We start from the raw sequence: 114,450 nt of genomic DNA on the forward strand, positions 1-114,450 counted from the left end.
CAGCAGTTCAGCCGGTGGTCATCGGGTGGGGGAAATTGAAGTGCCCATCCCTGGGGGAGTTTGGGTGCCCGCCAGGGCGCAGGAGGCCGACATAGAGCTGACCGTCGCGCAGGCTCTCGAGCTGACGCGGAGTTTCCATCGAGGTGATGTGCATCTCGACCTGCGGATTCGCTTTTCGAAAGTCCTTGAGTGCAGCGGGAAGAAGCCCCGTAGACACCGCGGAGCCAACGTACCCGAGGGAGATATTTCCAACTTCGCCTCTCGCCGCATGCCTCCCCACAGCCTCGGCACGGTCCAGTTGGCGGAGCGCCAGTGTCGCTTCCACGAGGAGAAGCTCGCCCGCGTCGGTCAATGTGACTGCCGAGCGCTTATTGCCGCGAGCGTACCGAGGATCGTTGCCAGAACCGTCGCGGACGGCGCGACGATGAAGCTGTTCTTCGCGGCCATGCGCCACTCCTCCGACGAGATCAGGTTCTCGTACCAACGCAACGACCATCCGGGAATCGGATACACCAGAAACGTGCTCGGCGAGAACGACAGCGGCACGATCGCCAGCACCGGCAAGACGAGGTATAGCAGTGTCAGCGCGGCAAGGCCACGAAGCGCGAAATACCAGGCGCGCTCGGCGAGCGACATGTCGGTGCAAACCGACTCCTTGGCGTTATCCGAGGCCCACGCTCGATCACGGCATGCGTGTGGTGTTCATCGAAGAGTTCGAAGCGCGCGGACCCACTGCTATCGCTGAAGAAAGTAGTCGGCGACGGACCGGTCTATCTTTCGCTCGATGTCGACGGCCTCGATCCGATCTTCACGCCGGGGACAGGAACGCCTGAAATTGGCGGTTTGACCACGCGCGAGACGCTGGCCCTGTTACGCGGTCTCGACGGTCTGAACTGGATCAGTGGCGACGTCGTCGAAGTTTCGCCGCCCTATGATCCGAGCGGGAACACCGCTCTTGTTGCGGCAACGTTGATGTACGAGATCCTTTGCTTGTTCGCAAAACGGTTCGCGCGGTGAATCATTTCCTGTGGCGCATCGCGGCGTCACCCACCCCGGCGTCTGGACAACCGACCAATAAAGCGACAGCAAGGCGGTACGAGAAGGTTCAACGAAGCTGCACGCTCAGGCCCGAGGCGCACCAGTGACGGAAAGCTGTTGCTCGCCCAAAGTTGACTCGATATCCGACCGCGACGACGGCACGGTGACTCAACAAGCATTTGCCGCGATCCGACGACCTTAAGTCATTCTCCGCCTTGATGTCGCCGATCGCATCCGCTTGTCGGAGCATTTTGTCTGCCCGTTCGAGGTTCATGCCGAACAGGTAAGCAAATTCACGAAATTCGAACCAGGCAGTGTTCCCGTCAAGCCTTCCATCGATCTTTCGGCTGCTCGACGCACACACATACTTTACGGACCTCATCGTGCACACACCTCCTCGCCGCAAAGTAATCAGCAGAAACTCGATGGACGCACTTTTCAGTTCGTCCATTGTTCGAAACGTGCCTCTATTTAACAGGCCTCGTGCCGGTGACCGATAGAACAAAGTCGCCAAAGAAGCAGACTACGCCGTCAATCAACTTATTTTCCGATGGTGCCGGACATTACCGCTGTGCCGCCTCGGTAAAGACACAGCATGAGAATGCCAGCCCAAGCGCGGTAGTTGGGCATCGTTCGCGCGTTGTGACGACGCCTTGGCGGCCGCCACCAGGAAAGGTGCCTGTGCTCGGGCACTCAACGGTATAGAGATACTGTCGCAAAGTTGTTCATTTCAGACTCATTGATCTGCGACAGTTGGCCGGACTCTGCCCGATGCGATCGGTCGAAGTCGACGTTCAGGCGCTGATCCAGGCTCGCGCCTGTTCTAGCTCGTTGAGGTGAAACGCCTTGATTTCAGCCTTTGTAAAGAACCGCGCCAAATGCATCGCGGCGCGAATCCAGCCCGCGTCGGCCACTACCGCCGCGCGCGTGACCTTGCGCGCGACGGAGACGCCAAGCGTCAAGTCGGTCCACAGCGCTTTCGGCTCGATCCCGCTGAAATGCTCTATGCGTTCGAGCACACGGGTCTTACCGTGCAGTTCAAGATCACCACGCATTCGTTCAATGGCTTCGCGCAGTTCGCGATCAGTGAGTTTGCCTTCGACCGATATTTCGATGACCGGCGAATCGGGATCGGTGTGATACAGGATCATGGCATCCCCCGGGCTTAGGGAGAGGTAACTCGTTCAGGCACGGATGAGCCTCGCGTTTGATGGCTCTCTCATGGTACCCCTTTCCATCGGCTGAGTCAGGTTATGACCACGCGCGTTTTCGTTCTGGTGCCTGTCGTCGCGCGCGCGTTGGGAGCGGCCCTTTCACGCAAGCTGTGGATGCTCGGCTCCGCACGTCGAGCGTCGCGTCATGGCCGCACTCAGCCGGCGAAAACAGGCGCGAAGGGTGCAATTCCTATTGCGGTGACTGGACTGAGGCAAAATAGGTGAGGAAGTTACGCGCGACCGGTGGCGCCGCGCCGCTTGCGTTGCGCTAGTCTGCCGCATGGAGATGCGCTATGGAAAAGCTCACGAAAAGTTGCTCGACGATTGCTGCATTGACGCTCCTTCTGAACGGCTATGCTGCCGCCGGCGTGCCGCACAGCGGGCGACATCTGACCCCAACCGAGTGCCATGACCTGGCGGCAACAAAAAGCAACGCGCCTCGGACGAGATCACAACAACGAAGCGAGCTTTCGGCTCTGAGCAAAGCGGGCTACAACCCTTCACCATGGCGCGACGACCCGAACTACCCAGCGGATCTACATGCGGCGCAGCGCCGGGTCGACCATTGGTTCGAAACGGAGTGCAAGCAGTCTCCACCCAAGTGAGAGGCCCCGGAGCCGCTACAGTCCTCCTCAATCTTCGCGCGCAGCAACGCTCGGCGCATTGCGGCGCATCTGCAGCTACGTTGGAGCGTGGCCTGCAGACCGCCCCACGGGTCTACCTTTCAACGAATGCAGACGGCGCGCCGAATTTATCCGTCCCCTAGCCCGCTCTACTGATATCGCTCAGTCCGCCCCGCCAGACCTGCATTGACAGCGTTTTCGCACCTTGCGACGGCATAGCGGACGACCGCTTATGGGCCGAGACCGGCGGTGTGACCTCGGCGTTCCCCTGCTCTGCCTGCGGAGCTCAGCGGTAAGCTCCGTTCGCGCTGATTCGACGGAGCAACCATTTCGCGCTCACTTCCGCGACTTGATGAGCTTTTCATCCACCGCTTCTTGCCAGGTATCGGAAAGAGTAAATCCGTCCTGAAACCGGTCAGTCGGGTCCATTCCAACTTGCGCCGTGTAGGTGACCCATGCTTGCCCGGCAACTGAAGGGATGATGGCGGGCTGATCGCCGAGCATCGTTGTTTCGACAATCCGGCTCTCGAAGATTGAACCGATGATGGACTCATGTACGAACAGCTCGTTGACCGCAATTTCTCCTTTTGCATGCATCACGGCCAGCCTTGCAGACGTTCCGGTGCCACACGGCGACCTGTCGCATCGACCCGGTGAGACGATCACGGTGTTACGCGAAACGACGCGCCCCGATTCGCGTCGAAGCGGCATGACGAACTCAGTTTGAGTGATACCTTTGATGAGTGGGTTGAGCGGATGCGGTGAAGGCAACTGTTCGGCAGCTGCCACCTTGATACGTTGTCCAAGCTCGCAGAGGTCTCTTGCCTCGTCCGGCACGATGTTGAAACCCAGTGCCGCAGCGTCGACGATGACATAGGTCATTCCGCCGTAGCCGACATCGACCTTGATTGTCCCCAGGCCTGGCACTTCGATGAGCTTGTCCAGATGATTGGCGAACGCTGGTTGATTGACGAACTCAACGCGCGTGACCTTGCCTTGGAAGCATTCACACCGAAGCTTTATCAGCCCTGCAGGCGCTTCGAGCGTAAGCTCTGTCACCGGCTCGACCATCGGAAGAATGCCGGTTTCCAGCAGCACCGTCGCGACGCACATGGTGTTTGAACCGGACATCGCAGGATACTCGGTCGACTCAGCGATGATGTACGCCATCTGCGCCCGCTCGTCGACGGCAGGCAAGACGAAGTTGACGCTTTGATTGGCAGAACCGCGGGGTTCGAAAAGGCACATCCGTCGAAGATCATCGCGATGTTCTTCGAGATGCATCATCTTCTCAAAGATTGTGTCGCCCGGAATGTCGATGAGCCCGCCGACTACAACGTTTCCGACCTCACCTTCCGCATGACATCCGATCACGCTCAACATCTTGCTCCAACGCATACCTGCCTCCGATGTTATTTTCCAGAGTGACTGCCAAACCAAGCCTTCGAGGCGTCGTTTCGAACGCGACTAGCGCGCTTCTCAGAGCGACGTTTTGTTTCGCGCTCACCGGGTAATGTACAGCGGCTCTCAGAGCCGTCCCAGTCATTGATGAAATGGGCCATCAGAAGGCACTTGAGCTTCGTGCCGTTCGATGGATCTTCCAACTCTCAAGCTCAAGTACTCCCCACGCTTGCGATCAGGGCAGAAGGCTTCGTTCCCTGAATCCCCCGGTTAGCTAAATGAGAACAGCGGTTCGCCCAGCGCTTTCGCGTCGATTTCGATACCAAGGCCAGGGGCCGACGGCGAGGAACCGAACCCGTCTTTGCTTCGCGGTTGATAGCCGGCCACGTGCTCGTTGGTCCAGTCGTTCATGAACGAGACGCTAAGCAGTGCCCGCTCTTTTGTCGAAGCGGCCAAGTGTGCTGACGCAGCCGACACCACGTCGCCACCCCACGTATCTTCGATGGTCATCTGTAGGCCAAGCTCTTGACCGAGGTCGCGCATCAGTTTGGCCTTCGTGAGGCCACCGACTTTCGAGACCTTGAGATTGAACGCGCCAGCGCCGCCTTCTCGGACCGCTCGAATCAGCGTTGCGGGATCGTTCACGACTTCGTCGTAGACCATGGGGAGGGTTGTGTGCTTACGTACTTCAATGCACTCTTCCATCGTCGGGCATGGTTGTTCAAAATAGAAGCGGGGCAGATTCTCCATCGCGCGTGCAGCGATAATCGCGTCGTTGACCCGCCATCCGCAGTTCGCGTCACCAACGATAAGGTCTTCCGGACCCGTCGCGTCGATGATGTGCTTCGCGCGAATGCCGTCGAGCGTCGGGTCTCCGCCGATTTTGAGTTGAAAGCGATGAATGCCCTCCTCGCGTCGCGCAAGAACGTAACTCACCATCTCCTCGGGAGTTCCGAGTGGTACCGCAAAATAAAGCGGGAAGCGCTCTTGTCGTACACCGCCGAGCATCTCAGCGACGCTTGCACCCCACACCTTGCCGGTCAAGTCCCAACAGGCGACATCGATCGGGCTCTTCGCATACGAATGACCCATTAGCACGACGTCCATCGCATCGTACACACCCGAAATGTTCGTCGGATCAAGGCCGATCAGAGCGGGCGCGATCAGCTCGAGCGCAGCGCGCGCGCCCGATGCATGCTGAGGCAGGTAGGCAGAACCGAGCGGACAAACTTCGCCCCAGCCGTCGTGACCCGAGTCGCTGGTCACACGAACCATTGTCGACGGGAGCGATGTGGTGTCGCGGCCGCCCGACATCGTGTACACGCCGTGAATGTAGGTCAGGTCGAAGTTGAATACGTCAATCTTTGCAATTTTCATTGGACTTACCTGATTGCAGTTGAGTGTTCTACGTCACGGACGCGAGGGGCGGTTTCCAATGCACTACCCGCGTGACACAAGGAGTTTCGCCGCTCCGCTTGTTTTCCGAGCTTCAGCCTGCAACCGGTGAAGCACGCAACAGATGCAGTTGGCATCGCTACGGGTGCGGAGCAGGAGACTGAACTTCTTTAGTCTCCTGCTTATTGCAACGATATAGCGTCGAAAATCGCTGCAAGCGTCCTTAAGCCACAACGAAGCCCTTCCCGACCACGTCGTCCTTGTCGAAAGTCCAGCGAGCGGTCCCGAGAATACTCGCGGTGCCTTTGACTGTCGGTCGAACCGCACGTACGCCGTTCAGCTTTGTTTCCCCGAGCAAGCATCCTTCGAAGGTGCCGCTTCCCAAAAGACCCTCCGTCAAGATTGGCTGATTGAATCCGAGTTGGCCTTTCGATTCGAGCAGCGCCATCATTGCACTGGTCGCCGTCCCGCCCGGTGAGCGATCCAGTTGGCCCACGCCGAAGACGTGTACATTTTTGTAGAGTGCGCCAGGAAGTGTAGGCTCATGCCAGAAGGTCACGAACCCCATGTCGTTGACATGACTGACCGACGGATGTTGAATGCGCAGTTTTTCCCGCAATTGATCGCGAGCCAAAATCCCGTAATGGATCAGCGCCTTACCATTCTCCGGTGCGATGCGGAGCTTAGTACCGCGCAGGTCGATTGCTGCGAAGTAGTTCCCGCCGAAGATGATGTCGGCCTTCAGTTCGCCGAGATCGGGCAAGTCGACCGAAACATCAGTCGCCGCAACGTACGCAGGAACGTTCTCGAAGCGCGTCCAAAGAGCCTTATCCCCGTCAGTGCCGACTTCGGCAGTAACAGGACCAGCGAGTGTCTCGAAACGGATAGTCGTGCTGCCGCCTGTCTCGTTGCGACGTACCAAGCCAAGCGAAACCATCGCCATGGCGATTGCGATCGTCCCATGGCCACACATGTATTGATATTGTGTGGCATCCATGTAGATCAACCCGGCATCGAACTCCGGCGAGGACGGGGGCGTAACGAAAACACCGACCATGTCCTTGTGTCCTCGAGGCTCACGCATCAACCCAAGGCGGAGCCAGTCGTAGTGCGCTTCGATAAATTGCTTCTTCTCCAGAATCGTCGAGTTGGCCGGATAGGGAATTCCGCTGTGAACGATGCACAGCGGCTCGCCTTCCGTATGCGTGTAAATTACGTCGAAGGTGTCTTGGAGTTTCATGGGGCAGTTCCTAATAGATCAGGTTTGCTAGTTGGACTTCGGCAAAACGTCTAAGCCAAAGAGAAGATCGAGGACGACCAGCGCCGCGGCAGCCCCCAAAATAGAGATTGCGGAAACAGCGGCGATTGTGGGATCGATCGTGTACTGCACGTAGTTGAAGAGCTTTACTGGCATGGTTGTCAATGCTGGCGTCGTATTGAAGATACTCATCTCGACGTTGATCCATGACGTGATGAATGCCAGCACTGCGCCGCTAATAACCCCACCTTTTATCTGCGGAAGGACCACCAGAAAGAACGTCTCGATCGGAGTTGCGCCCAGGTCGAAAGATGCTTCCTCGAGCGAACGAAGACCGCCCACCAGTTGCGGCAATACAGACCGCATCACGAGAGGAAAGATAATCACTACGTGACCCACCAGCAAAGCGGAGAAACTGCGTACCATCCCAATCGCGCTTCCGTATTGGAGAATCGCAGCGCCCAAAACGAGAGAAGGCAACACCAGTGGGGACATCAATACCGCTTCAATAACGCCCCGTCCGGGTACCTCAAATCGCGTAAGGGCGATGGAAGCTGAAACTGCCATGACGACTGAGACGACAGTCGCGACAGCAGCAAGTACCGTCGAGGTCGCGAAGGCTGACATATAGCTCGCGTCCTGCATCGCTACACCGTACCAATGCAGAGTTATCCCTTTCGGTGGAAACGCCAGAAACTGACTCTGAGTCACGGACGCGCCAACGATAATCACGAGCGGTAGTGCCAGGTAGGCAAGTACAAGCCACGCTACTATTCGAACTACTCCACGCGCGATCATGCAGGCCTCCCAGTTGCGCCGATTCGGTTTGCCGCCGCCACCATGATCAAGGTCAACACCAAAAGCGTGCAACTCAGTGCGCCACCATAGTGGAAGTCAAAGACAGTGCTGTACTGCTGGAATATCAGCATGGAGAACATCGTTATCTTTCCGCCACCCAACAGTGCCGGAGTGACATAAGCGCTAACGGACAACGTAAATACCATGATCGCGCCGGCCAATAGGCCCGGCAAACATAGCGGGAACGTGACGGTCCAAAATGCCGCAGCTTTGCTGGCACCAAGGTCCTGAGCGGCATTCTCAAGGGATCCGTCGAGCTTTCCGATGGCGTTGCCCACAGTCAGCACGATAAAGGGAAGGTGCACATACACCAGGCCGATCAGAATGCCCGTCTCGGTGCCGAGCAAGCGCATCGGCGCGTCGCTGATGCCGAGCGATAACAGAGAGTCATTGACGAGACCTTTGCGTCCGAGCAGCACGATCCAACCAAACGAACGAACGATGTTGCTGGTGAAGAGAGGAAGAATGAGCAGTACGATGAAGGCGCGGCGCAGTGTCCGGCTGCCGACGTTACGCACCAGGTAGTACGCCAGCGGATAGCCAAGAAAGATGCATATCACTGTGGTCAGCAAGGCGAGTTTGAAAGTCAGAATCAGCACGTCCCAGTGATACCGGTCCAGCAAGATGCGCTCATAGTTGGCCAGGGTCACGCTTCCGCCCGTGCCAGTGAAGCTCGACAGGGCCACGACAAGCATCGGTGCGAGGAAAAACGCTACGAAAAAGATGCACGGTGCGCCCAGGAGCAAACCGACGGAAAGGAGAGGGCGTTTCATCTGGCTCACTCCTCGACCACGTGAAGATCGCGAGGACGAAATCCGAGCTTGACCGCATCACCGCGGGTGAGCGTCGCCTGATCGTTGATACGACGACATGTCACGATCTGCTCGCCTACCCTCACCAGCACCGTAGAAAGCATGCCAATGTCGATAACATCCTCCACGACCCCGGCTGACATCGACATCCCGGGCGCTTCTTCTCTCATAAGACTGATGTGCTCAGGCCGGAGAATCGCAGTGAACCGCTCGGCGCCACGAGTTTGCACATGCTCGATCACTTCCGAACCAAGTGAGGGGCGAAGCGTGCCGTTTCCCGCGGGTGTGCAGGAAACGAAATTGGCATCACCGATAAAGTCGGCGACAAAACGCGTCGCGGGCTTTCTGTAGATTTCATTACCTGAGCCGATCTGCTCGACATGGCCGCCACTCATCACGATGATCCGGTCGGCCATTGCCATCGCCTCCTCCTGATCGTGCGTGACGAAGACGAAGGCGATACCAAGCTTCTCCTGGAGCTGCTTGAGTTCGATCTGCATCCGCTTGCGCAACTTCAGATCGAGCGCACTCAAAGGCTCGTCAAGGAGAAGCAACTTGGGCCGATTCACCAATGCTCGAGCAAGCGCCACGCGCTGTTGCTGGCCACCGGACATCTGGGCCGGCAAGCGTTCGCCATGCTCACCGAGACCGACCATGGCGAGCGCCTCAGCCGCCCTCTCCCTGGCTTCGGCTTTCGGCGTGCCAGCTCGACGCGGGCCATACGAAACGTTCTCGAGCACCGTCATATGCGGGAACAACGCGTAGTTCTGAAACACCGTGTTCAGCGGCCGACGATTGGGCGCAACCCGCGTAATATCGACACCGCCAATCGAGATCGTTCCGTTGTCGGGCGTAACAAAGCCGGAAATGCACCGAAGCAACGTGGTTTTCCCGCATCCACTCGGACCCAGCATGGCAACGAACTCACCGCACCGAACATCGATGGAAACGTCCGTCAACGCCTTGCTGTGTCCGAATGATTTGTTTATTTTCTGGACGGACAGAAGAATGTTGTTCATATTCGCGCCGTATTATTTGTGGGCAATTTCGCGGTTCCAGCGGTCCACCAGACTCGCGCGCTGCTTGTTGATCTCCCACCAATCCAGGAACTTCAGATCCTTCACCGATCCGCTGGCGCCCCAAGGAAGTTTCCGGGCAACGTCAGGACTTACCTTGACGTCTTTCACCGATGGACCCAGATACAGCTTCGTTGCGAGGCAGGTCGACGCCTCAGGTGTAATGGCCGCATTGATGAACTTCTCCGCGGCTGCCTTGTTGCGAGCACCCTTTACAAGATGAAGTCGAACATCACCGCCCCATGCGCCCTCTTTCGGCGCAACGAACGCGAGAGGTAAGCCACGATCGTTGAGGTCCCAAGTCGGAGCACTGTTGAACACAGCGGCGACCACTTCACCGCTTTGCAGTGCGTTCGCTGCAGCGCCCGAGCTATCGTAGTACTGCGACGCGTTCAATGACTGAAGCCGCTTGAAGGTTCCGTCGATTCCACCGGGTTGATGGCTGATCGCGTTCAGGAAAAATATGGTCGGCACGCCAAGCGCGTTCGCTGGCGAAGGAAACGTCAAACCGTTTGCCACGTTTGGCTGCCAGAGATCACTCCACGAAGTGGGAGGCGTCTTCAACTCCTTCGTGTTGTACGCAATCCCCACTGCATAGAAGCCGGTGCTAACAGCGAAAATCGCGCCGTCACGCTTGTCAATGCCTTCGGGGACGACATTCTTGAGGTTCGGAATGTTGGTGGGATTGAGTGTGTCAATGACACCTGAAGCCATGGCAAGCTCGCTCACGCCACTGTCCATCCATAGGGCATCGATGACCGGGGCCGCACGCTGCTGTTCCAGCTTCGAGAGGTTGACGGTGGATGTGCCGATCTCGGGTATCACTTTGATGCCGGTAGCTTTGGTGAAGGGCTCCGCGACGCATTTGGTGAATGCCTCCCCCCAGTTGCCCCCAAACATTCCCACGGTCACCGACTCGGCCTTTGCGATTGCGCTGAAGGTACTGCTCGTGGCCAGGGCTGCACCGAACAACATCAAATTCAGGGTTTTCACGTCTCCTCCCGGTTTGTGTGCGTTGATGCGTATCGTGCGCGTCGGCGTTTTTTGAAAAAAGAAGATGACGGACAGAATGTTGAATAAATCCGACATCGGGAGTAACGTGTCTACTAGGTCCTCGAAGGCGTGGCAGGTATCGCTACGCGTGAAAATCGCCGCAGGCGACCCGTGTACGGGCCCCTTCTCCCAGTTGCTACGACAAGTACATGTCCACTGAATTACGCTTCAATCAGGTGGGGAAGGCGATCGAGCCGACCAGCGCGACAGCGCCGCATCGCACATCTCCACTTCGGGTGGGCTTCGTGCTACTCGACCAATTCACGTTAGCGGGCTTTGCCGGCCTTATCGACGCGCTGCGGCTTGCGGCAGACCATGGAGGAATGAGCCGACAGATTCACGCTTCGTGGAGCATCATGAGCGTCGGCGGGGAACCGCGGCAGGCAAGTTGCGGGGCCGTGATTGCGTCGAATGTAGATCTGATTGACCCGACGAGCTTTGACTACATCGCAGTCTGCGGCGGTAACGACTATCTTCAGTCCGCAACATCACCGTCCGTTTTACTTGACTATCTGCGTCAGGCGTCGGCGGCCAATGTGAGGTTGATCGGAGTCTGCACAGGTACTTTTACGATAGCTCGTGCCGGCTTGATCGGAAATCGCAAGGTATGCGTGAACTGGAACGTCTTCGACGTGTTCCGGGCTAAATTTCCTGCCATAGCCGCGTCGACTGACCACCTCTTTTTGGATGAGGGTGATTTACTGACGTGCGCCGGTTCCACCGCCGCCATCGACCTCGGTCTTTACCTGATCGCCCGTCATTGCGGCGGAGACAAAGCCCGCCAGGCAGCGCGCCACATGATCTTGCAAGACATTCGTCCGTCAAGACTGCCTCAACCGCATTTTTGGACCGCTCTTGATGGTATCTCAGACCCTCGGATACACGCGGCAGCACACTTCATGGAGCAACGGCTCGATACACCTCCTTCCATTGAGGCAACGGCGCGATATGTGGGCGTGAGCCCGCGACAACTCGAACGAATATTTCATACGTCACTTCGGATGTCTCCCGCTGCATTCCAAAGACGGCTGCGTTTGGAGTATGGAAGATGGCTTCTCGAAAATGGCTCAACGAGTGTCACTCAGGTGGCATTCGACTGTGGCTTTGCCGATACCGCGCATTTTTCGAGAGAATTCAAGTTGCTGTTTCAGATCCGACCGAGTGACGTTAGAAAGCAGCCAAGCTCATCCGCATCCCCTTGAAGTCCTTGGTCGTGTATCGCCGCGCTTTGGATATTTCGCACTCCTTGCAGGCTGCGCGAATCGTGCTTCGATTGCACAGACTGCGCTGATTGCCTAGAAACGCGTCGACACGCCCACCCGCGCGAGCGGCTGCGATCGATTGCTCGCGGCCGCATCGGCGTCGACGCCGATCCCGGCCATGCAAAGCAAGCGAACGACGATCTCATTTCGGACGTCGTTCGGAAGCGCGCGCAGGCGTGCAACCAATCGGCCGGATGTTCGATAGTGCGCAAAAACGTCTCCAGGCCGGCTCTCGAGAGCCACACAGTCGCATTGTTCTCGAGTGGATGAAACAAAAAGCTTTCCTCGCCGCTCAGGTCGGCATCGATGACCAGCCGCACTCGGCCGGATTCATCATTGACCAGCGCAAGGGGACTCAAAGAACCCGTTCGAATACCCAGCAATTCGAAGAGCTTATCCGCGGACGCGAACGAGAGACGCCTGCTGCCTAGTGCTGCAGCGAGTTCAGCAAGATCGAGCGACTTCGTAGCCGTCGTCACGACGAGGAAATAGTGGTCGTTCTTGTCCTGCAAAAGCAAATGCTTGCAGCGAGCGCCCGCCAGTGACAGCGTCAACATGCCGGACTCGGACATGTTGAGCACCGCGTCGTGTTCCTCGCAGAGAAACGGAATATGCCATTCCTCGAGAAGCTTCAGGAGTTCGTTTTTTCCCAGCACGCTGTCGTTCATTTTATTTATGAGCGGACAGGCCCACGTTCCGGAGCCGATCCTGTTTCATCAAAGGGTCAGGCATCGAAGACCGGATACGACGCCCGGCGAATAGCCGCGATGGTGTCATCCTGCGAAAGCAATCCGGACTCCTCCAGAATCTTCACCAGCGAGCGACCTTCGGCCACGGATTGCCGCGCGAGCTTGCTCACGCGAGCATAGCCAATCTTCGGCACGAGCGCGGTTGCGACTGCCATCGAGTCCAACAGATGCTGTTCGTTGCGCGCGACGTCGGCCTGAATGCCCGCCACACACTTCTCGCCGAAGCGCGCGATCCCATTGGTGAGCAACGCGATACTGTCAAAGACACGCGACGCCACGACTGGCTCGAAGTGATTGATCTCCAGTTCGCCGTACTGAACCGCCTGTGCGACGGCGACATCGTTGCCGACGACCGCGAAGCTCAACTGGATCATCGCCATCGGCAGGACCGGGTTCACCTTGCCCGGCATGATCGACGAACCCGCCTGTGCCTCGGGCAGCTTCAACTCCCCGACCCCGCCCACCGGACCCGACGACAGAACGGTCAGATCGGAAGCGATCTTTGCCAGCGACACGGCGCAGGTACGAAGTTCCGCGGAGACGCGCGAGAAAACGTCCATGTTCTGCATCGCGTCGAACGGATTCGCGGGCGCCTGATAATCGACGCCGGTGATGCTACAGAGATGCGTGTACACCGCCGCGCGATAGCCCGCCGGCGCACCGAAGCCCGTCCCGATCGCCGTGCCGCCGAGCGGGAGCGTGCGAAGCTTGTGGCGCACCGCGACGAGTTCTTCCGCCAGCCGTTCCGTCAACGACGCATAACCCCCGAATAGCTGGCCGAGACGCATCGGCTGGGCATCCTGCAGACAGGTCCGGCCGAGATGCAGAACATCAGCGAACTCGGTGGCTTTGCTGTTGAAGAGGCCGGCGAGCTTCGTGACCTCTTCGATGAGCGTACCCAGCATCGCATGTGTGGCTATCTTCAATGCGGCGGGATACGCGTCGTTGGTCGACTGCGAGCGGTTGACGTGGTCATTCGGATGGATGACCTCGTAGTTGCCGGCACTGTGCCCCAGGATTTGCTGAGCACGATTCGCGATGACCTCGTTGAAGTTCATATTGGTCGATGTGCCGCCCGAGCCCTCCATCAGATCGACCACGAGCGAAGCATCGAACTGCCCTTCGGTGACTTCCTTGCAAGCCGCAACGATAGCTGCGCACTGCTCGCCCGTGATAACTTCGTTATCGCGATTGGCCAACGCCGCGGCCCATTTGACTTGCGCGAAAGCGTCGCGAAACGCGGAATAGTGGGCGATGTTCAACGGTGAAACCGTGAGGTTGTCGACCCCGCGAACCGTGTTCACGCCGTAAAGTTTGTCGCCAGGAATGGCGACCTCGCCGACATAATCACGTTCGATGCGAGCTTCGCTCTGAGCAGGCTTATTCATGGAGATTCCTTCCACCAACAGTAATGAGTTTTTCGATGTCCCCGCCGAGCGCGGCCAGCCTCGGCAGAAACGATGTTTCGATGACTTCGCGCGCCGTATCGCAGGCGTCGTCGAAGAAAACGTTGTATTCGTCCCGGCGCGCCACGAGGTACAGCGAGCGCTCCAGGCCCAGTTTCTCGACGATATGCGTGGCAACGTTGCCCGCATGCGTCACCCCCTGAAGATGGCACATCGGCGAAGTAATGGCCCAGCCGATGCCTTCTGCCACCATCGAGGTCAACGCATCGGCGTTGTCCAGTTCGAGCCGCGCGGGTGCGCGAATCTCGATGCGCCGAAGGTATCGTTCGATCTGCATGCCCACTTGCGACGTCCGGTTGAACCTCACGATGGGCATGCTGTTGATCAGCGTGCGCAAGTCATCGATGGTCTTCACAGGCATTCCGAGACCTTTCGGCGTTATGACGAAGTAGCGCTCGGAGAACAAGCGGTACCGCACGACATCGTTCGCATCGATCAGCGGATCGCTCGTGACGATCAAATCCAGATCACGACGCAGAAGCGCTTCGCCCTGTTGAGGGCTCAGGCCGGTGCGAATCGACAACTGCGACACCTTGCCAAGCAGCTTCTTCGTGAAGACCGAGCCGCATGTCGATGCGAACGAGTCGACCAGCCCGATGCGCAAGTCGGGTTTGATGCCGCGTCCCGCTTCGATCACTTGCGCCTTGAGGTTAGCGATTTCCTCGCTGAGAACCGCACCCCGGTTTCTCAGCGCGATGCCGAAGGGCGTCAGCGCCATCGGCCGCGTGGTTCGATTCACCAGCACCACGCCGAGTTCGTCTTCCAGTTGCCGGATGATCTGCGATACACCCGATTGCGATATGCCCATCCGCGTTGCCGCGGCAGACATGCTTCCCTCTTCCGCAACCGCGACGAAGACTTGAACGGCATGCATATCAATGGGCTTGTTCGACGGCATGTCATGTCCTTGCGTAAGCGTCCTGACACACGTTCGCGCATCGTGTGCGCGGTCGCCGTCCGCGGTCGTCAGAGACGCGTTTTACTGGCGCCCGGCGCGGCGGTCGCGAACGTCGCATCATGATGTCCGGCTGCGTCCAATGCGTCCTCGGCGACACTGTCGGACTTCACGTCGGACAGATTCTCGCTGCCGGTTTCAGGCGCCATGAAGTGGCAAAAGACGCCGCCGAAAAGCAGTACCGCAACGCAACCACCCAATACCGCGTGAATGCCGACCTGCTGAACGGCGATCGGCAGCAGGAACGTGCTGATCGCCGATCCGAAACGGCTCGAAGCGACCGCCAGACCCACGCCCGACGCGCGCAGATGCGTCGGGAAGAGTTCGGGCGGATAGACGAACTCGAGGTTCGCCGCAGCCGAGAGAATGCACGCGAAGATGCCGAAGACGAGCATCGTACCGATGGGACCGAAACTCGCGTACGTCAGCACCGCGAGGCCGAGCGCCGCAAGATAGAAGGTGCCCAGGAGAAACGTGCGGCGAGAGATGCGATCGATCAGCAGCAAGCCGATCACTGCACCCGCGAGCAGCAGGACGTTGTAGACGAGGCCGCCGACGAACTTGTCCTTGACCTGCAAAGCTTCGAGGACTTTCGGCGCAAAGGTGCCCAACGCGAAATAAGGAATGACCTGGCAGGTGTAGAAGACGCAGCCGACCAGCGTGTTCTTGCGCCAGCGCGGCGAGAACAACTGCGACCACGCGCCTTTTTGCTGCTGCGGCGCGGCGGTCGTCGTCGCGAGCGTGACGTCGGGGCCGAATCTGCGACGGACGATGGCGAGGGCTTCGTCGCCGCGTCCGCGTTTCATGAGCCACAACGGCGATTCGGGCACGATCAGGCGAAACGGGAGAATGAGCAATGCCGGAACGCCGCTCGCCGCCAGCATGATGCGCCACGCATCGGGTCCGATCTCGCGCATGGCGAAGCCTGCGAGGTACGCGCCGACATAGCCCGCCGCCCACGCCGCTGCGAGCACGCTCAGCAGACGGCCACGGTAACGGCGCGGCGAGTATTCGGTCACGAGAGACTTGCTCACGACATAGTCCGCGCCGAGGATAAGTCCAAGGGCCAGACGCAAGACCAGCAATTGCGAGGGCGACGTAACGAAATACTGCGCGGCCGAGACCACCGCGAAGAGCAACATGTCCCACGCGAAAATCGTGCGGCGACCATATCTGTCCGCGATGGGACCGGCCAGCATGCTGCCGAAGAAAAGCCCTGCAAGCGATGCCGCGCCGAGCAGTCCCATCCAGAGCGCATCCAGGTGCAACGGCCCCGCCGCCATGCTTACCGCGATGCCGATGATGCCCAGCACAAAACCATCGCTAAATTGACCGCCTGTCCCGCTGAACGCCACGCCAACGTGGAATGGGCGAAGAGGCAAGTCTTCGAGTAATACCTGTTTGCTCACGTCTGTCTCCTGTCTCTGGTATGGCGCTCATGTCGATGCGCCTTGAAAACCAGTGTATAGCCGCGACTTCAGGAAATCAGCAGGTCGGTGGACAGTATCAGAAACTCTAATAATGCTCTCTTGCAAGGCTGAAACCAAGCCGTTTTTTTGGCGTACAAATGACAAATGACCCGACAACTCTTTCTGGCCAGGATTTCACCGGCACGCCCTGCCCCCGTCGACATCACATGCGCTGCAGCCCGCGCCGCTCGGAAACGCTCGTCATCCCTTTCGAATTGGATGGCAGCGCTCATTCGCCATCGACGCGATCAGCGCGATGCCGGCCGCGGCCGCCGTACCCGTGAGAAACGTGCCCGGCAGGCACCAGAAAGCGGGCAGCGCGGCGATCACGCCGGCCGTTGCGATTGTGAAGGCGAGCACCGTTGCCGACGTGTTGTGAACGAACATCGTGCTGACTGACAGGCCAATGGCGCTCACGAGCATCGGCACGATGATGTGCCAGCGGCGTTCGCGCGTCGCATCGGAACGAAGCCCCACGTGTCGAAAGCGTCTCGAACGCGGTCGATCAGGCGAAGCAGGTAGCGGCCGTCATCGCCGGACGCGAGCCGCCCAAACTCGACACGCCGTGGTTCTGGTCGGATCAGTACGAACTCAAGGTGCAGATGGCGGGCATCCCGCGCGCGGGCGATGCCGTGTTCGCGCGCACTTCGCCCGAAGATTCGGGTGCGACCGTACTCCACGTGCGCGGTGATCTGCTCGTCGGCGTGGAAACCATCAATCGTCCGCGCAATTTCCTGCTGGCGCGGACTGCGATCAATCGCGGACAGCGTCTCGATGTCGACCTGTTTGGCCAGGGCGCCCAGCCGTTGAACGCCGCCCTGCTCTGACTCCTCGCGCGCCGCCCATTGAGCAACACACTACCGGAACGAGTTTTTCATGACCACGATTCACTACATTGAATTCGAAGGACCGACTCATGAGATCGATGTCGAGGATGGCTGGAGCGTGATGAAGGGCGCGGTCTACAACGCCGTGCCCGGCATCGACGCGGAATGCGGTGGCGCCTGCACGTGCGCGACCTGCCACGTGCGCGTGGACGAAGCCTGGGCGGACAGGCTGCCCGCACCCGATCCGGCCGAACGGGACACGCTCGAGTTCGCAAAGGATGTCGGCGAACGCTCGCGTCTGGCCTGTCAGCTCAAGGTGCATCCGGGTCTGCACGGGCTTGTCGTGCATCTGCCGGAATCGCAGACCTGAGCCATGATCGCGCCCCGCCAGCGGTCGTCGGGCACGCGCGCCGCCTCCGGATCAATGCGCTGCGTGTCTGACCTGTCCGGAAGCTTTCTCGAGGCCGGTCCACGCTGGCTGCCCCGGTGCATAGCGGGCACGAATATAAGCGGCAAGCTCGGCCATCTGTTGGTCGTCGTAGACGTCCCGGAAGCCCGGCATATGGCCCAGCTCCGCCGTGGCCGGATTGTCGATGCCGTTGTGCAGCACGTGAAGCAGGTTGTCGGGTTTCGACTGGGCCACGCTCGTGTTGAGACCCATGAGCGGTCTTACGCCCAGATGCCCGACGCCGCCCGAGGTCGCGTGACAGACCGCGCAGGCCGTCTCGAAGGTCCTGCGCCCTCGCTCAAGGCCCATGACGCTGATCGCATCGGCGCCATCCGACTGCTTCTGCGCCGCTCTGGCAGCGGCCGCCTCGTCGACTTCCGGCGAAAGCGACGTGATGTAGTGCGCGATCGCCTTCACGTCGGACTCGGGAAGCTGCGCCAGGCCTGCGACGACCGGCCCCATCGGGCCTGCGGCCACACCGTGCTCTTGCGAGAATCCCGTGCGAAGGTATTCGAAAAGCGCCTTCTCGGTCCACGGAACCGGTCCGGGATTGCCGACGAGCGCCGGCGCATCCCATCCCTCCGCCTCGCCCCCGGCCAGATAGGCAAGACCGCCCTTCTCCGCTCCCAGCCGGTTGCGCGGCGTGTGGCACGCGCCGCAGTGGGCGGCGCCATCCACCAGGTACTTGCCGCGATTCCACATCGCCGATCTGGACGTGTCCGGCTTGAACGGGCTGCCGTCATGAAACAGCCAGTTCCATCCCGCCACCGCCGGGCGCAGGTTCATCGGAAACGGCAGGCTCGTCTCCGGCGGGGCGTGCTTCGTTGGCGGCTGAGACATCAGATACGCGTAGAGCGCCAGCATGTCCGGCTCGCTCATCTTTGCGAACGCCGTATAAGGAAACGCCGGATAGAGATGCCTGCCGTCGCGCGCGATGCCTTTACGCATGGCGCGCTCGAAAGCGGGATATGACCAGAGGCCGATGCCCGTCTCCGGGTCCGGGGTGATGTTCGTCGAATAGATGGTCCCGAACGGCGTTTCCAGTGCGAAACCGCCCGCATTCCTCGCGCCGCCCGGCGCCGTATGGCACACCGCGCAGTCCCCGGCGAGCGCGATCTGGCGCCCTCGTTCGAGCGTCGCGGCACTCCAGGTCGACGCATCGAGGCTGCCCGGCGCGACAGGCGCAATCTCCGATGGACCCGGGAACATCGCGCAGGCGAGTCCGAGGATGCCGCCCGCGAATCCGGCGATGCCTCCCCCGGCGAGGAGCCGCCGAATGCGTCCGGGGCGCGGGGCGGCCACGCCGTGATGAATGGGCTGCGGGGGCTGCGTTTCGGCGAGTTTCGCCTGCAGTTGCGTTGCGTCGAATGGCGGTTGCCTGAATCGAACGCCGGTCGCATCGAAGATCGCGTTCGCGATGGCCGCAACCGCCGGCGCCGTGGCCCGTTGCGCTTCCGGCTTCGACAGCGCGCCCTGCTCGTTCGAAGATGCGGATGCACCGGCCGTCACGATGTCGAGCGACATCGGGGCCAGCGCTGTGGAACCGGCGACTTCATCGTGAGCCGGACGGGCGCTCAGCGATTGTCCGAGCGCAAGGGACACCGCGCTCTCGACGAGCGTGTGAGGCACGCCAATGAGCGCCGGCATGTCTCCGTTGCCTTCGCCATACCCGGCGATGACCCGGCGAACGGCAACATCGCCCGTTCGTCGATGCACGTCGATGTCCACGACCCACGCGGACCATCCCGGTTCATTCGGGGTGTCGTCCATGCGAGGCGCTGCGCCGTCCATCGCAAAGCCACGGCCGCTCAGCCAGAGCGAACCGGCCTCGGCAGGTTCCTTGCGGCCCCATGCCGCGCGTTCCGTGACCATCCGCACGACTTCGCGGGCGCCGGCATCCTCCTTCGGGTCGAGGTGACTCAGGCGCAATTCGACCGGGTCGAGCGAAAGCTCGCTCGCCGTCTCGTCCATGAACGACTCGCGCGCGAAAACGTGCGCATGGTGCGGAACGTCAGGTGCCGGGTCTTCGAACGTCAGCGATGTGTGAGCATGCCGGTAGACGAAGGCCCTCGAAGAAGCAGGTTGCCAATCGGGCGAGAACAGACCGGCTCGGGATGCAGCAGCAGACTGGTCGAGCGAGACGCGATACCGATAGCTTCGCAGTTCTCCTGACGCCGTCGCGTCAGCGCTCACCTCCAGCGAAGCGAGCTGATCGTCCGCTCCGGTCGGCCACCGGTAACGATGTGTTCGGTGCATCGTGGGGCGGTGGCCGGCTGGCCCCGCGCCTGACGGCGTATCGACGGCCTTCGACGGTGAATCCTCGCTACCGGCACGGTCGTCTTCGATGTTGCCGTCGCGGGACGGCATCGTCTTACTGTTCATCTTGCTGCTGAAGATAGTGAGCGGCCCGCCGCACCGCATTCAAGATTTCGATGTGGGTTCCGCACCGGCACAGGTTGTATCGCAATGCATCGCGAATCTCTGCGTCGCTCGGGCGGGCATTGCGCTCGAGCAACACCTTGGTGCTCATGATCATGCCGTTGAGGCAGTATCCGCACTGGGCCGCTTGTTCCTCGATGAACGCACGCTGAATCAAATGCAGGTTCTCCGATGTTCCGAGCCCTTCGAGCGTGACGATGTCCCTGCCGATCGCAGCGACAGCCGGGACGACACACGCGCGCGTCGCACTTCCGTCGACGATCACGGTGCAAGCGCCGCACTGTCCGAACCCGCAACCGAACTTCGGTCCGTTCAACTCGAAATCGTTGCGCAGGACCGTGAGCAAGGGCACATCCGACGCCGCGAACTCGACCGTGCGCGTGTTCCCGTTCACGCAGAGTGTGATCGGGCCATCGCCCGGGCGTGGGTGAGACATGGCATGAACCCCGGAAATGAAACCTGTGCCTTCGATTCGTCGGCAAAGAGAATGGCGAGAGCCGCCCGACCCGATTTCCCTTTGCCACCGCAAAAGGAAAAAGCAGCACCCGCCGTTCCTGTGATGCTAGCGGACCGCACCCGTGAAGGCGAGGCGGTCAAAAAGATCAAGCCTCGGCAGGCACCGTGTTCGTTTGCGGCGAGACGAGCGGCACTTCGTACACGTCGTAGCCAAAGCACCAGGCCGGATCCTCGTTCGTACGCAGCCACGTGTTGTTGTGCGATACGCGCTGAACCTTCGAGGCGCGTGCGGCGCGGTTCGCCTCATACAGCGCGAAAGCATTGGTGAAGTCGCTCACGCCGACTTCGTCGAGGCAGCGCGTCAGCATGGCTGCATCTTCGATCGCCATCGCGGCACCCTGCGCCATGTGCGGCTTCATCGGATGACAGGCATCGCCCAGCAGGACCATGCGTCCGCGGCTCCACAACGGCAGCGGGTCGCGCTCGAGAAGCGGCCACTTGGAGATGGACGGCGAGACATCGATCAAGTGCTGGATGTCGGGATGCCAGCCGGCGAACGCCTCTTTCATCTCCTCCCGGCTGCTCTCCATGAACGGCACGCCCGCCGGCCACTCTTTCTGCGGCACGCCCGTCACGTAGTAATACTCGTCGTGCTTCTCGGTGACGTAGTAGACCATCATGTGACGGTCGCCCGACCACCACTTCACGCAGCTGTCATACGGCTTGTTGTTGAGCAGCGAAGCCGGGAAGACGGCGCGGTGCGCGACCCATCCGGTGTACTTGGGCGGCTCCGCGCCGAGAAGATGATCGCGGATCTTCGAATTGACACCATCCGCGCCGATCACGATGTCGGCCGTTTCGACGGAGCCATCGGCGAAGGTCATGCGCACTTCGTTGCCGGTGTCTTCCACCGAGGTCAGCTTCTTGCCGAAGCGCACGACGCCCGGGCTGCACGCCTGCGTCAGCAGCGCGTGAAAGTCGCCGCGGTGCACGGTCAGATAGCTCGCGCCGTAGTTTTTGACCGCGAAGTCGCCCAACGGAATCTGCGACATGATCTCCGCCGTCTTGCCATCCCGGCTGTACCAGTAGTCCGGATGCGAACCCATCGTGTTGAGCGCGTCTTCGCAGCCGATCCGGCGCATCACCTTCATCATGTTCGGCCCGACGTGGATGCCCGCTCCCAGACGCGAAAACGCTTGGGCCTGTTCATACAACACGACTTCATAGCCGCTGCGCTCAAGCAATGCGGCGGCGGTCGCTCCGCCAAGTCCAGCGCCAATGACGGCAATGCGGGCTTTGCTCATGGAAATCTCCTGACTGATTATTGGCTCGCGATGCCGCACACGACATCCAGCGAGCGAAGTGACGATTCAATTTATAGCGTACACACTTTAAAAAGTTGATTCAAGAAAAACTTGGCGATGCGCGGAGAGTTCCGGATTTAACGCCATATTCTGGCGAAAACATAGGGAAATCCCCGATCGATACGGTGCGCAAACGCCTCTTCTCTTGTTGTCGTTTTATAACGTACACGCTAGACTTTGTCATAGCAGCCAGCGCTTTTCGCGCACGGCATTCCTTTCACCCGGCCAGGAGTACCCATGACCAAGACTTACCGCATCGGCCAGATCGTGCCGAGTTCCAATACGACGATGGAGACCGAAATCCCGGCGATGCTGCGCCTGCGAGAGTCCATCCGCCCCGAACGGTTCACCTTCCATTCGAGCCGCATGCGCATGAAAAAGGTCGTCAAGGAAGAACTGGCTGCAATGGATGCTGAATCGGACCGCTGCGCGATCGAACTGTCGGATGCGCGCGTCGATGTGCTGGGTTATGCGTGCCTCGTCGCGATCATGGCGATGGGCCGGGGCTATCACCGCGTATCGCAGGAACGGCTGACGAAGCACACGACCGAAAACGGCGCTCACGCGCCGGTGCTGACCAGCGCAGGCGCCCTCGTGGACGCATTGAAAGTCATCGGGGCAAAGCGAATCGTGGTGGTGGCGCCCTACATGAAGCCGCTGACCGAACTGGTCGTGGACTACATCGGCAGCGAGGGCTACGAAGTCATCGACTGGCGGGCGCTGGAGATTCCCGACAATCTCGAAGTCGGGCGGCATGACCCGTCGCGCCTGCCGGAGATCGTCTCGAAGATGAAGTATCAGGACGCCGATGCCATCGTGCTTTCGGCGTGCGTCCAGATGCCTTCCCTGCCTGCGGTGGCGAAAGTGGAAGCATTGACAGGCAAACCGGTCATCACGGCCGCGATCGCCACCACCTACGCGATGCTGCGTCACCTCGACCTGGAGCCGATCGTTCCCGGCGCCGGCGCGCTTCTGTCCGGCGCGTACTGAGCAGCCGGGCAACGTATCTGGAGCCACACACACCATGTCTTCGACGTTTCTCCACGGCGGCCATGTGTTCGCCAACGGCATCCGCCAGCATTACCTGCGTTATGGAAGCAACACGGGAAGCAACACGGGAAGCAGCACGGGCGAGCATTCGGCGCGGCCATCCATCGTCCTGATTCCGGGCATCACCAGCCCCGCGATCACCTGGGGCTTCGTCGGCGAAGTTCTGGGAACCCGCTTCGATACCTTTATTCTCGACGTGCGCGGCCGCGGTCTCTCTTCGGCCTCGGACACGCTCGACTACAGCCTCGACGCGCAAGCGGACGACGTCGTTGCCCTTACGGAAGCACTGGGACTTTGCGCATTCGCTTTCGTCGGCCACTCGATGGGCGCGCGCATCGCGGCTCGCGCGGCCACGCGCATCGAGGCCGGACTGAAGAGCGTCGTGCTGGTCGATCCACCCGTGTCCGGTCCGGGCCGCCGTCCGTATCCGTCGCAACTGCCGTGGTACGTCGATTCGATGGCGCTTGCGCGCAAGGGCATGGACGCGGAGGCGATGCGCCAGTTCTGCCCGACATGGACGCACGAGCAGCGCCAGTTGCGCGCGGAATGGCTGCACACCTGCGACGAGCGAGCCGTGCTCGCCTCGTTCAAGGGCTTCCATGAAGACGACTTCTTCGCCGATGCGGCGCAGTTGAAGGTGCCGTCTCTGCTCATCACAGCAGAGCGCGGCGATGTGGTCCGGCCGGAAGACGTGAGCGAGCTGCAACGCGCGACGCCCTCGATGCTTCATGCACGCGTGCCCGATGCGGGCCACATGATCCCGTGGGACAACGAGACCGGTTTCTATGCCGCGCTGGGCGACTTCCTCGGCGCGCCCGTGTCCCTGCAAACGCCTGCGTGATCGCGCCACACATCCCTAGGAGATATCGATGGCCATTAGCGACTATCAGTTGATCGAGGCGTGGAAGGAAGTGCTCACGCTGTCGAAGCTCGAGCGCGGACAGACGGTCACCATTCTGACGAGCGCCGGTACGCATCCGCAAACCTTGTCCTGCGCGCTCATCGCGACGCAATCGATGGGCGCGATCGTCAACCGGCTGGATCTGCCTCCCATCAACGGCGAGAAGGGTTTCAGCCGCGACTCGCTCGCGTATCTGGGCACGACGCCGCTCACCGGCAATCAGGCGGCGATCGCCGCGTTGAAAAACAGCGACCTCGTGCTCGACCTGATGACGTTGCTGTTCTCGCCCGAGCAGCACGAGATTCTCCAGTCCGGCACGAAGATCCTGCTGGCGGTGGAGCCGCCCGAAGTTCTGGTGCGCCTGGTGCCGACGCTCGCCGATCGCGCCCGCGTACTCGCCGCCGCCGACCGGATCAAGGCAGCGCGTCAGATGCATGTGAGCTCCGACGCAGGCACGGATCTCACCTGCCCGATGGGAGACTTCCCCGCCATAGCCGAATATGGTTTCGTCGATGAACCGGGCCGCTGGGACCACTGGCCGAGCGGCTTCGCACTGACGTTCCCCAACGACAAGACCGCGCAGGGCAAGATCGTCATCGATCGCGGCGACATCCTGCTGCCGCAGAAGCACTACGTGAGCGAGCCGATCACCCTGACGGTGGAAGGCGGATACGCCGTGCGGATCGAGGGCGGCACGGACGCGGCGCTTTTGCGCGACTACATGGAAACGTTCGACGATCCCGAGGGCTATGCCATATCGCATATCGGCTGGGGCCTGCAGCCTCGCGCGCGCTGGTCGACGCTCGGCCTTTACGATCGCGAAGCCACCATCGGCATGGACGCGCGCGCGTTCGAAGGCAACTTCCTGTTCTCGCTCGGTCCGAACAACGAAGGCGGCGGCGATCGCACGACGACCTGCCACATCGACATTCCTCTTCGTCATTGCACCGTGTCCCTCGACAACGAAGTCGTCGTCCGGGATGGTCGCGTGCTGGACACCAACAACGCATAACGGTCACGACATGAACGATCTCTCCACCCATGCGGAAGCACAGGTCTATCAGCAACAGGGATTCGGCACGCCGATGACGCCCGAGGGGCGGGTCGCCCTTCTGATCGTCGACCTCGTGGCCGGCTTCGCCGACCCTGCGGTCTTCGGCGGCGGCAACATCCCGCAGGCGATCGAGCGCACGAAGGAAGCATTGAAGGCCGCGCGCGAGAATGGCTGGCCCGTCGCGCACAGCCGCATCGTCTATGCGGCCGATGGCAGCGACGACAACGTCTTCTCGCTGAAGGTGCCGGGCATGGCGACGCTCACCGAAGACAATCCCGACAGCGCCATCGTGCCGGAGTTGACGCCGGTGCAGGGCGAACTCGTCGTGCGCAAGACGGTTCCGTCCGCCTTCTTCGGGACGCAGCTCGCGCCGTGGCTGGCACAGCGAGGCATCCAGACGCTGCTGGTGGCAGGCGCGGTGACGAGCGGTTGCGTTCGTGCCAGCGTCGTCGATGCCATGTCGTTCGGCTTTCGCCCGTTCGTGCTGTCGGACTGTGTGGGCGACCGGGCGCTGGGTCCGCACGAGGCCAGTCTCTTCGACATGGGGCAGAAGTACGCGACCGTGCTGCCGCTGTCCGAGGCGCTCGCGGCCATCTCGGCAACCAGTGCCGAAGCGCGGTAGTGTAAGCGTCGAGCATGAGTTCATGCAGCGACGAAGGTCTCTGTGAATGACGAGGAAGAACGTGAATCGCGCCGATCTGCTTGCACGAAACGGCCGCCTGGCAATCATTCGTCAGCCGGCCAAACCGGTCGCCCCCGCGCGGGGTCAGCCGGGAAGCAGTTCCACCTTTGTACCGGACGTTCCCGAGGTGTTCGTCGCCGTGCTGGATGACGAAAGCATTCTGGCGTTCAACGGGCATGTGGATCTGGGTACGGGCATTCGTACGTCACTTGCCCAGATCGTCGCGGAAGAGCTCGACGTTCCCGCCGGGCGCGTTCGCATGGTTCTCGGCTCGACGGCGTCGACGCCGAACCAGGGGCCGACCATCGCGAGCGCCACGATCCAGATCTCGGCCGTTCCGCTTCGATGCGCGGCGGCTCAGGCGCGGCTCGCTCTTCTGGACCTCGCATCGAAACATATGGATGTCGCCATCGGGCGGCTGACGACCGAAAACGGGCGCGTGTTCGTGAAAGGCGCGGACCCGACGAGCGGCTGCTCGTTCGGCGACCTGGTGAAAGGCCGGAGCATCACGCCCGAACTCGATACCCAGGTCGAGACGAAAGACCCGTCCGACTATCGGCTCGTCGGACGCTCGTCGAGGCGAGTGGATCTTCCGGCCAAGGCGACGGGCCAGCTCACCTTCGTTCACGACGTGCGCGTTCCCGGCATGTTGCATGGCCGTGTGGTTCGTCCGCCCTACAGCGGCATCGATTCCGGCCCGTTCGTCGGCACGTCCCTCATCTCGGTCGATGAAGCTTCCGTCGCGGATGTCCCCGGACTTCGTGCGGTGGTGGTCATCGGCGATTTCGTCGGCGTCGTGGCGGAAAGAGAAGAATTCGCGGTGCGCGCGGCGCGCAAACTGAAAGTGCAGTGGCGACCGACACCCGAGTTGACGTCGATGGACGACGTCGGGCAGACCATCTCGAACGCTGCGGCGACGCGCCGTCTTTTGCTGGAGGAAGGCGACGTCGAAAGCGTACGCGACGCGGCGGGCACCACGACCTTCTCCCGCACGTACGTCTGGCCGTATCAGATGCACGGGTCCATCGGGCCGTCGTGCGCCGTCGCGGATTATCGCGAGCCGGGCGACGGACGCATCACCGTCTGGTCCGGAACGCAGAATCCGGTTTCGTTGCGGCACGATCTTTCGAAGCTCGTTGGCCGAAGCGAGGCCGACTTCGACATCGAACGCATGGAGGCGGCCGGATGCTATGGCCGCAACTGCGCCGACGACGTATGCGGCGACGCACTCCTGCTCTCGCGCGCGGTCGGCCAGCCGGTTCGCGTGCAACTCTCGCGGCAGGACGAGCATCTCTGGGAGCCGAAGGGTGCGGGCCAGGTGATCAAGGTGACGGGTACGGTCACGAACGACGGAGCAATCCTCGGCTACGATTTCTCGACCCGCTATCCGTCGAACGATGCGCCGCTGCTCGCCCTGCTGCTGAGCGGCGTCGAGCAGCCGGCTTCGCGCGTGTTCGAAATGGGCGACCGCACCGCCGTTTCGCCCTACGAGTCGCCCAACCGGCGCTTTGTCTGCGAAGATCTGGCGTCGATCGTTCGCGCGTCGTGGCTGCGTGGGGTTTCGGCCCTTCCGAATTCCTTTGCGCACGATTCGTTCGCCGACGAATGCGCCGCGATCACCGGGACCGATCCGCTCGAGTTTCGCATCCGGCATCTGAAGGACGAGCGCGCGATAGAACTGCTGCGGGCCGTCGCTCAGCGCGCGGGCTGGCAACCCCGCCCGAAACGCATCGAGAAGCGCGGCCGCTTCCTGCGCGGCCGAGGCGTCGCCTACGCGCGCTATGTTCACAGCCGCTTCCCTGGCTTCGGCGCGGCATGGGCTGCGTGGATCGTCGATCTCGTGGTCGACACGCTGACCGGGGAGGTCACGGTCGAGCGGGTCGTCATCGGACAGGACACGGGCACGATGATCAATCCCGATGGCGTACGTCATCAGATTCACGGCAACGTGATCCAGGTGCTGAGCCGCTCCCTGAAGGAGCGCGTGCGCTTCAGCGACGGGAAAGTGGCTGCACGCGAGTGGTCGAGCTATCCGATATTGACCTTCGCGGAGGTGCCGGCCGTGGAGGTCGTGCTCATGCCGCGACAAGGCGAACCGCCGATGGGCGCAGGTGAATCTGCTTCGGTGCCGGGACCCGGGGCACTGGCCAACGCCATCTTCGATGCAACCGGCGTGCGATTTTTCGCACCGCCGTACACGCCAGAAACCATTCGGGCCGGCCTGGCCAGGGCCGGACGGACCCACCAGCCAGACCAGGACGTCAGCCGCGTCGGCTCCTGACCGGCCGCCGCGAGGCGTCAGCTCTCGTCGAGTTCGAGCATCTTGCGCAGCAGATACTGCAGCGCGACCCGTTCGCCCGGATTGAGCGGGCCGTAGGTGCGCTCGGTGACCTGCGTGGCGAACGGAACGGTCGCGTCGATCAGCGCCTCGCCCTGACGCGTTGCGTTCACCACCAGCTTGCGGCCATCGGAAGGGTCCTGTGTGACTTCCACCAGCGCGCGGGCCTTGAGGCGTTCCACCACGCCCCGGATCGTTGCCTGATCGATCGCAGTCGTCTTCACGATGTCATTGAGCGAACAGCCCTTGCTTTCCTTCACCGCGGACAACGCCACGAACTGGGCGGCCGTGAGTTGCGAATCCGGAATCGCCTCCTGAAAGATTGCGACGTGGCGTTGATAGGCACGGCGCAGAAGGTGACCGATCTGGTCGTGGAAGTCGTAGACGTCAGTTGAAGGCGACATATCCGGCGGGACGGTTTCCAGAGAATGAGGAGCGCGGCGACGCGCTTGTATGGCTTGCATTTTAACGAACCGACTCCGAAGGAAAACTTCACGGGTTCTGATGGCCGATGACCGGTTGCCAGAACGGTTTGGAACGACGCCGACGACACCTGCACGATCCTGGTGCGAGGCATACCGCCCGCGACTCCATATTAAGCGTATACGCTTCTTATAGGTGCGTGACCACATTGTTCACGTCAGGTTTTCCGTCCGGTCCGTGGCGCTGCATAAAATCAATACGATAGCGGTATCTGTGGCTATTTTCTTCAAAGTTACACCCATTTCCAGCTCGTTTATCCCGATGATTCACGGCAACCGAGGATTAGGGTAATTTCTAGCGTGTACACTCATATTTTGACATGCTATACATGATCCTGCGGGCGCAAAACACATGTTTGCGTCAAGGAAATCTCATCTAACAGGGACCTCCCATGTCAACTGTGCATTCAGGCGCCGCCGTTGCGTCGAGCGACACCCAGCATCGAGAGCTATACCGGAAGGTCACGTTCCGCCTCATCACCCTGTTCTGTCTGTGTTACTTCGCGGCGTATCTCGACCGGGTGAACATTGGCCTCGCGAAGCTTCAAATGCTCGACGCGCTGAAGTTCGGCGACGCCGTCTACGGGCTCGGCGCGGGACTTTTCTTCGTGGGCTATGTGCTTTTCGAAGTACCGAGCAACCTCATCCTCCAGCGAGTGGGCGCGAAGTTCTGGATTGCCCGCATCATGATCACGTGGGGTCTGCTGTCGGGCGCCACCATGTTCGTGCATACGCCGATGCAGTTCTACATCGTGCGTTTCATGCTGGGTGTGGCCGAAGCGGGCTTTCTGCCGGGCGTGCTGCTCTATCTGACGCAGTGGTATCCGGATGCGCGGCGCGCGCGGATCGTGGCGCTGTTCATGGTCGGCCTTCCGATGTCGAGCATGATCGGCAGCCCTATTTCCGGCTGGATCATGCGCTTTTTCGATGGTGCGCACGGACTGGGTGGCTGGCAATGGCTCTTCCTGCTGGAAGCGCTGCCTTCGGTGCTGCTGGGCTTCGCCGTCCTTCGGTGGCTGCCGAACACGATTGAATCGGCGAAATGGCTCACGACCGAAGAAAAGAAGACGCTACGCGCGGAACTCAACGAGGAAAACTCAGGCCACAAGAGCCACAAGCTCAGTGAAGCCTTCACCAACCCGAAAGTATGGTCGCTCGGGCTGATCGACTTGTGCGTGCTGCTCGGCCTCTACGCCGTGAGCTTCTGGCTGCCGACTATTCTTCGCGACACTGGCGTCACCGACTCCTATCACATCGGCTGGTTGATGGTCATTCCGAACGCCGCAGCCGTGGTCGGAACGTTGATCTGCGGATCGAGTTCGGATCGTGCGCGCGAGCGCCGGTGGCACATCGTCGTACCGTTCGCAGTGGCCGCCGCCGCACTCGTTGTCGCGGGTGCGACGACGCCGAGCACGGCGATGACGGTCCTGCTTTTCTCCCTCGTGAACGCCGGAGCCGCTGCCGCGATGCCCGTAGTGTGGGCGCTGCCGTCGACGTTCCTGCGAGGAACCGCGGCCGCAGGCGGTATTGCTTTCGCTTGTTCGATCGCGAACGTCGGAGGCTTCGGAAGCACCTACCTCATCGGCTATCTGCGTGACACGTTCCACTCGCAGAGCGCTGGGCTGTACGCCTTTGCAGCTTTCATCCTCTTCGGATGCGTCCTGGCGCTGAGGTTTCAGAAGAAACTGGTGAATCGTTAAACAAGCTGAACTTGCCACGGCCGACGCGAAGTGCCTGATCTCAGCCGCGCAGATTACGCGCGAAGAGCTCGAGACAGTTCTGAACGAGCGTCGCGTCGGATGCCTGGATATTGTGGAGCATCTGGTTTTCGAGCGAACGCACGACGTCCGTGCCCTGCCGCAATACCGCGCGTCCTTCGTCGGTCAGACGTAGCAGGACGATGCGCCCGTGATCAGGGTCCGGCTCGCGCGTGATCCATTTTCTCGCCGACATCGCACTCATCACTTCATTGGCGGATTGCGGCGTGATGAAGGATCGCTCGGCGAGCTGCGCATTCGATGCCTGCCCGCGCGCGTCGAGCACCGACAGCGCCGTAAACTGCGCGAGCGTAAGTCCGACCGGTGCAAGCGCCTCGGTCATCTTGCGGCGCAGGATGCGGTCGAGACTCCCAACGAGATAAGTCAGGCGCGGCCGCGCCTGAGCCTTGCGCGGGCCCGACCCGCTTTGGGCGGGTTTGGTCGACGACGGGGCTTTTTTTGCTGGCGCTTTGGTCGGCATCGCAACGCTTGACGGAGCTAGTGAAGTTGCCAATGTTACCGCGTCGGCGCGCTCCGACTTGTCAATGTGCTCTTTCAACTGCTCACGCCCCGGGCGAGGATCACCTGCGAATCAGGTCGACATGAATCGTATAAGGCATCGACGATCGCCGCGCGATGTGTCAGCACGGCCGACTGATTGATCGAGCCTTTGTCCGTAATTTCCCCGCGATCGAGCGACGGCGGAGCTTCGAGCAAGCGCATGCGGGCGATGGTGTTCGCGCCGCCCGTCGCCTGCCGGTTCAGGCGTGCAAGCAATGCCACGAAAAACTCGCGGACCGCGGGCGCCTGGGCGACATCGCTCGCGCTCGCATCGGGCGACAGGCTCGCGAGCTTTCGAATTTCGTCGAACCTCGGAAAGACCAGCGCGCCAACGTCGTCACGATTTATCCCCGTGATGACGACGTCCTGAACGTACGGCGCGCCTTCGGAGATGATACGGGCGCGCATGGGCCCGACGCTTACGAACGTCCCGGAACTGAGCTTGAAGTCCTCAGCGATGCGGCCATCGAACATGAGTCCCAGCTCTGGCCGGTTCTCATCGACGAACCTGAGGGCATCGCCGCTGCAGTAGTAGCCTTCTTCGTCGAAGCTCTGCGCAGCGTGGCGCCCTTCCATGCGCCAGTAACCCGCCATGACATGCGGGCCGCGAAACCGCGCTTCCAGCTTCCCCGCCACCGGGACCAGCTTGACGTCGCAGCCAGGGGCCGGGACACCCACGTATCCGGCTCGCATGATCAAACCCGTCGTGAACAAGCACGACGGCGATGTCTCCGTCATACCGAGTCCCGCCATGATCCGGATGCGTTCGCCGCAGTAGCGCGCCGTCACCTGTTCGAGCCGGTCCCATGCTGACTGCGAAAGCCCTGCACCTGCGAAGAAATACACCTTGACGCGCGAGAAGAAGGTCTCGCGTAGCTGCACATCGGTTTCGAGCGCAGCCGTCAGTTCTTCCCATCCCTTCGGCACGTTGAAGAAAATCGTCGGCGCGATCTCGCGCAGATTGCGTAGCGTTTCCGCGAACTTGCCGGGAACCGGCTTGCCGTCATCGATATAAATGGTTCCACCGTTATACAACGCGATACCGACGTTGTGACTGCCGCCGAACGTGTGATTCCACGGCAGCCAGTCGACCAGAACCGGCGGTTCATCGGCGAACGCGGGGAACGTCTCGAGCAGCATCTGCTGGTTGCTGCACAACATGCGATGCGTCGTCGGCACGGCCTTGGGCAGCTTCGTCGATCCTGACGTGAACAGGAACTTCGCGATAGTGTCCGGTCGCACCGCGCGCTGCGCGTCGTCGACGGTCGTGGGCGGCGTCGCGATCAGATCATCGAACGATGACGACGCCCGCGCGCACGTTCCGGACGCGCACACGACTTCGACATCGTCCTGCACCACGGCATCGATCGCAGCGGCGAACGCGTCCCCGTCAGTCGCGAAGACGAGGCCGGGTTTCAGCAGCTCCAGCGTATGACGCAGCTTGCCGTAATCGCTCGACACCAGCGAGTATGCCGGCGAGATCGGCGCGTACGGCACGCCGGCCCACATCGCGCCGAGGGCAACCTGCAGGTGTTCGAGATCATTGCCTGAGAGAATCGCGACAGGCCGCTCGGCTGAGAGCTTCCGATCGATCAGCGCCTGTCCGATGGCCCGCGCACGCTCCAGCATCCGTGCATAGCTGATGCCGCTCCACGCACCACTCGCATCGCGGCGCGCGACGAGCAAGCGTTCAGGGTGTGCTTTCGCGCCGCTCACGAGCCTGTCCGTGAATCGCTCCGGATAGCTTCCGAGCGGCTCTCGCGTGCTCATATAGCAGATATCGCCGTCCTGACGCACGTCGATACCCGGCCTCCCGATGCGCACCTCGCGATGCGGCAGGTTTGCCAGATCCCGCGCTTCTTCGCCTCTTTCTCGAGTCGGCTCGAAGTTCACTGATAGTCTCCGCTGAATGTCCCCGGCATCGTCCCGCGCATTGCATGACGCGCGAGTACGCTCTTCGCCTTCACGGCGTTTGCCTCTGGATTGATGTGTGGTTGCGCGCTGAATCAGATGGGATAGTGCCGCTCGCCCGTCTGAACCGTGATCCAACGCAGATCGGTGAATTCCGCGATCGACGCCTTGCTGCCGAAGCGGCCATAGCCGCTCCCCTTCACGCCGCCAAAAGGCATTTGCGCTTCGTCGTGCACCGTCGGACCGTTGATATGGCAGATGCCCGATTCGACACGCTTCGCGACATTCAACGCACGCGCAATGTCGCGGCTGAACACGGCCGCCGACAATCCGAACTCGCTGTCATTCGCCACGGCCACCGCTTCGTCGTCGCTTTCGACACGCTGCACCGTTACCACCGGTCCGAACGATTCCTCCGCGTAAAGCCTCATGTCGCGCGTGATTTCATCGACGATGGTCGGCTGCATGATCGCGCCGTCGATCGGGCCGCCTGCGCGGATCTTTGCGCCGTGGCTGCGTGCGTCCTCGATCAGCATCGCAATGCGTTGCGCGGCTTTCGCATCGACAAGCGCGCCGAGCTTCGCGCCCGCAGTGGTCGGCGACATCGCAACGAGCGTACGCGCCTTCGCCGCAAGCTTCTCGACCAGTTCATCCGCGATACTGCGATGCGCAACGATGCGCTCCGTCGACATGCAGATTTGTCCTTGATTGAAGAAAGCGCCGAACGCGATGGCCTCGACCGCCGCATCGAGATCCGCATCGTCGAGCACGAGCGCGGGCGCCTTCCCGCCGAGTTCCAGCAGCGCGGGCTTCAGGTGTTTTGCCGCATGCATGGCGATGATGCGTCCGACGTGAGTCGACCCCGTGAAGTTCACGCGGCGCACCGCGCGATGCACGATCAACCGCTCGACGATGACCGCGGCGTCCTCGGGCGCGTTCGTCACGACGTTGACGACGCCCTCGCCAAGCCCCGCCTCCTGGAGCACGGTGCCGATCATGCGATGCACCGCCGGACACACTTCCGATGCCTTGAGCACGACGGTGTTGCCGCACGCGAGCGGCATTGCGATGGCGCGTGTGCCGAGAATCACCGGCGCATTCCACGGCGCGATGCCGAGCACGACCCCGCATGGCTGACGCACCGCGAGCGCGAGATTGCCGGGCATGTCGGCGGGAATCACGCTGCCGTCGATCTGGGTGGTCATCGCCGCCGCTTCGCGCAGCATGTTCGCGGCGAGATGGACGTTGAAACCGTACCAGTTCGCCATCGCGCCCGTCTCCGGAACGCCCGCCGCGATGAAGTCGCCGGTGCGCGCATCCATGATGTCCGCGGCCTTGAGCAAGCGCGCGCGACGCTCCGAGGGCGTCAGCGCCGACCACGCAGGGAATGCGCGAGCGGCGGCTTCGACGGCGGCATCGGCGTCTTCGGGCGTGGCGGCCGGTGCGCGCGAGACCACTGCCCCTGCCACAGGATCGAGGCGGTCGAATGTCGCCCCATTCGATGCGGCGCGATCCTGCCCGCCGATCAACATGCTTACTTCGTTCACGGTGCTGTCTCCTGAAAGGCGCTTACTGTTCCGTGCGCTTGTACGCCTGCAGACCCGGCTTGATCGATTTCTCGTCGAGGAACTGCTTCAGGCCCTCCGCACGGCCCTGCTCCGGATCGCGCAGGAGCGCCTGATCGAGCTTCGCGTAGAGGTAGTCCTCATTCTGTTCCCACGTCAGTTCGCGGGAGCGCTTGAAGCCGTGTTTGGCCGCGCGAAGAACCACCGGATTCTTCTCCAGCAGCCTTTCCGCAAGCTTCACGACTTCATCGCGCAACTGCGCACGCGGCACGCTCTTGTTGACGAGACCCATCGCCGCGGCTTCCGGACCGGTAAAAGTGTCGCCCGTCATGATGTAATGCAGCGCCTGACGATGACCCACCGTATCGGCCATTGCCTTGCTCACCAGGTTGCCCGGCGGAATGCCCCAGTTGATTTCAGACAGGCCGAAGACCGCTTCGTCCGCCGCAATGGCGAGATCGCATGCGACGAGCGGCGAGAAACCGCCGCCGAAGCACCAGCCGTTCACCATCGCAATGGTCGGCTTTGCGTACATGCGCAGAAGCTTCCATTGCCACTGACAGGCGTCGCGGCGGATCTTCTCTTGAAGAATTTCCGGGCCTGCATCCACTTCGCGGAAATACTCCTTCAGATCCATGCCGGCGGTCCAGGCGTCGCCCGCACCGGTCAGCACCAGCACGCGTGCATCCGCATCCAGTTCGAGTGTCTCGAGCACCTGAATCATCTCGCTGTTGAGCGTAGGGCTCATGGCATTGCGCTTTTCCGGGCGATTGAACATCACCCAGGCGATGCCCGATTCCACTTTGACATCAACGGTTTTCCAGCGTCCTTCGTAGCTTGCCATGCGTTTTCTCCGGCGCCTCGCGGCGCAAAGTGTGAGTGTGCTCCCTGATCGGGCCACCGCCGGGCGAGACCATTCACATATCAGGTAACCTGAGATCAATTTTAGTATCAAGTAACCTGATAAAACAAGCACCGCGTACTTGGTGAAAACCCTTGACCATCACGTAATGCGAGGTGCGCAGGCGTTCCCATCTCACATAGGGTATTCACCGAACTCATTTGGCTTGCGTGAATCAGGTGACCTGATATGAAATACGCCCATCCAGCCCGGACAGCAGATGTCCATTTTTTTCGCGCTCGATATCAGGAAGCCTGATCAACAGCCGAACGTCACCGATCGAATAACCGACATGAAAACCACCAGAACAGCATTGCCAGGAGACGGCATGAGCTCACGATCCATCGCGAGCAGCGGCACGCTCGTCACCTTGGGTCTTTGTTTCGCCATCGCGTTGCTCGAAGGACTCGACTTGCAGTCGGTCGGTGTAGCCGCGCCGCGCATGGCGCGTGAATTCGGCCTGTCCGTCGCGCAGATGGGTCTCGCTTTCAGCGCCGGAACCTTCGGTCTTCTGCCCGGCGCGATGTTCGGCGGCCGGCTCGCCGATCGGATCGGACGCAAACGTGTACTGATTCTCTCCGCGGCCATTTTTGGACTGCTGTCGATCGCGACCGCGCTCGTCACGAGCTTCAACGCGCTCGTCGCCGTTCGCGTGCTCACTGGAATCGGACTCGGCGGCGCCTTGCCCAATCTCATCGCGCTGTCTTCGGAAGCCGTGCCGCCCAGGGCGCGCAACACGGCGGTGAGCGTGATGTATTGCGGCATCCCGTTCGGCGGCGTGATCGCTTCGATCATCGGCATGGTGAGTGCGGGCGACATCGAGTGGCGCCACATTTTCTACGTCGGCGGTGCGGGACCGCTCGTGCTCGTGCCGCTGCTTTTTGCGTTTCTGCCCGAGTCGAAAGCCTTCAGTCACGCCACGCATGGCGCGACGGGCAAGCCCGAGCCTGTCATGCAAGTGCTGTTCGGCGAACACCGCGCCCCTTCGACGACGCAAATCTGGGTCAGCTATTTCTGCACGCTGATCGTCCTTTACTTCCTGCTCAACTGGCTGCCCTCTCTGATGGCCGCGCGCGGCCTCGGACGCGCCGAAGTGGGCATGGTGCAGATCTTCTTCAACATCGGCGGCGGCCTCGGCGCGCTCTTCATCGGCATGCTGATGGACCGCTTGCGCGGCGGCATCGTCGTCTCGGGCATGTATCTCGGCATCATCGCGTCGCTCGCCGCGCTTTCGATGGCTCCCGGATTGGCGGGGCTCGCCATATCTGCGTTTTTCGCGGGCATGTTCGTGATCGGCGGGCAATCGGTGCTGTATGCGCTGTCCGCCGCCTTCTATCCGACCTCGATGCGTGGCACGGGCGTCGGCGCGGCCGTCGCGGTCGGACGCGTGGGCTCCGTCGTCGGCCCGCTCGCCGCGGGGCAATTGCTCGCCATGGGACGCAGCGCATCCGTCGTCATCGGCGCCAGCATTCCCGTCACCCTGATCGCGGCAGTCGCGGCGCTGATGCTGATCCGCCGCCCGCGCGTGACCGACTGAACCCACACAACGACCCATCACAACGACATATTGGTTTGGAGAGACTATGCAAGCGAGTCGACATAAAAAGAATCTGTTTTTGGGCGGCGTGCTGCTCGCGTTCGCAGCAAGCGCAGCAGCGCAATCGAGCGTCACGCTTTACGGCATCGTCGATACGGGCATCGAATACGTGTCGCACGCAAACGCGGCAGGCGATGCGGTATTCCGCATGCCGGCTGTCACCGGCGAATTTCCTTCACGTTGGGGACTGCGCGGCGCGGAAGATCTCGGCGGTGGGTATAGCGCCGTGTTCACGTTGGAGAGCGGGTTCAACTTACGCGATGGAAGCCTCGGTCAAGGCGGACGTCTATTTGGGCGGCAAGCGTTCGTCGGCGTCAAGAGCCCCTACGGCACGGTAGCCTTCGGGCGACAGTACACCATGACGTATCTCGCGTTGATGAACGCGGACGTCATCGGCCCGGACATCTACGGTATGGGCTCGCTCGACGCGTACGTGCCGAACGCCCGTGCTGACAACAGCGTTACCTACATGGGCACCTATCGCGGCGTGACGCTCGGTGCCGGCTATTCCTTCGGCCGCGATGCAGCCGGCAATAACTCGCCGGGACAGGGCTCTTGCGTGGGCTCGGTGCCTGGACATGGAACCGAGTGCCGCGACTGGTCCGTCATGCTCAAATACGAAGCGCAGTACTTTGGTGCGGCCGCTTCGTATGAAGAGGAACGCGGTGGAGCGACCGCCGCAGCGAACTTCTTCGACGGCGTAACACCGACTCCGCTCCTCAGTGCGGCCGACAAGGATGCGCGCACGCATGTGAGCGCCTATGCGCAATATTCGGGCGCCAAGATCGGACTGGGTTGGCTCGGACGCCGGGTCGTCACCGATTCGCCCGCCATTCCCAATGCACGTTCTGATCTCTTCTTCGTGGGAGCGTCGTATTTCGTGACGCCTGCGTTCATCGTCGACGGCGAAGTCTATCGCATCGTGAATAGCGACCATGACACGCGCGCAACGATGGGAACGCTGCGCACGACCTATCAGTTGTCCAAGCGCACGGCCGTCTATGCACAGGCTTCGTATCTCGCCAACAGCGCGAAGGCGCGCTACTCGGTGAGCGGCGGTGGTGGCGGCACGACCCCCGCGGCCGGCGTCGGACAGACCGGCGCAATGATCGGCGTACGGCATTCGTTCTGAGGAGGCATCCCATGAAAAAATCGATGATTACAGCACTCGTTTCTACGATGGTGGCGGCATGCGGAGGCAGCTCGGACGATCAGAGCCCGTCACTGCCGCAATTGAGCGCCGCGAGCCCTGCCAGTCTCGCGGGCACTTGCGACGCGCTTGCAGCGAAGCTCGCCTTCGCCAATACGACCTATACGTCAGTCAAGGATGTACCTGCGGGCACGCTGACCATCGGGGGCAAGTCCGTGCCGGAACATTGCGTTATCGAAGGCACGATGGGTCAGCACATAAGTTCCGTCGACGGGAAGACTTACGCGATAGGCTTCGAAATGCGTTTGCCGCTGGCTTGGAACGGACGCTTTTTCTATCAGGCAAACGGCGGCCTCGACGGCAACATCGTGCCCGCGACCGGCGTCATCAGTGGCGGCGGTCCGCTCGACAATGCGCTCAACATGGGCTTTGCGGTCATCAGTTCGGACGCGGGGCATTCATCCTCGCAGAATCCGCTATTCGGGCTCGATCCTCAGGCGCGGCTCGACTATGGCTATCAGGCCGTAGCCAAACTGACGCCGATGGCCAAGCAGGTCATCAAGACGGCCTACGGCAAAGGCCCGGACCGCAGCTATTTCGAAGGATGCTCGAACGGCGGCCGTCACTCGATGGTCGCAGCGGCGCGCTACGCCGCCGATTACGACGGCATCATTGCAGGCGATCCGGGTGTTCATCTGCCAAAGGCTGCAATCGGCGAAATGTGGAGCGCGCAGCAATTCGCCAGGGTCGCGACGGCGAAGACGACAAGCGGACTCCCCGACATTACGACAGGACTGTCGGCGGCAGAGCGGCAAATGGTTGCGTCGCACATCATTGCCAAATGCGATGCGCTCGATGGAGCCGCCGATGGCATGGTGCATGACATCAAGGCCTGTCAGGCGAACTTCGATCTCGCGCGAGATGTCCCGACCTGCTCGGGCAACACGCGCGACGGCTCCTGTCTCACCAGCGCGCAAAAGGACGCGCTCGGCAATGTATTCTCTGGCGCGCACAACAGCGCCGGCACCGCTCTCTATGCGAGCTTTCCGTACGACGCGGGCATCAGCGGTTCGGGCTGGGCGCAGTGGAAGCAAAGCAATTCGATCACGCTCGATCCCGGCGCTGCGGCCTTCACGTTTACGACAGCACCGCAAAGTGCATCCGTACTCAGCCAGTTGTCGGCCTACGCGCTCAACTTCAGCATGGACACCGACGCGCCCAAGATCTTTGCGACGAGCGGCGTCTACGGCGAGTCGTCGTGGTCGTTCATGACGCCGCCTGACGAAACGAATCTGTCGGTACTGAAGAACCGGGGCGCGAAGCTGATCGTCTATCACGGCACGAGCGATCCGGTTTTCTCGTCCAACGACACGACGGACTGGTATCAGCGACTCATGACGGCCAACGGTGGCGATGCGAGCAATTTCGCGCGCCTGTACACCGTTGCGGGTATGAATCACTGCTCCGGTGGTCCTGCCGCAGATCAGTTCGACATGCTGACGCCGATGATTGCGTGGGTCGAGCAAGGCAAGGCGCCCGATAGCGTCGTGGCCACCGCGCGCGATGCGAGCAACGCCATACCCAACTCGGAAGTGCCTGCTGAATGGGGCGCAAATCGCACTCGGCCGCTGTGCGCTTATCCCAAGGTCGCGCGCTACAAGGGCGGCGATATCAACTCGGCATCGAGCTTCGCCTGCAGTTGACGAGCTTGTCAGCGGGGACCGCCCTTCTGAACGCTGATCGGCATGGCGCTGTTCGAGAAAGGCAAGGGTTCGCGCAACGGCGACATCGGCCGCGCATCAATCGGCCTCGGCCTGATGTTACTTGCGCTCACGCTGCCGGTGTCGACCGTGCAGCCTGGCGAAACCGCGCCCGCGCTTCGTACCGCGCTCGGCGCGCTCGCCGACGAACGGCGCCCCGGCCCCAACCTGGTGCTTCCCGAAATGCCGCTCACGCGCGTGGGGCGCTCTTCGGCCGGTTCGGGCATTCCTGACACGCCGCCGGCGGCGAAATGAGGAACCCCGCCGGCGGCCCATGCGACATTCTTTCGCCTCGGCATGGCAAATATCCGCTCTTGCCAAGGATGCGCGGCCGCCAACCCCGCTGCCGTGGCTCGCCGCCGCGTGCTCCCGGTGCCCCATCGTGGAGCAAGCCTGCGGTGGCCGCCCCGGACACTAGTCTGCCTCACCATTTCCAGCGCATCGTCGGTCTCGGAGCGAAGGCATCAGGCGGTGCGCGACTTCGATATCTGGACCCATCAGATCCTTTAGCCTGGCACTACCGGGTAGCTTATTGTTTGACGATGCTTGACTAAACCGGCGAGATTGCAATCGAGTGTCCGGCGAAAGCCTGAAACCGGCGCGTGCCGCCACTGACTGTACTTTTGGTCAGCAGAGCTTTTGCGTACCGTTCCGGGACTCGAAACCGCTCTCTGTTCTTGTGTTCTTGGATAGCTTCCTTTTACGGGATGTATCAGCACCTGGCGGCCCGTGTGATTCACAGGTTTGCGCGACGGACGGCACGTCGAAGCGCATTCCGCGTCCCGGGCATTCGAATCTGGAACTGAGGAGACGGCAGTGAGAGTGAGAGCCCTACTCGACCACGGCAAGACCATCGAGCCTTCCACGGCGCAGCGCAAGCCGGAGGTCAAACAGCGTCGCGCACGCTCAAGCATGAATTCTTATTGGCTGACCGGCGCCGTGCTGATCATATCGGTCCTGGTGTGGCAGGCGATATCGATGGCGGGAGTCTTTCCTGCGTTCGCGCTGCCTTCGCCGGTGGCCGTCTGGCAAGCGTTCATCGATATTCTGCGCAACGGATATGGCGGCCAGTCGCTGATCAGCGACATTCTGATCAGCTGCTTTCGCATCATCATCGGCTTCGTCGGCGCGGTCGCGATCGGCGTTCCGATCGGCCTTCTGATGTCCCGCAGCAAGATCATTTTCGACATCATCGACCCATTGCTGCAGTTCATCCGTCCGGTGCCGCCGCTCGCGTATATCCCGCTTCTGGTGGTGTGGTTCGGCATCGGAGAATTGCCGAAGGCCATTCTGATTCTCGTCGGCACCATCCCGGTCATCATCATCGGCACCATGTCGGGCGTCAAAAGCACGCCGCCGCTGCGTATCGCGGTGGCCCGCACCCTGGGTGCCACCAATGCGCAAATATTCCGCAAGATCGTCCTGCCTTCAGCGATGCCCGAGATCTTCACCTCGATGCGCGTGGGAATCGGCGTGGCCTGGACCTGCCTGGTCGCGGCCGAACTGATCGCCGCCAGCAGCGGGCTGGGCTGGCTCGTGCAGTTCGCCGGGCAAGCGCTGCAGGTTGCCGTTGTCATCGTGGGCATCGTCATTATCGGGGTCATCGGCTACGCCATGGAGCTGGTGATTCGCAAACTCGAGAACTGGATCGTGCCCTGGCGCGGAAATGACTGAAACCAACCATCAGAGGAGACCAGACATGAAGACGAAACACCTCAATCGAGCCGCGACCGCAGCCGTACTTGCCTGCAGCTTCCTGATCGCCGGCGCGGCCTGTGCGCAGAGCAAGCCGCAAGTCATCATCGGCTACGAGGACAACGGCGCCGACCCATACATGGTGTCGATGGCGGAGCACCTGTTCGAACATCACATGAATGCGGAGGTCGAGTACAAGCTCTTCAGTTCGGGACCGGCGGCCATGAGCGCGCTGGCGTCGAACAGCCTGTCGTTCATGTGCGGCCTCGGCGTCCCGCCGCTCGTCACCGCGATCGCACAGGGCTTGCCGATGACGATCGTGTACAACCAGGAACGGTATACGAATGCGGCCGGCATCGTGGTCAAGCCCGAAAGCGGCATCCACGACGTCGCGGGTCTGCAGGGCAAGAAGATCGCGATCGTCGCGGGCTCGCAGGCGTCCTTCGAACTGGCGACGTTTCTCGCCGAGGCACACGTGCCGTACACGTCCGTGACCCAGATCAATATGGCGCCGCCGCAGATGCGCACCTCGTGGGTGACGGGCGCGATCGACGCGGCCATCGTGTGGGATCCCGTGTTCAGTGCGTTGCGCGCGGCGGGCGGGAAGGCAATCAAGACCGACGGCGATCTGCCGCGCGGCGCGTCCAGCTACAACGTCTGCATCGCCAACGCCGACTGGGCGAAGGCTCACCCGGACCTCGTACGCGGTTTCGTCGGCGCACTCGACGAGGGATATCAGATAACGCAGAAGAACCCGGATAAGGCGATCGCCGAGATGGCTCGCCAGACGGGGGTCACGGTGGACGTCGCGAAAAGCGAGCTGGCGGGCTACGAGTTGTTTTCAGGAGCCGATCAGACCACGCCCAAAGTAATGGGCTCGGGCGCCGGCGTAAAAACATCGGCGACGTATGAAACGCTGGTGAATACCGCCAAGGTACTCAACTCGATCGGACGCATTCAGACGGTGCCGTCGAACTTCGAGGCCAATGTCGCGCCGCAATATTCGCAATCGCTGGCTCATTGAGTCGCTGCACTGAGTCGCTGAGCTGCTGAGAACTTACTCGCCAGGCAGGAGACGGACTTGACTATCCTAATCGATTCCCTTTACAAGACCTTTGGCGGAACCTCCGCCCTCGAGAACATCAATCTGCAGTTCCAGGGCGGCGAGTTCGTCACCGTGCTCGGGGCTTCCGGCTGCGGCAAGACGACCTTGCTGCATCTTCTGGCCGGTCTGACATCGCCCTCCAAGGGCAACATCTATATCGATGGCGAGATCAAGGATCAGCCAGGCGAAGACCGCGTCGTCGTATTCCAGCAGGCCGGATTGTTCCCGTGGCTCACCGTCGAGGAAAATATCGAGTTCGGTCTTTCCCTTCATTCGGTTTCCAAGGCCGAACGCCGAAGGGCCTCCGCCGACATCCTGCGCACCATCGGTCTCGAAAACTTCGCGCGGCATAAACCCTATGAGCTATCCGGCGGGATGCAGCAGCGTGTGGCGATCGCGCGGGCGCTCGTCATGAAGCCAAAGGTCTTGCTGATGGACGAGCCCTTCGGCGCGCTGGATGCGCAGACGCGCGCCGCGATGCAGACATTCCTGACCTCGCTATGGGACCAGTTGCATTGCACCATCGTCTTCATCACGCATGACATCGACGAAGCGATCTTTCTCGGCACGCGTCTCGTCGTGCTGTCGTCAAGACCGGGCCGGGTCGCGCTCGACGTGCCGATCGAACTGGAGCGTCCCCGCACGCCGCAAGTCGCTTTCGAGCCGCACTTTCTGGAACTGAAAAAGCAGGCGATGGGCATTCTCGCGCATTGAGTCTGCAGGCGGCGCGGTCATCGAGTCAGCAGATCGGTCAGATCGCCGACGTGGTCTAGCAAGCGCAGCGGCGACTGCGCTTGCAGTTCCGATCGCGAGCCGTACCCCCACAACACGCCGACCGATCGGAGCCCGTTCGCGTGGGCGCCGAGCAGATCCCCTGCGCGGTCTCCAATCATCAGGGCAGTCGAATCGATGACATCCGCGGCCAGCAACTGGCTCAGTTGCTGCTGCTTGTTCACCGCCGCATTGCCACCACTGACGAAGTAAAAACGGTCGCGTACTTCGAGCGCCCGGAGAATGCGATTCGCCATCTCCAGCCGCCTGGACGTGCACACGCCCAACGGAATCCCGTGCCGGGACAACGTGTCGAGTGCCGTCGTGATCCCAGGGTAAAGCGCATTCTCCGAGAAGCCCACAGCTTCATAGCGCTCGCGATACAGACCAACCAGCATGCGGACTACGGAATCGGCGGCGCCGGTGAGCGCCCGGAAAGTCTCCTCGATGTCCGGGCCGACGTAGCGCGCCAACTCCCGCTCGTGGCATGGCTGAAACCCCGACGATAGGAGCGCGTGATTGATCGAGCGGCTGAAGCCGGGCATCGGATCGCTCAGGGTTCCATCGAGGTCGAAGATCAGCGTGTACATGAGGGAGGCGTAAATCGGCGTGTCACTTCGCCTGCGCGGGCACCGACTCCCGGCTAGCCGCCTGCAGCGCCGCTAACACCGCGGACACCGCTGTGCTTTGCGGCTCGACTGTCAACGCACCGATGCGCTGCACTGCCGTCGACACCTTCAACGGCAGTTGCTGAAGTTCCCCATTCAAATCCGTTTCGCCGCGCCGCAAGCGCGTCGAAACGAACAGGCACGGCACGCGCCGCGCCACGGCGCAGTTGGTCAGATGCGATGTCGATTCCATCAACACGTGCGGCGCAGCGACGCCCGCATTCGCGAATTCGACTTCGAGAGCAGTTCGCATAGGAGAACCCATCGACGGCACGATCCACGGCCAGGCGGCCGCGTCGCGCCAGGTGACGCGACTGTGCCGATGCAGCGGATGATGTTTCGGCGCAACCACCAAAATCTCGTCGCTGTACAGTTCCGTGATGGAAAAGCCTGCGGTCAGCACCGCTGACTCGAGCCGGCAAACGACCATATCAAGTTCACGGCGCTGCATCAACGGCAGTAAATGGTCGAGCGTGTTTTCCGTGTAGTTGATCTGCTGCGTGGGTGCATGTTCTGCCAGATACTCGATCACACCCGGCAACAGGCGCATGGAAATATACGGCAGCATGCCGAGCTTCAATGGCAGGCTCGTGCCGCGCTTCAATGCATCGAATGCAGGCTGAATCGTTCGCAGGTCCGTGAGGATGCGCGCGACGCAGTCGAGCATTGCTTCGCCATATGCCGTGGGCGCAACACGCCGCGAGGTGCGCTCGAACAGCGGCAGGCCCAGCGTGTCCTCCAGTTCGCGCAGCCACTTCGATAGCGCCGGTTGCGTGATCGACGCTTCTTCTGCCGTACGCGCAAAGCTGCGATGGCGCCCGAGCCAGTCGAGCGTCTCCAGATCTCGTATCCGAAGCCTGCGCAACACGTTTGGCAAATGTTCGATACGACCGCGGGAGGCGCCGGTCGGCACCACGTCGGGAAGCGGTACGGACGGTCTTTTCGCAGCAGCCATCTTGTTCTCCCATCCATTACCGCACGGTTATCAATCAACGCTCATCTTTCATCGAATCGTATCGTAGATCGCTACACAATTGAGCATGCTTCGGTGCTATCCGGATGCAGGAAAGCGTGAAGACAAACATATGAAGAGCGGAAAGCGAGCTTCGACGCTTCAGACCAAAACGACATTGAAGGAGACACGATGAAGCACCTCATCAGCGCATGCGCGATCGCATCGGCCATGCTCGTGACGTCCGGCGCCCATGCCGCGGACAAGCGCCCGAACGTGCTGCTGATCGTCGCCGACGATCTCGGCTACTCGGACATCGGCGCGTTCGGCGGCGAAATCAACACGCCGAATCTCGACCGCCTCGCGAAAAACGGCCTGCGCATGACGGACTTCTATGCCTCGCCGTTCTGCTCGCCGACGCGCGCGATGCTGATGTCGGGCGTGGACAATCATCGCGTGGGCCTCGGCGGAATGGCCGAACTGCTGACGCCGAAACAACGCAGCGCCGCGGGCTATGAAGGCTATCTGACGCATTCGGTCGTCACCTTCCCGACGCTGCTCGAGAAAGCGGGCTATCACACCTATATGGTCGGCAAGTGGCATCTCGGCCTCACCGAAGAATACAGTCCCGCGCAGCGCGGCTTCGAGCAGTCATATGCGATGGTTCAGGGCGGCGCGAGCCACTTCGACCAGACCGGCATCATCACGACCGATCCCGACAAGACGCCGAAAGCGATGTATCGCGAGAACGGCAAGCTCGTCGATCTGCCGGACAACTTCTATTCGACCACGTTCTATACCGACAAGATGCTGTCGTACATCGACAGCAACAAGGACGACGGCAGGCCGTTTTTCGCATATGTCGCCTATACCGCGCCGCACTGGCCGTTGCAGGCGCCCGACGAATACATCGCGAAATACGAGGGCAAGTACGACGCAGGCTATGACGCGATCCGCGCCCGGCGTCTCGCGCGCATGAAGGCGCTCGGCATCGTGCCGAAGGACATGCAGGCCTATGAAGGCAACGACGCATGGCCGAAGTGGAGTTCGCTGACACCGGTGCAGCAGCGCATCGAGTCGAAGCGCATGGCCGTGTATGCCGCGATGGTCGAGGCGATGGACGCGCAGATCGGGCGCATCGTCGCGCATCTGAAAGCGACGGGGCAGTACGACAACACGCTGATCTTCTTCATGTCGGACAACGGCGCGGACGGCAACAGCATTCTCGACGAAGCCGCCGACCGCGACTGGATCCAACGTCACGCGGACAACAGCATCGCCAATACGGGACGCAAGGGCTCGTTCGTCGAATACGGACCCGGCTGGGCGCAAGTCAGCGCGACGCCGCTGCATCTGTACAAGGCCTTCGCGCATGAGGGCGGTATCGCCGTGCCGAACATCGTCGTGATGCCGCGTTCCTCGCGCACGGGACAGATCAGCCGCGTGCCCGCGCACGTGACCGACGTCGCACCGACGATCCTGCAACTCGCGGGCGTACAGCCGCCCGATGGCCGATACGACGGGCGTCCGGTGTTTCGCATGCAGGGCACGTCGATGGTGAGCTTTCTCTCCGGTCAGAGCAGCAAGGTTCACACGCAGTTCACCGAAGGCTGGGAACTGAACGGCCGCCGCGCGATGCGCAAGGGCGACTGGAAGATCGCGTATGCGAACAAGCCCTGGGGCAAGGACCGCTGGGAGCTGTATCGCGTGAGCGTCGACCGTTCGGAGCTGCACGATGTCGCCGCGCGTTATCCCGCGAAACTCAAGGAACTCGTCGCCGACTACGAGCAGTATCAGACCGCGAACGGCGTGCAGGACATTCCCGGTCTCGCCGACCGCCCCGGCTACAGCAACGGCACGCATTACTATCAAGATGAACTCGACACGAATCAGTAAGCGCCATGTGTGCGCCGCGGCCTTGCTGGCGGCGCTTGGTTCGCCGGCGTTCGCGGCGGCGGACAAGCCGCTGTGCGAGGCCTATCGCGGCGTGCCCGAAGGCTTCGGCCCGATGCGCAACGGCGCGCCGAATCGCGCGGGCATGATCGCGATTGCCGCCGGGCGCTTTCGCATGGGATCGACCGAAGGCTATCCGGAAGAGCGCAACGTGCAGCCGGTCAAGCTCGACGGCTTTCTGATCGACGCGCACGAAGTGACGAACGCGCAGTTCGCGATCTTCGTGCGCGCGACCGGCTACGTCACCGAAGCCGAACGCCAGCGCGATCCCGCCGATTTTCCCGGCGTGCCCGCGGAGCAGCTACGACCGGGGTCGGTGGTGTTCGTCTGGCCGAACGGCGCCGAGCAGTTCGACCAGTCGTACCGATGGTGGCGGTTCCAGCCGGGCGCGAACTGGCGTCATCCGTATGGACCGGGAAGCGGCATCGCCGGAAAGGAGAATCATCCGGTCGTGCAGGTGACGTATCGCGATGCGCAGGCTTACGCGAAGTGGCTCGGCCATGATCTTCCGACCGAAGCCGAATACGAGTATGCGGCGCGCGGCGGCAGGGAGAGCGAGACTTATCCGTGGGGCAACACATTGAAGGTGGGCGGCAGGTACATGGCCAACACCTGGCAAGGCGACTTCCCCGCGCATAACGAAGCGGGCGACGGGCACAAGGACAGCGCACCTGTGGGTTGCTATCCCGCGAACGGCTATGGACTGCTCGATCCTGTCGGCAATGTGTGGCAGTGGACGAAAGATGTCTACGCGGATCGGCATCCGGCCGAAGAAGCTCGGAACCCGCTGGTCGTCAGAGTGTCGACGCCGTTCGATGACGGACGCCAACCGGCTCGCGTCATCAAGGGCGGCTCGTTTTTGTGCGCGCCGAATTTCTGTGTACGCTACAGGCCGTCATCGCGTCAGCCACAGGATCCGACGCTAGGTACGATTCACATCGGGTTCAGGACTGTCTGGAGGTTATCGTCCGACTCGGCCCATCAGGAAAAAGGCGGCCTCAAGGGTTTCGCAACTTCGTCGCGCGGCGAACGAGACTGACGAACAAAGATCCGCTGCCCCGATGCGTAGCCGACGCACGAACATGCGTCCTTTCCCGGAGGTTCTGCTGAGTACGCGAAGCCGGCTTCCGAACGTCCGACGGCGAGTGCAGACCGACGGCAGTCTTATGCCGTGGCCAGCGAAGTGCGAGCGATGTTCCGCCAGAGAGTCGCTTAAAATTATCGTTTCGGCACTTCCCGAGGCCAATCATGCGCTCATGGCGGCTCGATCGCCCCAACCTCTCCGGCCATCTGGATCTGTCACGGGCGACGAGCCTGGTATCGGCCATCGGGTCTAACGACGCGAACGCGTTCGCTGCGGAAGTTCTGAAACTCCTGGGGGATGCCGCAGGCATATCGCAGTGCACCGTCTTTGCTTACGAGTTCAACAATCGTCCTCGGACGGTCTCGGTCGCAGACCACCGTGGCGGTCGATATTTAAGCAACGTCGCGGATACCTACGCCAAGACTTTCTACGCGTTGGACGGCAACCAGACGATCATCTCGTCTGCCCGTCCTCGGAAGCCCGATTCTGCCGTCTTGCTCCACCAGCAGGCCATCGAAGACATCTCTCACGAAGGGTATCGAGCCGCTTGCTATCACCAGCCGGACGTCTCGGGCCGACTTTCCCTTCTGCTGCAGCCCTCGCAGGATATCTGGCTCTCGGTCAATCTGTACCGTGACCGCAGGCGCGGCCATTTCCACGCGAACGAGATCGCGCTGATCGAGGCTTTTGCGCCGCTCATCGCCCAGACCGCCAGGCATCATTACGCGCTATGCGGCCAGATTCAGACCGGCATTCCGCAATTGATGCTGGCGCGTATTCGAGGGATCTGCCCCGATCTGTCGAAGCGCGAACTCGATGTCCTTTGCGGCGTTCTGGAGGGTCGTACCGCGAAAGACATCGGCGAACTGATGGGCGTCAAAGCATCCAGCGTCGTGACCTATCAGAAGCGCGCCTTTCGCCGCCTCGGCATTTCGAGCCAGCGTCAGTTGTTTGCCTTGTGCCTGGCTACCAGCCGGGAATGATTACGCACTGCGTCATCGCTCCGACCGTGCCTGGTCTTCTGCATGCCTGACACCAAGGGTTTTTCCTAACCCGTTTCACTCGCCAAGTCGTACCCATTTTGGGGACAGCGCGCGCGGGCGAATCTCCATACTCCACTCATCGCCATACCTCGCCGCCCTGACGAGCCTGACGCGATTGCATTGAGTGCCGCAACGCTCGACATAGAGATGAGTCTGGAGACAACCCGTATGGAAACGACCCCATTGGCTGAGCGCAGTCCGCTTCCTGACGGCCTGGAGAACGGTGCTGGATCTGATGATTCGCTGCGAGAGCGGCTTGTCATCGCCAAGGTCTCCCGGCATCTTCTCTGGTTTCTCTTCGTCCTGTTCTTCTTCTCGTTCCTGGACCGGATCAATATCGGTTTTGCCGGCCTGACCATGATGAAGGATCTCGGCCTGTCCGGCGTTCAGTTCGGTCTGGCGACCACGCTGTTTTATATCGCCTACATCGCGTTCGGCATTCCCAGCAACATCGTCCTTGCGCGCATCGGCGCGCGGAAATGGATCGGGACCATCATGATCGCCTGGGGTCTGGCCTCCACGGCGACGATGTTCGCATCGAGTCCGGAAACGCTTTACCTGTTGCGAATCCTCGTCGGCATCACCGAGGCGGGATTTCTACCAGGCATCCTGCTTTACATGACGTATTGGTTTCCCAACGCATATCGCGCGAGGGCCAACGCTTTGTTCATGATCGCGATGCCCGTCACGGCCGCGGTCGGCTCCGCACTCTCGGGATACATTCTGGCTCTGGATGGAACGCTTGGCCTCAAAGGATGGCAGTGGCTCTTTTGTCTCGAAGGTCTGCCCTCGGCGATATTGGGTCTGGTCGTATTCGGCTATCTGCGTGATGTTCCCGAGAAGGCAAACTGGCTCACCGCCGATGAGAAGCGCACGCTTTCGATGACCCTCGCGGCCGAACACAACGCCGACCCGGTGCCGCATGCGCCCGCCACCGAAGAAAGAAGCCTTCTCAGCGAACTCGTGTCGCCAACGGTCCTCAAATTTGCGCTCGCTTATTTCTGTCTGGTCAACACGCTTGCAATGGTTGCCGTCTGGACGCCCCTGATCGTCAAAAGCTTCAGCGCTGACGCGAGCAACCGGACCGTCGGGCTGCTGGCCGCGATCCCGCAAATCTGCACGATCGTTGCAATGATCTGGTGGGGAAGACGCTCTGATCGCAAGCAGGAACGCAAATGGCACCTGATGTTGCCGATGCTGTTTTCCGCTGCTGGCTGGCTTTGCACCGCCTATTCCATCAACCCCGTCATTCAGATGTCGGGCATCTGCCTCGCGTCGGCGGGATCGTACACCGCCATGTCGATCTTCTGGACCACCCCTGATCACGCATTGAGCCTCCGGGCCCGCGCCGTGGGGATCGCGGTGATCAACGCGACCGGCAACATCGGGTCGGCGCTGAATCCCCTGGTCGTGGGATGGCTGAAGGATCTTACCCATAGCTTCACGGCCGGATTGCTCTATGCAGCGGCATTGCTCGTGATCGGCGCCATCGTGGTGGCAGTGCTGCCCGTTCAGTCCAGGCGCTCCCGCGACGCGGAACTATCTGGCAACGCACGTTGATGCGGATTGCCCGACTCGGGGCAAATACACCGATAGCGTTACGGCGGCATCGAGACGCAGCACATGCATGCCTCTGCCCCCGCTTACCGGAATTCGTTAAGGAGAAGACGATGGAATTCAAAGCTTATCCCTTCACTGCAAAAAAATACGCTGGCCGGGTGCCAAGCCTCGACAACGGCATCGAGACGAAGCGACATGCAGTGACGATTGTCGGCGGTGGCCCCGTCGGACTCGCCGTGGCACTTGGCCTCGCCAATCACGGCGTTCCTTCCGTCTTGATCGAAGCCGATGATTCCGTGTGCCATGGCAGCCGGGCCATCTGTATCTCGCGTCGGAGCCTGGAAATCATCGAGCGACTGGGCGCCGTGGACGGGTTTCTGAAGACCGGACTGCCGTGGGCCGGTGGGCGCAGTTTTTATCGCGACACCGAAGTGCTGCACTTCAAGATGCCGCAGGACGACAACCAGAAGCTGCCTCCGATGGTGAACCTCGCGCAATATCACATCGAACAGTTTCTCCTGGATGCCGCGCAACGGCGGTCCGATCTGATCGACATCCGCTGGCAGACCAAGGTGACCGCCATCGATTCGCGTACGGACGGCGCCACGCTTCGCCTCGCGACTCTCGAAGGCGACTATTCGCTCGACACGGACTGGGTTGTCGCCTGCGATGGCGGGCGCAGCACGATCCGCGAGGCATTGGGCCTGCAACTCAAAGGGACGAGCTACGAGGGCCGTTACGTCATCGTCGATATCGAGCTCGAGAGCGAGCGGCCGACCGAGCGTCTTGCCTACTTCGATCCATCGTCGAACCCGGGCTCCACTGTGCTGGTCCACAAACAGCCTGACAACGTCTGGCGCATCGATTACCAGTTGCGGGACGGCGAGGACGCCGAACAGGCACTCAAGCCCGAGAATGTCATGCCACGAGTGCAAAGCCTGTTGGACATGATGGGCGAACGTGGTGCCTGGGCACCGATCTGGATCACGATCTACAAGGCCAATGCCTTGACCCTGGAAAGCTATCGTCATGATCGCGTGCTGTTCGGCGGTGATGCAGCCCATCTCGTGCCGATTTTCGGCGTGCGCGGCGCGAACTCAGGAATCGATGACGCGGACAACCTCGCGTGGAAACTCGCGTTCGTCGTCCGCGGCCTTGCGTCCGAAGGATTGCTCGACAGCTATTCGGACGAGCGTGTTTTTGCCGCCCACGAAAATCTCAGCTACGGTACGAAGAGCACAGAATTCATGGCGCCGCCCTCGTTCGCCTTCGAGTTGATGCGCAAGGCCGTATTGAGCCTGGCGATCAAGCATGAACGCGTGCGCTCTCTGATTAACCCGCGGCAGACTTCCGCCATCAGTTATACGGAGTCGCCGCTCAACTCGCCGCAAGCACAAACGGGCGCGTTTGAGGCTGGCCCTGCGCCGGGGGCCGTGTTGACCGAATGCCCACTGACGATCGTCGAGGACGGCAGCGCGAGGGAGGCTCATCTGACGGACTTGATCACGCCAAGGTTCACCGCCCTGCACTTCAGCGAAGACGGACGCGTACCGGTGGAATTCGCCGAACTCGAAGCAACGCTTCACGCGGAAAAGCTGCCTTTCAGGCTGATCCCCGTGACTTCGCATCTGCACCCCGAAACGAAAAACAATCACAACTGGGACCACACAGGTCGCCTGTTCACCATGTACGACGCCAGGCCCGGCACCGTCTACCTGGTTCGCCCGGACGGCCATGTACTGGGACGCTGGAATGAGGCAGCGGCTGCAGATGTCGCGGCCGCCATCCACCACGCCCTTCATATGTGATCACGACACCGATAAAGGAGAACGCCATGACCGACAGTGACCTCGACATCGTTTATACCCGGCTGTGCAAGACCATGACTCAACTGGGTGAGGCGAATGCTTCGCTTTTCCTCGCGCGGTTCGCCATGCTCGCGATCGACAAGATTGACGACGCGGCCGTCGCACTGAATTTAATCGACGACGCAAGCGAAGGAATGACTGAATCAGAGCGGCAGTAGGGTTTGAACCCAGAAGCTCACCTCTTCGTGCTTTCTCTGGCCTAAGGGCCGTGGTCGCAGTTATGTGTGAAGCGCTCACAGAGTCAAAAGCTTCGCGCTTTGCGCTCTTGTTCACGGCAAGGAAATGAGGAAACGTAGTGAACGTCCTGCTACGGCTCAACTTCTCTGTCGTGTCGTCGCCGATGACGACCCGGTTTAAAAAGGCGCAAACTTCTGGCGAAGCTTCGGTCAGTTGCGCAGCCTTGCGGGTACATCGGCCGCAGGTGCCGAAATCGACTTGTATCAGTCCATCTGTTCGAGCAGTCCAACGGGGGAATCATGTCTGAAACCGAGCCATGGACATGTCCGACCTGTGCGATTCCAGTCACCACGCCTTTCTGCCCGAGATGCGGCGAGAGCCCACTTCGGCCGCCCGATCTTACGCTGCGCGGGATCGGAACAAAGCTGCTGCATGCAGCGACGAGCATCGACGGGCGGCTTCTTCGGACAATCAGCGTTTTGCTACGTCATCCAGGCGAGCTGACGGTCGCGCATCTGAACGGAAAGCGGATGCCTTATGTCCCGCCGTTCCAGCTGTTTCTGATCTCAAATGCCATTTTTTTCGCGATGCAGTCGCTGACCGATACGCAAGTTTTCGGCTCGACACTCCAGTCGCATCTCCATCATCAGGACTGGAGTTCACTTGCGCAGTCATTGGTAGCCGAGCGCCTGAGAAAACTCGGCACCGACCTGCCTCAGTACACCTCCACATTCGACCGCGCAGCCGTGCTCAACGCGAAATCACTCATCGTTCTTATGGTGGTCCCATTCTCATTGTTGCTGTGGATTGTCTTGCTTTCCGCGCGAAAGCCTTTTATTGCGTACGTCTATTTCTCGCTCCATCTCTACGCATTCTTGCTGTTGTTGTTCTCGCTCGCGCTAGCCGTCGCGGCCGTGGAGGTCCGTCTAGGCGGTCTCGGACTCGGTTCGCCTGTCGTCGATAACATCCTTTCCATCATCAATCTTGGTGTCTGTGGGGCATACGTTTTTCTCGCATTAAAACCCGTCTTTGGATCTTATGGAATAGCGCGGCTCATCATATCTGGATCCATGGCGCTAGCGGCCGGCTTCATTGTCGTGGCCTATCGATTTGCTATTTTCCTGATCACGCTCTATACGGCGTAGAGACCGAAGATATCGGGTTAAAGGCGTGTGGAAATGAACACCGCGTCGCGAACAGCGGCGCGATCATGGTCGACATTCCTGGGATGCGCTTTTCCATTCCCGGTCCACTGAATCAAGTAAGATCATTTGAACACCGCCCATGTGGCTGATTGCTGCAATTCGAAGGCCGCGTGTTTCAAGCGTACGAATGTGCATGTGTTGCCGGGAGCCGATGCGATGCGCGTACTGCTCGTCGACGATCACGAACTCTTCAGAGCCGGTCTTGCGCTGCTCATTAAAGAGCTTTTCCAGGATGCCGAACTGCTGCATGCGAATACGTTGTTGCACGGAGTCGAGTCAGCGATGACCGAGAATCCGGACATCGTCTTTCTGGATCTCGAACTCCCCGACGGGCACGGTTGCGACGCGCTGGCCCGGTTGAAAGACGCACGGCCGTCCTTGCCCGTGGTCGTCCTGTCCGCTGACGAACGTGTGGAGACAGTCGGCCGATGCCTCGAACTTCGCGCGATGGGCTACGTACCAAAATCGTCGTCGCCAGAAGCACTCCATGCCGCGATCGTCGCCGTACTTTCAGGCGGGGTGTTCCTGCCCGCGGCGAGCATCGCCGGGCTGAGGCGCGGGATCGACACCGCCGGGGCGGCACGCGAATCGGGAAAAGCACAGCCGACGAACGGTGGCGCCGAACCTTGGGACGCTCCGCGCCTCGGACTCACGCCCCGCGAGTATGAAACTCTGGCGTGGCTCGTACGCGGGCTCCCTTCCAAAGCCATCGCGTCGAAGATGGGACTCGAAGACATCACAGTGCGCAAATACATCAGTCATCTGCTCACTCACTTCAACCTGCGGCGCCGCACTGAGCTCATCGTGATGCTGGCGGACAAGGGGATTACGCTCGGGACGCTGTCGGACACAGATCCTTCGCCAGATCGAGATTCAGATGCCGATGGGCGGCGACGAATCGGCTGATCTCGGCAAGCAACTCTTCCGGCGCGGATGACTTGCGCAGTAATACGAATGGTTTTTGAAAATCGCGCAGGACGCGCTCGGACAGCAGCTCCCCGGTGATGAATGCGACCGGAATAACGCCCGCCCACGCAAAGTGACGCCTGATCCGATCAGCTACCTCCGTACCGGTAGCGCCATCGCGCAGACGGATATCGGTGACGATGAGATCGGGAACGCGGCTGTCATCGGCAAGGATGGCCTCAAACCCGGCCATCGACTCGGCGGCGTACACGAGCGAGCCCGCGCTCGAGAAAAGGCGTCGCATGCCTTCGAGAACGGTTGGTTCGTCGTCGCACAGCAGCACGAACGTGCCGTTGAGGTCTGGACTGCAGAGGTTGTCATGCTGATTCGTCCCGACAACTGGCGCCGATGCCGAAACGGTCGCGTAGAGCGAAAAGCGCGATCCTCGCCCTTCGACCGATGCGAAAGTCATGGCGTGTCCCGGCAGAATACGAACCACGCGTTGTACGATCGAAAGCCCCAGTCCCAGCCCTTTCGAACGGTCGCGCCCCGGATTGTTGATCTGATAGTACTCGGCAAAGATCGCCTCCCGATGGGCGGGCGCAATGCCGATTCCGGTGTCCCATACATCTATGCGCAGCCGTTCACTCAACTTCACCCAGCCAAGCACGACGCCACCCGACGACGTGTTCTTGATCGCATTCGAAACGAGATTGGATATGGCTCGCTTCAAGAGCAGGCGGTCGGTCTCGATCGTCGGCGGATGCGCTCGCCGCGCTGCGATTCTCAGCTCGATTCCCCGCAACTGGGCCGTCTCCCGATATTGCTCGAAGACCTCAGTCAGCAGGTCGCGGGTATTGACCGGCGTAAGGCGGGGAACATACGAGCCGAGCTCACTATAGTCCTGGATGTCCTTGAACATGCCGAGAATGTCGGATGCGGTTTCCTCAATGACATCGAGGTCACGATCCACCGCGTGACCTTCCCGGATCCTCGTGCGGGCGCTGCGGATGAAGAGGTTGATCGCGGCGAGCGGCTGCTGGATGTCGTGGTACGCCGACGAAAAGAACCGCTCCTTTTCCTTGACGAGCTCCTGCATGCGCCGGTTCTGTTCGTTGACCGCACGCGCCGCGGCTTCGACGCGCGCCTTGGCCACGCGCAAGTTGCGCTGATACATGAATTCGCGCCTTGCCGAACGTTCCAGCGGAACGCTGACGACCAGCCCGATGGCATACGTCAGCGGCAGGCTCGTGGCGTGCGCAAGCATCGCCGACAGGTGCATGCCGAACTTCTCGCCCGGAGGCTGCAAGAAGAGCATCAGCAGATAACTCGCGACACAAAGGCCGACCAGCCACGCTGCCGTGATCGCCCGAAGCCGGAAGGCCATGAATATCGTGAACAGGGTGAGCGTCAGGATCGAATAATGTTCATGCCACGGCAGGGCGACGATCTGCAGCATTCTCAGGGTGGCGAACCAGGCGCAGAGCGTCCACACGCTGAGCAGCCCGACGGCCCACCGTTCGTCGAGTGCGCGCGGACTCCACATCAGGACGGCCGCGCCCATGCCGACCGCCGCAGCGGTTCTCACGAAAATGAGTTCGTCGTGGTGCAGACAGGCGGGATCGAGTATGTCAAGCCGCCCGAAATCGCGGATAGAAAAAACGATCCATAACGCGGTGAAGATCGCGATGGCGAGTCTTCGCTGACCGAAGAAGCGCTGCGCGTAGTCCATCTGGAACGCGCGTTCCTGAACCGCCGATCTGAACCTGCGCACCCCGAAACCTGACGATCTCATGACGATGTTCGATCAGCAGTGTCGCCGTCCGCGGATGCGGCAGCGTGCCATCCAAACAGAATAGCAGCATGTTATTCGAATCCGTATATACAAATGTAGCGGTATGAACGTGCCTTCCTGCTTCCGAATACCTACATCTTTCGCAGTTCGATTCGCGCGCCTGCCTACCTACGTGGCTGTCGAGAGCGTCGCTTCTAACCGAAAATCGATATGGCAGCTCCGGGAAACGAGAGTTGAGTTGTCTTTGAATGATCGCCGTGCACCCGAATCCTGCTCCCTGGCATTTACGAGGAGATTGTCATGAAATCAGTCGCTATCGCCGTCGCCACAGCGGCGGCGCTCTCCATCCCCCTTGCCGCGTTCTCTCAGTCGGATTCGACACTGACGCGAGCCCAGGTACGTGCGGAACTGCAGCAGATCGAACAGGCCGGGTATGATCCCGCCAAAAGCGCGGATGCGAGTTATCCGAGCGACATCCAGTCGGCAGAGGCACGGCTATCGGCCAACGGCCCAACCGCGTATGGCGGCGTGCCCTTCGGCTCATCGACTTCGGGCTCTCGCGCCGTCGTTCGCCCCGCCTCTACCGAAGACATGAAGCAGCTATATTTTGGAGGCCAGTAGCCGCTTCCCTTCCGCCTGTGGCGTAAGACGTGACGTTCGCGAATGTCAATGACTGGCCGGTCTCTGTCTTCCCTGGAGCCACCCGAAGCTCCGAAATCCACGTTCACGGCTGTTCGCTCGCCGAAGAAGAACTCAAGACCGGCCCGACTCACCAAGGGCTACACAACCCGCACTCCTGTCAAGGCCGTTCAATGCAAGACTGGAGTGTGATAAATCAACGTCGGAGCCAGCAGCCAGAGCATCGTCAGTACCAACACCGTTCCGCAGATGAACTGCGCGAATGTGAATCCGACCAGATCGCGCGCCTTCAGTCCGAGGATGCCGAGCAGCGGAAGCATCCAGAACGGATTGATGAGGTTTGGAAGCGCCTCCGCCGCGTTATAGATCTGCACGGCCCAGCCCAGATGCACATGCAGGTCGTTGGCAGCCTGCATCACATACGGCGCCTCGATGATCCACTTGCCGCCGCCCGACGGCACGAAAAAGCCCAACACCGCGGAATACACGCCCATCACCAGCGCGAAGGTGTCCGTCGATGCGATGCTCACGAACAGCGTCGACAAATGATGTGTAAGCGACTCCCCCGCCGCGCCCTTCGCCGAGGTCAACATGCTCGCGATCGCGCCGTAGAGCGGGAACTGAATCAGCACGCCCGAAGTCACCGGCACCGCCTTCGACACGGCACGCAAAAAACGCTTTGGCCGCCAATGCAGCAGCATGCCGAGCAACAGAAAGATCAGGTTGTACGTGTTGAGGCCGGAAATCGCGATGAGCCAGTTCTTGCTCGCGAACTCGTTGATCACCCAGCCGCCGCCCAGCGCCACCAGCACCAGAATCAGCATCGGGCTGTATTCGAGCCATTCGCCGGGGCGCTCGCGTGCAGGCAGCGCATCGTCGATCGTGTCGAGCGCGATGCCGAGATCGGCGGCGGTCTTCGCGCGCGTGGGTCCGGGGGCGGTCCACCACGCGATCAGTGTCGAGACGATGACGAGCGCCCCGGCGATACTCAGGCTCTGCCACAGAAACAGCGTCTCGCTGAACGGAATGACGCCGGTGATCGGCAAGAGTGTCGCCGGAATGCTCGCGGGATTCGCCTGCAACTGCGCGGCCGACGAACTCAGGCCCATCGCCCACGTTGCACCGATGCCGAGATACGCCGCCGCGCCCGCCGCGCGATAGTCCATGCGCAAGTCCGCGCGGCGCGCGAGTTCGCGCACCAGCAAGCCAGCGAACACGAGACTGATCGCCCAGTGCAGCAGCGAAGTCAGCACGCTCAGGAACGCCACGTACGCCACCGCCGAGCGTCCGCTCTTCGGCACGCGCGCCGCGCGCGTGACGAGCCGCGCGACCGGCGGCGAACTCGCGATCACGTAACCGGTGATCGCGACCATCGCCATCTGCATGGTGAACGGAATCAGGCTCCAGAATCCATTGCCGAACGACACAGCCACCGCGCGCGGCGATGCGCCGATCGCCAGCGCGCCCAGCGCCACCGCCAGCACCGTCAAAGCGACGAATACGAAGGCATCGGGATACCACTTCTCGCACCACGCCGTGACGCGCAGCGCGATGCGTTCGAGCAGGGGCGCGTCGTCTTCCGGCGCCCGCGCGGTTACTACGTTTCTGCTGTCGACCGACATCTCTGTCTCCTTCCTCTGGCTGTGTTCTCTCGTGGAACGTGAGGACCGATGGGTCCGCGTCAGGCGAGCGCCCGTGGCGTGAACGCCGATACACCGAGCGTGGTTTCGAGCAGTTGCGCCGCGCCCAGCAGTTCGAAATCGCCGCGCGGACGCCCGAGCAGTTGCAGCCCGACCGGGCGTCCGTCGTCGGTCACGCCGGCGGGAATCGAAATCGACGGACAGCCGGTCAGCGTCAGCACGAAAGTGAGGTACATCCAGTCGATATACGAATCGAGCGGCGTGCCGTCGATTTCGGTTGGAAAGCGCTGATCGACCGGAAACGGCGCGACCGCGACAGTCGGACACGCAAGGATGTCGTGGCGGCCGAAAAACGCGCTTACGCGGTTGAACAGTTCGCCGCGCAGACGTTCGGCGCGCGCGACGTCGGCGCCGCCTTGCTGAAGACCCTTTTCGATATTCCAGACGATCTCCGGGCAGATGCGTTCGCGCGCCGCATCGAGCAACGGACCGCGCACCGCCGCGACCAGATTCGCCCGCAACGTCTGGAACGCCTCGAAGCCGCCGCTGAAGTCCGGGCATTCGCCGTCCACCGCCGCGCCGTGCTCCGCGAAACGCAGCACCGCGCGTTCGCAGATGCGCGCGACCTGCGCCTCCACCCGGCCGATGCCCAGATCCGCCGTGAAGCCGATCCGGCGCGGCGAGCGCGGATGGCGCACGGCCTCCACGAACGGCACCGGAGGACGCGGCCACGACAGCGGATCGCGCGCGTCGAAGTGGGCCTGCGCGTCCAGCATCAGCGCGACATCGGCGACGGTGCGGCCCATCGGACCTTCGACCCACAGCGGATCGTAGGGCACGGGCGAGACGGGCCGCGGCACGCGCCCCACGCTAGGCCGCATGCCGACCACGCCGCAGTAACTCGCGGGAATACGCAGGCTGCCGCCGAGATCGTTGCCGGTCGCGAGCCATACCATGCCGGCAGCAAGCGCCGCCGCCGAGCCGCCCGACGAGCCGCCGACCGTCAGTTCCGTATTCCAGGGGTTGCGCGTCGCGCCGAACACGGTGTTGAAGGTGTTCGCGCCTGCGAACTCCGGCACGTTGGACTTGGCGAGCGGGATCGCGCCGTGGCGTTCGAGATTCGCGACCGTCAGATCGGACGCGCACGCTACGTTGTCCCGGAAGATCGGCGAGCCGTAGGTCGTCGGCACGCCCGCGAGGTCGTTATAGTCCTTCACGGCGATGGGCAGACCCGCGAGGTAGCCGGGCATCGCAAGCGTTTCATCGTCCGGTTTCGGGAAGCGGCGCGCCGCGTCTCGGGCCGCCTCGAAGCGGCGCAACGGCAGCGCGTTGACGGTCGGATCGACCTGCTCGATGCGCGCGATGGCGGCATCGACGAAATCGAGCGGCGAGGCTTCACGGCGCCGCAGCATATCGACCGCTTGCGTCGCATTGAGCGCGCACAGCCCTTCGGCCGCGTGTCGAGGAAGGATCGATGAAATCATGTGTGTCTCCGTTTTCGTCAGTCGGTGTGGAAGCGGATTGCCCTGCTCATCCGGTGTGATCGAGAATAGTTGCGTCATTCCAGCCAGGGAAATCACTTTCCCGGATAAAGCTCATAAGCGCCTCTACTGAGGCAGGACGCGAGAACGAGATGGATATTCGCCAGCTTCGAACCTTCGTGACCGTCGCGCGCTTCGGCAGCGTGACCAAGGCAGCCGAGGCGCTGCATGTGACGCAACCGGCGGTGAGCGGCCAACTCAAAAGCCTCGAAGAAGAGCTCGAAGTGCGTCTGCTGTCCCGCACGACGGCCTCCGTCACCCTCACGCAAAGCGGCGAAGCGCTGCTCGGCCGCGCGGAAAAAGCCATCGAGGCGTTCGGCGAGTTCATCCACGCGGCGCGTGGTTTTCGCGGACAGATCGAAGGCCGATTGCGCATCGGCTTCGTGATGCTCGATCCCGCGGTGCTGAGGGTCGGCCCGCTGCTCGCGGAGATGGTCGCGCGTCATCCGGGACTCAAGATCGACTTGCAGGTGGGCCGCACGAGCTGGCTGATCGATGCGCTGCGCAGCGCGGAAATCGACGCGGCGCTGCTGGTGTGCAAGAAGCGGCCTGAGGGAATGCACGTCAAGGTGCTGGATGCCATGAGCTTCCGCCTCGTCGTGCCGGCGTCATGGCCGCCGTTCGACGACTTCGCGCTGGAAGGTCTCGCGCACAAACCATGGATTCGCATGGCGCCGCGCAGCGGGCATCAGGAGGTGTTGGACGAGATTCTGCAACGTGCGGCGATCAAGCCGATCGAAACCGTCGAGGCCGATCACGAGCAACTGATGCGCGCGCTGGTCGCGGCGGGCGTCGGCGTCGGACTGATGCGCGAGGCGCTGGCAAACGAGGCGCGCGATGCGGGTGAAGCCGTATTCTTCGGCGAGCATCGCGCGAGCACTCAGGTGGCCTTCGTCTACGCCGAAGGACGCAGCGGCGACCCCGCGATTCAGGCGGCATTACAGGCGTTGAACACGGTCTGGCAAATCACCGGCGCGACCGACGGTGCCTCACAACCATAGGCTTGCCGATCGAATATGGTTGTTTTGAGTAAGGCTCATCGCCGACACCATCGCCTGCCTCGCTCGCCATTTGATTGCCGAATCAATGCGACGAAACATATTGCGACGAACCCGGCCCCGCCTCCGGCACCGCAAAATGCCGCTTCATCCTTCGCAATTCTTCCGAAGGCGTGCCACCGAAGAGCCGCTTGAACTCGCGGCTGAACTGCGACGCGCTCTCATACCCCACCCGTGCGCTTGCCGCAGCGGCCGTCATGCCTTGGCGCGCCATCAATAGCCTCGCCTGATGCAGTCGCGTCGACTTGATGTACTGGAGTGGAGACGTCTTCGTGGCCGCCTTGAAGTGCATATGAAACGACGGCACGCTCATCGTCGCTTCCCTTGCGAGCGTTTCGATCGTCAGCGCCTCGGCATAGCTCGAATGAATCTTGCGCAGCACTCTGGAAATGCGCCCGAAGTTTCCATCCAGGTCGAGCGCTGCACGCATCGAACTACCCTGCTCTCCAATGAAGACGCGAAAGTAAATCTCCCGCACCAGCGATGGTCCCAATAGCGCGGCTGCGAGCGGGTCACGCATCGCATCGAGGAACCGCAGCATGGTTTCGCCGAGCGCCAGATCGAGCCTCGTCGTGGCCATGCCGCCTGGCTCGCCCCGCACCACGCCGTTGCGCTCGCCGATCTGCAGCAGCACATCGGCAGCAAGCGTCGGATCGAGGCGCACGTACACCGCGAGCAGCGGCTCTTCCGCGGTGGCGTCGGTCTCCATGGAGAACGGCAGCGGCAGGGCCACGGCCAGATAGTGCTGCGCATCGTAGACATAAACCTTGCTGCCGAGATAGCCGCGCTTGCGGCCTTGCGCGATGACGACGATACCCGGCTCGTACAGCACCGGCGTGCGCGTCAGCGGACGGTTCGATCGCAAGAGGCGAATGTCCGGCATCGGCGTCGCGTTGTAGCCTTCGTTCGGCGCCAGTTCCAGCAGCCGGTTCACCATCGAGGCGTGTACCCGAGCCAGTGCTGCGGTTTCGGTTTCCATCGTCGGCAATCCGGGAGAGCGGTGCGTATTCATGCTTCGAGTTCGATATGGGCGATACAGGCGTGTTCATAGGATTGGGCAAGCTTCGCAGACAATCACGCGTTCTCCTCCCGTTACCGCATCCCTAACATTCGATCATGCATCCGCGCCGTGAGTCACGATGCGTCGATGCACTGGGAAGCGCTCACTTACTTCGGAGAATAAAGCATGATCGATGTACTCAATCCCGCCGACGGCACGGTCGTCGGGCAAGTCGAACATCATTCGGAAGCGCAGGTGCGCGCGGCCATCGACCGCACATGCGCAGCCTTTCCGGTCTGGTCGCGCACCCTGGCGCGCGAACGAAGTGATCTGCTGCGCAAATGGTTCGACCTCGTCAGCGCCGACAAGATCGCGTTCGCCGAACTGATGTGCCGCGAGAACGGCAAGTGCCTGTCGGATGCCTTCGGCGAAATCGAATATGGGCTGGGCTTCGTCGAATGGTATGCGGAGGAAGCCAGGCGCGTGTACGGCGATACCATCCCCACTCACGCGAAAGACGCAGCGGTGATCGTCACGAAAGAACCTGTCGGACCGGTCGCGTCGATCACGCCGTGGAATTTCCCCTTCATGATGATCACGCGCAAGGTGGCGACCGCGCTCGCGGCGGGTTGCACGATCCTCCTGAAGCCTGCCGAGGAAACCCCGCTGACCGCGTACAAGCTGCTCGAATACGCGCGCCGCGCCGGCATTCCGGAAGGCGTGTTCGAAATCGTGACCGGCGACCCCGTGCAGATCGGCAAGCTGATCACCGATGATCCGCGCATCCGGAAGATCTCGTTTACAGGTTCGACCGCGGTCGGCAAGTTGCTCGCCTCGCAGTGCGCCGGCACGCTGAAGACGATGACGATGGAACTCGGCGGCAACGCGCCCTTCGTCGTCTTCGACGACGCCGATCTCGACGCAGCCGCAAAAGCACTCGTGTCCGCGAAGCTGCGCAACAGCGGGCAGGTCTGCATCTCGCCGAACCGCGTGTATGTCCAGGCGAGCGTGCACGACACGTTCGTTCAGCGCGTCAAGGCGCTCGTCGAGGTCATTCCGGTCGATCAAGGTTTGCAGGAACGGTTCGTCGTCGGTCCGTTGATCAATCGGGCGGGCGTCGACAAGGTCGGCCAACTCGTCGACGATTCCCGCAAACGCGGCGCCGAGGTCGTGCTCGGCGGACATCCGCACGCCAAAGGGGGACTCTTCTATGCGCCCACGATTCTCGTCGACGCCGCGGACGACATGCCGATCGCTTCGACCGAAATATTCGGACCCGTCTTCCCGATCTATCGCTTCTCCACCGAAGCCGAAGTCATTGCCCGCAGCAACGACACCGAATACGGCCTCGTCGCCTATGCGTTCACTCACGATCTGGGCCGTGCGTTCCGGCTGTCGCGTGACCTCGAGGCGGGCATGGTGATTCTGAACTCCGGGTCGGTCGGCACGGCTTCGGTGCCATTCGGCGGCGTGAAGCAGTCCGGGTACGGGCGCGAAGGCTGTCATCATGGAATCGAGGAGTATGTGCACGTGAAATACACGCTGATGAGCGGTCTCGCCTGAAGACGCGAGGCGCGACATCGCGACATCGCGATACCGCGCCTCGTTTCATCGCTGGCTCAACGTACCGGCAACCGGGCCGCGTCCGCAGGGCTTGCGCACCGGACCTCGTGATTGCCCTGCCTGATGAGCCGATCCTGCCGCAGTCCCCTGAAGAACGTGACGGCGAGGCAGGGCAACAGCGACACGATCGAATAGCCGACGCCCGCAAGCGGATTGCCTGTCAGATTGACGAGCGAAAGACTGATCAACGGAAGGAACCCGCCGAACAGCACGTTACCGAGTTGCTGCGACAATCCGAAGCCCGTGGTCCTGCTCTGCGGCGGAAAGCATTCGGCGATGAACGCCGGCAACGGCGCCATGATCATCGCTGTCAACACGGACAGCAGCGCGATGAGCAGTGTCACGGCCGTCCAGCCGCCCGCGAGCGCATTCGTCCTGATACCCGCGAAAGCGGGATACGCTGCAAGAATCCAGAGCACGATGCCGATCAACATGACGCGAGACCGGCCGATCGCGTCGGACAGACGGCCGAACACGGGATAAAGCGGCGCGGCCACGACGATCGCGATACCGAGACACAGATTCGCGCGCGAAGCTTCGATCTTCAACACGTTCTGCAGGAAGTACAGCATGTAGACGATGGACGTATAGAGCGACACGGAGGTCGCGCCCTGGGCGCCGAACATCGCGACCAGAATCGCCTTCCACGACGTCGCGCTCGACAAGGTGTCCTGCAGCGGCGATTTCGACAGACGGCCCGCCTGCTTCATCTCCGCGAACACGGGCGTTTCCGTCATGCCGAGCCGAATCCATGTCGCCACAGCGACGATCGGCGCCGAGATCAGGAACGGGACGCGCCAGCCCCAGGTTTCGAATGCCGATGCATCGAGCGAGAACTTCAGTGCCGACACGATCGCCAGTGCCAGCAGCAGGCCGACGCTCGCGGTGCTTTGCAGCACGCTGGTCGCCATGCCTTTGCGGCCTGCGGGCGCATGCTCCATCACGTACACGACCGCAGAGCCGTATTCGCCGCCGAGCGCGATGCCCTGCAACACGCGCAGCGTGATCAGGCCGGTCGGCGCCAGCACACCGGCCGCCGCGTAGGTCGGCAGACAGCCGATGCCCACCGTCGCGAGACCCATGATCGCGAGCGTGATGACGAACGTCTTCTTGCGTCCGATCCGGTCGGCCATCGGGCTGAAGATGATCGTGCCCAACGGCCGCGCGACATACGCGATGCCGAAGGTGGCGACGCCCGCCATCGCGGCGACGGTGCGATCGGTCGAAGGAAGGAACAAGTGCGTCAAGGTCGATGTCAGCGCGACATAGACAAAGAAATCGTAATACTCGAGCATCGTGCCGAGGCTCGATGTGGCGATGATCCGCAGCATGCCGGGCTTTCGATTGCGGGCTCGGGAAGTCGTGGACATGATCGTCTCCTCTGATTCAGTTTGTGAGGTCCCGCGCGATTGACGCGGTGGCCGTATCGGCGCATCAGATGCGTGTGCGCTTTTTCGCCGCCTGTTGCTCGACGAGGAACCGCCCGACGGCCTCCTTGTGCTCGTGGCCGCACAAGAGAATGGCCTGCATGCTGGCCGCCATGTCGAGCGTCGTCGAAAGCGGAACATCGGCCGCTTCGCGTACGAGCCGCTTCGCCATGCGCAGCGCCGTCGGCGGGTTCTGCGCGATGCGCTTCGCCAGCGACCGGGCCTCGATGTCGAGCGCGTCTTCCGAGACCACCTTCGAGACGATGCCCAGGCTGCGCGCCGCTTCAGCATCGATGAACTCGCTGGTCAACGTCAGTTCGAGTGCCTTCGCGTAGCCCACGATCCGCGCGAGAAACCATGATCCGCCGATGCCCGACACCAGCCCCAGCCGCAAGAAGCTCTCTGCGAACACGGCTTTCGTGCTCGCCAGGCGGATATCGCACATGAGCGCGAGATCGCAACCCGCCCCAACCGCGGCGCCATTGACCGCGCACACCGAGGGCACATCCAGAGCGCTCAGTGCGCGCGTGATCCGGTGCAGGCTGCGAAGCAGCCGGTCGCGTACTTCCTCGACGCTGCCGCTCATGAGGTCGCTGCCGCTTTGCATGTCCTTCACATTGCCGCCCGTGCAGAAGTGCCGCGACGACGAACGCAGCAGCACGCAGTGCACGTCGCGCCGGTCGTTGACCTGCTCGAGCGCGCCCGACAGTGCCTCGGTCATCGCGATGTTCAGCGCGTTGCCATCGCTGGGGCTGTCGAGCGTGAGCGTGAGCACGCCCTCGTCGACGGACGATTCGACCGATGAACCGGCATCGTTTGGATAAGCTGACACGAAAAAGTCTCCTGTTTGTTCCCGGCCACTACCGGTTCTGGAATGCGGCCTGACGGCGCTCGAGAAACGCCGCCATGCCTTCTGTCTGATCGGCCAACGAAAAGCCCGCGTGAAACAGCCTTCGCTCGAACAGCAGACCTTCCGCGAGCGACGACTCGAACGCGCGGTTGACGGCTTCCTTGATCGCGACGATCACCGGCAGCGAATGACGCGCGATCTGTTCTCCGACGCGCATCGCTTCGTCGATCAAGCGCTCGCGGGCGACGACCTTCGACACGAGGCCATAAGCCAATGCTTCGCTGGCATCGAGCGACTCGCCGGTCAGGCACGCGAGCATCGCGGTCGACTTGCCGACCGCGCGCGGCAGGCGCTGCGTGCCGCCCGCGCCCGGCACGATGCCGAGCTTGACCTCCGGCTGGCCGAAGCGCGCGTCGTCCGCGGCTATGACGATGTCGCACATCATCGCGAGCTCGCAGCCGCCGCCGAGCGCATAGCCGCCCACCGCCGCGATGAGCGGTTTGCGGGCCGTGCGGATGCGGTCCCAGCTACGGCCGATGTAGTCATCCGAGAATGCGCTCGCGTAATCGAGCTTCGACATCGCGACGATGTCCGCGCCGGCGGCGAAGGCCTTGTCGGACCCGGTCAAAACGGTCGCGTGAACCTGGGGGTCGGTTTCATTGCGCAGCAGGACGTCGATCAGCTGATCCATCAACGCGTCGGTCAACGGATTGAGCGGGTTGTCCGACGCCAGCCGCACGAGCGCGACCTGCCCGCGCCGTTCGCTTCGGATCATCGCGGCGCTCATGCGATCACCTTGCGGGCTTCGTCGCAGGTCTCGCGGGGTGCGCGGCCCACGCGAATCACGCCCGCGTTCAGCAGGCCCGCGATCTCGCTTTCGGCGAAGCCGTATCGCTCCAGCATTTGCAGCGTGTGCTGGCCCGTCAGCGGCGCGGGCAGGTCCGGCGCGGCCGGGCGGTCGGACGGACCGAGCGCGAAGCCGTGCGTGCGCATGGTGCCCGCGACCGGATGATCGATCGTCTGCGCCAGTCCGCATTCAGCGTACTCCGCTGATTCGATGACATCGCCGTAGGTGGCGACGGGCGCGCACAGAATGTCGCGTGCCGCGAGCCGCTCCAGCCACTCTGCCGTGGTCCGTTCGACGAAACGCGCGGCGAGCAGGTGATGCAGTGTCGCGCGATGGCGCACGCGATCGTCGTTGGTGGCGAACCGCGGGTCCGCTTCGAGCGCAGGCGTTGCGAGCACCTCACATAGCGCGTGCCACCGCTCGGGATGGTAGGCGACGACCATCATCCAGCCGTCCTCCGTGGGGAACGCTTCGTTCGGACACGCATAAGGCGCGGCGCTGCCGGTCTTTTCCGGCTCGCGCCCGGACGCGAAGAACGCGGCGAAGCCGATTTGCTGCAGCATCAGCGTCGCGTTGTAGAGACTCACGTCGAGATGCTGCCCGCCGCTGCCCATGCGGACCTCATGCAGCGCGCCGAGGATCGCGATCGACGCGAGATAGCCGCCCATCATGTCCGCGACAGGGATCGGGACTTTGAGCGGCTCGGCGTGCGTCGTGCCGAGCGTGCTCATCAGACCGCTGACGGCCTGAATCACGCCATCGACGCCCGGCCGCTTGCGATTCGCGCCCGTCTGACCGAACGCGGAGATCGAGCAGTAGACGAGCCGGGGATTCAGTGGCCGCAATGCGTCGAAGTCGAGTCCCATCGACGCCATCACGCCAGGCCGGAAGTTCTCGACCAGCACGTCCGCCTCCCGCAGCATGCGGCGAACGGCCTCGCGCCCCGCGTCGGTTTTCAGATCGATCGCGACGCTGTATTTGTTCCGGTTGACGCTGATGAAGGCCGGGCTTTCACCGCTAATCCACGGCGGCCCGATGCGGCGCCCGATCTCGCCGTCGGGCGGCTCGATCTTGATGACGTGCGCGCCGAGATCGGCGAGCGTCATCGAGCAGACGGGTCCGGCGAGGACGTGCGAGAAATCGATCACCCGCACGCCGTTGAGGCTGTCTCTTGGCATTTGTGATTGTCCTGTCTCGTGACTCGCCACTGCAGCGAATCATGCCGACGAGATTACGTACTCGCCGGCCGCCCGGACAATCGACAATTTGGAAACGAACCGTTGATTTTTTGTTAAAGGGTCGGCGGCTCACGAGCGCTATTCGTTGAGCAACGTGAGCAGCCATCGGCGGAAGATCTTCAGTGCATCCGATTGCGGACGCCCGGTCGGCCACGCGAAGTAGTAAGTGTGGTCCCCGCGATCGAGCTCGAATGAAAACGGTGCGACGAGGAGACCGCTTTCCAGTTCGCTGCGCACCAACGCCTTCTGCGCGATCGCTACACCGTGCCCTTCCATGGCCGCCTGGTACGCGAGCAGCGACGTTTCGTAGCGCATCTCGCGGCGGCGCCCGTTCAATGGAAGGCCCGCCGCCTTCAGCCACAACGTCCAGTCTTCCGGGCGCGCGAGCGTGTGCAGAAGCGTTTCACCCTGCAACTGGGAGCGGGCCTTGACCTGTCGGGAAGGCGCCGCGACAGGCACCAGTTCGTTCGCGATCAGACGTTGCACGCGCAGGCCGGGCCACTTGCCGTCGCCCAACTGGATGCCGCCGTCGATGTCCTCGCGCGCGAAATTCAGCGGAGCCGGGGATGTCGTCAGTTGTACGTCGATGTTTTCGTGCAGCCGATGAAAGCTCGCGAGACGCGGAATCAGCCACCGCACGGCGAAAGTGGCAGGCGAGCGGATCTTGAGCACGCGCGCACGCCGCGCCGAAGAACGCAGGCTGTCGGTCGCTTCGCGCAGCGACGTGAACAGCGGCATCAGCTCCGCCAGATACCGGGCGCCCGCCGACGTCAGCTCCAGTCGTCCTTTCACTCGCTCGAACAGATCGACGCCCAGGTAGGCTTCGAGGGTGCGTACCTGCCGGCTGACGGCGGCGGGCGTCACGGCCAGCTCGTCCGCGGCCTTGGAAATGCTGAGCAGGCGTCCGGTCGCCTCGAACGCCCGGGTGGGATTCAACGGGGGAAGCAGTGCGCGACGATCCATAGCCTGTCCGTGTAGAAGCATAGTCGGATTGTCGCGCGAAATGCCCGATGGAAGGGGCAGCACCAGCGACCTCGCCGAAGGCGCTTCGAATCACTGCGCGTGCCATCCTCCGCTCCGGTACGTCCGGGCCTTCCCGATCGGCCAGCCCATTGCAAGCCGGCCGATCCTTCGTCGGCGTTCCAGCTCCTAGTTGCCGATCGACAGGCTGGAACTCAGCGTGAGATTATCCGACGCATCGCCCACCTGAACCTGATACTGCCCGCTGGCCGTCTTCCACTGTTGCGAGGCGGTATCCCACGTACCGAGCGCATGACTCGCGGCGTTCGGATCGATGGTGATCTGCACGGTCTTCTTCTCGCCCGGCGCAAGCTGCACTTTCTGGAATCCGACCAGACGCTTGGGCGGCTGTCCCAGGCCCGCAGGCAACGACAGATAGACCTGCGGCACTTCCGCGCCCGCGACCCGGCCGTTGTTCTGCACATCCACCTGCACCGTGATCGGCTTCGTGCCGTCCGATGCCAGCGGGCTCACGCGCAGACTCGACAGCGCGAAGCTCGTGTACGAAAGCCCATGGCCGAACGCGAACAACGGCTTGACGTTCTGCGCGTCGTACCAGCGATAGCCGATCTGCAAGCCTTCCGAATACGTGACGGTCGGCACGCCGTTGACCGTTACGCCGGGGTATTGCGCCGGTGTCTTCGCCGGCCAGTCACCGGCGTTCTTCGGGAACGTGACGGGCAGCTTGCCCGACGGATTCACGACACCGAACACCAGCCCCGCCATGATGTTGCCGTCCTCCTGACCGGGGAACCACGTTTCGAGTACGGCCGGCACCTGATCGATCCAAGGCATCAGCGCCGACGCGTTGTCCTTCATGACGACCGCGGTGCGCGGATTCGCAGCGGCCACGGCAGTCACGATCGCATCCTGATTATTCGACAAGCCGATGCTCGTCCGGTCCGCGCCCTCCTCCGCGATGGTTCCGGCCAGCACGATCACGACGTCCGCCTGCTTCGCCGCCGCGACGGCAGCGGCGAGATTGCTGTTGTCGTCCGCGACCACGGTGAGATTCGCCGTCGCGCTCGATCCGAGCTGCTTCAACGTGCTTTGCACGCCTTCGAGCGGTGTCACCGTATAGAGCGGAATGACGTCCGAGCTTCCACCGCAGCAACCGGACACCGCCTTGCTCGCATAGGCCGCCTGCCCGATCAGCGCTACGGAGCGAATCGACTTCGCATCGAACGGCAAGAGGTTGTTCGCGTTCTTCAGCAGCACCGCGGACTGCTCGCCGATCGCGCGCGCAATCGCCCCGTCACCCGCCTGATCGATGGCGGTCTGCGTAACAGGCCGGTCGAAGATGCCGAGCCTGAACATCTGCGTATAGCGGCGGCCCAGCGCCGTATCGATATCCGACTGCCTGATCTGCCCGGCCGTCAGCGCCGCGTTGATCTTCGCGGGCGTCCACCACGCCGTGAGCGGTGCGACGTCGATGCCGGGCATTTCGTTGTCGAGTCCGGCGAGCATGGTGTTGGCCGTGCTGTGCGCCGCGAAGAAGTCCGACTGCACATAGCCCGTGAAACCCCATTGGCCCCGCAGCACGTCGGTCAGGATGTGCTTGTTCTCGCACATCGAATAGCCGTTCACGGAGTTGTAGGAGCACATGACGGACGCCACGCCGCCATCCTTCACGGCCATCTCGAACGGCACCATGTACAGCTCGTGCAAGGTCTTGTCGTCGATATTCTCGTTGATGGTCATGCGATTCGTTTCCTGCTCGTTGGCGACGAGATGCTTCGCCATCGCGATGACGCCATGCGACTGGATCGCCTTGATCTCGGCCACGCCCATGGTGCCGCTCAGGATCGGATCTTCGCCGAAGTACTCGAAATTGCGGCCGAGCGTCGGATTGCGCGCGAGGTTCATGCCCGGCCCTTCGAGAACGTGCAAGGCGAGATTGCGCGATTCGCGCCCGATGACGTCGCCGAACTGGCCGGCGACCGCCGTATCGAACGATGCCGCCACCGCCATGCCCGAAGGCAGCGCCGTCGCCTTCGCCGATGCCGGACTGGACAGCGATGCCAGCGGCAATCCCGGCAGGTCGGGTGACACGCAATCGTTCTGCCCGACGCCGACCGGCCCGTTGGTCACGCGCAGGGTGGGAATCTGCAAGGCGGGAATGCCGGTGATGTGACGCGCGCCATAACACGACGGAATCTCCGGCACCACACCGGGCGTGCCGGTGAGCTGCGAGATTTTCTGGTCGGGCGTCATCGCGGCGAGCAGCAGAGCAGTGCGCTGCGTCGGCTCCAGCGACGTATTCATCCACGCGTGCGCGTTCGTCGATGAAGGCGTGCCGCTGTCGCCGTGACCGCCGCCGCATCCGGCCGCGAAGATCGCCGTCATGGCCGCGCTCAACAAGGTTCGCTTCTTCATTTGATTTCCCTCTGGATATTTATAAGTCATGCTTACTGTTTGCCCAACACATGGGACCATCGATCGCACCGTCGCCGGGGCAGGCGTCGCATTCCCGGTACACTCAATGGGAGCGGCGTGAACCTTTCATCGATAAAACGTTTTCCACATGAAAAAACCTTCGGCGACCATCCGTGACGTCGCGGCGCTCTCCGGCGTCTCCGTCGCGACCGTGTCCAAATTCATCAATGGCACCAAGCGGTTCACCGAACCGGTGGAAGCCAAACTCAAGGCGGCGATCGAACAACTCGGCTATCAGTCGAACCCGCTCGCCCGCTCGATGGTCACGAAGGAAACGCACACCATCGGCCTCACGATTCTCGACATCAGCAACCCGCATTTCACCAACGTAGTGAAGGGCGCGAATCGCGTGGCGCTACGACACGGTTACACGCTTCTGCTCGTCGATGTCGACGAAAATCAGGCGCGCGAACGGCCGCTCATCGAGGCGCTCGCACGCCGCGTCGATGGTTTGATTCTCAGCTCGCGTCTGCCCGAAGACGCGTCAGAATGGCTGCTCGATCTCGACAAGCCGCTCGTGCTGCTCAGGCGCAGCGAAAAGCTGCCGATACCGAGCGTGGGAATCGACAACCGGCTCGCCACCTTCATGCTCACGCGCCATCTTCTGGACCTCGGTCATCGCAACTTTGCCTATCTCGGCATTGGGCAGACGCGCATCAATGACGAGCGCATTGCCGGTGTGCGCGACTGCCTCGCTCAGCAAGGGCTGGAACTCGATGTGCACGATGTCCACGCGCCAACCAACCGCGCGGGCGAACAGGCCTGTTCGCGCGTGATGCTCGGGCCGAAGCGTCCGCAAGCAGTGATCTGCTACAACGATCTGATCGCGCTCGGCTTCATCAAGGCGGCGACCGCGCTCGGCATTCGCGTGCCGCAGGATGTGTCGGTCACGGGCATCGACAACGTGCCGTACGGCGAAATCTCCGCGCCGACGCTCACCAGCGTCGATACTCAGAGCGAAATCATCGGCGAGATTGCGATGCAGAAGCTCATCGATGCGCTCGCAGGAAAGAGCGAAATCGAACATGTCACCATCGAGCCGTGTCTCATCGTGCGCGAGTCCACGGCATCTTGCGCTCAGTCCGGCGAGCCGCACTGACTAAGCCGAGAGCTTCGCCGGCGTCATCTTCGGCGTGAGCACGTGCATGATCGCGAAGGCGACGCGCCGATGGCACGTCGCGGGAACAGATCCGATGCCGTCGTGAAGCCCGTCACCGAGCCGACGGCCGCATGCAGCATCGCAGCGAGCAGACCGAGGATCTGCCGGTCCATGTAGTTGATGACCGTGGCGAAGAAACGCAGCGCGCACACGGTCCAGCGATAACGGCTGGCGACTTGCGCAACGATAAGGACTGCTGAAGGCATGAGTGTCTCCGCGCATCTTGCGACCACGGCAAGAGGCGTTTTATACGTCGTGGGAGCGTCCCAGCATCTGATTGGGAAAACGGTTACCCAGATTAGCTATTTTTGAGATCGCTTGCCAATTCTTTTTGCTCAGGGCTTTCCCTAGGCGGGCTGGTTTCGCTGAAAAAGGCCAAGAACGGCTGCTCATCGCTCGGACCGATTGCCGCGCCGCTCACGGGACGTGGGACAGAACTAACCGACGAACGCGCATCGAGAGTTGCTGGCTCATCCCGACGGCACGTCACGAACGAAGACGACGTTGGCTAGAAGGCCCGCTACGGCGAACAGGCCGAGTCCGATAGCATCGTGGACGAGGACGGGCTGTCGCAGACGGCGTACCGGCGTGTACGTGATAATCGCAACTGCGGACGCGAACACCGAAGCCGCAAGATATCGCCAGTTCAGACGCCCTCCCGGTGGAATCGCGCCAGTGCAGACGTCGCGCACGATCTCCCATCGCACGCCCCATGAAGGCGGTATCGCTACCAGTGAGGCTCTTATAAGCGCATTTCGAACGCATCACTTCACAGATCAGATGCCTTGCTAAATCACCGCCGGAGCCTGTTCGACCGATGATTCATCCTGCACAGCCCGACGCGTCAAATTGAACAACAACAGCTCCAGCGCTACCAAGACGATGGCAGCATAGCCAATTGCGCCGAAACCGATGAATTTGACGAGCGTTCCGCTGAAAAAGGGAGCGATTGCAGCGCCGACCATAAGCATTGCCGGCGTAGCCGCCACCGCCCGCCCGGTAGTGTCTAGTCGCGCAAGCAGGCCAAAAGCATAGGTATGCGTGAACAGAATCGTGAATGCCATCAGAGCCCCTGACGCGGCAAAAAGCGAATAAGTCCAGGTGTGCGTCACGATCATGGCAAACACAGCCTGCATGATCGGCGCGATCGAAATGACCGTTGTGGCCTTGATCCGATTTTCGAGCAAACCCGCTAGCGGTGCCGGAAACAGCGTGACGATGCCGTAGATAACCAGCGCCAGGGTCACCAGTTCCCGGCCGAAGCCACGTGCCATGCCGATGCGCTCGTAAAAGCTGAGCGTCATGGCCTGAGTCATCGCGAGCAATGCGATTCCGACAATCGAATACCAGACCGCCCGGGGCAGCGGCTGCACGCTCACGAGAGATCCGTGGCGATCCTCCGCGACCTGCCGGCTCGGACGCGGGAAAAACAACAGTCCCATTACGGCCGCCAGCCCCATGATTCCAGCAAAGACAATGAACAGCGCCGCTCCCCCAAACTCAGCGAGTACTCCTGGCGTTCCGCCGAGAAAGACGATACCAAATACGCCAATGGCCAGCCCCGCCCATGCAAATATACGATGAGGATTGAGCGCGCGCCCGATCGTACCGTGCGCGGAACTCAGCGCAGCCCCTACAGCCAGGCCGCCGACGAAGTGCAAGGGCGCCAGCGCAGCCATGGTCGCTTGTCCGAAGCACAGCGCGAAGGCCAACGCCGCAGCAGCAAAGCCAATTACCACGGTCCACTTTGCGTTCACACGGTTGAAGCGGGAGGCAAGAAATACGCTGGACAGCGATGCTCCAATCAGAAACAGCGTCGGCAACGTTCCTGCCTGTTGAGGATTGAATCGATAATGCGCGACCAGCGTACCTACCCACAACGGCAGGGCAATCAAGTCCAACATGCCTGCGCAGTGGGAAACCATCAACGCCACAATTCCGCGAGCGCTCTCGATTCCTGGTAAGTCGTGTACTTTCTGCATGAACATCTCCTGAAATCAGAACGCATGAATCCAGCGCAGGTTCACGTGCGTGCCGGAGTACGTATTGCGCTCCACCACCGGAAAATAAAGGTTTGCAAATACGAAGTTGTTGCGATCGATCGTCCACTCGGCCCCGGGACCCAGCGACAGGTTCGTCGTACGGGCAGCGGCCTGGCTTGCGCCATTGACACGGTCATCCGTGATCTGGCGGAACCAGAAGCCGTTCAAGCCGACATCGAGGTTCGGCAATAGCTTGTAAGACGCCGCAAAGTTGGCCCACACCGCCTGCCCTGCCTGGAAGTTCACCATGCCCGGGACTTGGAACGGATTGTTGATGCCCGGATTGGTGTTCTTCGAGTTGTATAGATAGTGCATGCGCACCGACACTTCCGTCTTCGGCGTAGGCAAGACCGTCACGGACCAGTACGGATTCAGCGACCAGAAGCCCGAACTCGGATTAACCAGCTTGTTCGGATCATAGGCGCCGGTTGGCGCGATCACGTCGAACTCGAAACGCTGCACGAAGACCGGACGACCGCTACTGATCACCGGTGCCATCTGCAAAAACGGGCCGAACGTAATGTCGCCAAAACCCGAACGTGCGGTCAGCGTCGGCGCATAAGGATTGAATTCGGTCGAGTGTGCGTTCAACGACGTAACCGGCAGCATCGCCGTGAAGCCGAGCGCGCCTCCCAGTACGCGGATCGGCGACGTATAGACGATCTGCGGCATCCACACGAACGCATTGAGTTGCGCGTCCTTGAATGCGGAACTTTGAGCGCCGGTGTTTGTGTAAAAGCGGGTGTTGTGCTTGTACTGCAAGAGCTGGATCGACGTCCAGCCCGGCTCCATGCTGCCAAACGCATCATTGAATGTGGTCGCGCCGAGATCGATGCCCGCCGGCTGATATGTCGATGCGTGCCCCGAACATGACATCGCAGTCAGCGTCGCTCCGACAACGACTTGCATGGATCGCCGGATACAACTTTGAAGATGGCTTCCCTTTCTCATTTCGTCTCCTGTACGTAGTACTACTATTTAGTTTTATAAATCTGTCCCGTAAAAACACCTTCTCGATCCGACTACAGTTACGGCCTCATCGAAATTAAGGCGGGTGCGCTGAAGATCGTGAGGAACAAGCCTTCCCTCATTTCGGGGATGCCGCAAACGGCAGTACGAGACGCGAAAGATGCGTAGCATCCCGATAGATCGTGTGAGTCACTGCCCGTCCAACGGGCAGATGAAATGCATCGGGAGGCAACAGGGAATTGTGCTCATCCACAAGCGGCTCATTGCACATGAGCTCGACGACCAGCTTGTGGCCCGGCTTGAATTCGTTCGCGAAGGGATAGAGCCGCACGACGTATTCGTTGATCGCGCCAGGCTCGACGGGCACACTCCGTGTGTGCGGGTGATACGGATTGCCTTCGCTGGATCGTTCGTCGAGTTCGCGATGGGATGCCTTGAGGAAGCCTGTCGTGACGAGTTGGCGCTTGCCGATCGGCGCTTCGTCCCACACGCGCAGTATCAAGTTCGTGTCGTCCTGGTCAACGGCAACGTAGAGATGCGCGGCACCCACGCCGTGAACCGACGTCGCGGCCTGGAATGGTTCAGTGGACCACGTCAGCTTCTCGACCTTATCGACGATGGTCAGTGGCGCCTGATAAAAGCCTTCCGGATGCGCATGATCCACGCCCATCGGCTCCGGCTCGAATGCCAGCTTGCCACGAGTGCGCAAGTACAGTGCCTTGTATTCGACTGGCGTGACGGGCCAATGATCGGCGGCCATCCATCTACGGCTGCCTTCGACATGCACTTTCACCGCCGGCTCGTCCATGATCCCGTTGTCGATGCCCTTCAGCCAGTACTCGTACCAGCGGAACATGGTGTCGTGCTCATCCACCCAGGGCCGCGTCTGCATCGGCGGATAGGGCCCGATCTCCAGCTTCTTCGGGCCTTTCAGCACATCGAAGAGCTCGATCGTTCCGTCTATGGTCCAGCCGCGGCCCTGGTTGATCTGCAGGTACACGGGGATGTCGATGTTTCTGGCGAGATTGATCGGGTTCTGCTCTTCGTACCATTCGCCATCGAGATGGTTCATGACGATGTCGAACCAGGACTCGTGATGAATCGGATAATTGAGCAGATGCACCAGGTTGGGCCAGGCGGCCACGTCAGGGTCGGCTAGACGCTCTGCCACGCGCTGCTTGATTTCCGCTTCGGAGTAGGTCTCCAGCATGCGAGATTTGTGACGATGCGTGAAGGCCCAGCCCGAGTCGCCGCCACGGCCCTCTCGTGCAGCTCGCGGCATGAACCACATGACTCCGCCGTGATAGGTCGTCTCATAGAAATCGAAATGCCCGCCACTGACGAAAATCGCCTTGAGATGCGGGGGACGCTCGGCCGCAGCGAAGATCTGCATGGAGCCGAAATACGAAATGCCAATCATCCCGACCACGCCGTTGCACCACGGTTGCGCTGCAACCCACTCGATGAAATCGTAGGCGTCCTGTCCCAGCGGAACGCCACCGGCATTGTAGTTGCCGATGTGGTCCCCTTCTGAACCGCCGGAGCCACGCACGTCACCGATCACGTGTACGTAGCCCTCCTTCACCACGCGAGCAATGTCACCTGCCTCGATGCACCCGTCCCACAACGGAGAGGGACGTCGCTGGGGAGGAATAGTGAGCGCCAGCGCCTGTAATTCCTTGCCGTACGGGCTCAGCGCGACCAAAGCCGGGCGCGGCATGTCGCCTTTAGCGTGATAGGCGTCCGCGGCCAGGTGAATGCCGTCGCGCATCGGCACACGCAGGTCTTTGTGTACAACGATCATGAGCGATAGCCCCTATGAAAGTAACCGTGCATGGTGGTGAAAAATGGTGAGGGTTCCAGAGTTGGATCGCCGTCGTAGCGCAAGTGACGCGCGATACAGCAAAAGGGAGAGCAAGGAGCCTTGGCAACAGCCTTGCCGTCGAGGCCGAATTGTTCGGTGGCGGCCCGCACCCTCGCCTCAATGTCGAGGCTTTCCTGAATCTTGGCTGCCGCCTGTTCGCGGTCCAGCACCACGCCCAGCGATTCAGCACCCTGGCTGCGATAGGGATGACCGAGAAACAGGCGGTTTGGCCTGACGTGGTCGCGAAGGTGGAGCAAGCTGGCGCGGTACGCATCAGGATCTGCATAACTCGGAAATCCGTTGGCTGCGCCGTGGATCTGCACAGCATCGCCGACGAAAACGTCGCGCTGCCCTTCCACCACATACGCCACCGAACCCGCCGTGTGACCCGGCACGGAGTGCACCGTAACCGTCACATCCGGCCCAAGCGCTATCTGGTCGCCATGGCGCACCACCTGATGCGGTTCCATTTCGCCGGAGATGGCAGCCTCACAAGCTGCCATCAGCTTGGCTTCCCCTTCCGGGTCGTCGATATAGCGGCCACGCGCTGCCAGATACTCATCGACATGGGTGCGGCGCGAACGCAGGAACGGCGCATCCGCCTCGTGGATGACCACTTTAGCTTTGCGGCCGGTCAACTCCCATAAGGCATGGGCACCACCGATGTGATCGATATGCCCGTGGGTAAGAAGAATCCAGCGCACGTCCTCAATGCGCCGCCCCAACTGCTTCAGGGCCGGCGCAATGCCACCCGCTGGCGATGAGGCGATGCCAGTGTCGACAATCGCCGGCTCGCTTCCGTCGATGAAAAAACTGTAGAGGCCGAACCGCCCCCACTGCGAAAACAGTGGCTGGATGTCGACCGTGCTCATCGCTTTGCATTCCTTATGAAGTCAGCAGTCTCGGCGAACACCTCCTGAAACTCTGGCAGCCAGGAAAAATGCTGGACAAATCCATGCGCGGCCGATTCGTAGCGGTGAATCGTGGCCGGAACGCCTGCCTGCTCCAGCTTGTGGCCATACGACTCGCCTTCGTCACGAAGGGGATCACATTCCGCCGTGACGATGAGTGTCGGCGGCAATCCGGAAAGATCCGGTCTCTTGATGGGCGACACGCGAGGATCGGAAGGGTTCGCACCGCTCTCGATGTAGAACGCGTTGAACGGCTTCAGCATCGCCGTTTCCAGACCATTGCCGACGGCGTTTGTCTTCATCGACGCGTAGCGCTCGACATCGAAGTCGAGATCAAGCGACGGGTAGTAGAGCACCTGGTGCGTGATGCATTTCAGTCCCGCATCGACCGCCATCGCGGCGACCGCAGCCGCGAAGTTCCCGCCTGAGCTGTCACCTGCTACTGCGAGGGTTTGACCGTCCCAGCCAATTCCGTTGCCCGGACTGCGGCCATTCTTTTCTATCCACTGGACCACGGCGTAGCAGTCGCTCAGGCCAGCAGGGAAGACGTGTTCGGGAGCCAGCCGGTAACCGACCGAAACAACGACGCATTGCGTTGCATTGGCCAGTGCGCGCGCTACATGATCGTGGGTATTCAGGCTGCCGAGAAAGAACGCGCCGCCGTGGAAATAAACCAGCACCGGATGGACGTCCGCCGCCGTCGGCTTGTAGACGCGCACCGGAACCTCACCAACAGGCGTCGACAAGGTTTGGTCGAATACCGCATGCACGGGCGGCCGCTTCTCCAACGGCGGAACGTGGCTCTCGTCGGCCGCGCGCATGGCCTCCGGATTAGGCGGACCCGGCGGTGGAGGCGGTAGTGAAGCTATGAGCTCAGCGACCGTAGGATGCAGTGCCATGATTTAGCTCCTTGCGGCGATCTCGCCCTGATGCTGGTTGGGAAAGACACTCTGGACTTCGTCTTCGCTCCAGCTTTGTCGCGACAGGCGTTGCAGTTCATCGGTGACCGGCTTGCGGCTGGCCTGGTATTGCGCCAATGCTTCGGGAATCGAATCCGCCCCGTGGAGTTTCTCGGCAAGCGCGCCGGCGTCCAGAACCGCCGAATTCGCGCCTTGGCCTTGATGGTGCAGCATCGCGTGAGACGCATCGCCAATCAACACCACCGAGTTGGAATGCCAGACGGGAACCGGGTCGATGTCATATACGGCACGCAGATTCACCTTGCTCATATCGAGCCCCTCTGCGATAGCCATTAATTGAGGATCGAAGCCCTCCACGACTTTCATCAATTGTTCCTTGCTGACGGCGGGCGCTGGCGTGGAGTCGGACGCAAGGCAAGTGACATCGAAAGACACCTCGTTGCGATGGTGCAGTGGCAACAGATAAATCTTGGTGCCATGGCCCAGGTACATGCGAAGGTTGCCGTCAGCCACCAGACCGAAGGTGTCTGCTGCCGGGATCACTGCGCGATAAGCGTGCTCGCCGGCAAACACGGGAGGCTTGTCGCTGAACAGATGCTTGCGCACTTGCGAGCGGATGCCGTCGGCACCGACGATCAGATCGGCGTTCACCGTCACGCCGTTCTCAAAGATAGCCGTGGCACCGTCACCGTTGTCGATGATCCGGCTGAGACGGTGGTTCAGCTTCACCATGCCTACGGGAAGCGTACTCAGCAACGTCTCGATGAAGTCGCCCCGGTGCACGAAATGCGTGCTGGCACCAAAGGCTTGCTTTTCCGGCCACTCCTCCATGGCGATGCGCTGACCGTGAGCGGTCAGAATCTCGAAGCAGTCGCTCGGCGAGGTCACGGCGGCGATACGGCCGAAGATGCCGAGCTTACGGAACTGGCCCATTGTGGAAGGACGCAAACCAATTCCAGCGCCCACCTCGTTGATCTCTTGCGCCTGCTCATAGACCGTGACCGTCGCCCCCAACTGGCTTAGCGCCAACGCCGCGGTCGCACCCGCGTAACCGGCGCCGATTACGGCGACGTTCAATCTTTTCAAAGTGCCGGGTGTCATGATTTGTCTCTCTGGTCCACTACTAATCAATGTTGGGGAATAGGCGTCAAAGTCAGAAACTCGGCCGCGTTATGAACAAACAGCTGGTCGATGACCGAGTCATCGATATCCTCAGCTTGCAGATCAGGTATGAGTTGCTCGAACAGATAGTTCACCGTGTGGCCTTTCACCCCAGGCCAACCCAGCGGCGAGCAATTCGCGTCCGCTGATGCAAGGACTTGCTTCGTCAAACCACTTTTGAGGAATCGTAGAAAGTGGTGGAGACGCTCCTGACGGTGGCGGCCCCAGAACGGCGGATCCGGCAGTTCAAGGTCGTAACCGAAGGTATCGAAGCCAATACGTGCTCCCGCGTCTAGAAGGGCTTTCTCGTTGATCAAGCCCTGGCTTACACCATCATCGGCATGTCCAAATAACACCCGGTGGCAGGGCAGTCCCTCCTCCGCAAAGATGTTCAGCGCTGGCGCGGAGTCGACCGCGAGATGGGTAAAAATCGGTGCACCGGTGATTCTGGAAGCCCGCGCAGCGGCGCGATAAATGCGCAGATCGAGCTCTTTCATCTTGAAGCCTCGACTCACGCCAACCTTGATGATCCCGGCCTTGGCGCCGGTGCCACCGATGCCCACGGAAATTTCATGAACGAACTGGTCGGTCAGATACTCGACGCTCGCCCGCTCGAAGAACGGCAATGCCGTGTCGCCACCGACAAATCCCGTGCTGGCGACGATGTGCACACCCGTCTTGTCCGACAAGGACTTGTAGTAGTCGATGTCGCGACCGTTGCAGATACCCGTGGCTTCGACGAAGGTGGCGGCACCCCAGGGTTTCGTGTTCTCGTGAAACTGGCGCAGCTTGGGCACCGTTTCCTCGTAGCGCTGCTCTGGTGTTTTCCACCACTTGCTGTCGAGTTCGCAACCCGGCATGCCATAGCCGATGTGCTCATGAATCGCAACGAAGCCGAGCTCCGAAGCCGAAATGGTGCCCAGTACCGTGTTCACTCGTGTCATTTGACTTCCCCGTTTACGCTCAGCAATTGCGCGGTGTTCGTAATCAGCATTCGTGCAATGTGGGCCTGGGACACGCCCGCCGCCAGGAGCATGGGCACGAATTTCGTCAACACGTCGCTGTAGGGAATGTCGTTACCGGGTTCGCCGAATGCCACCCCGGTGGCGCTGGCAGACAGAAGGATGCGATCGGCATAACCTGCCTCGATCAAATCGACGACCAATTCAACCCGTTCGGCATCGCTGAGATAAAGCGGGTTCTCCGAGCCGACGTGATCAATGCTGAGTCGGACACCTGCACGCGCTACTGCCATGGGCCATTTCTTGGCAACGGCGTCACGACGATCCATCCCGCCCATGAGAAGGCGCTCTGGCTCCAGCACTTCTTCGATGGCCAACTGCATTTCTGCCAGAGCGTCGGCTCCGCTCCGGATGAATACCGGCACGCCATAGGTTGCGCCGGCACGCGCAGCACCTCGCACCAGGTTGCCATCGGTCGGCGTCATGCCGCTGTGGGTGACCGCCGTCACGACCATGCCAGCGGGTGCACGCCGCTCCAGACGAGGAACCGCCATACCTTCATTCACCTCTCGCCCGAACAACTCGGCGAACTTGCTTGCTGGCCAGGGCGTAGGTGGATTGGTCTGCGGCGTCAGAAAATATCCACCCAGCGTGGACTCCGGCCCCTGCCCGGTGGAAGCGACGATGTGAACGCCCGTGGCACGTGACAGCGCCTCGTACAGCCGCAGGTCACGCCCTTGAAACATGCCCGTCGCGTCGACGATGGTGCCCCCGCCGGCCGCCTTGAACGCGCTCAGTTTGGCCGCGACCGCGCCAAACGCTTCTGCGCGATCGATCTTGATGTCATAGGCGTACTGCGCCCCCGGCAACACGTACATCAGCGATTCGCTGACGAGCGTGATGCCAAGCTGCCTTGCGTCGACTGGGCCGAGCACCGTATTGATCAATGTTGCATTGACACCTTCGTCTTTGGGAGGGTCAAGGATCAGGGAAGTGAAAGGCGGCAAGGGTTCGAGGGCACCCTGGCTATGTTTAACGCACATGTACACCTCCCATAATTGATGGGCCGCGATGCACGTTATCAGCAGTAGAAACGGTCATCTCACTCAAAACACACTCTCCTATCCAATAAACATAACGTTCTATTTGTTATGCCAATACATGGGCCAGAAAAAGGAGCCTATCAACGGTTCAGACCGAACGCATACTTGAAGTCTTCGGCCCGATGTCGCAGATCCGTTTCGCCCTCGGAAGCGAGGGCTATCGCACGGCTATCTATCAGGCATCCTAAATTAGTGGTTTATTCACACTACTTTGCAACAGCGCCTTCCGGCTACACGCTACACGCAACCAAGCGGCGCAGCTTCGGGATCGGAACGCGATAGTCGAGTGCGACGGCAGTCGCCGTGCCGTCCGATTGCCGCCAGCGAAGCACGCCCTGCTCGCCGGTGCCTTCCACGATTTCCGCCTCACCCACAACCGGTGTTGGCCCAATGGCTTTAAGAGAGATGCCGAAAGCCTCTGTCCAGAAGTATTGCTGGAATGTGAGCTCCGGAGCATCCAGCCTGAGGAGCGCGGCGGCGGCCACCTTCGCTTGATCGATCGCGCTCGTCCATAGCGGAACACGTGCAACGCGCCCCCCATGCGGGAATGCGGCGACATCTCCTGCGGCCGCAATGTTCGGGCGAACCAGGCCGGACCGGTCCACCACGAGCTCGCCGCCAGTGAGTAGCCCGGTGGTGGCTAACCACTCGACATTGGGGGCGTCGCCGATAGCAGAGACAATCACCTGCGCTTCGATTACCGTGCCGTCGCCAAGCGCCACGACGGATGCACCATCGCGCATCACGATCTTGGCGGAATCAGTCGTGACGATCTCGAGGCCCTGCGCGAGAGCAGCATCGTGGAACCGCGCCGCGAGCAATGCGCCGAGGTGAGCAGCGAGCGGCACTCCTTTCGCAACGAGTGTCGTTGAACATCCAGCGCCAATCGCGCCGGATGCGATCTCCATGCCGAGCGGGCCACCGCCCACCACCACGACCGAAGGCCTGGACGCGAGTCGCGCTCGCAGCGCCATCGCGTCGGCGATCGTGCGAACGGTGTATTCGCCGCTACTACCACCAAGACCCAGGCGTCTGGCGCGCGTGCCGGTGGAGATAACCAGCGCGTCATAGGGCACCTCGTCGCCATCCGCGAGGCGGACGCGCTGCCGATCGACATCGAGACCAACGGCGGCAATGCCGCGCCGTTCGATTGCCCCGTGCGTCGCCTCCGGCAACAAGTGCGAGGTCAGATCGTCCTCGTCGCGCAGCATGGCCTTGGACAAGGCAGGACGGCTGTATGGCGCGACCGGCTCGTCACCGATTACCGTGATGCGGCCATCGAATCCTTCGGCGCGAAGCGTTTCGCAAGCGGTTAAACCCGCGATGCCACTGCCCACTACTACGATATCGCGGACGGAATTTCGAAGGACGTTCATCAAGTCGCCTCGTCATCGACGAGCTTGAGCGCGGCTACCGGGCAGACGCGCGCCGCAGCCTGGGCCGTCGCCAGGATCGCATCGCTGATTTCGTTCATGTCGATGGCGACATAGCCTTCATCGTCGATGTGTAGAAGCTGTGCGGCCACCTCTACGCAGAGACCATGACCTTCGCAACGAGGGCGATCAAGAATGAGTTTGATCATACGGCCTCCAACTCCATGACGGGGACGGTGTCGAACGACACCGTGATATTGCTCGGCACGCGGGCGACATGGCCGATGCGAAACGATTTGATTCGAGTCGCAAGCGCCTCGATGATTGCGGCACCCTCCATGCGGGCAAGGCCTTGGCCGGCGCAACCATGCGGGCCATAGCCAAAGGAGAGATGGTCTATCGGGTTGCGCGTCACGTCGAAGACTTCGGGATCCTTGTAATGGCGCGGGTCGTGATTGCCCGCGCCCAAAATGATCGCAATGCGCGACCCGCCCGGGATCTTCACGTCGCCGACTTCCACGTCTTGCGTCGCAACGCGACTCCACACATGGACGGGCGAGTAATAACGCAGCACCTCGTTGAACGCCGACGGAACCAGTGAGAGATCCTCGCGCACCTTGGCAAACTCTTCGGGAAAGCGCCCGAAGAGAGCGACGGTGTTGCCGATCGCGGCAAGCGTCGTGTCGAGGCCAGCGCCGAGATATTGGTGGACGATGTGGCGCGCGGCGCCTTCGGGAATTATCTCTTTCCGCTCCGCCTCGAAAACGCCCCAGCCAACGGAGCCGTGGGCGAGCGCGTCCTGGGTGATCTGCGAGCAGTAGCCGTAAAGTTCGCCCGCGATAGGGAAATTCTCTGCCGTGCGCTGATTCATCGGCCCGATGACTTCCATCGCGGCCTGCCCCCAGCGCAGCATATTCGCCCTGGCGTCACCCTGGAAGCCAACGAGGTCGGCGACAACCCCGATCGGAAAGCGCCGGGCGATGTCGTCAATTGCATCGAAGGATGGTTGTTTTACCAGGCGGGCCACCAGTGCCTGCGCATTGGCCTTGATCTGCTCGCCCAAACCACGCAGCGCCCGTGGCGTGAGGTTCTCGGAAAGGGCTGCGCGCAACTGGGTGTGCTCCGGCGGATCGGAAGCAAGCGAGGTTCCCTGCAAAGCCTGGTTCACGCCGTCGTTGAAGCCGATGCCCTGAGCGGAAGAAAATCGCGTCGGGTCGGCGAGCGCGTCCTTGATCACGTCGTAGCCAGTAAGGGCATAGAGTTTCGAGTGCGTGAGATAGACGACTTCGCCGAGTTCGCGCAATGCCCGATAAGACGGATAGGGATCGACGAGCACATCGTCGGCCCAAAGGTCGATGCCGGATTGGGGGGCGCTAATCACAGGCCATGCTCCACGTCGTTGATCATGGCCTGCATTATCAATTTCGCTTTACATCGTGTAAAGCCAAAAGATACCTTGATAGGGTAATCCCTGGGTTAAGGTGCCCCCAGCAATTTCCACCACAATTCGGTCAGCACCTCGAGCGCCGGTTCGGTCGTCAAATCCAGATCGCCGCGCATCCAAGAGAGCGCGGTTTGGTCGAGCGCGACAAAGGCCAGTTCACCACGATAATGCCGCGTGCCCGGTTCATAGCGGTTGGCTGCATCAAGACCTTCGCGAATGTCTGCTACGACCTCTTCAATCCAGCCGCGAAGCAGCGCACGCATTTCAGCATCGACAGCGGAAGCCTCGGTTGCCGCCAGCACATAAGGCTTGATCAACGGCCAGCGCACAGCCTGGTCACGCAGCCAGCCACCGAGCTTTTCGCGTGAGCCTTCTCGCACCACTGCCACTAGCAAACTGGCCGTGGAGTTGCGACCGGGTTCTTCACGCCGCTCAAGGATGCCGTTGAGTTCGTGAATCAAAGCACGCATCAATTCACGGCGCGACTCGAAGTGAGAGTAGAAGGTGACGCGCGTGGTCTTGGCGGCGGCGGCGATGTCATCGACTGTAGTTGCCACGTAGCCGCGCGAAACAAACAATTCGAGCGCCGTTGAAAGGATGCGCTGCCGAGTCGCTTCCTTCTGAATTTCTCTTTGGTTTTTGGGTTGCTTTGTCATGGCGGCAACGATAACGCCGATCATTGTTGCTCGACAACCCCTTAGCGCTCACACGAAAATCTCAGATGGGGTAGTCAAACGCCTGAACAATACTTGTGGGCCGGCGTAAGCCCGGATCTGGGAAATGTCGGTTGCGCGACTAACCACGGCAATCGCGGCCGCGCCAGTTACGAATACGTCTACCCGGTGCCTCAACAGATCAGACAGGACGCTAAGCGCTCAGCAACGAAAAGGTGACATCTTGCGCGCCTTCCCATAAAACGAGTTTGCCGAATGCTTCCAAGTGCTCGTGGCCTTCGGTCAACGTAAAGAAATGATTCCCCGCCAGTTGGCCCATTTTGCTGGCGAAGATGGAACTGCCATAGACGAACAGGAATTCCGTCTCGCTGAACCCTCCCGGATAGAGAAGGATGTCTCCGCGTGACGCGTGGCTGGTGTGATTTTCGAAAGTCAGGCCGGTATCGAAGTCGCCTAGCGGAATCCACACTGCTTCGCCGCTCCAGCGAGAATGAATCACCTTGTTCTTGAATGGCAGCAACTCAAGAAAGCGCTGACAGGTGCGCGGTGCTTTCTGTTCTTCGAGTTGCCCAACAAACCGGAATGGCCCTGCTTCCAAGAGAATCTTTTTCATGTCGTCTCCATGTGTTGATTTACCGGCCTATACCGCGATTCTGCTGGATCGGCTTTCTTATTCCCGTGCCGTCAGTTCTCCGCTATCTTCTGCGTAGGCGATAGGCCGCTTCGTCATGCATCCCATCACCATAAAATACACGAATGCAGCGGTGATGAAGCCGATAGGCCACGCAAATGGCGCGATTGCTGACAGCGCGGGAACCAGCGCAATCGTAACGGCGATGCCTGCGGTCGGCACGAACACGGCCAACGCTCTCGTGTTGAATCCATTCCGATAGAAATATTCACCGCGTACGTCCGAACGATACGGCGAGATCGCGGCGATGACGCATGGAGCCGCACGAGCGGCTCCATGAAGCCGTCAGATCTTGAAGCTCTCCAGCGTCGCGGGATGAAACAGTTCCTCCGGCTGCAACAGCCGGCTGGACAAACCTTCCTCGTGATGCCGCTTCAGGAAGCGCGACAGCACATGCCGGTTCGGCTCGAAACCGTACGACCAGAAATCATGCCCCATGAGACGCCGCGCATTGCGCAACTGCTCTTCGATGAAAGGCAGCGTCACCTTGGTCGCGGACGTGTCACTCAGTTTCGCGAGCGCGACCGCCTTGCTCTTCTCGAAGGCCTTCGCCACCGCGCCCGGCAGCCACGGATGCTGCTCCGCGAGCGTGCGTCGCACGCCCAGCAGATGCATGATCGGGAACAGCTTCGTGCGCGTGTACCAGTCGGCAGCGGCCTTCTGCGGATCGTCGTAGAGATACTTCACGTTCGGATGACCATTCGTGAAGCACGAAGGTGCGCGCGGGCCGATGAGCGCATCGATTTCTCCTGAAGCAAGCATGCCGGAGATCGTCTGGTTTTCAGGCGCGTTTTCGAGCCGAACGTCGTCGGGCAGCTTCAGGCTGATCTTCTCCAGCCGGCCGGTCTCTTCGTAGCCGCCGCGAATCCACGTCACGTCCGATGCCTTCACGCCGTGGTCTTCCTCCAGAAACAGACGCGCCCACACATTGGCCGTCAACTGGTACTCCGGCACGCCGATGCGCTTGCCCTTCAGATCGGCGGGCGAATCGATGCCGCGATCGTTGCGCACGTAGATCGACGTATGGCGAAACGCGCGCGACGGGAAAATCGGCACGCCGATGTACGGGCTCGTGCCCGCCGCCGTCTTCACGCTATAGCTCGACAGCGAGAGCTCGCAGATGTCGTAATCCGCGTGACGGAATGCGCGAAAGAAGATCTCCTCCGGGTCTTGCAGCATGAAGGTCGGATCGACGCCATCGATCTGCACTTCGCCGTCGACCAGCGGCCGCATGCGATCGTAGTTACCCACCGCGACCGACAGATTGAGCTTGCCCATATTCAATATTCCTTACTATGCGTTGTTTGCCCGCCGATGAGTACATCGCGCTGTTCCGCGCTCGAACGCAGCATCGCGAGACAGATTTCCAGCGTGCCGCGCGCCCATATGCCGTCGTGCAGCGGAGCGATGTCGCCGTGCACGGCGGCAATCAATTCGTCGATGACTTCAGCGCGCGGAACCGCGGGCGCTTCGAGCTCGATACGTTCGCGTCGTTCGTCTCCATACACGACGATGGCGTCCGGCATCGGCCGCAAGTCGCCACGCTCGCATGAAACGATCAGCGGCCCGAAGTGCTGGTGCCTGCGCGCATCGGCTACTTTCGATGCAGGCGTGTAAGCGTTGCCGCCGTAAGTGCCCGCTGCCTTGAGCCGAGCCTCTTGTTCGCCGGACGCAACCTGAGACAGCTTTCGACGCGCGACGCCATACTCGTCCGCGCTGCGCGTCTGTCCCATTTCACCGATCCAGCCGGTCCACTCGTCGGAATCGAAATGCGCATAGCCGTTGTACGAAAGCGTCGCGAATGCGCCATTCTCGAACCACAGCGTGGCCGTGTACGCTCCTTCGGTAGGACGCGCCGCATCCCAGTTGCCGACCGCGGCGCGGATGCGCGTCGCGCGGCTTCCCGCGAGCATCCGCACGATATCCACCTGATGCGCCGCCTGACTGAAGACCGCGCCGCCGCCCTCTTCGGTCTTCAGTTCCTCGGGCCGGCGCGGCCTGTAGAGATAGTCGGTGTAGTTGAGCGCGTGGATCATCTTCACGTCGCCGAATGCACCCGATGCGATCAGCTCGCGCGTACGCAGATACGGCGTATCGAAGCTATGGCAATGGCCGACGATCAGATGCACCTTCGCTTCACGGCATGCGTCGATCATGTCGTCGCATTCATCGAGCGACAGCGCCATCGGCTTCTCGACGAGCACATGCTTGCCCTGCGATGCCGCAATCCGCGCATGCGCCGCATGAAACTGATGCGGGCTCGCGATGTAGATCGCATCGATGTCCGGCCTGCGCGCGAGGGCTTCGATGTCTTCAAGAGCAGGCGCGTCGAAGTCGGCTTCGAATTGCGCACGCGCCGTCTCACGCGGATCGCAGGCCGCGACGAGCTGCACGCGCGTGTCGGCGAGAAACGTCGGCAGCATCAGCGAGAAGGCGCGGCCCAGTCCCGCGATGCCGAGTCGGATCGCCTCCATCAGACCTGAACCTGATAGTTCGATTCGAGTTCCGGTGCAGCCTCGTCGGCAAGTGCGATCCACACCGGATGCGCGGCGTACTGCTTCCAGTCGGTGTCCTTCGGCACCATCGCCTGGAACGAGCAAACGGTGCGCGGAATCGCCTTCTCGCCGGTGCCGATGGCGCCATCGCCCGACTGGAACTCCTTCAGCGCGTCGAGCATCCGGCGGCGGAATTCGACGACCGCGACATCGCTCGCGCCGAGCCGCTCTTCGGTGCGATCCGCGATCGGGCCCATCGTCACCCACATCGCGATGTCCTGATTCGGAAAGCCCTTGATGCCGGTGAAGTTGCCTGCCTTCATGGCTTCGCGATCCTGCCAGAAGCGGTTGTCGTGATTGCGCAGCGGCCGGTAGAACGCGTCGAGATCGATGCCGACCTGCTGCCCGAGAAACTTGCGCCACGTTTCGGTTTCCGGCGTCTTGTCGGCATGTCCCCACGCCATGAAATAGAACGCGGTGCTGGTGTCGTCGCACGGCACGTTGATGTTGGCGACGTTGTACAGATTGTTCGGCGGAATCAGCGCGGTGGCTGGCGCGACGAACACGGTCGAGCGCACGTAATCGTGCGTGGCGGCGTTCTGAATCGGACGGCGCAGCGCGGCATAGCGAAAGCCGTAGCTCGTGCGATGCACCTGCATACGCGGCGCCTTGTCCGTCGACGGACGCAGCCAGTTCTTCGAGGTTGCCTCCGCACCGCCGACGCGCGCCGGCACGAAGTCCGACGAATGCAGGCTCGAGCTGTGCGCCGAATCGATCGCGCCTTCGAGAATCTGTGCCCAGTTGCACGGCAGAATCGCTTTCGCGATGCTCACACGCGTATCTTCGGTCGGCGCCCACGCGGGCGGCACGAACTCGGGAATCGCGTCCTGCGGACCCATGTACGCCCAGACGAAGCCGCCCCATTCCTTTGTTTCATACGCCTTGTGCTTGGTTTTCTTCGTCATGTCGCTGCACGAAGGCTCGGAGACCATTTCGATGACATTGCCCTTCACGTCCATCTTCCAGCCGTGATAGAGGCAGCGCAGACCGCAATCCTCGTTGCGCCCATACACGAGCGACACACGCCGATGCGGGCAGTATTCGTCCATCACGCCGACGTTGCCGTCGGTGTCGCGGAACACGACGAGATCTTCCCCGAACACGCGCGCCTTGACGGGTGCGCCGTCCGGCTCGCTGACTTCCTCGATGAGGCTCACGGGCGTCCAGTGACGGCGCATCAGCTGACCCATCGGTGCATCGCCTTCGACACGGCACAGCAATTCGTTTTCTTCATGCGTGAGCATTTACGCTTCTCCAGATATTTCAAAGATCAAGTACAAGTTCTTCGCTCTTCGCACGCGACACGCAGATCATGATCTGATCGCGCTTTTCGTCGTCGCCGAGCACCATGTCGCGATGGTCGGCCTCGCCCGCGCACAGCGTCGTGCGGCACGATCCGCACGTGCCGCTTTCGCATGAGCTCGGCGCGCGAATGCCGTTGTCGCGCAGGATTTCGAGGATCGAGCGGTCCTTCGGAATCTCGAAGGAGCGACCCGAGCGTTCGAGCTTCACGCTGAACGGCGTGTTGTCCGCCGCGCGTGACTGGTCCACGCCGAAGCTCTCGAAATGCACGCTGCCCGTCGGCCAGTGGCCGGTCATGTCGCGCACGCCGTCCATCAGCGCGCGCGGGCCGCAGCAGTAGACATGCGCGCCGCTGCCGGGCTTTTCGAAGACAGGCCAGAAATCGAATGCGTTGGCGAGGTCGCCGTGATCGTGATGAATCACCACATGCGGCTTCCATTCCGCGCTCGACAGTTCATCGAGGAAAGCCGTCGTCTCCGGGCTGCGCGACACGTAATACAGCTTGAAACGCGGGCCGGCGATGGCCTTGAGGTGACGCATCATCGACAGCACCGGCGTGATGCCGATGCCGCCCGCGACGAACACGAAGCTGCGCGCACGCTCGCTCAGTTCGAACTCGTTGCGCGGCTCGGAGACATCGATACGGTCACCTTGTGCGACGTCGTCCGTCATGCTCATCGAGCCGCCGCGGCCCGCCGCGTCGCGCTTTACGGCGATCACGTAGCGGTCGGTTTCGTCCGGATCGTTGCACAGCGAATAGTTGCGGCTCGCGCCGCTCGGCACGCGCACCGTCAGATGCGCGCCGGCCGTGAACGGCGGCAACTCGCGCCCTGCTTCATCGCGCAATTCGAAACGGAAGATGCCTTCCGCCACCGCATCCTTCTTCGTTACCACGAGCGTCCTGAATGACAGTTCGTCGTTCATTTGCACCTGCTCCCCTGCTTGTCGCCTCATTCGATCGGGCCTGCTTCAGCGTCGATCACCATGTCGTTTATATTAGATATCTAATTATTTGGAAGCAAGCGGGTTTTCCCTGAAAAGCGTCTACAAATGAAAACGGCGCCTCCATGACGAAGGCGCCGCCCATGCTGCGAGAAGCGATGCTCAGGGATGTTTTTCCGCGTGTTCGCGCAGCGTATTGGCCGGCACGCCGATCAGCACGGCGAGGCCGCCGAGCAGTACGATCGCGGCAATCGCGGACAGACCGATCGCGAGACTGCCCGTCATTGTCTTGATCCAGCCGAGCGCGATCGGCCCGCAGAACGCGCCCACTTGCCCCAGGCTGCTGATCGCGCCGATGCCAGCGGCCGCGGCGTCATCGGAGAGATAGGCGGGCGGAATCGACCAGATGATGGCGGCCGCCCCGAAGTACGAGATGGAGATCATGCCCAGGCAGATGATGGCCGCCGCCGTGTTGCCCGACAGCACCGGCAGCAGAAAGCCGCCCAGCGCGCCGACCGCCGTGCACAGGAAGAAGTGCCAGCGCCGCTCCAGCGTCACGTCGGAACTGCGCGCCACCGCGAACATGCCGAGCGCGCCGATGATGTACGGCAACGCCGACAGCAAGCCGACGTTGAGCACGTCCGACACGCCTGCCTGGCGGATTATCGTCGGCGTCCAGTAGTTGAGGATCGTGCCGCACAGGGGCACCGTGCCCCAGCCCGCCGCGAGGATATAGACGCGGGGATCTTTCAGCGCCACCAGCAACTGATGACGCGTGTGCTTCGCGGGCTTCTTTTCGGCGCGGTCGGCGGCGAGCGCGTCGAGGATGATTTTCTTCTGCTCGTCGTCGAGCCAGCGCGCATCTTGCGGACGATCGACGAGATAGAAGAACGCGACGATGCCCATCAGCAGCGCGGGCAGGCCTTCGAGGAAGAACAGCCATTGCCAGTTCTTGTAGCCGAGCACATCGACGAAGTTATGCAGAATCCAGCCCGACAACGGCCCGCCGATGATGCCCGCCGCGGCGATCGCCAGCAAAAAGCGCGACGTGATGCGCGCGCGCCGCGCGCCCGGATACCAGTACGTCAGATACAGAATGATGCCGGGCCAGAAACCCGCCTCGGCCGCGCCGAGCAGAATCCGCGCGATGTAGAACTGCATCGGCGTGGTCATGAACGCCATCGCGGTGGAAATGCCGCCCCACAGAATCATGATGCGCGAGACCGTCAGGCGCGCGCCGATCTTCTTGAGCCACAGCGTGCTCGGCACTTCCAGCGAGATATAGCCGATGAAAAACAGGCTCACGCCGAGACCGTATGCGGCATCGGACAAGCCGAGGTCCTGCTTCAGATGCAATTGCGCGAAGCTGACGTTCACGCGGTCCAGATAATTCAGCACCCAGCAGACGAAGATGAACGACATCAATCGCCAGGTGACCTTGTGATACGTGGCCTCGACGCGCGCGTCCGCCGCGTCCGATTCCGACATGAATTGCGTGACTGTGGATTTGGCCACCAAACGTCTCCGATTCCCGTGCTCATGAGGACGATGCGCCGGCGCGTGCGAAGTTGACCGCCGCTTCCGGGCATCTGCGATTTTTATTCGATATCTAATCATAATGGTAAGGAGACGGCCGGGCGCGAACAAGTTCGGGTTTGCACGGAGAGACCTGTCCGATCTCCGGACAGCAGGACGATCGACCCACCGGCTATCATGTCGGGGAAAGAACCGCTCTACGAAAAGATACTGTCATGACACGAAAGAAGACTGTGGAAGGCGCGCCGCCGGAAACCGCGGAGATGCTGCGCCACTGGCACGAATCCGTGCCGAACGACCGCCTCGCGCACCTCGTCAAGGACGCCACGCGCTCGATGGTGCGTGCATTGCAGATGCGGCTGGCGGAGCACTCGGTATCGTTCGGGCACTGGACGTTCCTGCGTATCCTGTGGGAAACCGACGGCCTCACGCAGCGCGAACTCAGCGAGCAGGCGGGCGTGATGGCGCCTACGACCTTCGCCGCCGTGACCGCGATGGAAAAGCTCGGACTGGTCGAGCGTCAGCAGCGTCCCGAGAACAAGAAGAACACGCACGTGTTTCTGACGGCCGAGGGCCGCGCGCTGAAGGACAAGCTCGTGCCGCTGGCGGAGGAAGTCAACGAGATCAGCGTGACGGGCCTGAGCGAGCGCGATATCAAGGTCGCCCGCAAAGTTCTCCTGACGATCATCGAAAATCTGGCGGACGACGAGTCTGGCTCGACGAATCCCATGCGACGCGTCTTGTCGACTCGCGAACTCGGCAAGCTGATCGCCGAGCGCGGCGAGAGTCTGGAAGACGCCTGAGCGGCTGACGAACTTCATTCGGAGGCACTTGGCGTCCACGAAATAATTCACCTAAAGTAAACATCAACCGGTCGCTGTTCGCGTGTTCGCCCATCCCCGCCGTACGCAACGGCGGCTCCGGGAGGTGTGTCGTGTTGCGCCCGTATCTCGTCCGTGTTTTCTTGCGCGTCGCGGTGATGATCGCGATGCTGCCGCACGTTGCGTGCCTCACGTTTGCGGCAACGCCAGCCGTCACGCCGCCCGTGACTGCCGGGCAATCCGCACCGGCACCGAAGTCGGAGCCAGCGCCACCGGCGTCTGGGGCGAGCGCCGCCGAAGCCCCGGATTTTCCCGCCATCGTCGGACGCTACGGTCCGGCCGTCGTGAATGTCAGAGCCGCCGAGCCCGATGATCAGCCGCACGCGGCAACCCCCGACAGCCTCGATGCCGACGATCCGCTTCTCGCCTTCTTCAAGAGCGTCGCGCCGCAGTTCAAGGAACACGGCAATCCCCCGGGCATCATCTTCGCCACGGGCTCGGGCTTCATCGTGAGCGCCGACGGGCTCATCCTCACCACCGCGCATGTCGTGAATCAGGCCGACGAAGTCAGCGTGACCCTGACCGACCGGCGCGAGTTCAAGGCGAAGGTTCTTTCGATCGATGCGGAAAACGACGTCGCGCTGCTGCGCATCGATGCGGCGGGGCTTCCCGCTGTCACGCTCGGCGACTCATCGAAAGTGCGGCCCGGCGATCAGGTGCTGACGATCGGATCGCCCGCGCGCTTTCAGACGACGGTCACGGCAGGCCTCGTCAGCGCGGCGTCGCGCGATGGGCCGGACGGCAAGCGCCTCGCCTTCTTCCAGACCGATGTCGCGACCCATCCGGACAATTCCGGCGGCCCGCTCTTCAATCGCGCCGGAGAGGTGATCGGCATCGACGTGCAGGTGTATGCCGGCTCGGACGGCGTCCAGAGCCTGACCTTCGCCATTCCGATCAATGCGGCCAAGGCCCACATGCAACCCGAAGCGCCGCACGAGGCATCGAAGGCCCGGCTCGGCATCGAGGTGCAGGACGTGGATCGCGGACTGGCTGGCGCGTTCGGCTTGCCGCGGGCGGCGGGTGCGCTCGTGATTTCGGTCGCACCCGGTTCGCCGGCGCTCGATGCGGGCGTCAAGACCGGCGACGTCGTCGTGCAGATCGGCGACAAGACCATCGATCATGCCGCCGACTTCGTGCAGCAGGACGCGGCGTTCGCGCCCGGCGAAACGGTGGCGCTGCGGATCGTGCGCAACGCCAGACCGATGACGGTGACGATCAATCCGCGCGAGCCGGTAAAGAGCGAGCCGGTAAAGAGCGAGCCGGCAAAGAGCGAGTCGGCAAAGAGTGATTCGGCAAAGAGCGAACCGGTGAAGAGCGAGCCAGCGCCGAAGACCGAAGCAAAGGCCGTGGACCGGCTGGGTCTTTCCCTGCATCCTCTGACCGATGCCGAGCGCCGCGCCAGCGATCTGCCGCAAGGTCTGATGGTCGAGGCCGCCACCGGCGCGGCGGCGAAGGCGGGCATCCGGCCCGGCGATATCGTCCTCGGCGTGAACGATGAACTCGTCGAATCGCCGCAAGCGCTGACCGCATTGACTTCCAAAGGCGGCAAGAAAGCTGCGTTGCTGATCCAGCGCAATCAGAAGCGCAACTTCGTGTCCGTCGATGTGAAGTGAACCTCGCGGTTCCCGCAGCCATTTCACCTGCTTACGCTTTCGGCTGCCAGCGGCTGTCCGTCAGCGAAGAGAGGCTGCAACTCGGGCCCGAGCGACTTCAGCATCTGCACGGCGAGCGCGCTCGTGAAATCGTAGCGAGCAGCATAGGGCTCGCGCACGTAGACGGTCAGCGTGCCGAAGAAGCGCTCGCCGATCACGAAGACGAACGTCGCGGTCCGGTTCACCTTGCGCGATTCGATGAGACGCCGGCCGCGGGCATAGACGTTGAAACGCTGATCGCCTGTGCCCGTCTTGCCGGAAACGTCGAGCGAGCGGCCATCGGACGAGGTCATGCCCGCGGCGAGGCGCTGCGCGGTGCCGCCCGCGACGACATCGTGCAGCAGCCGCTGGACGACAGACGCGATCTCGGGCGCGACCAGCGGCTTCGGCGGCGCGCTCACATGGACGAAATGCGTTTCGTACGGCGTGTCCTTCGCGAATTCGAGCGTCGAGATGCGCTGCGTGGCAAGCCCGCTGCCCCCGTTCTCCACGATGCCGATCAATTGCGCGAGCGCTTCGGGCCGGTCGCCCGCTGCGCCGATCGCCGTCGCATAAGAAGGCGTGACCGACGAGAACGGATAGCCGAGCGCGCGCCACGACTTCGCGATTTCGGCATACGCCTGCAGCTCGACCATGCGCCTGATGCGCCGGTCCTGCGTCGCACGATAGCGCGTCTTGAAGAGCCACGAATAGACGGCGACGCGTGCATCGCGGCTCGCTTCCTGCGCGTCGTTCAGCGTCGCGAGCGGATGCGCGCGCAGATAATTCACCGTCCACAGTTCGAGCGGATGCACGCTCGCGATGTATCCGCGATCGTTGAGGTTGAACTTGTCGACACCGTATTTGACGTAGAGCTTCGCGAGGTCCGCATCCGTGATCGATGCCGACGGCGTGCCGCGCAGCGCCGTACGCATCTGCGCGTCGAACCATGACTGCGGCGCGTCGGGCGCCACGCTTCTCAACACCGTGGCCAGCTTGGGCGGCGACTTGCGCACGTCGCGCAACAGCAGCGCAAGCGCCTCGTCGGCAGTCTTGAGCCGGTACTTCGCATAGAAGCGGCTCAAGTACACGCGGCTCTCCGCGTCCGCGAAGCGGGTCAGGTAGGCGTGGCGCACGGCCGGATCGTCGAGCCAGCCGGACGACGGCCCGGCCACCTTCACCATTTCGTAGTGGACGATATCGCGCATCAGGCGCACGAACACCAGATTCACCGAATGCTGGAAAGCGCGCTCGACGGTCAGCACGCGCGAGTTGTCGGTCGCCTCGAAGTTGTTGAAGCTCTGCGCGCCGCCGCCGGTGTAGAAGGTCTCGCCGGGACTCGCGGAATACTTGCGCTCGACGGCGGCATCGAGCATCGCGGCGAGCGACCGGTCCGGCGTCTTCGAGAGATAGTCGAGCGCCCAGCGCGTGAGTGCGTCCTGGCGGTCGGGCGTCACGGCATGCAACTGGGCCGCGCTCATCGGGCCGAAGCGCGCATGCAGGTCCGCGACGATCTGCAGATAGGTGATGACCGTGCGCAGCTTGGCCGTCGAACCGAGGTTGAGCCGCCCGCTGCGGCTGATATCGAAGGGCTGATTGACGCTGTCGGTCTGCACGCGCACGAGGTTCGCGCCGCCGCGGCGCTCCATCAGTGTGAAGCTGTACGCGATCTTCGACGGATCGTCTTTCGGCCGGAGCATGTGATAGCCGATGAGCCCCGCATCGCGCGCGCCGTCGCGCGTGGCCGCGCTCGCCAGCCGCTCGCTCACGGCCTGCTGCACCGCGTTGTCGAGCGTCGCGGTGACGGTGAGGTCGAGCCGGTCGAGATCGTAGAGGCTCTGAACGCCGAGCGTCGCGAGCAGGTTGGTGCGCAACGTGGTCACGCCCTTGCGCGTGACGAACGACACCGCGTCGCGCCGATGCGGCGCCGGACTCAGTTCGAGCGGCACGGCAAGCGCCACGTCGCGCAGCGCCGGCGCGATGATGCCGCTTGCGCCAAGCAGGCGCAGATAGCTGTCGGTGCGGCGCTCCAGCTCCGGACTGCCGGGCCGCAGGAAGCGCGACGGCGCGCGCTGCGCGATCATCAGCGATAGCGCCTGCTTGAACGCGAGCGCCTGCGCATCGAGCGCTTCGGCCGAAACGGGTGCGTTCAGGATGCGGTTGTAATCGTCGAAGTCGCGTCCGTACCAGGCGGCCATGCCGTCGGGAAGTCCAATGATCTCGCCGATGCCGGGCCGCGCCGCAAGCGGCACGGAATTCAGATAGCGCACGACGAGCTGGCGGCGCGCGGGCATCGTCTGCGGGCCGTCGAGATAGGCGCGCACGGACGCGGATGCGATCTGCCGAAGCTTCTCCGGCGGCGAGGCCGTGCGCCCGCCCGACGAGTGTCGAAATTTCTCGATCTGCGTAGCCAGCGTGCTGCCGCCTGGTTGCGGCGCGTGTTTGTCGAAGACGCGCACGCCCTGATCGAACAGCGCGCGACCGAAGCGTCCCCAGTCGATTGCGGGGTTGCGGTTGGGCTCGCTTTCGTCGAGAAGATTGCGGTCTTCGATAAAGAGCAGCGCATGGACGATGACAGGCGGAACGGACTCGAAACTGTCGTAAGTGCCGCCCGGGTTCGATGCACGGTAGAGCGATGCGCCGCGCGCATCGAGCAATGCAAGCCCGGCGCTGTCCTTTTCCTGATAGGGAAGAAAGAGGCCCTTTTCGGCCATCGACAGCATGGCGGCCGTTCCACGCGCCTGCGCGGCGACGGCGAATCCGCGCGCGACGAGCCGCTCCTCGAACGATGGCAGCGATGCGTATCCGAGCCGCACGTCGTAGGGTCCGGCAGCGGCTTGGAGTGCGTTCGCGCTTGGGCCGTCATCGACACTAAAGCCGATTTCGCTTCCGAGCTCCGACAGATAACGCGCCTGCCGCTGCGACGTCTGCAGTTCGATCTGCGTCATGCGCGCCGCGACGACGCAAATGAGCACGCCCGCGATGGCGAAGAGCCATGCGATCCAGCGCCTCGCAGATGTGGCGCGCGGCGCGCGTGAGATTTGTTCTTCCAGTGGCCGGCTCATGACGCGATCTCCCCGTGCGCCCGACGGCTTTGTTCCGTATCAAACAGTTTAGTGCAGAGATTGCCTCCCGCGTGAGGTCGCCGGGACGTCGAATTGAGAAGCGTTCGTTTGCAGATAAATGCATGAGTCGAGAACGATAAATCCCCGGCTACACGGAACGTTCTTTGCGCAAGTGCTGACAAGCCGAAAGTGATTTTCGGCTCCTTGGGAGACACAACATGTCAGTCGATACAAGTCAGATGAACATAGTCGGGAAAGGCGCCGCGACAGCGGAAGGCCCGGGACCGGACGTCATGGCCGCGAGCACTCTGGACGGGAACAACGTCCTGAGTTCCGATGGAGACGACGTCGGCAAGATCAAAGAGATCATGCTCGACGTCGGTTCGGGTCGCATCGCCTATGCGGTTCTCTCCAGCGGAGGCTTCCTCGGCATCGGAGACAAGCTGCTGGCGATTCCGTGGAGCGCCTTGACGCTCGATACCGACAACAAATGCTTCCGTATCTCGGCCACCACGGAGTTGGTCAAGAACGCACCGGGCTTCGACAAGGACGCGTGGCCGTCGATGGCAGACCGCTCGTGGGCGGATTCGATCCATCGCTACTACAGCCGGCCGCCCTATTGGCAACGCTACGAACGAGATGATTCGACCTATGGCGATATTCCGCCGGCGTTCTGAAGCGAAGACTTCATCAGTCATCTCCCGATCGATCCGTGGCTCGGAGTACAGCGACGCGCTCGATCAGAAGAGAGACCGGGGAAGCAAAGTTTGCCATTGAAAAAGTAGACGTACAGGAGATTCCAATCATGAAAAAGTTCATAGCTGTTATCGCATCCGCGTTGCTCGCCACTGCCGCATTCGAACACACGGCGACAGCCGCAGACGCGAGCGACGCGCAGAAAGCTCAAATGAAGGCAAACAGCGAGAAGATGGAAGCGCAGGCCGACGCGAACAAGAAGAAGGCCGAAGCGCAGAGCGATGCCGCGAAAGCGCAGGCCTCGGCGAATGAAGACAAAGCGTCCGCCCAGGCCGATGCCGACAAGAAGGCCGCCAAGGGCGCCAAGGCGACCACGGCCGCGGAGGCGTCCGGCGCGCGACATGATGCGGCGAAGGCGCAAACCAAGGCGAACAAGAAGATGCAGGACGCTCAAACGAAAGCCGACAAGAAACAGCACGAGGCCGCAAACGATGCGAACGTAGCGCAAGCGAAGGCCGACGAGAAAAAGGTCGAGGCTCAGAACGACGCAAACAAGAAGGCGGCGGAAGCCAAGGTCGACGCCGCGAAGAAGCAGTAGAACATGGTGACGGGCGCTCGTCGGGATAACTTCGCGGTTATCCCGGCGAACGGCCAACTGCAGACCTACGCGCCCTCGCGTGCAAAATCCCCGCTTCGTGCAGCCGGCCTGTCGTCCGTTGCGCGCATCAGCACCGCAAGGACTTCGCGCGCCGTGTTCTCCGAGTGCTCGCGCAGAACCGCGGGCAAGCCTTCATGCGCCGGATCTTCGAGCGCCGCAAGAATCGCCTCGTGCTCGCTGGCGGATTCGGCCCAGCGCAGCGTGTCCGCATTGGCCGCGCCGCGCGCACGATGCACCTTCGCCATCAAGGTCGCATAAATGCCCGCCAGCACGGGATTGTCGGCGGCATCGACGATCATCTGGTGGATCTGCTGATTCAGCTTGAAGTACTCGACGCGCTTGCCCGCGTCGTGGCACTCCACCATGCGCCGATGCTTCGCCGCAATCGCCCCGATTTCCGTATTCGTGATGCGTTGCTGCACCAGTTCGCCCGCCATCGCTTCGAGGCCGTGAAGCAGCTCGAAGGTCGAAGCAAGGTCGCCGAGATCGATCTCCGCAACGCGATAGCCGATGTACTGCCGGTGCGTCACTCTCCCTTCGGCAACCAGCACCTTCAGCGCCTCGCGCAACGGCGTCTTCGAGACGTCGAACGCAGTGCTCAGATCTTTTTCGTCGATGCGCGCGCCGGGCGGCAATTCGCCCTCGTCGATCATGACGCGCAGGCGCGCGGCGATCTCCGCGGCCATGCCGCGGGTGCGCAGAAGGAGGGGGCTTTTGGTGGTCTGATTCATCGCAGTGCAAGCTTAGCACGAACTCGGTGAAAACCCTGTAAAACATCTAATTTCAATAAAACCAATGGTTTACGCTGTTTGTAATTATAAATTTCTAATCCTATACTCTGTCCAACGTTGCGCGACGTCACGAAAACATCCGCTTATCCAGGAGCCCGTTCATGTCTTCAACATCCGGTGTTGCCGCACTGACGGTGGGCAAATCCACCGTTCGCTGGAAGATTTTCGTCGTCATGCTGAGCCTCATCGCGATCAACTACATCGACCGCGCGTCGCTGTCGGTCGCCATGCCGCTCATTTCGAAGGAGTTCGACATCGGTCCGGCGATGGAGGGGCTCATCCTCTCCTCGTTCTTCTGGACCTACGCGGTCATGCAGATTCCCGGCGGCATGCTCGCCGACCGCTTCAAGCCGCGCATCGTGATCGCATCGGCGACGGTCTTCTGGGGCTTCTTCCAGGCGATCGCCGCGGTCTGCACGAACGCGCCGAGCCTGCTGCTCACGCGTCTGGGACTCGGGGCGTCGGAAGCGCCGATTTATCCGGCGGGCGGCAAGCTCAACGCCATCTGGATGACGCAGACGGAGCGCGGCCGCGGCGCGACGCTGCTCGATGGCGGCGCACCGCTCGGCGCGGCGCTGGGCGCGATCCTGATCACCGGCCTCATCGCGACGCTCGGTTCGTGGCGCCTCGCCTTCGCGGTGGCCGGCGTCGGCACCGTGCTCGCGGGCTTCCTCGCCTGGTTCTATGTACGCAACACACCGCGCGAGCATCCGGGCGTGAACGAGCTCGAAGCCGCCTATATCGAGGAATCGCATGCACGCGATGCGGCCGCCGAACCGGCGTCGCTGTCCGGACGCTCGCGCGATTTCTTCAAGTACCGCTCGGTGTGGTGCATGTTCTTCGGCTGGATGTGCTTCAACAGCGTGTTCTACGGCCTGCTGACGTGGATGCCCAATTACCTGCACATGGTTCACGGTTTCGATATCAAGCAGATGGGCGGTTCGAGCTTCATCATCTTTTTCAGCGGCTTCGTCGGTGAACTGATCGGCGGATGGATCGCCGACAAGTGGAAGGCCGCGGGCGGACGTCCGAATGTCGTGATGCGCACGCTCTTCGGCATCGCGGCGGTCATCGCGACGGTGTCGATCTTCTCGGTGGCGTATGTGACGAATGCGGTCGCGGTCGTCGCCCTGCTCTCCTCGACGCTCTTCTTCCTGCGCTGGTGCGGTCTTTACTGGTGCATTCCGTCGTCGCTCGGCACGCGCAACAAGATCGGCTTTCTCGGCGGCTTCATGAATCTCGGCGGCAATATCGGCGGCGTTGCGGTGCCGATCATCGTCGGCGCGATCGTGCAGTTCACGCACTCCTACTTCCTCGCGCTGATGTTCTTCGCGGCGGCCGGCGTCGGCTTGCTCGTGTGCTCCAGCGCCATCGATTACGAAAAGAAGATTCCCGTTTAAGCACGGATTCATTCAGCAACGCTTCGCTCAATTCACACCAGAGATATCACGATGAAAAAACGCACCTTGCTCGGCATGCTCACGCCTTCGTCCAACACGTCGCTCGAACCGCTGACGAGCGCGATGGTCGCAAATCTTCCCGGCGTTTCCGCGCATTTCGCGCGCTTTCCGGTGACGGAGATTTCGCTCGCCGATCATGCGCTCGGCCAGTTCGACGATTCGAAGATCCTTCAGGCCGCGCGACTGCTCGCCGATGCCAAAGTCGATGTGATTGCATGGAACGGCACGTCTTCCGGCTGGCTCGGCTTCGAAGCCGACGAACGCCTGTGCCGCCGCATCACGGAAGCGACGGGCATTCCGGCCACGACATCCGTTCTCGCACTCAATGAAATCCTGAAGAAAACCGATGCCCGCGAGTTCGGCCTCGTCACGCCGTATCTCGACGACGTGCAGGACAAGATCATCGCGAACTATCGCAGCGAAGGGCTCGACTGCATCGCCGAGCGCCATCTGAACCTGAAGGTCAACTTCTCGTTCTCGGAAGTTCAGCCCGACGAAATTCGCCGCATGGTGCGCGAAGTCGCGAAGGACAGGCCGCGCGCGATCTCCATCTTCTGCACGAACCTGAACGCGGCGCATCTCGTGCCGGAACTGGAGGAAGAAACCGGCATTCCTATTTACGACACGATCACGACCGTCGTATGGAAGTCGCTGCAGCTTGCCGATTACGACACGCGCAGCGTCAAGGGCTGGGGCCGCCTCTTCAGCGAAGTCATCTGAGGGACATGCCATGTCGAACGATCTCGATTTCGTGATCCGTCACGCTGACGTCGTCACTGCGTCGGACCGGTTTTCGTGCGACATCGGCATTCGCGACGGCCGCGTGGCGATGCTCGGGCAAGGTCTGCCGGGCGCGCCGCGCGAGCTCGACGCGAGCGGGATGCTGGTGCTGCCGGGCGGCGTCGACGGCCACTGTCATCTCGATCAGCCGATGCCCGACGGCCTGCGCATGGCCGACGATTTCCTGTCCGGCACGCGCTCCGCACTGTGCGGCGGCACGACTACCGTGATTCCGTTCGCCGCGCAGGCGAAGGGGCAATCGCTGCAGGCCGCCGTCGATGACTATCACAGCCGCGCGGAAGGACGCGCGCTGATCGACTACGGCTTTCATCTGATCGTCGCCGATCCGACGCCGCATGTGCTCGCGGAAGAGTTGCCGCGTCTCATCTCGAATGGCTATACGTCGTTCAAAGTCTACATGACCTACGACGATCTCAAGCTCAACGATCGTCAGATGCTCGACGTGCTGACCGTCGCGCGTGAGCATGGCGCGCTCGTGATGGTGCATGCGGAAAACTCGGATTGCATCGGCTGGCTCACCGAACGTTTGCTGGGCAAAGGCCTGCACGCGCCGCACGCGCATGCGCTCGCGCGGCCGGCGGTCGTCGAACGCGAGGCGACGCATCGCGCGATCGCTTTCGCCGAGCTCGTCGACGTGCCGATACTCATCGTGCATGTATCGGGTGCGGATGCCATCGAGCAAATTCGATGGGGCCAGTCGCGCGGCTTGCCGATTCTCGCCGAGACGTGTCCGCAATACATGTACTTGACCGCCGACGATCTCGGACACGGCGAGTACGAGGGCGCGAAGTGCGTATGCAGCCCGCCGCCGCGCGATCCTGCGAATCAGAACGCAGTGTGGAAAGCATTGCGTCAGGGCGTGTTCTCGCTCGTGTCGTCCGATCACGCGCCCTTCTCTTACGACGATCCGCAAGGCAAGAAACCCGGCGGCAAGGAAGTCTCGTTCGATCACATTCCGAACGGCATTCCCGGCCTCGAAACGCGCTTGCCGCTGCTTTTCAAGGGCGTGAAGGAAGGACGCATTTCGCTGCATCAGTTCGTCGAATTCACGTCGCTCGCGCCCGCGAAGCTCTACGGGCTGTATCCGAGGAAAGGCACGATCGCGGTAGGCGCGGATGCGGACATCGTCGTATGGGACCCGGAAAAGCGCGTGACCATCGCCAATGCATCGCTTCATCACGCGGTCGATTACACGCCGTATGAAGGCATCGACGTGACCGGATGGCCGCGTCACTGCTTTTCGCGCGGGGAACTCCTCGTCGAAGACGGCAGGCTGCTCGATGTGAAAGCCGGGCGAGGACGTTTTCTTCCCGCTGGCAAACCCAATCTCGAATGACTTGAAGGAGATGCAATGAAGCTGCGTTTGTTGTCACTGACAGCGGCGGTGTTCTGCGTCACCGCGCATGCCGCGGATAAAGACATGCCGACGGTCGTGCCCGAGTCCGTCGGCGTCGATTCCGTACCGCTCGTGCGCATGTCGGAATGGATACGCGCGGACAAGATGGACGTGCGCAGTCTCGTCGTCGTGAAGGACGGCAAGATCGTGTTCGAGCGCTACGGCGACGGCCTCACGCGCGACAACAACTATGAGCTGTATTCGGTCACGAAGACGATCACGTCGCTGCTCGTCGGCGTGCTGGAAGGCGAAGGCAAGCTGAATCCGTCGATGAAAGTCGTGCCGCTCATCGCGAAGGCGCGGCCCGATCTCGCCGCGCAGCTCGCGGACAAGCAGGAAATCGAGCTGCGTCATCTGATGTCGATGTCGAGCGGGCTCAGCTATCAGACGCGCGAAGGCACCGATCCGCTCTACTACGGCGCGCCGGATCGCCTGCGCGTCGCGGTGACGGCGCGCGCCACGAAAGCGCCGGGAACGGACTTCGATTACATCGACGTGAATCCGGTGCTGGCCGGCACGGCCGTGAGCGTCGCGGCGCATGAGCGCGAGGACCGCTTCGCGCAGAAGAAGCTGTTCGAGCCGCTCGGCATGTCGCACTATCGCTGGACCGGCGCCGATGAAACCGGCTCGGTCGCGGGCGGCTGGGGCTTGAGGCTGCGCGCCGTCGACATGGCGAAGATCGGCATGTTGATGCTCGACAACGGCCGCTGGCAAGGCAGGCAGATCGTGCCGCAAGCATGGATCAAACAAATGACGACGCCCTCGCCCGCCGCCGCCGACTATGGCTATTACTGCTGGATTCAGCATGTCGTCGAGAAAGGCCAGCCCGAATTCGGCGCGATGGGCTTCAAGGGGCAATTCATCACCGTGCTGCCGAAGCAACATGCGGTCGTCGTAATGACGAGCCTCCTGCCCACCGATGGCGGATTGCGCGACGCGACCTATCTCAACCGGTATCGGCGCATGGTGAACGATTTCATCCTGCCCGCACTGACGCCGTCCACGCGGCCCGTCGCGACGGCGGCCAAAACCGAAGCGCTGACGGAAGAGCTCGAACGCAGCAACAGGACGCAGGGCGTGCCCGGCACGGCGGCCGCATTCAACGACGCGCCCGAAAGCTGATCACGGCTTCGCGCTCTGTCCCATGCGAGCGCGCATCCCGGCGCAATGCTTCACGAGATTGCCCTGCGCGGCGACGAAGCGCTTGAGCGGCGTATCGATATCGTAGAAATAAATACTCGCGACGAAGCCATACACCGCCGCGTCGATGCTCGCGGGCGCATCGCCGAACATGAACGGGCCGTCGCCGAGCAGATTCGATATCGCCTGGAGACTGGCGATGCCGCGCGCATACGCCGCCTCCGGCTCGTACCGTCCGATACCCTGATAGCGATACCGCTCGAAGTTGTATTTGCGCGCGCCATCGAGCGCCTCCACGGCGATCTCCGGATGCTGCGCGAGCAGTGCATCGCGAAACTGCGGCCAGAAGCGATCGTCACGCCAGCGCGAATACGACATCACCCAATAGAGATCGTCCAGCGTGCGGCGGATCAGCAGATCGAGATCGCGTTGCGGCGCGCTGAGCGCGTCGTCGAGCGTGAGCGCGTATTTGCGCTTCAGATGCGCGATGATCGCGTCGCTGTCGCCGATGGTTTCATCGTCGTCGACGAGATACGGCAGCTGCCCGCGCGGCGCGGCGCTCGTGTCGAGCACGTGACGATGCTCGAACGGCAGGCCCGTCAGCTTCAGGAACGCGAAAACCTTCAGGCCGAACGGATTGTTGTCTTCGAGACCGAACAACTGAGGATACGAATAGAGCGTGATCATCGATGTCTCCGGGAAATGCGCCGCCTGCAAGGACGCGCCATCTTCGCTACGATGCCTGATCGGCCTTTTCGCCACATACGCAAAAATACTATGCCCACGCCGCCTCATGCCATCGGTTTTACGCTCGATCCGCTCGATCGCGTGTCGGAAAAGCGCGACGACGAAAGCTTCGTCGCCGGTCTGCGCGACGATCCGTCGACGCGCTTCCTGCTGTTCGTGAACAATGTGCCGCTTTTCAAGCGCACGAGAGGCCACGATCCGCTTTTCAGCGCGCAGGAAGCCGCCACGCTCGGCGCGCCGATGCAAAGCGTGTTTCTCGGCCGCGATGCGCAAGGGCGCGCGCTCTTCGCATCGTCATTCGATACGGGCGCGGAAAGCCTGCCCGAAGAATCGGCGATCGAGGCGATCGAGCTTCGTCCCATCGCGATGCAAGGCCTCGTGCCGCCGCCGATGGTCAGCGCGCTCGGCGAGGCGCGCTCGATGCTCGACTGGCATCGCCGTCATCGCTTCTGCGCGAACTGCGGCCAGCCGACCGATTCGGCGGGCGCGGGCTGGCGGCGCATCTGCGCGAATTGCAAGGCGCAGCATTTTCCGCGCGTCGATCCGGTCGTCATCATGCTCGTCACCGATGGCGAGCGTTGTCTGCTCGGCCGTCAGCCGCAATTTCTGCCGGGCATGTATTCGGCGCTCGCGGGTTTCGTCGAGCCGGGCGAGACCTTCGAGCATGCGGTGATTCGCGAAGTGCTGGAGGAAGCCGGCATCCGCTGCACGGACGTGCGCTATTACGCGTCGCAGCCGTGGCCGTTTCCGTCGTCGCTGATGATCGGCTGCTTCGCGCGTGCGGCTGGTACGGATATCGTCGTCGATGAGAAAGAGCTGGAGGACGCGCGCTGGTTCACGCGCAAGGAAGTCGGCGCGATGCTCGATGGCACGCACGAACAAGGGCTTTCGGCGCCGAAACCGTTTGCGATCGCGCATCATCTGCTGAAAGCGTTCGCGACGGGCGAGCTCGACTGAGCGGCAGCATCGCGGCGCGCGTCGCGTTACCGGTGCAGAATCGGTGGGGCGCAAGCGGCTATCTTCAGACATCGGGTGAATGACATGAACATGAAAAGCGGCGTGCAAATCTGGCTGATCCGGCATGGCGAAACCGAATGGAGCAAGTCGGGCCAGCACACCGGCACGACCGACATACCGCTGACCGATGCGGGCCGCACGCAGGCGCGCGCGCTCGCGCCGGTACTTGCGGCGCAAGAGTTCGATCTCGTGCTGACGAGCCCGATGAACCGCGCGATCGAAACGTGCAGGCTTGCCGGTCTGGGCGAACGGTCGCAAGTCGAGCCGGAACTTCACGAGTGGAATTACGGCATTTACGAAGGGCGTACTACGCCGGACATTCGCCAGGAAACGCCGGACTGGTCCGTGTGGACATCGCCGATGCCGGAGGGCGAGAGTCTCGCCGATATCGGCAAGCGCGCGCAGGCGCTCATCGACAAGCTCGTCGCGACGCGGGCGACGAATATTGCGCTCTTTTCGCATGCGCATTTCTCGCGGGTGTTCGGCGCGCAATGGGCGACGGGGGCGCCGTCGTTGGGTGCGCATCTCGCGATGGATACTGCTGCGATGAGTGTGCTTGGGTATGAGCGCGATGTGCGCGTGATTAGTAAGTGGAATTTGTTGCCTTAGGCGGTGGCTTGTTTGGCTTTCTTTCTATGGAATCCTGATTTCTTGTCGGTTTATTAGCTTCGCCCCTATGCGGGGCGGCAGTCACTTTCTTTGCTGCTGCAAAGAAAGTAACCAAAGAAACAGCTATCCCCAGCCTGAGCACTTCACACCGGCCGCGGCACAGGCGATTGACCTAATGGCCCCCAGAGTAGCGAGTGCCCTCGCAGGTCTCATCGGGCTTGGATCGCGCACGGTCTGACTCTTCGCACCACATAACTTACTGGTGCAGCCCTTGCAAGTTCCGGCCCGCTTCGCGGCCGACCGGTCAAGCGGGTTTGCGTGCGCTCTACTCACTGCACTTGTGATCAGTTGGTTTCCCTTGCAGACCCCGCGGCAGCGCGTAGCGCTGTGCCGGAGCTATTTCGTGCTGAACCAGCTCGCTTAACGTTATCGGGCGGCATACCGTGCGCGATCCAAGCCCGATTCTGCTTGTGAGGGCACTCGCTACTCTGGGTTCCATTCAGCCAATCGCCTGTGCCGCGGCCGGTGTGAGGCACTCTGGGTCGAAAAAGCTGCTTTCTTTGGTGACTTTCTTTGCAGCAGCAAAGAAAGTTACCCCCGCCCCGGGAAGGGGCAACGCTAATAAACCACCGCGAATACGGGATCCGGCGAACATCAACGCTGATTGAGGCTCACATCAAGCTTCACCGACCCGATCAACTCCGCCAGCCCGAGCCAAAGAATCTGCACGCCGATGCAAAAGATGACAAACGCGAACAGACGCATCGCCACTTGCGTGCCCGCGGTGCCGAGCAGGCGTTCGAAATGCCCGGCGAAGCGCACGCAGACATAGATGCTCACGCTCAGAAGCACGAGCGCGACGCCCACGCCCGCCAGATGCACCGGCTGCAAGCCCTGACGCGGCGTGCCCGTGCCGAGCGCGATGGCCACCGCGATAGCACCCGGCCCGACGGTGATCGGCAGCGTCAACGGATAGAACGCCTTCGCGCGCAGCGTCGCGCCGCTGCGCGGCTTCGGTGCGGGTTCGGCGGTGTCGTCGTCATCGGGCCTCTGGAGCAAGCCCCAGCCCGCCATCGCCACGACGATGCCGCCCGCCACGCGCAGCACCGGAATCGAGATGCCGAAGAAAGTCAGCACATACGCGCCGATGGACAGCGAAGCCAGCAGGATCGCAAAGCTGTTGATCGAAATGCGCCGCGCGAGCTCCGCGCGGTCGGCATCGCCGAGATGCGGCAGCATGCTCAGCACGACGAGCGCCGTCGCCGGCGGATTGATGATCGGGAACAGCCCCGCGACGATCACGAGAACCGTCTTGGCGAATTCGTTGAGCATGCGCGTCGTCGTCCGTTCGTCGTTGGCTGCGTTGTTCTCGCCCGGCAAGCCCGGACATTGTGCACGCGAAGGCGCACCGCGTGCGAGGGTCAGCGAGCGGACGCGACGATATCAAGCGAACGGCGCCGTGAGAATCAGCGCGCATTCGGTGACGAACGAGCCGAGCCCGATGCCGATCAGCACGCGCGCGACGATCGTCCATACGCGGCGGTCGACGTTGCCCGAACAGCGCCACGCCAGCACGCACCACAGCAGATACAGCGCCGAGCAGACGGCGAATACGCCCAGCATGCCGGGCCAGAACCAGACGGTGATCAGCAGAAATGTTTCGGGAACGACGCCGCTCGTCCAGAGGTCGAGATAGACGAACCACCATGCGAGGTGGATCGGCACACCCAACAGCCACCAGACTTTCCAGAAGCGTTCTTCTCCGCGCCAGGCCTTGCGGAACATGTGTTGCGATGCAGTGGAAGGAGGCACGCATTCTACTCCACGCGTGCCTCGCGCCCGCACGCCGGCTCAGGCCGACAGGCTGCGGCGCTTCGCCTCCATGCGCGTGATGAGCCGCTGCAGCACGTTCTCCGCCGTGCCCGAAAGCTGCACGAAACGAAAGCCGACGACATAGCGCACATCGCCGCGCGGCGTGGTCACGGTGCGCGGCGACACCAGTTCGAGATCGACGGGAAAGGCCGCGCCCGGACCGAGATGCAGCACGACATCGCTGAACGCGGTGCCGATTTCCGTTTCCGCGAGACGCGGCGACTCCATGCGCAGCGCGATGCCACCGAGCGACAGATCGTGCACTTCGTAACGGAACGCTTCGCCGTCGGCGAAAGCGCCTTTCGCGTAGAACGGATCGAGAATCGGCGCGGGCACGCGGAAATATTCGCGCCTCTGGAACTGATAGAGCTTCTCGGGAAACGACACTTCGAACGCCTGCCGCCCTTCGTGGGTCACGGCGCGCGCGGCCTGCGTCGTAAACTCGACGCGCACGCCATCGGGCGCGCCCTTGAAATACAACTGCCGGGCCTCGAGCAACGCCCGGTTGTCCGATTCGACGCCGCCCCAGTCGAACACGATGCGCGCCTCGCGCACGTCGATCTCCAGCAATTGCGTGACGATCTGCCCTTGCCCGCTCGTCACGGTGAGCATGTCGCGGCGCTGCACGAGACTACGCAGGACGATCGAGATTTCGGATGGCGTGTGACGCGCGAAGCGTTCGTGATCTTCGGCGAATTTTTCGATGTCGGATGTATGCGGCAACGGTTCGGCGAGCATGGTGGTCCAATCTATTTATCAGTTTGGGACAGCAAACGGCGGCTACCTGTGACACATATCTTGCACGAAAAAAATCGGGTTCAGTACGCCGGTAACAAGTAGATTTCCACGGCAATTCAGCGTTTTGCAAAGCAGCAAAGCAATTTTTCTTACGCATAGCTTTCAAAATGACGAAGGCCGGGCACCTTCACCCGGCCTTCGCGCGCCTCACCAAAAACGCATCACGCGAGCGCGTCAGGCTCGCTTTCAAGCGCGAGGCGTCTGATCGGCGCGAGCGCCGCGCCGAGCCGCTCGCCCTGCCGCTCGCTGATCACGCGCGAGAGGATTTCACCGAAACGTGGCTCATCGACGCCCGAGATGATGTACTGCCAGCGATACGCGTCGACGAGTCCCGCATGCACGCGCGCTTCCTCGTCGTCCGAGAGCGCGCGGTCGAGCATCGTGGCGAAGTAATGCGCATCGGCGGCGGCCTGCGCCTGCATCATGCCGTCGATGGCCATCACGAGATCGATCAGATCGCCGATCGCCACGTCGCGCGCGGCATCGTCGAGCCGCGCGTCTTCGCGCATCCATTCGAGTTCGTCGATGATCGCGTGCTGCGACTCCTCCTTCCAGTGAAACAGGAAGATGTCCTTGAAGAGCGGCGAAAGACTGCTGTCGCTTTCCATGCTCTGCCGGTAATGCACCTGCGTGACGATTTCGACGCAGCACGTCAGCGCGAGAATCGACCACGTCGATTTGCCGAGCACGAACGCGGCGACTTCGTCGGCTTGCGGAATGAAGCGATAACCAGGCGGCAGCGACAGCGCCGCGAGCGCCTCGACGCGCCGGAACAACTCCTGATGCTTCAGTTCCTCATCGGTGAAACGGACGATCGCTTCGAGCGCAGTCTGATCGCCGAGCGCGTGATCGCGTCCAACCTCCAGCATCTTCGCGCCGACGAAGCGCTCGATCATGCCGAACATGTTGGCGTAGGTGCGGCCCTGAATCTGCGACATCAGACGGCATTCGCGCGCATCCAGAAAGGGCAGGCGGTTCACCTGCGAAAGCCCGTCGGGCATGAACTTATGGGCAGGATCGAAGTAACGGCCGCGCAATACGTCGCGATCGATATCCCAGCGAATACGGCGGGACACTTCGATGCACTTCGCATAACGTTGTTGCGGGCTGATCCTGGGGGACTCGTGCTGAACTGCTTCCATGTGCGGACTCCGTGCTGACTTTGCGTCGATGACTGCGATCAAATGGGCGCCATAGCGAAGCGCGCCGCGTCGAACAGGTCGGCGTAAAGGTCAGGCGTCGCGTCTCCGTTCTGCGAAGCATTGTCGGGACAGGTGCGCTCCCGCGCATGAGGCGCATGTCCCGGTCGCGAGCGGGAATGCGCTCTTTTGGCGGCAAGGAGGGGGGACGCATGTCCCGGGCGTGTGGGCCGCCCAGGCGAATGAAGTGCTTCAGACGGCGGGCGCGTCGAAGCCCGCGCGGCGCGCGAGCACGATCGCCTGCGAGCGGTTTTCGACTTCGAGCTTCGCGAAGATGCTCGTGATGTGATTGCGCACGGTCTTTTCGCTCAAGGCAAGGCGCGCGGCGATCTGCGCGTTGTCGCGGCCACCCGCGAGCAATTCGACGATATCGCGTTCGCGCGGCGTCAGCGCGGAAAACGCCGGATCGGTCAGATGCGCCGCCGACGGCAGGAACGCTTGCACTTCCTCGCGCCAGCGCTGCCACGCCGGTTCGGATTCGAGCGTCAGATGGTTTTCGCTTTCGAGCGGCACGAAGCGCGCGCCCGCTATTTGCCCGGCGATCAGGCGGCTTTCGTCGAACGGCACGCGCGCATCGCCGCTCGCGTGCAGCACGAGCGCCGGGCATTGCACGCGTGGCAGCAGATCGACCACGTCGATGTTGTTGAACACGCGCATGATGCGCGCGGCGTTGCCCGGCGTGGTGGTCAGGCGTTCGAGTTCGTTGAACCAGTGATGCTGTTCGGGCGTGCCGCCGGGGATGAACTGAGTCGTGAAGAACTGCCGGAACGCCGGATTCTGCTTGCCCCAGCCGAGCTCGGCGAGCTTCACGAGCATTTCGGCTTCCTCGTGCAGCGCGGGATCGCACGTGCGCTTCAGCCGGCCGCGCGCGTAGCCGCCATGCAGCACGAGATGCGTGACGCGCTCCGGATGCGCGACCGCATACGCCACGGCGATCGACGCGCCCTGCGATATGCCGAGCAGCGGAAAGCGCTCGAGGCCGCTCGCATCGACGACGGTTTCGAGATCGCGTAGCCAGGCATCGAATGAAATATCGCCGACGTCATGATCCGAAAGCCCGCAGCCGCGCTGATCGTAGCGAATCAGCGTGTAGCGGCTCGACAGCTCGAGCATCAGATGGCTCCAGACCGGGCTCGTGAAATCCAGTTCCAGATGACTGAGCCAGTTCGCCGCCTTGATGAGCGGCGGCCCCGAGCCGCACGTCGCGTACGCGATGCGCACGCCGTCGCTCGCCGTGCAGAGGCGGATCTGCTGCCGGGATATGGACGGGCGCGTGACCATCGGAGTGATGTGTAAGTAGGGACTACGTACAAAGACGACGGCCGCGCGGCAGCCCCGCGCGATGGCTCATGCTCGCGCGTAAACGAATGGAAAGTCAAGGAGCGCAGCGCGGCCTGCGAACGAACGGTCAGGAACGGCGCGCGCCGCGCATCTGGCTGGTCAGGTCGCCGTGGTGCATCGCGAGCGCGCGCAACGACGGCCACATATGCATGTAGTGCACCATGAAGCTGTCGCGGGTTTGAAGCTGGTACGGCGTGTTGATCGTGACGCAGTCGAGAAGATCGCGCGTTTCGGCCATGCCGTGCCGCTGCAGCACCTTGATGAACACGTCCTGATCGCCGCCGCTCGCATAGGTCGACGACTTGTCCGCGACCGCCCCGATGCTCTCCTCGATTTCCGTCAGCACGTCGAGGTTATGCTGCGTATTGCGAAAGCCCATGATGCCCGAGTTGAAGGCCCAGCTGACGTCCGTCGCGATCACGCGGTCGCGGTTCTGCAGCAGCGCTTCGAGCGGTTTGCCCTGATCGACGACGAGCACGTCCGCATCGATCCAGAAAACCCATTCGTGCTCGTTCAGATGACGGCGAAGCACCCACGGCTTCAGCCAGTTGCCGCTCGCGCCCGGCCCCGCTTCCGGCGGCACGTCGCGATAGAGATAGAGCGCATAGCCGTGCCGCTCGCAATAGCGGCGCAGATTGCGCTCGGCGATTGCGCCATACTCGCGGATATTCGGCGTATAGAGCATCGCGAGCGCGATGGGCGCGTGACGGTTCAACGCTTCGTAGCTCGCGGCGTCGACCTTCAGATCGAGCGGCGGCAGCGTGAGA

The 114,450-nt window shown here is 61.8% G+C and carries 102 protein-coding genes and 4 pseudogenes (1 of these 106 only partly in view); 40 read left to right on the forward strand and 66 right to left on the reverse strand.

The window, feature by feature from the left end; all coding sequences use genetic code 11:
• Positions 1 to 7: 7 nt before the first annotated feature.
• Positions 8 to 352 (reverse strand): LysR substrate-binding domain-containing protein, encoded by a 345-nt coding sequence (locus AWB74_RS13945; RefSeq protein ID WP_061147348.1) that lies wholly within the window; start codon positions 350 to 352, stop codon positions 8 to 10.
• A 17-nt stretch (positions 353 to 369) separates the two neighbouring features.
• A pseudogene (locus tag AWB74_RS13950) lies at positions 370 to 665 on the reverse strand (ABC transporter permease); the annotation flags it as partial.
• On the opposite strand from AWB74_RS13950, the pseudogene AWB74_RS13955 reads away from it, so the two are divergent.
• Positions 657 to 1,017: pseudogene (locus AWB74_RS13955) on the forward strand (arginase family protein); the annotation flags it as partial. The pseudogenes AWB74_RS13950 and AWB74_RS13955 overlap by 9 nt on opposite strands.
• A gap of 88 nt (positions 1,018 to 1,105) precedes the next feature.
• Here AWB74_RS13955 and AWB74_RS13960 read toward each other — a convergent pair.
• Together AWB74_RS13960 and AWB74_RS13965 are read right to left on the reverse strand one after the other, a co-directional pair.
• Positions 1,106 to 1,489, reverse strand: coding sequence for a hypothetical protein (locus AWB74_RS13960; RefSeq protein WP_061147349.1), 384 nt, complete (start codon positions 1,487 to 1,489; stop codon positions 1,106 to 1,108).
• A gap of 343 nt (positions 1,490 to 1,832) precedes the next feature.
• The gene (locus AWB74_RS13965) at positions 1,833 to 2,189 is read right to left on the reverse strand and encodes a SpoIIAA family protein (RefSeq protein ID WP_061147350.1); all 357 of its coding nucleotides are present in this window, start codon (positions 2,187 to 2,189) and stop codon (positions 1,833 to 1,835) included.
• Positions 2,190 to 2,545: 356 nt separating this feature from the next.
• On the opposite strand from AWB74_RS13965, the gene AWB74_RS13970 reads away from it, so the two are divergent.
• The gene (locus AWB74_RS13970) at positions 2,546 to 2,857 is read left to right on the forward strand and encodes a DUF4148 domain-containing protein (protein ID WP_087038992.1); all 312 of its coding nucleotides are present in this window, start codon (positions 2,546 to 2,548) and stop codon (positions 2,855 to 2,857) included.
• Positions 2,858 to 3,211: 354 nt separating this feature from the next.
• On the opposite strand, the gene AWB74_RS13975 is transcribed toward AWB74_RS13970, so the two are convergent.
• The 7 genes from AWB74_RS13975 to AWB74_RS14005 form a co-directional block, all read right to left on the reverse strand.
• Complete coding sequence (locus AWB74_RS13975) at positions 3,212 to 4,273, reverse strand: proline racemase family protein (protein WP_061147351.1); 1,062 nt, start codon at positions 4,271 to 4,273, stop codon at positions 3,212 to 3,214.
• A 273-nt stretch (positions 4,274 to 4,546) separates the two neighbouring features.
• Positions 4,547 to 5,653: a mandelate racemase/muconate lactonizing enzyme family protein gene (locus AWB74_RS13980; RefSeq protein ID WP_061147352.1), complete on the reverse strand. Its 1,107-nt coding sequence runs from the start codon at positions 5,651 to 5,653 to the stop codon at positions 4,547 to 4,549.
• 241 nt (positions 5,654 to 5,894) lie between these two features.
• Positions 5,895 to 6,911, reverse strand: a complete 1,017-nt coding sequence (locus AWB74_RS13985; RefSeq protein ID WP_061147353.1) for a proline racemase family protein — start codon at positions 6,909 to 6,911, stop codon at positions 5,895 to 5,897.
• A 27-nt stretch (positions 6,912 to 6,938) separates the two neighbouring features.
• Positions 6,939 to 7,727 carry an ABC transporter permease gene (locus AWB74_RS13990; RefSeq protein WP_061147354.1) on the reverse strand — a complete coding sequence of 263 codons (789 nt, stop codon included), beginning with the start codon at positions 7,725 to 7,727 and terminating at the stop codon, positions 6,939 to 6,941.
• Complete coding sequence (locus AWB74_RS13995; RefSeq protein ID WP_061147522.1) at positions 7,724 to 8,560, reverse strand: ABC transporter permease; 837 nt, start codon at positions 8,558 to 8,560, stop codon at positions 7,724 to 7,726. Before AWB74_RS13995 ends, AWB74_RS13990 begins: the two co-directional genes overlap by 4 nt.
• Positions 8,561 to 8,565: 5 nt before the next feature.
• Positions 8,566 to 9,618: an ABC transporter ATP-binding protein gene (locus AWB74_RS14000; RefSeq protein WP_061147355.1), complete on the reverse strand. Its 1,053-nt coding sequence runs from the start codon at positions 9,616 to 9,618 to the stop codon at positions 8,566 to 8,568.
• Between the two features lie 12 nt (positions 9,619 to 9,630).
• Positions 9,631 to 10,764 carry an ABC transporter substrate-binding protein gene (locus AWB74_RS14005; protein ID WP_235024568.1) on the reverse strand — a complete coding sequence of 378 codons (1,134 nt, stop codon included), beginning with the start codon at positions 10,762 to 10,764 and terminating at the stop codon, positions 9,631 to 9,633.
• A gap of 113 nt (positions 10,765 to 10,877) precedes the next feature.
• On the opposite strand from AWB74_RS14005, the gene AWB74_RS14010 reads away from it, so the two are divergent.
• The gene (locus AWB74_RS14010; RefSeq protein ID WP_087038993.1) at positions 10,878 to 11,930 is read left to right on the forward strand and encodes a GlxA family transcriptional regulator; all 1,053 of its coding nucleotides are present in this window, start codon (positions 10,878 to 10,880) and stop codon (positions 11,928 to 11,930) included.
• Here the strand turns inward: AWB74_RS14010 and AWB74_RS14015 are convergent.
• The 5 genes from AWB74_RS14015 to AWB74_RS14035 all read right to left on the reverse strand — a co-directional run bounded on the left by AWB74_RS14015 (position 11,876) and on the right by AWB74_RS14035 (position 17,106).
• On the reverse strand, positions 11,876 to 12,658 hold the full coding sequence (locus AWB74_RS14015; protein ID WP_061147356.1) for a YbaK/EbsC family protein: 783 nt from the start codon (positions 12,656 to 12,658) through the stop codon (positions 11,876 to 11,878). The two genes, AWB74_RS14010 and AWB74_RS14015, sit on opposite strands and share 55 nt — an antisense overlap.
• A 56-nt stretch (positions 12,659 to 12,714) precedes the next feature.
• Entirely contained in the window at positions 12,715 to 14,127 is a 1,413-nt protein-coding gene (locus AWB74_RS14020) for an aspartate ammonia-lyase (protein WP_061147357.1), read from the reverse strand.
• Positions 14,120 to 15,103, reverse strand: a complete 984-nt coding sequence (locus AWB74_RS14025) for a LysR family transcriptional regulator (protein WP_061147358.1) — start codon at positions 15,101 to 15,103, stop codon at positions 14,120 to 14,122. The genes AWB74_RS14020 and AWB74_RS14025 overlap by 8 nt, the downstream gene beginning before the upstream one ends.
• Before the next feature lie 68 nt (positions 15,104 to 15,171).
• On the reverse strand, positions 15,172 to 16,569 hold the full coding sequence (locus AWB74_RS14030; protein ID WP_087038994.1) for an MFS transporter: 1,398 nt from the start codon (positions 16,567 to 16,569) through the stop codon (positions 15,172 to 15,174).
• Between the two features lie 261 nt (positions 16,570 to 16,830).
• Positions 16,831 to 17,106 (reverse strand): MFS transporter, encoded by a 276-nt coding sequence (locus AWB74_RS14035; RefSeq protein WP_061147359.1) that lies wholly within the window; start codon positions 17,104 to 17,106, stop codon positions 16,831 to 16,833.
• Positions 17,107 to 17,159: 53 nt separating this feature from the next.
• Between AWB74_RS14035 and AWB74_RS14040 the strand changes: the two genes are divergently transcribed.
• Together AWB74_RS14040 and AWB74_RS14045 are read left to right on the forward strand one after the other, a co-directional pair.
• The gene (locus AWB74_RS14040) at positions 17,160 to 17,456 is read left to right on the forward strand and encodes an oxidoreductase C-terminal domain-containing protein (protein ID WP_268811193.1); all 297 of its coding nucleotides are present in this window, start codon (positions 17,160 to 17,162) and stop codon (positions 17,454 to 17,456) included.
• Positions 17,457 to 17,505: 49 nt separating this feature from the next.
• Positions 17,506 to 17,826 carry a 2Fe-2S iron-sulfur cluster-binding protein gene (locus AWB74_RS14045; protein ID WP_061147361.1) on the forward strand — a complete coding sequence of 107 codons (321 nt, stop codon included), beginning with the start codon at positions 17,506 to 17,508 and terminating at the stop codon, positions 17,824 to 17,826.
• Between the two features lie 51 nt (positions 17,827 to 17,877).
• Here AWB74_RS14045 and AWB74_RS14050 read toward each other — a convergent pair whose 3' ends face one another.
• The 3 genes from AWB74_RS14050 to AWB74_RS14060 form a co-directional block, all read right to left on the reverse strand.
• Entirely contained in the window at positions 17,878 to 20,271 is a 2,394-nt protein-coding gene (locus tag AWB74_RS14050) for a c-type cytochrome (RefSeq protein ID WP_061147362.1), read from the reverse strand.
• Positions 20,272 to 20,275: 4 nt separating this feature from the next.
• On the reverse strand, positions 20,276 to 20,779 hold the full coding sequence (locus AWB74_RS14055; RefSeq protein ID WP_061147363.1) for a (2Fe-2S)-binding protein: 504 nt from the start codon (positions 20,777 to 20,779) through the stop codon (positions 20,276 to 20,278).
• A 166-nt stretch (positions 20,780 to 20,945) separates the two neighbouring features.
• Positions 20,946 to 22,103 (reverse strand): FAD-dependent monooxygenase, encoded by a 1,158-nt coding sequence (locus AWB74_RS14060; RefSeq protein ID WP_061147364.1) that lies wholly within the window; start codon positions 22,101 to 22,103, stop codon positions 20,946 to 20,948.
• A 297-nt stretch (positions 22,104 to 22,400) separates the two neighbouring features.
• On the opposite strand from AWB74_RS14060, the gene AWB74_RS14065 reads away from it, so the two are divergent.
• From AWB74_RS14065 to AWB74_RS14085, 5 genes are all read left to right on the forward strand, one after another.
• A complete protein-coding gene (locus tag AWB74_RS14065) occupies positions 22,401 to 23,153 on the forward strand; it encodes a maleate cis-trans isomerase family protein (protein ID WP_061147365.1) in 753 nt (250 codons plus the stop codon).
• Between the two features lie 34 nt (positions 23,154 to 23,187).
• Positions 23,188 to 24,054 carry an alpha/beta fold hydrolase gene (locus tag AWB74_RS14070; protein ID WP_061147366.1) on the forward strand — a complete coding sequence of 289 codons (867 nt, stop codon included), beginning with the start codon at positions 23,188 to 23,190 and terminating at the stop codon, positions 24,052 to 24,054.
• A gap of 28 nt (positions 24,055 to 24,082) precedes the next feature.
• On the forward strand, positions 24,083 to 25,126 hold the full coding sequence (locus AWB74_RS14075) for a M29 family metallopeptidase (protein WP_061147367.1): 1,044 nt from the start codon (positions 24,083 to 24,085) through the stop codon (positions 25,124 to 25,126).
• A 10-nt stretch (positions 25,127 to 25,136) separates the two neighbouring features.
• Complete coding sequence (locus AWB74_RS14080) at positions 25,137 to 25,790, forward strand: isochorismatase family protein (RefSeq protein WP_061147368.1); 654 nt, start codon at positions 25,137 to 25,139, stop codon at positions 25,788 to 25,790.
• Positions 25,791 to 25,851: 61 nt separating this feature from the next.
• Positions 25,852 to 28,131, forward strand: a complete 2,280-nt coding sequence (locus AWB74_RS14085) for a xanthine dehydrogenase family protein molybdopterin-binding subunit (RefSeq protein ID WP_061147524.1) — start codon at positions 25,852 to 25,854, stop codon at positions 28,129 to 28,131.
• Positions 28,132 to 28,148: 17 nt separating this feature from the next.
• On the opposite strand, the gene AWB74_RS14090 is transcribed toward AWB74_RS14085, so the two are convergent.
• On the reverse strand, positions 28,149 to 28,592 hold the full coding sequence (locus AWB74_RS14090; protein ID WP_061147369.1) for a MarR family winged helix-turn-helix transcriptional regulator: 444 nt from the start codon (positions 28,590 to 28,592) through the stop codon (positions 28,149 to 28,151).
• Positions 28,593 to 29,062: 470 nt separating this feature from the next.
• Here AWB74_RS14090 and AWB74_RS14095 point away from each other — a divergent pair, with 470 nt between their 5' ends.
• The gene (locus AWB74_RS14095; protein WP_061147370.1) at positions 29,063 to 30,370 is read left to right on the forward strand and encodes an MFS transporter; all 1,308 of its coding nucleotides are present in this window, start codon (positions 29,063 to 29,065) and stop codon (positions 30,368 to 30,370) included.
• Positions 30,371 to 30,410: 40 nt separating this feature from the next.
• Here the strand turns inward: AWB74_RS14095 and AWB74_RS14100 are convergent, their stop codons facing one another.
• The 4 genes from AWB74_RS14100 to AWB74_RS14115 all read right to left on the reverse strand — a co-directional run bounded on the left by AWB74_RS14100 (position 30,411) and on the right by AWB74_RS14115 (position 35,308).
• Positions 30,411 to 30,908, reverse strand: a complete 498-nt coding sequence (locus tag AWB74_RS14100; RefSeq protein ID WP_061147371.1) for a MarR family winged helix-turn-helix transcriptional regulator — start codon at positions 30,906 to 30,908, stop codon at positions 30,411 to 30,413.
• Between the two features lie 74 nt (positions 30,909 to 30,982).
• Complete coding sequence (locus tag AWB74_RS14105) at positions 30,983 to 32,881, reverse strand: feruloyl-CoA synthase (RefSeq protein WP_061147372.1); 1,899 nt, start codon at positions 32,879 to 32,881, stop codon at positions 30,983 to 30,985.
• Positions 32,882 to 32,994: 113 nt separating this feature from the next.
• On the reverse strand, positions 32,995 to 34,446 hold the full coding sequence (locus AWB74_RS14110; RefSeq protein ID WP_061147373.1) for an aldehyde dehydrogenase: 1,452 nt from the start codon (positions 34,444 to 34,446) through the stop codon (positions 32,995 to 32,997).
• 22 nt (positions 34,447 to 34,468) lie between these two features.
• Positions 34,469 to 35,308, reverse strand: coding sequence for a p-hydroxycinnamoyl CoA hydratase/lyase (locus AWB74_RS14115; protein ID WP_061147374.1), 840 nt, complete (start codon positions 35,306 to 35,308; stop codon positions 34,469 to 34,471).
• Between the two features lie 277 nt (positions 35,309 to 35,585).
• Here AWB74_RS14115 and mhpT point away from each other — a divergent pair, with 277 nt between their 5' ends.
• The 7 genes from mhpT to AWB74_RS14150 all read left to right on the forward strand — a co-directional run bounded on the left by mhpT (position 35,586) and on the right by AWB74_RS14150 (position 43,386).
• Entirely contained in the window at positions 35,586 to 36,902 is a 1,317-nt protein-coding gene (gene mhpT, locus AWB74_RS14120) for a 3-(3-hydroxy-phenyl)propionate transporter MhpT (protein ID WP_143749221.1), read from the forward strand.
• 46 nt (positions 36,903 to 36,948) lie between these two features.
• Positions 36,949 to 38,094 carry a porin gene (locus tag AWB74_RS14125; protein WP_061147376.1) on the forward strand — a complete coding sequence of 382 codons (1,146 nt, stop codon included), beginning with the start codon at positions 36,949 to 36,951 and terminating at the stop codon, positions 38,092 to 38,094.
• 11 nt (positions 38,095 to 38,105) lie between these two features.
• On the forward strand, positions 38,106 to 39,815 hold the full coding sequence (locus AWB74_RS14130; protein ID WP_061147377.1) for a tannase/feruloyl esterase family alpha/beta hydrolase: 1,710 nt from the start codon (positions 38,106 to 38,108) through the stop codon (positions 39,813 to 39,815).
• A 42-nt stretch (positions 39,816 to 39,857) separates the two neighbouring features.
• Positions 39,858 to 40,127 carry a hypothetical protein gene (locus tag AWB74_RS47225; protein WP_061147378.1) on the forward strand — a complete coding sequence of 90 codons (270 nt, stop codon included), beginning with the start codon at positions 39,858 to 39,860 and terminating at the stop codon, positions 40,125 to 40,127.
• 567 nt (positions 40,128 to 40,694) lie between these two features.
• A complete protein-coding gene (locus AWB74_RS14140; protein ID WP_235024570.1) occupies positions 40,695 to 41,546 on the forward strand; it encodes an ABC transporter permease in 852 nt (283 codons plus the stop codon).
• A 25-nt stretch (positions 41,547 to 41,571) separates the two neighbouring features.
• Complete coding sequence (locus tag AWB74_RS14145) at positions 41,572 to 42,591, forward strand: taurine ABC transporter substrate-binding protein (protein ID WP_061147379.1); 1,020 nt, start codon at positions 41,572 to 41,574, stop codon at positions 42,589 to 42,591.
• A gap of 57 nt (positions 42,592 to 42,648) precedes the next feature.
• Positions 42,649 to 43,386 carry an ABC transporter ATP-binding protein gene (locus AWB74_RS14150; RefSeq protein ID WP_061147380.1) on the forward strand — a complete coding sequence of 246 codons (738 nt, stop codon included), beginning with the start codon at positions 42,649 to 42,651 and terminating at the stop codon, positions 43,384 to 43,386.
• Between the two features lie 17 nt (positions 43,387 to 43,403).
• On the opposite strand, the gene AWB74_RS14155 is transcribed toward AWB74_RS14150, so the two are convergent.
• Positions 43,404 to 44,033, reverse strand: coding sequence for an HAD hydrolase-like protein (locus AWB74_RS14155; protein ID WP_061147381.1), 630 nt, complete (start codon positions 44,031 to 44,033; stop codon positions 43,404 to 43,406).
• 22 nt (positions 44,034 to 44,055) lie between these two features.
• Positions 44,056 to 45,066, reverse strand: coding sequence for a LysR substrate-binding domain-containing protein (locus AWB74_RS14160; protein ID WP_087038995.1), 1,011 nt, complete (start codon positions 45,064 to 45,066; stop codon positions 44,056 to 44,058).
• 189 nt (positions 45,067 to 45,255) lie between these two features.
• Between AWB74_RS14160 and AWB74_RS14165 the strand changes: the two genes are divergently transcribed.
• The 8 genes from AWB74_RS14165 to AWB74_RS14200 all read left to right on the forward strand — a co-directional run bounded on the left by AWB74_RS14165 (position 45,256) and on the right by AWB74_RS14200 (position 54,859).
• Complete coding sequence (locus AWB74_RS14165; protein ID WP_061147382.1) at positions 45,256 to 46,959, forward strand: arylsulfatase; 1,704 nt, start codon at positions 45,256 to 45,258, stop codon at positions 46,957 to 46,959.
• Entirely contained in the window at positions 46,937 to 48,055 is a 1,119-nt protein-coding gene (locus AWB74_RS14170) for a formylglycine-generating enzyme family protein (RefSeq protein ID WP_087038996.1), read from the forward strand. Before AWB74_RS14165 ends, AWB74_RS14170 begins: the two co-directional genes overlap by 23 nt.
• Positions 48,056 to 48,264: 209 nt before the next feature.
• On the forward strand, positions 48,265 to 49,083 hold the full coding sequence (locus AWB74_RS14175) for a LuxR C-terminal-related transcriptional regulator (protein ID WP_061147383.1): 819 nt from the start codon (positions 48,265 to 48,267) through the stop codon (positions 49,081 to 49,083).
• Positions 49,084 to 49,311: 228 nt separating this feature from the next.
• A complete protein-coding gene (gene hpaX, locus AWB74_RS14180; protein WP_087038997.1) occupies positions 49,312 to 50,703 on the forward strand; it encodes a 4-hydroxyphenylacetate permease in 1,392 nt (463 codons plus the stop codon).
• A 110-nt stretch (positions 50,704 to 50,813) separates the two neighbouring features.
• Positions 50,814 to 52,511: an FAD-dependent oxidoreductase gene (locus AWB74_RS14185; RefSeq protein WP_061147384.1), complete on the forward strand. Its 1,698-nt coding sequence runs from the start codon at positions 50,814 to 50,816 to the stop codon at positions 52,509 to 52,511.
• A 26-nt stretch (positions 52,512 to 52,537) separates the two neighbouring features.
• Positions 52,538 to 52,729: a hypothetical protein gene (locus tag AWB74_RS14190; protein ID WP_061147528.1), complete on the forward strand. Its 192-nt coding sequence runs from the start codon at positions 52,538 to 52,540 to the stop codon at positions 52,727 to 52,729.
• Between the two features lie 318 nt (positions 52,730 to 53,047).
• Positions 53,048 to 53,893 (forward strand): DUF3667 domain-containing protein, encoded by an 846-nt coding sequence (locus AWB74_RS14195; RefSeq protein WP_061147385.1) that lies wholly within the window; start codon positions 53,048 to 53,050, stop codon positions 53,891 to 53,893.
• Positions 53,894 to 54,019: 126 nt separating this feature from the next.
• Positions 54,020 to 54,859 (forward strand): response regulator, encoded by an 840-nt coding sequence (locus AWB74_RS14200; protein WP_160110251.1) that lies wholly within the window; start codon positions 54,020 to 54,022, stop codon positions 54,857 to 54,859.
• Here AWB74_RS14200 and AWB74_RS14205 read toward each other — a convergent pair.
• Positions 54,780 to 56,318, reverse strand: a complete 1,539-nt coding sequence (locus tag AWB74_RS14205; protein ID WP_160110253.1) for a hybrid sensor histidine kinase/response regulator — start codon at positions 56,316 to 56,318, stop codon at positions 54,780 to 54,782. The genes AWB74_RS14200 and AWB74_RS14205 overlap by 80 nt on opposite strands.
• A gap of 636 nt (positions 56,319 to 56,954) precedes the next feature.
• Between AWB74_RS14205 and AWB74_RS14210 the strand changes: the two genes are divergently transcribed.
• Positions 56,955 to 57,275 (forward strand): DUF4148 domain-containing protein, encoded by a 321-nt coding sequence (locus AWB74_RS14210; protein ID WP_061147389.1) that lies wholly within the window; start codon positions 56,955 to 56,957, stop codon positions 57,273 to 57,275.
• 188 nt (positions 57,276 to 57,463) lie between these two features.
• Here AWB74_RS14210 and AWB74_RS14215 read toward each other — a convergent pair whose 3' ends face one another.
• Positions 57,464 to 58,915 carry a short-chain fatty acid transporter gene (locus AWB74_RS14215; protein ID WP_087039000.1) on the reverse strand — a complete coding sequence of 484 codons (1,452 nt, stop codon included), beginning with the start codon at positions 58,913 to 58,915 and terminating at the stop codon, positions 57,464 to 57,466.
• Between the two features lie 59 nt (positions 58,916 to 58,974).
• The gene (locus tag AWB74_RS14220; protein WP_061147390.1) at positions 58,975 to 60,417 is read right to left on the reverse strand and encodes an amidase; all 1,443 of its coding nucleotides are present in this window, start codon (positions 60,415 to 60,417) and stop codon (positions 58,975 to 58,977) included.
• A 149-nt stretch (positions 60,418 to 60,566) separates the two neighbouring features.
• On the opposite strand from AWB74_RS14220, the gene AWB74_RS14225 reads away from it, so the two are divergent.
• On the forward strand, positions 60,567 to 61,475 hold the full coding sequence (locus tag AWB74_RS14225; RefSeq protein WP_061147391.1) for a LysR family transcriptional regulator: 909 nt from the start codon (positions 60,567 to 60,569) through the stop codon (positions 61,473 to 61,475).
• Between the two features lie 82 nt (positions 61,476 to 61,557).
• Here AWB74_RS14225 and AWB74_RS14230 read toward each other — a convergent pair whose 3' ends face one another.
• Positions 61,558 to 62,544 carry an AraC family transcriptional regulator gene (locus AWB74_RS14230; protein WP_087039001.1) on the reverse strand — a complete coding sequence of 329 codons (987 nt, stop codon included), beginning with the start codon at positions 62,542 to 62,544 and terminating at the stop codon, positions 61,558 to 61,560.
• Positions 62,545 to 62,718: 174 nt separating this feature from the next.
• On the opposite strand from AWB74_RS14230, the gene AWB74_RS14235 reads away from it, so the two are divergent.
• The gene (locus AWB74_RS14235; protein WP_061147392.1) at positions 62,719 to 64,095 is read left to right on the forward strand and encodes an NAD-dependent succinate-semialdehyde dehydrogenase; all 1,377 of its coding nucleotides are present in this window, start codon (positions 62,719 to 62,721) and stop codon (positions 64,093 to 64,095) included.
• Between the two features lie 56 nt (positions 64,096 to 64,151).
• Here AWB74_RS14235 and AWB74_RS14240 read toward each other — a convergent pair whose 3' ends face one another.
• The 6 genes from AWB74_RS14240 to AWB74_RS14265 form a co-directional block, all read right to left on the reverse strand.
• Positions 64,152 to 65,525: an MFS transporter gene (locus AWB74_RS14240; RefSeq protein ID WP_061147393.1), complete on the reverse strand. Its 1,374-nt coding sequence runs from the start codon at positions 65,523 to 65,525 to the stop codon at positions 64,152 to 64,154.
• A 64-nt stretch (positions 65,526 to 65,589) separates the two neighbouring features.
• Positions 65,590 to 66,414, reverse strand: coding sequence for an enoyl-CoA hydratase-related protein (locus AWB74_RS14245; RefSeq protein ID WP_061147394.1), 825 nt, complete (start codon positions 66,412 to 66,414; stop codon positions 65,590 to 65,592).
• Between the two features lie 28 nt (positions 66,415 to 66,442).
• Positions 66,443 to 67,219 carry an enoyl-CoA hydratase-related protein gene (locus AWB74_RS14250; protein WP_061147395.1) on the reverse strand — a complete coding sequence of 259 codons (777 nt, stop codon included), beginning with the start codon at positions 67,217 to 67,219 and terminating at the stop codon, positions 66,443 to 66,445.
• The gene (locus AWB74_RS14255; RefSeq protein WP_061147396.1) at positions 67,216 to 68,457 is read right to left on the reverse strand and encodes a CaiB/BaiF CoA transferase family protein; all 1,242 of its coding nucleotides are present in this window, start codon (positions 68,455 to 68,457) and stop codon (positions 67,216 to 67,218) included. Before AWB74_RS14255 ends, AWB74_RS14250 begins: the two co-directional genes overlap by 4 nt.
• Positions 68,458 to 68,595: 138 nt before the next feature.
• Complete coding sequence (locus AWB74_RS14260; protein ID WP_061147397.1) at positions 68,596 to 69,480, reverse strand: LysR substrate-binding domain-containing protein; 885 nt, start codon at positions 69,478 to 69,480, stop codon at positions 68,596 to 68,598.
• Between the two features lie 186 nt (positions 69,481 to 69,666).
• Complete coding sequence (locus AWB74_RS14265) at positions 69,667 to 71,913, reverse strand: beta-glucosidase family protein (RefSeq protein WP_200821969.1); 2,247 nt, start codon at positions 71,911 to 71,913, stop codon at positions 69,667 to 69,669.
• Positions 71,914 to 72,061: 148 nt separating this feature from the next.
• Between AWB74_RS14265 and AWB74_RS14270 the strand changes: the two genes are divergently transcribed.
• A complete protein-coding gene (locus AWB74_RS14270) occupies positions 72,062 to 73,072 on the forward strand; it encodes a LacI family DNA-binding transcriptional regulator (RefSeq protein ID WP_061147399.1) in 1,011 nt (336 codons plus the stop codon).
• A gap of 119 nt (positions 73,073 to 73,191) precedes the next feature.
• Here AWB74_RS14270 and AWB74_RS14275 read toward each other — a convergent pair.
• From AWB74_RS14275 to AWB74_RS14375, 21 genes and pseudogenes are all read right to left on the reverse strand, one after another.
• Positions 73,192 to 73,338 (reverse strand): annotated as a pseudogene (locus AWB74_RS14275) (MFS transporter); the annotation flags it as partial.
• 309 nt (positions 73,339 to 73,647) lie between these two features.
• A pseudogene (locus AWB74_RS47230) lies at positions 73,648 to 73,827 on the reverse strand (trimeric intracellular cation channel family protein); the annotation flags it as partial.
• A gap of 93 nt (positions 73,828 to 73,920) precedes the next feature.
• Positions 73,921 to 75,114, reverse strand: a complete 1,194-nt coding sequence (locus AWB74_RS14285; RefSeq protein ID WP_061147531.1) for an MFS transporter — start codon at positions 75,112 to 75,114, stop codon at positions 73,921 to 73,923.
• A gap of 15 nt (positions 75,115 to 75,129) precedes the next feature.
• Positions 75,130 to 76,083, reverse strand: coding sequence for a SphA family protein (locus AWB74_RS14290; protein ID WP_061147401.1), 954 nt, complete (start codon positions 76,081 to 76,083; stop codon positions 75,130 to 75,132).
• A 178-nt stretch (positions 76,084 to 76,261) separates the two neighbouring features.
• A complete protein-coding gene (locus AWB74_RS14295; RefSeq protein ID WP_061147402.1) occupies positions 76,262 to 77,947 on the reverse strand; it encodes a CocE/NonD family hydrolase in 1,686 nt (561 codons plus the stop codon).
• Positions 77,944 to 78,879, reverse strand: coding sequence for an MBL fold metallo-hydrolase (locus tag AWB74_RS14300; RefSeq protein ID WP_061147403.1), 936 nt, complete (start codon positions 78,877 to 78,879; stop codon positions 77,944 to 77,946). Before AWB74_RS14300 ends, AWB74_RS14295 begins: the two co-directional genes overlap by 4 nt.
• Complete coding sequence (locus AWB74_RS14305) at positions 78,876 to 79,817, reverse strand: alpha/beta hydrolase (protein WP_061147404.1); 942 nt, start codon at positions 79,815 to 79,817, stop codon at positions 78,876 to 78,878. The genes AWB74_RS14300 and AWB74_RS14305 overlap by 4 nt, the downstream gene beginning before the upstream one ends.
• Positions 79,818 to 79,820: 3 nt before the next feature.
• Positions 79,821 to 80,939: an FAD-dependent oxidoreductase gene (locus tag AWB74_RS14310; protein ID WP_061147405.1), complete on the reverse strand. Its 1,119-nt coding sequence runs from the start codon at positions 80,937 to 80,939 to the stop codon at positions 79,821 to 79,823.
• Between the two features lie 26 nt (positions 80,940 to 80,965).
• Positions 80,966 to 81,943 (reverse strand): phosphotriesterase family protein, encoded by a 978-nt coding sequence (locus tag AWB74_RS14315; protein WP_061147406.1) that lies wholly within the window; start codon positions 81,941 to 81,943, stop codon positions 80,966 to 80,968.
• Positions 81,940 to 83,004, reverse strand: a complete 1,065-nt coding sequence (locus AWB74_RS14320) for a phosphotriesterase family protein (protein WP_235024571.1) — start codon at positions 83,002 to 83,004, stop codon at positions 81,940 to 81,942. The genes AWB74_RS14315 and AWB74_RS14320 overlap by 4 nt, the downstream gene beginning before the upstream one ends.
• A 290-nt stretch (positions 83,005 to 83,294) precedes the next feature.
• Complete coding sequence (locus AWB74_RS14325; protein WP_061147407.1) at positions 83,295 to 84,440, reverse strand: NAD(P)/FAD-dependent oxidoreductase; 1,146 nt, start codon at positions 84,438 to 84,440, stop codon at positions 83,295 to 83,297.
• Positions 84,440 to 84,646 carry a ferredoxin gene (locus AWB74_RS14330; RefSeq protein WP_061147408.1) on the reverse strand — a complete coding sequence of 69 codons (207 nt, stop codon included), beginning with the start codon at positions 84,644 to 84,646 and terminating at the stop codon, positions 84,440 to 84,442. Before AWB74_RS14330 ends, AWB74_RS14325 begins: the two co-directional genes overlap by 1 nt.
• Positions 84,643 to 85,818: a cytochrome P450 gene (locus AWB74_RS14335; RefSeq protein ID WP_087039005.1), complete on the reverse strand. Its 1,176-nt coding sequence runs from the start codon at positions 85,816 to 85,818 to the stop codon at positions 84,643 to 84,645. Before AWB74_RS14335 ends, AWB74_RS14330 begins: the two co-directional genes overlap by 4 nt.
• Before the next feature lie 95 nt (positions 85,819 to 85,913).
• Entirely contained in the window at positions 85,914 to 86,561 is a 648-nt protein-coding gene (locus AWB74_RS14340) for a TetR/AcrR family transcriptional regulator (protein WP_235024572.1), read from the reverse strand.
• A 187-nt stretch (positions 86,562 to 86,748) separates the two neighbouring features.
• The gene (locus AWB74_RS14345) at positions 86,749 to 87,168 is read right to left on the reverse strand and encodes a DUF3830 family protein (RefSeq protein WP_061147409.1); all 420 of its coding nucleotides are present in this window, start codon (positions 87,166 to 87,168) and stop codon (positions 86,749 to 86,751) included.
• A 57-nt stretch (positions 87,169 to 87,225) separates the two neighbouring features.
• Positions 87,226 to 87,414, reverse strand: a complete 189-nt coding sequence (locus tag AWB74_RS14350; RefSeq protein ID WP_143749226.1) for a hypothetical protein — start codon at positions 87,412 to 87,414, stop codon at positions 87,226 to 87,228.
• Between the two features lie 117 nt (positions 87,415 to 87,531).
• Positions 87,532 to 88,524, reverse strand: coding sequence for an ABC transporter substrate-binding protein (locus tag AWB74_RS14355; RefSeq protein ID WP_061147411.1), 993 nt, complete (start codon positions 88,522 to 88,524; stop codon positions 87,532 to 87,534).
• Between the two features lie 2 nt (positions 88,525 to 88,526).
• Entirely contained in the window at positions 88,527 to 89,720 is a 1,194-nt protein-coding gene (locus AWB74_RS14360; protein WP_061147412.1) for a Gfo/Idh/MocA family protein, read from the reverse strand.
• Complete coding sequence (locus AWB74_RS14365; RefSeq protein WP_061147413.1) at positions 89,720 to 91,045, reverse strand: Rieske 2Fe-2S domain-containing protein; 1,326 nt, start codon at positions 91,043 to 91,045, stop codon at positions 89,720 to 89,722. The genes AWB74_RS14360 and AWB74_RS14365 overlap by 1 nt, the downstream gene beginning before the upstream one ends.
• Positions 91,046 to 91,064: 19 nt before the next feature.
• Positions 91,065 to 92,027 carry a PDR/VanB family oxidoreductase gene (locus AWB74_RS14370; RefSeq protein ID WP_061147414.1) on the reverse strand — a complete coding sequence of 321 codons (963 nt, stop codon included), beginning with the start codon at positions 92,025 to 92,027 and terminating at the stop codon, positions 91,065 to 91,067.
• A 180-nt stretch (positions 92,028 to 92,207) separates the two neighbouring features.
• Complete coding sequence (locus tag AWB74_RS14375; RefSeq protein ID WP_087039006.1) at positions 92,208 to 93,533, reverse strand: MFS transporter; 1,326 nt, start codon at positions 93,531 to 93,533, stop codon at positions 92,208 to 92,210.
• 263 nt (positions 93,534 to 93,796) lie between these two features.
• On the opposite strand from AWB74_RS14375, the gene AWB74_RS14380 reads away from it, so the two are divergent.
• Complete coding sequence (locus AWB74_RS14380; RefSeq protein ID WP_061147416.1) at positions 93,797 to 94,384, forward strand: MarR family winged helix-turn-helix transcriptional regulator; 588 nt, start codon at positions 93,797 to 93,799, stop codon at positions 94,382 to 94,384.
• 176 nt (positions 94,385 to 94,560) lie between these two features.
• A complete protein-coding gene (locus AWB74_RS14385; RefSeq protein WP_235024582.1) occupies positions 94,561 to 96,075 on the forward strand; it encodes a trypsin-like peptidase domain-containing protein in 1,515 nt (504 codons plus the stop codon).
• Between the two features lie 23 nt (positions 96,076 to 96,098).
• Here AWB74_RS14385 and AWB74_RS14390 read toward each other — a convergent pair whose 3' ends face one another.
• Positions 96,099 to 99,158: a transglycosylase domain-containing protein gene (locus tag AWB74_RS14390; RefSeq protein WP_061147417.1), complete on the reverse strand. Its 3,060-nt coding sequence runs from the start codon at positions 99,156 to 99,158 to the stop codon at positions 96,099 to 96,101.
• 218 nt (positions 99,159 to 99,376) lie between these two features.
• On the opposite strand from AWB74_RS14390, the gene AWB74_RS14395 reads away from it, so the two are divergent.
• Positions 99,377 to 99,835 carry a PRC-barrel domain-containing protein gene (locus AWB74_RS14395; RefSeq protein WP_061147418.1) on the forward strand — a complete coding sequence of 153 codons (459 nt, stop codon included), beginning with the start codon at positions 99,377 to 99,379 and terminating at the stop codon, positions 99,833 to 99,835.
• Between the two features lie 128 nt (positions 99,836 to 99,963).
• Positions 99,964 to 100,452 (forward strand): hypothetical protein, encoded by a 489-nt coding sequence (locus AWB74_RS14400; protein ID WP_061147419.1) that lies wholly within the window; start codon positions 99,964 to 99,966, stop codon positions 100,450 to 100,452.
• A 65-nt stretch (positions 100,453 to 100,517) separates the two neighbouring features.
• Here AWB74_RS14400 and AWB74_RS14405 read toward each other — a convergent pair whose 3' ends face one another.
• Entirely contained in the window at positions 100,518 to 101,243 is a 726-nt protein-coding gene (locus tag AWB74_RS14405) for a GntR family transcriptional regulator (RefSeq protein ID WP_061147420.1), read from the reverse strand.
• A 161-nt stretch (positions 101,244 to 101,404) separates the two neighbouring features.
• Here AWB74_RS14405 and AWB74_RS14410 point away from each other — a divergent pair, with 161 nt between their 5' ends.
• The 4 genes from AWB74_RS14410 to AWB74_RS14425 are packed head-to-tail and all read left to right on the forward strand — an operon-like array spanning position 101,405 to position 106,082.
• Positions 101,405 to 102,703, forward strand: a complete 1,299-nt coding sequence (locus tag AWB74_RS14410; RefSeq protein WP_061147421.1) for an MFS transporter — start codon at positions 101,405 to 101,407, stop codon at positions 102,701 to 102,703.
• 51 nt (positions 102,704 to 102,754) lie between these two features.
• Positions 102,755 to 103,483 carry a maleate cis-trans isomerase family protein gene (locus AWB74_RS14415; protein WP_061147422.1) on the forward strand — a complete coding sequence of 243 codons (729 nt, stop codon included), beginning with the start codon at positions 102,755 to 102,757 and terminating at the stop codon, positions 103,481 to 103,483.
• A 10-nt stretch (positions 103,484 to 103,493) separates the two neighbouring features.
• Positions 103,494 to 104,900: a dihydropyrimidinase gene (gene hydA / locus AWB74_RS14420; protein WP_061147423.1), complete on the forward strand. Its 1,407-nt coding sequence runs from the start codon at positions 103,494 to 103,496 to the stop codon at positions 104,898 to 104,900.
• Between the two features lie 15 nt (positions 104,901 to 104,915).
• A complete protein-coding gene (locus AWB74_RS14425; RefSeq protein ID WP_061147424.1) occupies positions 104,916 to 106,082 on the forward strand; it encodes a serine hydrolase domain-containing protein in 1,167 nt (388 codons plus the stop codon).
• On the opposite strand, the gene AWB74_RS14430 is transcribed toward AWB74_RS14425, so the two are convergent.
• Complete coding sequence (locus tag AWB74_RS14430; RefSeq protein ID WP_061147536.1) at positions 106,083 to 106,787, reverse strand: glutathione S-transferase family protein; 705 nt, start codon at positions 106,785 to 106,787, stop codon at positions 106,083 to 106,085.
• Between the two features lie 90 nt (positions 106,788 to 106,877).
• Here AWB74_RS14430 and nudC point away from each other — a divergent pair, with 90 nt between their 5' ends.
• Together nudC and AWB74_RS14440 are read left to right on the forward strand one after the other, a co-directional pair.
• The gene (nudC, locus tag AWB74_RS14435; RefSeq protein ID WP_061147425.1) at positions 106,878 to 107,804 is read left to right on the forward strand and encodes an NAD(+) diphosphatase; all 927 of its coding nucleotides are present in this window, start codon (positions 106,878 to 106,880) and stop codon (positions 107,802 to 107,804) included.
• An 84-nt stretch (positions 107,805 to 107,888) separates the two neighbouring features.
• On the forward strand, positions 107,889 to 108,473 hold the full coding sequence (locus AWB74_RS14440) for a histidine phosphatase family protein (protein ID WP_061147426.1): 585 nt from the start codon (positions 107,889 to 107,891) through the stop codon (positions 108,471 to 108,473).
• A gap of 654 nt (positions 108,474 to 109,127) precedes the next feature.
• Here the strand turns inward: AWB74_RS14440 and AWB74_RS14445 are convergent.
• The 6 genes from AWB74_RS14445 to AWB74_RS14470 all read right to left on the reverse strand — a co-directional run.
• Positions 109,128 to 109,805: a MarC family protein gene (locus AWB74_RS14445; protein WP_061147537.1), complete on the reverse strand. Its 678-nt coding sequence runs from the start codon at positions 109,803 to 109,805 to the stop codon at positions 109,128 to 109,130.
• A 111-nt stretch (positions 109,806 to 109,916) separates the two neighbouring features.
• Positions 109,917 to 110,285 (reverse strand): hypothetical protein, encoded by a 369-nt coding sequence (locus AWB74_RS14450; RefSeq protein ID WP_235024573.1) that lies wholly within the window; start codon positions 110,283 to 110,285, stop codon positions 109,917 to 109,919.
• Between the two features lie 39 nt (positions 110,286 to 110,324).
• Entirely contained in the window at positions 110,325 to 111,083 is a 759-nt protein-coding gene (locus tag AWB74_RS14455) for a flagellar brake protein (protein WP_061147428.1), read from the reverse strand.
• A gap of 221 nt (positions 111,084 to 111,304) precedes the next feature.
• Positions 111,305 to 112,285 carry a hypothetical protein gene (locus AWB74_RS14460; protein ID WP_061147429.1) on the reverse strand — a complete coding sequence of 327 codons (981 nt, stop codon included), beginning with the start codon at positions 112,283 to 112,285 and terminating at the stop codon, positions 111,305 to 111,307.
• A gap of 249 nt (positions 112,286 to 112,534) precedes the next feature.
• Positions 112,535 to 113,623, reverse strand: coding sequence for an alpha/beta fold hydrolase (locus tag AWB74_RS47240; protein ID WP_061147430.1), 1,089 nt, complete (start codon positions 113,621 to 113,623; stop codon positions 112,535 to 112,537).
• 127 nt (positions 113,624 to 113,750) lie between these two features.
• Positions 113,751 to 114,450: the 3' portion of a glycosyltransferase family protein gene (locus AWB74_RS14470; protein WP_061147431.1), read on the reverse strand. It continues 647 nt past the right edge of the window; the window shows 700 of its 1,347 coding nt (coding positions 648-1,347); its start codon lies off the right edge, out of view; its stop codon occupies positions 113,751 to 113,753.

Source organism: Caballeronia arvi, from assembly GCF_001544695.2.
GTDB classification, from domain to species: Bacteria; Pseudomonadota; Gammaproteobacteria; order Burkholderiales; family Burkholderiaceae; genus Caballeronia; species Caballeronia arvi.

Excerpts from the sequence above, each read along its gene's own strand:
- AWB74_RS13960 (WP_061147349.1), bottom strand. The coding sequence starts at position 1,489 with ATGGACGAACTGAAAAGTGCGTCCATCGAGTTTCTGCTGATTACTTTG.
- AWB74_RS13965 (WP_061147350.1), bottom strand. The coding sequence starts at position 2,189 with ATGATCCTGTATCACACCGATCCCGATTCGCCGGTCATCGAAATATCG.
- AWB74_RS13970 (WP_087038992.1), top strand. The coding sequence starts at position 2,546 with ATGGAAAAGCTCACGAAAAGTTGCTCGACGATTGCTGCATTGACGCTC.
- AWB74_RS13975 (WP_061147351.1), bottom strand. The coding sequence starts at position 4,273 with ATGCGTTGGAGCAAGATGTTGAGCGTGATCGGATGTCATGCGGAAGGT.
- AWB74_RS13980 (WP_061147352.1), bottom strand. The coding sequence starts at position 5,653 with ATGAAAATTGCAAAGATTGACGTATTCAACTTCGACCTGACCTACATT.
- AWB74_RS13985 (WP_061147353.1), bottom strand. The coding sequence starts at position 6,911 with ATGAAACTCCAAGACACCTTCGACGTAATTTACACGCATACGGAAGGC.
- AWB74_RS13990 (WP_061147354.1), bottom strand. The coding sequence starts at position 7,727 with ATGATCGCGCGTGGAGTAGTTCGAATAGTAGCGTGGCTTGTACTTGCC.
- AWB74_RS13995 (WP_061147522.1), bottom strand. The coding sequence starts at position 8,560 with ATGAAACGCCCTCTCCTTTCCGTCGGTTTGCTCCTGGGCGCACCGTGC.
- AWB74_RS14000 (WP_061147355.1), bottom strand. The coding sequence starts at position 9,618 with ATGAACAACATTCTTCTGTCCGTCCAGAAAATAAACAAATCATTCGGA.
- AWB74_RS14005 (WP_235024568.1), bottom strand. The coding sequence starts at position 10,764 with ATGTCGGATTTATTCAACATTCTGTCCGTCATCTTCTTTTTTCAAAAA.
- AWB74_RS14010 (WP_087038993.1), top strand. The coding sequence starts at position 10,878 with ATGTCCACTGAATTACGCTTCAATCAGGTGGGGAAGGCGATCGAGCCG.
- AWB74_RS14015 (WP_061147356.1), bottom strand. The coding sequence starts at position 12,658 with ATGAACGACAGCGTGCTGGGAAAAAACGAACTCCTGAAGCTTCTCGAG.
- AWB74_RS14020 (WP_061147357.1), bottom strand. The coding sequence starts at position 14,127 with ATGAATAAGCCTGCTCAGAGCGAAGCTCGCATCGAACGTGATTATGTC.
- AWB74_RS14025 (WP_061147358.1), bottom strand. The coding sequence starts at position 15,103 with ATGCCGTCGAACAAGCCCATTGATATGCATGCCGTTCAAGTCTTCGTC.
- AWB74_RS14045 (WP_061147361.1), top strand. The coding sequence starts at position 17,506 with ATGACCACGATTCACTACATTGAATTCGAAGGACCGACTCATGAGATC.
- AWB74_RS14050 (WP_061147362.1), bottom strand. The coding sequence starts at position 20,271 with ATGCCGTCCCGCGACGGCAACATCGAAGACGACCGTGCCGGTAGCGAG.
- AWB74_RS14055 (WP_061147363.1), bottom strand. The coding sequence starts at position 20,779 with ATGTCTCACCCACGCCCGGGCGATGGCCCGATCACACTCTGCGTGAAC.
- AWB74_RS14060 (WP_061147364.1), bottom strand. The coding sequence starts at position 22,103 with ATGAGCAAAGCCCGCATTGCCGTCATTGGCGCTGGACTTGGCGGAGCG.
- AWB74_RS14065 (WP_061147365.1), top strand. The coding sequence starts at position 22,401 with ATGACCAAGACTTACCGCATCGGCCAGATCGTGCCGAGTTCCAATACG.
- AWB74_RS14070 (WP_061147366.1), top strand. The coding sequence starts at position 23,188 with ATGTCTTCGACGTTTCTCCACGGCGGCCATGTGTTCGCCAACGGCATC.
- AWB74_RS14075 (WP_061147367.1), top strand. The coding sequence starts at position 24,083 with ATGGCCATTAGCGACTATCAGTTGATCGAGGCGTGGAAGGAAGTGCTC.
- AWB74_RS14080 (WP_061147368.1), top strand. The coding sequence starts at position 25,137 with ATGAACGATCTCTCCACCCATGCGGAAGCACAGGTCTATCAGCAACAG.
- AWB74_RS14090 (WP_061147369.1), bottom strand. The coding sequence starts at position 28,592 with ATGTCGCCTTCAACTGACGTCTACGACTTCCACGACCAGATCGGTCAC.
- AWB74_RS14095 (WP_061147370.1), top strand. The coding sequence starts at position 29,063 with ATGTCAACTGTGCATTCAGGCGCCGCCGTTGCGTCGAGCGACACCCAG.
- AWB74_RS14100 (WP_061147371.1), bottom strand. The coding sequence starts at position 30,908 with ATGCCGACCAAAGCGCCAGCAAAAAAAGCCCCGTCGTCGACCAAACCC.
- AWB74_RS14115 (WP_061147374.1), bottom strand. The coding sequence starts at position 35,308 with ATGGCAAGCTACGAAGGACGCTGGAAAACCGTTGATGTCAAAGTGGAA.
- mhpT (WP_143749221.1), top strand. The coding sequence starts at position 35,586 with ATGTCCATTTTTTTCGCGCTCGATATCAGGAAGCCTGATCAACAGCCG.
- AWB74_RS14125 (WP_061147376.1), top strand. The coding sequence starts at position 36,949 with ATGCAAGCGAGTCGACATAAAAAGAATCTGTTTTTGGGCGGCGTGCTG.
- AWB74_RS14130 (WP_061147377.1), top strand. The coding sequence starts at position 38,106 with ATGAAAAAATCGATGATTACAGCACTCGTTTCTACGATGGTGGCGGCA.
- AWB74_RS47225 (WP_061147378.1), top strand. The coding sequence starts at position 39,858 with ATGGCGCTGTTCGAGAAAGGCAAGGGTTCGCGCAACGGCGACATCGGC.
- AWB74_RS14145 (WP_061147379.1), top strand. The coding sequence starts at position 41,572 with ATGAAGACGAAACACCTCAATCGAGCCGCGACCGCAGCCGTACTTGCC.
- AWB74_RS14155 (WP_061147381.1), bottom strand. The coding sequence starts at position 44,033 with ATGTACACGCTGATCTTCGACCTCGATGGAACCCTGAGCGATCCGATG.
- AWB74_RS14160 (WP_087038995.1), bottom strand. The coding sequence starts at position 45,066 with ATGGCTGCTGCGAAAAGACCGTCCGTACCGCTTCCCGACGTGGTGCCG.
- AWB74_RS14165 (WP_061147382.1), top strand. The coding sequence starts at position 45,256 with ATGAAGCACCTCATCAGCGCATGCGCGATCGCATCGGCCATGCTCGTG.
- AWB74_RS14170 (WP_087038996.1), top strand. The coding sequence starts at position 46,937 with ATGAACTCGACACGAATCAGTAAGCGCCATGTGTGCGCCGCGGCCTTG.
- AWB74_RS14175 (WP_061147383.1), top strand. The coding sequence starts at position 48,265 with ATGCGCTCATGGCGGCTCGATCGCCCCAACCTCTCCGGCCATCTGGAT.
- hpaX (WP_087038997.1), top strand. The coding sequence starts at position 49,312 with ATGGAAACGACCCCATTGGCTGAGCGCAGTCCGCTTCCTGACGGCCTG.
- AWB74_RS14185 (WP_061147384.1), top strand. The coding sequence starts at position 50,814 with ATGGAATTCAAAGCTTATCCCTTCACTGCAAAAAAATACGCTGGCCGG.
- AWB74_RS14190 (WP_061147528.1), top strand. The coding sequence starts at position 52,538 with ATGACCGACAGTGACCTCGACATCGTTTATACCCGGCTGTGCAAGACC.
- AWB74_RS14195 (WP_061147385.1), top strand. The coding sequence starts at position 53,048 with ATGTCTGAAACCGAGCCATGGACATGTCCGACCTGTGCGATTCCAGTC.
- AWB74_RS14205 (WP_160110253.1), bottom strand. The coding sequence starts at position 56,318 with ATGCTGCAGATCGTCGCCCTGCCGTGGCATGAACATTATTCGATCCTG.
- AWB74_RS14210 (WP_061147389.1), top strand. The coding sequence starts at position 56,955 with ATGAAATCAGTCGCTATCGCCGTCGCCACAGCGGCGGCGCTCTCCATC.
- AWB74_RS14215 (WP_087039000.1), bottom strand. The coding sequence starts at position 58,915 with ATGTCGGTCGACAGCAGAAACGTAGTAACCGCGCGGGCGCCGGAAGAC.
- AWB74_RS14220 (WP_061147390.1), bottom strand. The coding sequence starts at position 60,417 with ATGATTTCATCGATCCTTCCTCGACACGCGGCCGAAGGGCTGTGCGCG.
- AWB74_RS14225 (WP_061147391.1), top strand. The coding sequence starts at position 60,567 with ATGGATATTCGCCAGCTTCGAACCTTCGTGACCGTCGCGCGCTTCGGC.
- AWB74_RS14230 (WP_087039001.1), bottom strand. The coding sequence starts at position 62,544 with ATGAATACGCACCGCTCTCCCGGATTGCCGACGATGGAAACCGAAACC.
- AWB74_RS14235 (WP_061147392.1), top strand. The coding sequence starts at position 62,719 with ATGATCGATGTACTCAATCCCGCCGACGGCACGGTCGTCGGGCAAGTC.
- AWB74_RS14240 (WP_061147393.1), bottom strand. The coding sequence starts at position 65,525 with ATGTCCACGACTTCCCGAGCCCGCAATCGAAAGCCCGGCATGCTGCGG.
- AWB74_RS14250 (WP_061147395.1), bottom strand. The coding sequence starts at position 67,219 with ATGAGCGCCGCGATGATCCGAAGCGAACGGCGCGGGCAGGTCGCGCTC.
- AWB74_RS14255 (WP_061147396.1), bottom strand. The coding sequence starts at position 68,457 with ATGCCAAGAGACAGCCTCAACGGCGTGCGGGTGATCGATTTCTCGCAC.
- AWB74_RS14260 (WP_061147397.1), bottom strand. The coding sequence starts at position 69,480 with ATGGATCGTCGCGCACTGCTTCCCCCGTTGAATCCCACCCGGGCGTTC.
- AWB74_RS14265 (WP_200821969.1), bottom strand. The coding sequence starts at position 71,913 with ATGAAGAAGCGAACCTTGTTGAGCGCGGCCATGACGGCGATCTTCGCG.
- AWB74_RS14270 (WP_061147399.1), top strand. The coding sequence starts at position 72,062 with ATGAAAAAACCTTCGGCGACCATCCGTGACGTCGCGGCGCTCTCCGGC.
- AWB74_RS14285 (WP_061147531.1), bottom strand. The coding sequence starts at position 75,114 with ATGCAGAAAGTACACGACTTACCAGGAATCGAGAGCGCTCGCGGAATT.
- AWB74_RS14290 (WP_061147401.1), bottom strand. The coding sequence starts at position 76,083 with ATGCAAGTCGTTGTCGGAGCGACGCTGACTGCGATGTCATGTTCGGGG.
- AWB74_RS14295 (WP_061147402.1), bottom strand. The coding sequence starts at position 77,947 with ATGATCGTTGTACACAAAGACCTGCGTGTGCCGATGCGCGACGGCATT.
- AWB74_RS14300 (WP_061147403.1), bottom strand. The coding sequence starts at position 78,879 with ATGAGCACGGTCGACATCCAGCCACTGTTTTCGCAGTGGGGGCGGTTC.
- AWB74_RS14305 (WP_061147404.1), bottom strand. The coding sequence starts at position 79,817 with ATGGCACTGCATCCTACGGTCGCTGAGCTCATAGCTTCACTACCGCCT.
- AWB74_RS14310 (WP_061147405.1), bottom strand. The coding sequence starts at position 80,939 with ATGACACCCGGCACTTTGAAAAGATTGAACGTCGCCGTAATCGGCGCC.
- AWB74_RS14315 (WP_061147406.1), bottom strand. The coding sequence starts at position 81,943 with ATGACACGAGTGAACACGGTACTGGGCACCATTTCGGCTTCGGAGCTC.
- AWB74_RS14320 (WP_235024571.1), bottom strand. The coding sequence starts at position 83,004 with ATGTGCGTTAAACATAGCCAGGGTGCCCTCGAACCCTTGCCGCCTTTC.
- AWB74_RS14325 (WP_061147407.1), bottom strand. The coding sequence starts at position 84,440 with ATGAACGTCCTTCGAAATTCCGTCCGCGATATCGTAGTAGTGGGCAGT.
- AWB74_RS14330 (WP_061147408.1), bottom strand. The coding sequence starts at position 84,646 with ATGATCAAACTCATTCTTGATCGCCCTCGTTGCGAAGGTCATGGTCTC.
- AWB74_RS14340 (WP_235024572.1), bottom strand. The coding sequence starts at position 86,561 with ATGATCGGCGTTATCGTTGCCGCCATGACAAAGCAACCCAAAAACCAA.
- AWB74_RS14345 (WP_061147409.1), bottom strand. The coding sequence starts at position 87,168 with ATGAAAAAGATTCTCTTGGAAGCAGGGCCATTCCGGTTTGTTGGGCAA.
- AWB74_RS14355 (WP_061147411.1), bottom strand. The coding sequence starts at position 88,524 with ATGGGCAAGCTCAATCTGTCGGTCGCGGTGGGTAACTACGATCGCATG.
- AWB74_RS14360 (WP_061147412.1), bottom strand. The coding sequence starts at position 89,720 with ATGGAGGCGATCCGACTCGGCATCGCGGGACTGGGCCGCGCCTTCTCG.
- AWB74_RS14365 (WP_061147413.1), bottom strand. The coding sequence starts at position 91,045 with ATGCTCACGCATGAAGAAAACGAATTGCTGTGCCGTGTCGAAGGCGAT.
- AWB74_RS14370 (WP_061147414.1), bottom strand. The coding sequence starts at position 92,027 with ATGAACGACGAACTGTCATTCAGGACGCTCGTGGTAACGAAGAAGGAT.
- AWB74_RS14375 (WP_087039006.1), bottom strand. The coding sequence starts at position 93,533 with ATGTCGGAATCGGACGCGGCGGACGCGCGCGTCGAGGCCACGTATCAC.
- AWB74_RS14380 (WP_061147416.1), top strand. The coding sequence starts at position 93,797 with ATGACACGAAAGAAGACTGTGGAAGGCGCGCCGCCGGAAACCGCGGAG.
- AWB74_RS14385 (WP_235024582.1), top strand. The coding sequence starts at position 94,561 with ATGATCGCGATGCTGCCGCACGTTGCGTGCCTCACGTTTGCGGCAACG.
- AWB74_RS14390 (WP_061147417.1), bottom strand. The coding sequence starts at position 99,158 with ATGAGCCGGCCACTGGAAGAACAAATCTCACGCGCGCCGCGCGCCACA.
- AWB74_RS14395 (WP_061147418.1), top strand. The coding sequence starts at position 99,377 with ATGTCAGTCGATACAAGTCAGATGAACATAGTCGGGAAAGGCGCCGCG.
- AWB74_RS14400 (WP_061147419.1), top strand. The coding sequence starts at position 99,964 with ATGAAAAAGTTCATAGCTGTTATCGCATCCGCGTTGCTCGCCACTGCC.
- AWB74_RS14405 (WP_061147420.1), bottom strand. The coding sequence starts at position 101,243 with ATGAATCAGACCACCAAAAGCCCCCTCCTTCTGCGCACCCGCGGCATG.
- AWB74_RS14410 (WP_061147421.1), top strand. The coding sequence starts at position 101,405 with ATGTCTTCAACATCCGGTGTTGCCGCACTGACGGTGGGCAAATCCACC.
- AWB74_RS14415 (WP_061147422.1), top strand. The coding sequence starts at position 102,755 with ATGAAAAAACGCACCTTGCTCGGCATGCTCACGCCTTCGTCCAACACG.
- hydA (WP_061147423.1), top strand. The coding sequence starts at position 103,494 with ATGTCGAACGATCTCGATTTCGTGATCCGTCACGCTGACGTCGTCACT.
- AWB74_RS14425 (WP_061147424.1), top strand. The coding sequence starts at position 104,916 with ATGAAGCTGCGTTTGTTGTCACTGACAGCGGCGGTGTTCTGCGTCACC.
- AWB74_RS14430 (WP_061147536.1), bottom strand. The coding sequence starts at position 106,787 with ATGATCACGCTCTATTCGTATCCTCAGTTGTTCGGTCTCGAAGACAAC.
- nudC (WP_061147425.1), top strand. The coding sequence starts at position 106,878 with ATGCCCACGCCGCCTCATGCCATCGGTTTTACGCTCGATCCGCTCGAT.
- AWB74_RS14440 (WP_061147426.1), top strand. The coding sequence starts at position 107,889 with ATGAACATGAAAAGCGGCGTGCAAATCTGGCTGATCCGGCATGGCGAA.
- AWB74_RS14445 (WP_061147537.1), bottom strand. The coding sequence starts at position 109,805 with ATGCTCAACGAATTCGCCAAGACGGTTCTCGTGATCGTCGCGGGGCTG.
- AWB74_RS14455 (WP_061147428.1), bottom strand. The coding sequence starts at position 111,083 with ATGCTCGCCGAACCGTTGCCGCATACATCCGACATCGAAAAATTCGCC.
- AWB74_RS14460 (WP_061147429.1), bottom strand. The coding sequence starts at position 112,285 with ATGGAAGCAGTTCAGCACGAGTCCCCCAGGATCAGCCCGCAACAACGT.
- AWB74_RS47240 (WP_061147430.1), bottom strand. The coding sequence starts at position 113,623 with ATGGTCACGCGCCCGTCCATATCCCGGCAGCAGATCCGCCTCTGCACG.